Annotated in this window: 126 protein-coding genes, 1 other RNA gene, 1 pseudogene and 1 other annotated feature (2 of these 129 cut by a window edge); of the genes and pseudogenes, 117 read left to right on the top strand and 11 right to left on the bottom strand. The window is 33.8% G+C overall.

Annotation, left to right across the window (positions count from 1 at the left end; all coding sequences use genetic code 11):
- The 6 genes from QTL86_RS02810 to QTL86_RS02835 all read left to right on the top strand — a co-directional run.
- Positions 1-136: the final stretch of a hypothetical protein gene (locus QTL86_RS02810; protein ID WP_410496415.1), read on the top strand. 656 nt of this gene lie to the left of the window's left edge; the window shows 136 of its 792 coding nt (coding positions 657-792); its start codon lies off the left edge, out of view; it ends in the stop codon at positions 134-136.
- Between the two features lie 278 nt (positions 137-414).
- A complete protein-coding gene (locus QTL86_RS02815) occupies positions 415-1,191 on the top strand; it encodes an SHOCT domain-containing protein (RefSeq protein WP_410496416.1) in 777 nt (258 codons plus the stop codon).
- Positions 1,192-1,823: 632 nt separating this feature from the next.
- Positions 1,824-2,030: a hypothetical protein gene (locus tag QTL86_RS02820; RefSeq protein WP_127067279.1), complete on the top strand. Its 207-nt coding sequence runs from the start codon at positions 1,824-1,826 to the stop codon at positions 2,028-2,030.
- A gap of 500 nt (positions 2,031-2,530) precedes the next feature.
- Positions 2,531-2,902 carry a VOC family protein gene (locus tag QTL86_RS02825; RefSeq protein ID WP_127067278.1) on the top strand — a complete coding sequence of 124 codons (372 nt, stop codon included), beginning with the start codon at positions 2,531-2,533 and terminating at the stop codon, positions 2,900-2,902.
- Between the two features lie 844 nt (positions 2,903-3,746).
- Positions 3,747-4,871: a hypothetical protein gene (locus tag QTL86_RS02830; RefSeq protein ID WP_410496417.1), complete on the top strand. Its 1,125-nt coding sequence runs from the start codon at positions 3,747-3,749 to the stop codon at positions 4,869-4,871.
- Between the two features lie 242 nt (positions 4,872-5,113).
- Positions 5,114-6,661 carry a methyl-accepting chemotaxis protein gene (locus tag QTL86_RS02835; protein ID WP_127067276.1) on the top strand — a complete coding sequence of 516 codons (1,548 nt, stop codon included), beginning with the start codon at positions 5,114-5,116 and terminating at the stop codon, positions 6,659-6,661.
- A 229-nt stretch (positions 6,662-6,890) separates the two neighbouring features.
- Here the strand turns inward: QTL86_RS02835 and lysA are convergent, their stop codons facing one another.
- Together lysA and QTL86_RS02845 are read right to left on the bottom strand one after the other, a co-directional pair.
- A complete protein-coding gene (lysA, locus tag QTL86_RS02840) occupies positions 6,891-8,144 on the bottom strand; it encodes a diaminopimelate decarboxylase (protein WP_127067275.1) in 1,254 nt (417 codons plus the stop codon).
- 24 nt (positions 8,145-8,168) lie between these two features.
- On the bottom strand, positions 8,169-8,858 hold the full coding sequence (locus tag QTL86_RS02845) for a TrmB family transcriptional regulator (protein WP_013657863.1): 690 nt from the start codon (positions 8,856-8,858) through the stop codon (positions 8,169-8,171).
- A 260-nt stretch (positions 8,859-9,118) separates the two neighbouring features.
- On the opposite strand from QTL86_RS02845, the gene QTL86_RS02850 reads away from it, so the two are divergent.
- Positions 9,119-10,441, top strand: coding sequence for a replication-associated recombination protein A (locus QTL86_RS02850; RefSeq protein ID WP_127067274.1), 1,323 nt, complete (start codon positions 9,119-9,121; stop codon positions 10,439-10,441).
- Here QTL86_RS02850 and QTL86_RS02855 read toward each other — a convergent pair.
- Entirely contained in the window at positions 10,434-11,966 is a 1,533-nt protein-coding gene (locus QTL86_RS02855; RefSeq protein WP_410496419.1) for an oligosaccharide flippase family protein, read from the bottom strand. The genes QTL86_RS02850 and QTL86_RS02855 overlap by 8 nt on opposite strands.
- 203 nt (positions 11,967-12,169) lie before the next feature.
- Between QTL86_RS02855 and QTL86_RS02860 the strand changes: the two genes are divergently transcribed.
- The 8 genes from QTL86_RS02860 to QTL86_RS02895 all read left to right on the top strand — a co-directional run bounded on the left by QTL86_RS02860 (position 12,170) and on the right by QTL86_RS02895 (position 18,646).
- Positions 12,170-12,952 (top strand): GTP pyrophosphokinase family protein, encoded by a 783-nt coding sequence (locus QTL86_RS02860; RefSeq protein ID WP_013657860.1) that lies wholly within the window; start codon positions 12,170-12,172, stop codon positions 12,950-12,952.
- Between the two features lie 27 nt (positions 12,953-12,979).
- Entirely contained in the window at positions 12,980-13,891 is a 912-nt protein-coding gene (gene metA / locus QTL86_RS02865) for a homoserine O-succinyltransferase (protein ID WP_013657859.1), read from the top strand.
- Between the two features lie 391 nt (positions 13,892-14,282).
- Positions 14,283-14,483 carry an XRE family transcriptional regulator gene (locus QTL86_RS02870; RefSeq protein ID WP_127067272.1) on the top strand — a complete coding sequence of 67 codons (201 nt, stop codon included), beginning with the start codon at positions 14,283-14,285 and terminating at the stop codon, positions 14,481-14,483.
- Between the two features lie 4 nt (positions 14,484-14,487).
- Positions 14,488-15,012, top strand: coding sequence for a host-nuclease inhibitor Gam family protein (locus tag QTL86_RS02875; RefSeq protein WP_410496420.1), 525 nt, complete (start codon positions 14,488-14,490; stop codon positions 15,010-15,012).
- Between the two features lie 141 nt (positions 15,013-15,153).
- Complete coding sequence (locus QTL86_RS02880) at positions 15,154-15,489, top strand: transposase (RefSeq protein WP_190283380.1); 336 nt, start codon at positions 15,154-15,156, stop codon at positions 15,487-15,489.
- Positions 15,486-16,364, top strand: a complete 879-nt coding sequence (locus QTL86_RS02885) for an IS3 family transposase (protein WP_127067269.1) — start codon at positions 15,486-15,488, stop codon at positions 16,362-16,364. Before QTL86_RS02880 ends, QTL86_RS02885 begins: the two co-directional genes overlap by 4 nt.
- A gap of 37 nt (positions 16,365-16,401) precedes the next feature.
- Positions 16,402-18,021, top strand: coding sequence for a VWA domain-containing protein (locus QTL86_RS02890; RefSeq protein ID WP_410496421.1), 1,620 nt, complete (start codon positions 16,402-16,404; stop codon positions 18,019-18,021).
- A gap of 16 nt (positions 18,022-18,037) precedes the next feature.
- Positions 18,038-18,646 carry a hypothetical protein gene (locus QTL86_RS02895; protein WP_127067267.1) on the top strand — a complete coding sequence of 203 codons (609 nt, stop codon included), beginning with the start codon at positions 18,038-18,040 and terminating at the stop codon, positions 18,644-18,646.
- A gap of 154 nt (positions 18,647-18,800) precedes the next feature.
- On the opposite strand, the gene QTL86_RS02900 is transcribed toward QTL86_RS02895, so the two are convergent.
- Positions 18,801-19,256 carry a hypothetical protein gene (locus QTL86_RS02900; protein ID WP_127067266.1) on the bottom strand — a complete coding sequence of 152 codons (456 nt, stop codon included), beginning with the start codon at positions 19,254-19,256 and terminating at the stop codon, positions 18,801-18,803.
- Positions 19,249-19,641, bottom strand: coding sequence for a helix-turn-helix domain-containing protein (locus QTL86_RS02905; protein ID WP_190283379.1), 393 nt, complete (start codon positions 19,639-19,641; stop codon positions 19,249-19,251). Before QTL86_RS02905 ends, QTL86_RS02900 begins: the two co-directional genes overlap by 8 nt.
- Positions 19,642-19,809: 168 nt before the next feature.
- On the opposite strand from QTL86_RS02905, the gene QTL86_RS02910 reads away from it, so the two are divergent.
- From QTL86_RS02910 to QTL86_RS03045, 28 genes and pseudogenes are all read left to right on the top strand, one after another.
- Entirely contained in the window at positions 19,810-20,076 is a 267-nt protein-coding gene (locus QTL86_RS02910; protein WP_127067264.1) for a hypothetical protein, read from the top strand.
- A gap of 57 nt (positions 20,077-20,133) precedes the next feature.
- Complete coding sequence (locus tag QTL86_RS02915; RefSeq protein ID WP_410496422.1) at positions 20,134-21,339, top strand: tyrosine-type recombinase/integrase; 1,206 nt, start codon at positions 20,134-20,136, stop codon at positions 21,337-21,339.
- 817 nt (positions 21,340-22,156) lie between these two features.
- Complete coding sequence (locus tag QTL86_RS02920; protein WP_410497285.1) at positions 22,157-22,288, top strand: HNH endonuclease; 132 nt, start codon at positions 22,157-22,159, stop codon at positions 22,286-22,288.
- Positions 22,289-22,449: 161 nt separating this feature from the next.
- Positions 22,450-22,614, top strand: a complete 165-nt coding sequence (locus tag QTL86_RS02925) for a hypothetical protein (RefSeq protein WP_013657858.1) — start codon at positions 22,450-22,452, stop codon at positions 22,612-22,614.
- 393 nt (positions 22,615-23,007) lie between these two features.
- Entirely contained in the window at positions 23,008-23,493 is a 486-nt protein-coding gene (locus QTL86_RS02930) for a GNAT family N-acetyltransferase (protein ID WP_127067261.1), read from the top strand.
- A gap of 164 nt (positions 23,494-23,657) precedes the next feature.
- On the top strand, positions 23,658-24,215 hold the full coding sequence (locus QTL86_RS02935; RefSeq protein ID WP_127067260.1) for a Type 1 glutamine amidotransferase-like domain-containing protein: 558 nt from the start codon (positions 23,658-23,660) through the stop codon (positions 24,213-24,215).
- A 7-nt stretch (positions 24,216-24,222) separates the two neighbouring features.
- On the top strand, positions 24,223-24,492 hold the full coding sequence (locus tag QTL86_RS02940; protein WP_410496423.1) for a hypothetical protein: 270 nt from the start codon (positions 24,223-24,225) through the stop codon (positions 24,490-24,492).
- A gap of 53 nt (positions 24,493-24,545) precedes the next feature.
- Positions 24,546-24,701: pseudogene (locus tag QTL86_RS02945) on the top strand (hypothetical protein); the annotation flags it as partial.
- A 178-nt stretch (positions 24,702-24,879) separates the two neighbouring features.
- Positions 24,880-25,254, top strand: coding sequence for a DUF2500 domain-containing protein (locus QTL86_RS02950; RefSeq protein WP_410496424.1), 375 nt, complete (start codon positions 24,880-24,882; stop codon positions 25,252-25,254).
- Between the two features lie 243 nt (positions 25,255-25,497).
- Positions 25,498-25,782, top strand: coding sequence for a YciI family protein (locus QTL86_RS02955; protein ID WP_410496425.1), 285 nt, complete (start codon positions 25,498-25,500; stop codon positions 25,780-25,782).
- A gap of 191 nt (positions 25,783-25,973) precedes the next feature.
- On the top strand, positions 25,974-26,135 hold the full coding sequence (locus tag QTL86_RS02960; RefSeq protein ID WP_410496426.1) for a hypothetical protein: 162 nt from the start codon (positions 25,974-25,976) through the stop codon (positions 26,133-26,135).
- A 43-nt stretch (positions 26,136-26,178) separates the two neighbouring features.
- On the top strand, positions 26,179-27,261 hold the full coding sequence (locus tag QTL86_RS02965; protein ID WP_410496427.1) for an acyltransferase family protein: 1,083 nt from the start codon (positions 26,179-26,181) through the stop codon (positions 27,259-27,261).
- Positions 27,262-27,370: 109 nt separating this feature from the next.
- Positions 27,371-27,970, top strand: a complete 600-nt coding sequence (locus QTL86_RS02970) for a hypothetical protein (protein ID WP_410496428.1) — start codon at positions 27,371-27,373, stop codon at positions 27,968-27,970.
- Between the two features lie 223 nt (positions 27,971-28,193).
- Positions 28,194-28,451 (top strand): hypothetical protein, encoded by a 258-nt coding sequence (locus QTL86_RS02975; protein ID WP_410496429.1) that lies wholly within the window; start codon positions 28,194-28,196, stop codon positions 28,449-28,451.
- Positions 28,452-28,831: 380 nt separating this feature from the next.
- On the top strand, positions 28,832-29,104 hold the full coding sequence (locus QTL86_RS02980) for a hypothetical protein (RefSeq protein ID WP_410496430.1): 273 nt from the start codon (positions 28,832-28,834) through the stop codon (positions 29,102-29,104).
- Positions 29,105-29,108: 4 nt separating this feature from the next.
- Positions 29,109-29,366, top strand: coding sequence for a hypothetical protein (locus QTL86_RS02985; protein ID WP_410496431.1), 258 nt, complete (start codon positions 29,109-29,111; stop codon positions 29,364-29,366).
- Positions 29,367-29,510: 144 nt separating this feature from the next.
- Positions 29,511-29,927, top strand: coding sequence for a pyridoxamine 5'-phosphate oxidase family protein (locus QTL86_RS02990; RefSeq protein WP_410497286.1), 417 nt, complete (start codon positions 29,511-29,513; stop codon positions 29,925-29,927).
- 132 nt (positions 29,928-30,059) lie between these two features.
- Positions 30,060-30,686: a CatA-like O-acetyltransferase gene (locus tag QTL86_RS02995; RefSeq protein ID WP_127067252.1), complete on the top strand. Its 627-nt coding sequence runs from the start codon at positions 30,060-30,062 to the stop codon at positions 30,684-30,686.
- Between the two features lie 360 nt (positions 30,687-31,046).
- Positions 31,047-31,403, top strand: coding sequence for a hypothetical protein (locus tag QTL86_RS03000; protein ID WP_013657847.1), 357 nt, complete (start codon positions 31,047-31,049; stop codon positions 31,401-31,403).
- 202 nt (positions 31,404-31,605) lie between these two features.
- Positions 31,606-33,843 carry a DNA topoisomerase gene (locus QTL86_RS03005; RefSeq protein WP_410496432.1) on the top strand — a complete coding sequence of 746 codons (2,238 nt, stop codon included), beginning with the start codon at positions 31,606-31,608 and terminating at the stop codon, positions 33,841-33,843.
- A gap of 531 nt (positions 33,844-34,374) precedes the next feature.
- Positions 34,375-35,796, top strand: a complete 1,422-nt coding sequence (locus tag QTL86_RS03010; protein WP_410496433.1) for an alpha/beta hydrolase-fold protein — start codon at positions 34,375-34,377, stop codon at positions 35,794-35,796.
- 40 nt (positions 35,797-35,836) lie between these two features.
- The gene (locus QTL86_RS03015) at positions 35,837-37,840 is read left to right on the top strand and encodes an endo-1,4-beta-xylanase (protein WP_410496434.1); all 2,004 of its coding nucleotides are present in this window, start codon (positions 35,837-35,839) and stop codon (positions 37,838-37,840) included.
- A 78-nt stretch (positions 37,841-37,918) separates the two neighbouring features.
- Positions 37,919-39,391, top strand: a complete 1,473-nt coding sequence (locus tag QTL86_RS03020; RefSeq protein WP_190283376.1) for a cellulase family glycosylhydrolase — start codon at positions 37,919-37,921, stop codon at positions 39,389-39,391.
- A gap of 215 nt (positions 39,392-39,606) precedes the next feature.
- Positions 39,607-40,809 carry a hypothetical protein gene (locus QTL86_RS03025; RefSeq protein ID WP_410496435.1) on the top strand — a complete coding sequence of 401 codons (1,203 nt, stop codon included), beginning with the start codon at positions 39,607-39,609 and terminating at the stop codon, positions 40,807-40,809.
- A 181-nt stretch (positions 40,810-40,990) separates the two neighbouring features.
- Positions 40,991-45,859 (top strand): transglutaminase domain-containing protein, encoded by a 4,869-nt coding sequence (locus QTL86_RS03030; RefSeq protein WP_410496436.1) that lies wholly within the window; start codon positions 40,991-40,993, stop codon positions 45,857-45,859.
- An 18-nt stretch (positions 45,860-45,877) separates the two neighbouring features.
- On the top strand, positions 45,878-46,579 hold the full coding sequence (locus QTL86_RS03035; RefSeq protein ID WP_127067232.1) for a hypothetical protein: 702 nt from the start codon (positions 45,878-45,880) through the stop codon (positions 46,577-46,579).
- Between the two features lie 218 nt (positions 46,580-46,797).
- Positions 46,798-47,499, top strand: coding sequence for a hypothetical protein (locus QTL86_RS03040; RefSeq protein WP_410496437.1), 702 nt, complete (start codon positions 46,798-46,800; stop codon positions 47,497-47,499).
- Positions 47,500-47,830: 331 nt separating this feature from the next.
- Positions 47,831-48,004: a DUF362 domain-containing protein gene (locus tag QTL86_RS03045; RefSeq protein WP_410496438.1), complete on the top strand. Its 174-nt coding sequence runs from the start codon at positions 47,831-47,833 to the stop codon at positions 48,002-48,004.
- 90 nt (positions 48,005-48,094) lie between these two features.
- Here QTL86_RS03045 and QTL86_RS03050 read toward each other — a convergent pair whose 3' ends face one another.
- Positions 48,095-48,919, bottom strand: coding sequence for an AraC family transcriptional regulator (locus QTL86_RS03050; protein WP_127067230.1), 825 nt, complete (start codon positions 48,917-48,919; stop codon positions 48,095-48,097).
- 311 nt (positions 48,920-49,230) lie between these two features.
- Between QTL86_RS03050 and typA the strand changes: the two genes are divergently transcribed.
- From typA to QTL86_RS03135, 17 genes are all read left to right on the top strand, one after another.
- Entirely contained in the window at positions 49,231-51,048 is a 1,818-nt protein-coding gene (typA, locus tag QTL86_RS03055; protein WP_013657839.1) for a translational GTPase TypA, read from the top strand.
- 611 nt (positions 51,049-51,659) lie between these two features.
- Positions 51,660-51,919: a binding site (T-box leader), on the top strand.
- A gap of 76 nt (positions 51,920-51,995) precedes the next feature.
- Positions 51,996-53,603 (top strand): biosynthetic-type acetolactate synthase large subunit, encoded by a 1,608-nt coding sequence (gene ilvB, locus QTL86_RS03060; protein WP_013657838.1) that lies wholly within the window; start codon positions 51,996-51,998, stop codon positions 53,601-53,603.
- A gap of 17 nt (positions 53,604-53,620) precedes the next feature.
- Positions 53,621-54,115, top strand: a complete 495-nt coding sequence (gene ilvN / locus QTL86_RS03065; RefSeq protein ID WP_013657837.1) for an acetolactate synthase small subunit — start codon at positions 53,621-53,623, stop codon at positions 54,113-54,115.
- A 63-nt stretch (positions 54,116-54,178) separates the two neighbouring features.
- Positions 54,179-55,177 carry a ketol-acid reductoisomerase gene (gene ilvC, locus QTL86_RS03070; RefSeq protein WP_013657836.1) on the top strand — a complete coding sequence of 333 codons (999 nt, stop codon included), beginning with the start codon at positions 54,179-54,181 and terminating at the stop codon, positions 55,175-55,177.
- A 20-nt stretch (positions 55,178-55,197) separates the two neighbouring features.
- On the top strand, positions 55,198-56,730 hold the full coding sequence (locus QTL86_RS03075) for a 2-isopropylmalate synthase (RefSeq protein ID WP_013657835.1): 1,533 nt from the start codon (positions 55,198-55,200) through the stop codon (positions 56,728-56,730).
- 2 nt (positions 56,731-56,732) lie between these two features.
- The gene (cimA, locus tag QTL86_RS03080) at positions 56,733-58,322 is read left to right on the top strand and encodes a citramalate synthase (protein WP_410496439.1); all 1,590 of its coding nucleotides are present in this window, start codon (positions 56,733-56,735) and stop codon (positions 58,320-58,322) included.
- Positions 58,323-58,333: 11 nt separating this feature from the next.
- On the top strand, positions 58,334-58,525 hold the full coding sequence (locus tag QTL86_RS03085) for a hypothetical protein (protein WP_013657833.1): 192 nt from the start codon (positions 58,334-58,336) through the stop codon (positions 58,523-58,525).
- A gap of 77 nt (positions 58,526-58,602) precedes the next feature.
- Positions 58,603-59,868 (top strand): 3-isopropylmalate dehydratase large subunit, encoded by a 1,266-nt coding sequence (gene leuC / locus QTL86_RS03090; protein ID WP_410496440.1) that lies wholly within the window; start codon positions 58,603-58,605, stop codon positions 59,866-59,868.
- A 121-nt stretch (positions 59,869-59,989) separates the two neighbouring features.
- Positions 59,990-60,478 (top strand): 3-isopropylmalate dehydratase small subunit, encoded by a 489-nt coding sequence (gene leuD / locus QTL86_RS03095; RefSeq protein WP_410496441.1) that lies wholly within the window; start codon positions 59,990-59,992, stop codon positions 60,476-60,478.
- A 34-nt stretch (positions 60,479-60,512) separates the two neighbouring features.
- Positions 60,513-60,686 carry a hypothetical protein gene (locus QTL86_RS03100; RefSeq protein ID WP_410496442.1) on the top strand — a complete coding sequence of 58 codons (174 nt, stop codon included), beginning with the start codon at positions 60,513-60,515 and terminating at the stop codon, positions 60,684-60,686.
- A gap of 129 nt (positions 60,687-60,815) precedes the next feature.
- Positions 60,816-61,544 (top strand): hypothetical protein, encoded by a 729-nt coding sequence (locus tag QTL86_RS03105; protein ID WP_410496444.1) that lies wholly within the window; start codon positions 60,816-60,818, stop codon positions 61,542-61,544.
- A 58-nt stretch (positions 61,545-61,602) separates the two neighbouring features.
- On the top strand, positions 61,603-62,685 hold the full coding sequence (gene leuB, locus QTL86_RS03110) for a 3-isopropylmalate dehydrogenase (RefSeq protein ID WP_127067223.1): 1,083 nt from the start codon (positions 61,603-61,605) through the stop codon (positions 62,683-62,685).
- Positions 62,686-62,740: 55 nt separating this feature from the next.
- A complete protein-coding gene (gene ilvE, locus QTL86_RS03115; RefSeq protein WP_127067222.1) occupies positions 62,741-63,619 on the top strand; it encodes a branched-chain-amino-acid transaminase in 879 nt (292 codons plus the stop codon).
- 292 nt (positions 63,620-63,911) lie between these two features.
- Positions 63,912-65,573, top strand: coding sequence for a dihydroxy-acid dehydratase (gene ilvD / locus QTL86_RS03120; protein ID WP_013657828.1), 1,662 nt, complete (start codon positions 63,912-63,914; stop codon positions 65,571-65,573).
- Between the two features lie 19 nt (positions 65,574-65,592).
- Complete coding sequence (ilvB, locus tag QTL86_RS03125; RefSeq protein ID WP_410496445.1) at positions 65,593-67,257, top strand: biosynthetic-type acetolactate synthase large subunit; 1,665 nt, start codon at positions 65,593-65,595, stop codon at positions 67,255-67,257.
- A 186-nt stretch (positions 67,258-67,443) separates the two neighbouring features.
- Positions 67,444-68,922, top strand: a complete 1,479-nt coding sequence (locus QTL86_RS03130; protein ID WP_410496446.1) for a methyl-accepting chemotaxis protein — start codon at positions 67,444-67,446, stop codon at positions 68,920-68,922.
- 230 nt (positions 68,923-69,152) lie between these two features.
- Positions 69,153-70,214, top strand: coding sequence for an ADP-ribosylglycohydrolase family protein (locus QTL86_RS03135; protein WP_127067219.1), 1,062 nt, complete (start codon positions 69,153-69,155; stop codon positions 70,212-70,214).
- A gap of 83 nt (positions 70,215-70,297) precedes the next feature.
- Here the strand turns inward: QTL86_RS03135 and QTL86_RS03140 are convergent, their stop codons facing one another.
- The gene (locus QTL86_RS03140; RefSeq protein ID WP_127067218.1) at positions 70,298-70,987 is read right to left on the bottom strand and encodes a DUF2225 domain-containing protein; all 690 of its coding nucleotides are present in this window, start codon (positions 70,985-70,987) and stop codon (positions 70,298-70,300) included.
- A 104-nt stretch (positions 70,988-71,091) separates the two neighbouring features.
- Here QTL86_RS03140 and QTL86_RS03145 point away from each other — a divergent pair, with 104 nt between their 5' ends.
- From QTL86_RS03145 to QTL86_RS03255, 23 genes are all read left to right on the top strand, one after another.
- Entirely contained in the window at positions 71,092-72,369 is a 1,278-nt protein-coding gene (locus QTL86_RS03145; protein ID WP_410496447.1) for a glycoside hydrolase family 3 N-terminal domain-containing protein, read from the top strand.
- 553 nt (positions 72,370-72,922) lie between these two features.
- Positions 72,923-73,372: an RrF2 family transcriptional regulator gene (locus QTL86_RS03150; RefSeq protein ID WP_013657822.1), complete on the top strand. Its 450-nt coding sequence runs from the start codon at positions 72,923-72,925 to the stop codon at positions 73,370-73,372.
- Between the two features lie 23 nt (positions 73,373-73,395).
- Positions 73,396-74,577 carry a cysteine desulfurase NifS gene (nifS, locus tag QTL86_RS03155; RefSeq protein ID WP_410496448.1) on the top strand — a complete coding sequence of 394 codons (1,182 nt, stop codon included), beginning with the start codon at positions 73,396-73,398 and terminating at the stop codon, positions 74,575-74,577.
- 158 nt (positions 74,578-74,735) lie between these two features.
- Positions 74,736-75,194 carry a Fe-S cluster assembly scaffold protein NifU gene (nifU, locus tag QTL86_RS03160; protein ID WP_013657820.1) on the top strand — a complete coding sequence of 153 codons (459 nt, stop codon included), beginning with the start codon at positions 74,736-74,738 and terminating at the stop codon, positions 75,192-75,194.
- A complete protein-coding gene (gene mnmA, locus QTL86_RS03165; protein WP_410497287.1) occupies positions 75,194-76,276 on the top strand; it encodes a tRNA 2-thiouridine(34) synthase MnmA in 1,083 nt (360 codons plus the stop codon). The genes nifU and mnmA overlap by 1 nt, the downstream gene beginning before the upstream one ends.
- A gap of 174 nt (positions 76,277-76,450) precedes the next feature.
- A complete protein-coding gene (locus tag QTL86_RS03170; protein WP_410496449.1) occupies positions 76,451-78,115 on the top strand; it encodes a Na/Pi cotransporter family protein in 1,665 nt (554 codons plus the stop codon).
- A gap of 198 nt (positions 78,116-78,313) precedes the next feature.
- On the top strand, positions 78,314-80,002 hold the full coding sequence (locus QTL86_RS03175; protein WP_127067213.1) for a Na/Pi cotransporter family protein: 1,689 nt from the start codon (positions 78,314-78,316) through the stop codon (positions 80,000-80,002).
- A gap of 291 nt (positions 80,003-80,293) precedes the next feature.
- A complete protein-coding gene (locus QTL86_RS03180; protein ID WP_410496450.1) occupies positions 80,294-81,331 on the top strand; it encodes a sugar-binding transcriptional regulator in 1,038 nt (345 codons plus the stop codon).
- Between the two features lie 140 nt (positions 81,332-81,471).
- A complete protein-coding gene (gap, locus tag QTL86_RS03185; protein ID WP_013657815.1) occupies positions 81,472-82,479 on the top strand; it encodes a type I glyceraldehyde-3-phosphate dehydrogenase in 1,008 nt (335 codons plus the stop codon).
- Positions 82,480-82,613: 134 nt separating this feature from the next.
- A complete protein-coding gene (locus tag QTL86_RS03190) occupies positions 82,614-83,828 on the top strand; it encodes a phosphoglycerate kinase (protein ID WP_013657814.1) in 1,215 nt (404 codons plus the stop codon).
- Between the two features lie 159 nt (positions 83,829-83,987).
- Positions 83,988-84,731 (top strand): triose-phosphate isomerase, encoded by a 744-nt coding sequence (gene tpiA / locus QTL86_RS03195; protein ID WP_013657813.1) that lies wholly within the window; start codon positions 83,988-83,990, stop codon positions 84,729-84,731.
- Positions 84,732-84,757: 26 nt separating this feature from the next.
- Entirely contained in the window at positions 84,758-86,293 is a 1,536-nt protein-coding gene (gene gpmI, locus QTL86_RS03200) for a 2,3-bisphosphoglycerate-independent phosphoglycerate mutase (RefSeq protein ID WP_013657812.1), read from the top strand.
- Positions 86,294-86,766: 473 nt separating this feature from the next.
- A complete protein-coding gene (locus QTL86_RS03205; protein WP_410496451.1) occupies positions 86,767-87,537 on the top strand; it encodes a copper amine oxidase N-terminal domain-containing protein in 771 nt (256 codons plus the stop codon).
- Between the two features lie 256 nt (positions 87,538-87,793).
- On the top strand, positions 87,794-88,414 hold the full coding sequence (locus QTL86_RS03210; protein ID WP_410496452.1) for a C39 family peptidase: 621 nt from the start codon (positions 87,794-87,796) through the stop codon (positions 88,412-88,414).
- A 244-nt stretch (positions 88,415-88,658) separates the two neighbouring features.
- Positions 88,659-89,975, top strand: coding sequence for a phosphopyruvate hydratase (eno, locus tag QTL86_RS03215; RefSeq protein ID WP_410496453.1), 1,317 nt, complete (start codon positions 88,659-88,661; stop codon positions 89,973-89,975).
- A gap of 1,561 nt (positions 89,976-91,536) precedes the next feature.
- Positions 91,537-92,292 (top strand): hypothetical protein, encoded by a 756-nt coding sequence (locus tag QTL86_RS03220; protein ID WP_410496454.1) that lies wholly within the window; start codon positions 91,537-91,539, stop codon positions 92,290-92,292.
- A gap of 87 nt (positions 92,293-92,379) precedes the next feature.
- Positions 92,380-92,787, top strand: coding sequence for a preprotein translocase subunit SecG (secG, locus tag QTL86_RS03225; protein ID WP_013657807.1), 408 nt, complete (start codon positions 92,380-92,382; stop codon positions 92,785-92,787).
- A 216-nt stretch (positions 92,788-93,003) separates the two neighbouring features.
- Positions 93,004-95,205, top strand: a complete 2,202-nt coding sequence (gene rnr / locus QTL86_RS03230; RefSeq protein ID WP_410496455.1) for a ribonuclease R — start codon at positions 93,004-93,006, stop codon at positions 95,203-95,205.
- 179 nt (positions 95,206-95,384) lie between these two features.
- Positions 95,385-95,990 carry an N-acetylmuramoyl-L-alanine amidase family protein gene (locus QTL86_RS03235; RefSeq protein ID WP_410496456.1) on the top strand — a complete coding sequence of 202 codons (606 nt, stop codon included), beginning with the start codon at positions 95,385-95,387 and terminating at the stop codon, positions 95,988-95,990.
- A 312-nt stretch (positions 95,991-96,302) separates the two neighbouring features.
- Entirely contained in the window at positions 96,303-97,634 is a 1,332-nt protein-coding gene (locus tag QTL86_RS03240; RefSeq protein ID WP_410496457.1) for an FAD-dependent oxidoreductase, read from the top strand.
- Positions 97,635-97,740: 106 nt separating this feature from the next.
- Positions 97,741-97,917 (top strand): (2Fe-2S)-binding protein, encoded by a 177-nt coding sequence (locus tag QTL86_RS03245; protein ID WP_013657803.1) that lies wholly within the window; start codon positions 97,741-97,743, stop codon positions 97,915-97,917.
- A gap of 74 nt (positions 97,918-97,991) precedes the next feature.
- Positions 97,992-98,168 (top strand): (2Fe-2S)-binding protein, encoded by a 177-nt coding sequence (locus tag QTL86_RS03250; RefSeq protein ID WP_013657802.1) that lies wholly within the window; start codon positions 97,992-97,994, stop codon positions 98,166-98,168.
- A gap of 386 nt (positions 98,169-98,554) precedes the next feature.
- Entirely contained in the window at positions 98,555-98,770 is a 216-nt protein-coding gene (locus QTL86_RS03255; protein WP_013657801.1) for a (2Fe-2S)-binding protein, read from the top strand.
- Between the two features lie 123 nt (positions 98,771-98,893).
- On the opposite strand, the gene QTL86_RS03260 is transcribed toward QTL86_RS03255, so the two are convergent.
- Positions 98,894-99,772 (bottom strand): DMT family transporter, encoded by an 879-nt coding sequence (locus tag QTL86_RS03260; protein ID WP_410496458.1) that lies wholly within the window; start codon positions 99,770-99,772, stop codon positions 98,894-98,896.
- A 183-nt stretch (positions 99,773-99,955) separates the two neighbouring features.
- Here QTL86_RS03260 and smpB point away from each other — a divergent pair, with 183 nt between their 5' ends.
- Positions 99,956-100,426 (top strand): SsrA-binding protein SmpB, encoded by a 471-nt coding sequence (gene smpB / locus QTL86_RS03265; protein WP_013657799.1) that lies wholly within the window; start codon positions 99,956-99,958, stop codon positions 100,424-100,426.
- A 185-nt stretch (positions 100,427-100,611) separates the two neighbouring features.
- Positions 100,612-100,960: a transfer-messenger RNA gene (gene ssrA, locus QTL86_RS03270) on the top strand.
- Here ssrA and QTL86_RS03275 read toward each other — a convergent pair.
- The 3 genes from QTL86_RS03275 to QTL86_RS03285 all read right to left on the bottom strand — a co-directional run bounded on the left by QTL86_RS03275 (position 100,915) and on the right by QTL86_RS03285 (position 103,430).
- The gene (locus QTL86_RS03275; protein ID WP_410496459.1) at positions 100,915-102,450 is read right to left on the bottom strand and encodes a recombinase family protein; all 1,536 of its coding nucleotides are present in this window, start codon (positions 102,448-102,450) and stop codon (positions 100,915-100,917) included. The genes ssrA and QTL86_RS03275 overlap by 46 nt on opposite strands.
- Positions 102,451-102,575: 125 nt before the next feature.
- Positions 102,576-103,007 (bottom strand): ImmA/IrrE family metallo-endopeptidase, encoded by a 432-nt coding sequence (locus QTL86_RS03280; protein ID WP_410496460.1) that lies wholly within the window; start codon positions 103,005-103,007, stop codon positions 102,576-102,578.
- 21 nt (positions 103,008-103,028) lie between these two features.
- The gene (locus tag QTL86_RS03285) at positions 103,029-103,430 is read right to left on the bottom strand and encodes a helix-turn-helix domain-containing protein (RefSeq protein ID WP_410496461.1); all 402 of its coding nucleotides are present in this window, start codon (positions 103,428-103,430) and stop codon (positions 103,029-103,031) included.
- 290 nt (positions 103,431-103,720) lie between these two features.
- Between QTL86_RS03285 and QTL86_RS03290 the strand changes: the two genes are divergently transcribed.
- The 32 genes from QTL86_RS03290 to QTL86_RS03445 form a co-directional block, all read left to right on the top strand.
- Positions 103,721-104,002: a helix-turn-helix domain-containing protein gene (locus QTL86_RS03290; protein WP_410496463.1), complete on the top strand. Its 282-nt coding sequence runs from the start codon at positions 103,721-103,723 to the stop codon at positions 104,000-104,002.
- 12 nt (positions 104,003-104,014) lie between these two features.
- On the top strand, positions 104,015-104,155 hold the full coding sequence (locus QTL86_RS03295; protein WP_410496464.1) for a hypothetical protein: 141 nt from the start codon (positions 104,015-104,017) through the stop codon (positions 104,153-104,155).
- The gene (locus QTL86_RS03300) at positions 104,152-105,030 is read left to right on the top strand and encodes an ORF6N domain-containing protein (protein WP_410496465.1); all 879 of its coding nucleotides are present in this window, start codon (positions 104,152-104,154) and stop codon (positions 105,028-105,030) included. Before QTL86_RS03295 ends, QTL86_RS03300 begins: the two co-directional genes overlap by 4 nt.
- 12 nt (positions 105,031-105,042) lie before the next feature.
- Positions 105,043-105,219 carry a hypothetical protein gene (locus tag QTL86_RS03305; protein WP_410496466.1) on the top strand — a complete coding sequence of 59 codons (177 nt, stop codon included), beginning with the start codon at positions 105,043-105,045 and terminating at the stop codon, positions 105,217-105,219.
- Positions 105,216-105,455, top strand: coding sequence for a hypothetical protein (locus QTL86_RS03310; protein ID WP_410496467.1), 240 nt, complete (start codon positions 105,216-105,218; stop codon positions 105,453-105,455). Before QTL86_RS03305 ends, QTL86_RS03310 begins: the two co-directional genes overlap by 4 nt.
- Before the next feature lie 42 nt (positions 105,456-105,497).
- A complete protein-coding gene (locus QTL86_RS03315) occupies positions 105,498-106,259 on the top strand; it encodes a conserved phage C-terminal domain-containing protein (protein WP_410496468.1) in 762 nt (253 codons plus the stop codon).
- The gene (locus QTL86_RS03320; protein ID WP_410496470.1) at positions 106,260-106,448 is read left to right on the top strand and encodes a hypothetical protein; all 189 of its coding nucleotides are present in this window, start codon (positions 106,260-106,262) and stop codon (positions 106,446-106,448) included.
- A complete protein-coding gene (locus QTL86_RS03325) occupies positions 106,445-106,864 on the top strand; it encodes a hypothetical protein (protein WP_410496471.1) in 420 nt (139 codons plus the stop codon). The genes QTL86_RS03320 and QTL86_RS03325 overlap by 4 nt, the downstream gene beginning before the upstream one ends.
- Positions 106,837-107,085, top strand: coding sequence for a hypothetical protein (locus tag QTL86_RS03330; RefSeq protein ID WP_410495174.1), 249 nt, complete (start codon positions 106,837-106,839; stop codon positions 107,083-107,085). The genes QTL86_RS03325 and QTL86_RS03330 overlap by 28 nt, the downstream gene beginning before the upstream one ends.
- On the top strand, positions 107,085-107,348 hold the full coding sequence (locus QTL86_RS03335) for a hypothetical protein (RefSeq protein WP_410495173.1): 264 nt from the start codon (positions 107,085-107,087) through the stop codon (positions 107,346-107,348). Before QTL86_RS03330 ends, QTL86_RS03335 begins: the two co-directional genes overlap by 1 nt.
- A gap of 2 nt (positions 107,349-107,350) precedes the next feature.
- The gene (locus tag QTL86_RS03340; RefSeq protein ID WP_410495171.1) at positions 107,351-107,584 is read left to right on the top strand and encodes a hypothetical protein; all 234 of its coding nucleotides are present in this window, start codon (positions 107,351-107,353) and stop codon (positions 107,582-107,584) included.
- Complete coding sequence (locus QTL86_RS03345; RefSeq protein ID WP_410495170.1) at positions 107,571-107,756, top strand: hypothetical protein; 186 nt, start codon at positions 107,571-107,573, stop codon at positions 107,754-107,756. The genes QTL86_RS03340 and QTL86_RS03345 overlap by 14 nt, the downstream gene beginning before the upstream one ends.
- Position 107,757: 1 nt before the next feature.
- The gene (locus QTL86_RS03350) at positions 107,758-108,135 is read left to right on the top strand and encodes a hypothetical protein (protein ID WP_410495169.1); all 378 of its coding nucleotides are present in this window, start codon (positions 107,758-107,760) and stop codon (positions 108,133-108,135) included.
- Between the two features lie 66 nt (positions 108,136-108,201).
- Positions 108,202-108,681 carry a hypothetical protein gene (locus QTL86_RS03355; RefSeq protein WP_410495798.1) on the top strand — a complete coding sequence of 160 codons (480 nt, stop codon included), beginning with the start codon at positions 108,202-108,204 and terminating at the stop codon, positions 108,679-108,681.
- 34 nt (positions 108,682-108,715) lie between these two features.
- Positions 108,716-109,168 carry a hypothetical protein gene (locus tag QTL86_RS03360; protein ID WP_013655983.1) on the top strand — a complete coding sequence of 151 codons (453 nt, stop codon included), beginning with the start codon at positions 108,716-108,718 and terminating at the stop codon, positions 109,166-109,168.
- A 220-nt stretch (positions 109,169-109,388) separates the two neighbouring features.
- Positions 109,389-109,682 (top strand): hypothetical protein, encoded by a 294-nt coding sequence (locus QTL86_RS03365; protein WP_410495047.1) that lies wholly within the window; start codon positions 109,389-109,391, stop codon positions 109,680-109,682.
- Positions 109,683-109,716: 34 nt separating this feature from the next.
- Complete coding sequence (locus QTL86_RS03370) at positions 109,717-110,034, top strand: hypothetical protein (RefSeq protein ID WP_410496472.1); 318 nt, start codon at positions 109,717-109,719, stop codon at positions 110,032-110,034.
- A 21-nt stretch (positions 110,035-110,055) separates the two neighbouring features.
- The gene (locus tag QTL86_RS03375) at positions 110,056-110,220 is read left to right on the top strand and encodes a hypothetical protein (protein ID WP_410495045.1); all 165 of its coding nucleotides are present in this window, start codon (positions 110,056-110,058) and stop codon (positions 110,218-110,220) included.
- Between the two features lie 21 nt (positions 110,221-110,241).
- Positions 110,242-110,457 carry a hypothetical protein gene (locus tag QTL86_RS03380; RefSeq protein WP_410495044.1) on the top strand — a complete coding sequence of 72 codons (216 nt, stop codon included), beginning with the start codon at positions 110,242-110,244 and terminating at the stop codon, positions 110,455-110,457.
- A gap of 21 nt (positions 110,458-110,478) precedes the next feature.
- Positions 110,479-110,808, top strand: coding sequence for a hypothetical protein (locus QTL86_RS03385; protein WP_410496473.1), 330 nt, complete (start codon positions 110,479-110,481; stop codon positions 110,806-110,808).
- An 82-nt stretch (positions 110,809-110,890) separates the two neighbouring features.
- Positions 110,891-111,712, top strand: coding sequence for a DNA-methyltransferase (locus QTL86_RS03390; RefSeq protein WP_410495042.1), 822 nt, complete (start codon positions 110,891-110,893; stop codon positions 111,710-111,712).
- 78 nt (positions 111,713-111,790) lie between these two features.
- Positions 111,791-112,069: a hypothetical protein gene (locus tag QTL86_RS03395; protein ID WP_410495041.1), complete on the top strand. Its 279-nt coding sequence runs from the start codon at positions 111,791-111,793 to the stop codon at positions 112,067-112,069.
- Between the two features lie 52 nt (positions 112,070-112,121).
- A complete protein-coding gene (locus QTL86_RS03400; RefSeq protein WP_410495040.1) occupies positions 112,122-112,298 on the top strand; it encodes a hypothetical protein in 177 nt (58 codons plus the stop codon).
- Between the two features lie 35 nt (positions 112,299-112,333).
- A complete protein-coding gene (locus QTL86_RS03405) occupies positions 112,334-112,588 on the top strand; it encodes a hypothetical protein (protein ID WP_410496474.1) in 255 nt (84 codons plus the stop codon).
- A gap of 40 nt (positions 112,589-112,628) precedes the next feature.
- A complete protein-coding gene (locus QTL86_RS03410) occupies positions 112,629-112,865 on the top strand; it encodes a hypothetical protein (RefSeq protein WP_410495803.1) in 237 nt (78 codons plus the stop codon).
- 31 nt (positions 112,866-112,896) lie between these two features.
- Positions 112,897-113,031, top strand: a complete 135-nt coding sequence (locus QTL86_RS03415) for a hypothetical protein (RefSeq protein WP_410495804.1) — start codon at positions 112,897-112,899, stop codon at positions 113,029-113,031.
- A gap of 28 nt (positions 113,032-113,059) precedes the next feature.
- The gene (locus QTL86_RS03420; protein WP_410496475.1) at positions 113,060-113,227 is read left to right on the top strand and encodes a hypothetical protein; all 168 of its coding nucleotides are present in this window, start codon (positions 113,060-113,062) and stop codon (positions 113,225-113,227) included.
- 49 nt (positions 113,228-113,276) lie between these two features.
- Positions 113,277-113,534: a hypothetical protein gene (locus tag QTL86_RS03425; RefSeq protein WP_410496476.1), complete on the top strand. Its 258-nt coding sequence runs from the start codon at positions 113,277-113,279 to the stop codon at positions 113,532-113,534.
- A 39-nt stretch (positions 113,535-113,573) separates the two neighbouring features.
- Positions 113,574-113,816 (top strand): hypothetical protein, encoded by a 243-nt coding sequence (locus QTL86_RS03430; protein WP_410495153.1) that lies wholly within the window; start codon positions 113,574-113,576, stop codon positions 113,814-113,816.
- Entirely contained in the window at positions 113,806-114,000 is a 195-nt protein-coding gene (locus QTL86_RS03435) for a hypothetical protein (protein WP_410496477.1), read from the top strand. The genes QTL86_RS03430 and QTL86_RS03435 overlap by 11 nt, the downstream gene beginning before the upstream one ends.
- 99 nt (positions 114,001-114,099) lie before the next feature.
- Positions 114,100-115,065, top strand: a complete 966-nt coding sequence (locus QTL86_RS03440; protein ID WP_410496478.1) for a tyrosine-type recombinase/integrase — start codon at positions 114,100-114,102, stop codon at positions 115,063-115,065.
- A 9-nt stretch (positions 115,066-115,074) separates the two neighbouring features.
- Positions 115,075-115,343 carry the 5' portion of a hypothetical protein gene (locus tag QTL86_RS03445; RefSeq protein WP_410496479.1) on the top strand. It continues 178 nt past the right edge of the window, so the window shows 269 of its 447 coding nt (coding positions 1-269); it begins with the start codon at positions 115,075-115,077; its stop codon lies beyond the right edge, outside the window.

Below are 115,343 nucleotides of genomic sequence, written 5' to 3' on the forward strand. Positions count from 1 at the left end.
ATGTAATTGTAAAATTAATGATGTTAGAATTACTGATACAAACGTATTTATTAGAATTAGAGATAACGATAATAGAATAATAAAGATAGAAAAATTCAAACTAGATGATGTTTCCGAATGGAAGTACATATATTAGTTAGTGTTTAGAGTATAAGGGAAAAGGCCATACTTCTAATAAAAAGGAGCGTGGTCTTTTTATGTACAAGGGTGTTAAAAACCTCAAGCAATGGCAGATAGATATTCTTGTTAAGTTGTAGTTGCTAAAGAAAAGATTGAATTAACTGGAAAAATAATATGGAATATCTTGATGTTAGTTTAGGTTGCAGATAATGTAAGCTTTTATTGTTAATAAGTTTAGAATAGTGTAAAATTAATTTCAGATTTAGCAAATTAAAAAGTAGGGGAGATATTTCTATGGGACTATTTTCAAAAAAGGAAGTCTGCTGTATATGTGGAATTAATAGTGGAACTCATAAAATACTAGATGGAGTTGTTTGTAAAGAGTGTTTCAGATCATGTGGGGGTTTTTATCCAGTAACAAAACCTTTAAAAACAGCAACAAAGCAAAATATACAAGATGCTATAGATGAGAACAAAAGGAATAAAGAATTATTGAATTGTTTTAAGTGTACCAAAAAGATAAGTACATATTTAGAAATTGATGAAGAAAAAGAATTATTTTTAATTCCGGACGGTTTTACTGGCAAAAAGATAAATCCTAAAATATATTCTTATAAAGATGTCATTGAATTTGAACTTCTGGAAGATGGTGAGAGCATAACAAAAGGTGGACTTGGTAGAGCTGTAGCTGGTGGGCTTCTTCTTGGAGGAGTGGGTGCTATAGTAGGAGGAGTTACTGGAAAAAGGAAAACAAAAACTATGATTAATAGTTTAAAAGTAAAAATTACGATAAATAATATAAATAATCCAGTTGTATACATAAACCTTATCTTAGCAGCTACTAAGTCTAGTTCAATAATATACAAAGCTGCATATAATTCAGCACAAGAAATATTGTCACTCTTATCAGTAATGAATAACAATAATACAAATGAAGCTGTTACTATGTCCACATCAAATAATAGCTCATTTATAGCTGATGAATTATTAAAATTAAAGCAGTTAGTTGATTCAGGAGTATTAACACAAGAAGAATTTGAAGTACAAAAAGCAAAAATGTTAAACAGTTAATAATCAGGAACTGTTAGTGTAGGGCTATTCAATGTATGTTTAACCCAAGCATATTTATAGCGTGAAACCTTTGATACAGTGAGGTTACACGCTATTTTTATACTCTATATAATGTATATTTATCTATTTTTCTTATAAACTACTATAGAAAATAAAATATATATAATAAAGATGGGAAAACGGGGTTAAATATACATAAGGTACATGGATAATAGTTTAAGTTTAGACTTAAATAAATACTATTAGTATTAGATTAAAACTAACATATTCCTAACAAAATAGCACTTGAAGCCTTGAAAATAGGTCATTCCTGTTTATAAAATATGAACGGAACGAGAGAGGAAGCCAATCCCCAATGGCTTCCTCTCTTTACTTTTTATTGATAGTCAAAGGGGTGAATAAAATAGGAATTATCGAGAGAATTAATAAATTAGAAGTAAATATCAATTTAACCATTTATGCAATAAAAAAATAGTTTTAGATAGGATCGGGTGAAATCTTGGTCCTATTTTTATTTCATAGAATGACAAAATATAACATAACTAAAGTGATATACTATATAAACAGTTTAGACAATAAGAATAGATATTTTGTAGAATGATAAATTTGAATTTGACAAGGGGTGAAACAGAATGAGTAAATACAATTCTTTATGGGAATATGTTCAGAAAAATGGAAATGAATCATTCAAATTAACTTTTGATGAAATTAAGGGTATTGCTGGAATACCAATAGACCATTCCTTTTTGAATTATAAGAAAGAATTAACGGAATACGGTTATCAAGTAGGAAAAATATCTATGAAAGAGCAGACAGTCATTTTTAATAAAATTGACTAATAAATTTAAACTTACTATAATAAATAGTTATTCAAAGGAGAGCAGAAAGCAAGATTTACAAGATGATGGAGATTTGAAGATGAATTAGATGAAATAAGTGGTCAAGTTATGTAGGGGATTGAATAATCCCCTGAAAAAGACTAGCGAAATTTTTCTATTAGCAAGATAAGCCAAGCGAACATAATTATCACCACCTTTGGTGTTAGTATGTGCTTTGATTAAAAATTAAGCCAAAAAAGAAATGTAAATTAAAGGTATTTAGATGATTGATAAAATATGGATTGTAAAAGTACTAGAGTTTATTGCATAGGGAGAGCTATGTTATAGGGGTTTTATAGACAGAGCGTGAAAGAAATAGGATACAATATAGTAATGAAGCTTTCATATATAAAATAAAAAAATAGATTTAGATAGGAATACGTGGTAATGTCTAGCCTTATTTTATATAATGAGAAAATAGATGTTTTATTGATTGAAAAACTCAAATTTATGGAGGGATTATGAGAATAGGGGAAGTTGGATTATTAACAAATGATGTTGTAAGATTAGCGAATTTTTATAAATTATTGCTTGGAATAGATAATGGAAGTGATGATGATGTGCATCAAACAATTTTAGCAGAAGAAACTATGTTGACAGTGTATAATGACGGTTCTGTAAAAAACAATGCAAATCAGAATATATGTATTGCATTTACTGTAAAGGATATTGATGTAGAATATGAAAGAATTGTAAATATGGGAATTGAAATTATTGAAAAACCCACCATTCGTCCATGGGGAGCAAAAAATATGAGTTTTTATGATCCAGATAGAAATGTAGTCTATTTGAGAAGTTTTCAGGGAGAACAAATAGTTACTATAGATAGCTAATTTATATTGTTTAGTCTCTATAATTTAAAAGAATAGTTTTAGATAAGACCAAATATAATTTTGGTCTTATTTTTGTATCATAAGTGAAATGGATATTAGGGTTAGTTAGTGTATCAAACTGTTGGAGAGAAAAGAGTAAGGTGAATATATGCACTGATGATATATTAATAGAATCACTAAAAACAAGAGAGTATCTCAAATAAAGAAAATGGAGATTTATAGAGATATATATACTACTTCATCAGCCCTAAATGCAAGTGAATTAGGCTTTTTTGGTCGTTGGCCATTTGAAATACATTGAAATAAAAGAGAAGTAGTTTTTTGTGGGGTAGTATATATGATATTAGCTAGCTAATAAATAAGTTACTAGATAAGTTGTGAACAATATAAGAATTATAAAGATGAAGTACATAAATAAGAACTCGTGTTTTCTCCAAAAATACATAACATACTTCCTTTCTAATTTATTTGATAATTAATATTATATAACAAAAACTATTAAATTCAATATTAAAAATTATCAAATAAAATATAAAAAATAAGAAATTTTTGTCAGATTTATAAAGGGTTTTAATATGAAAGAGATACTTATATAAAATAATAGATTTAAATTACTATAAAAAAAAAGCACTAGTTAAGGAACTAGTGCCTACATCAGAGATTTGATGAAAAAAACATGTATGTTCTGTGATGTAATAAATATAACATAAAGGAAAATGAAAATCAATATCAAAAACTAATTTTATTAAAATATTTTTTAATAAAATACGATTTGAAAAGTATTTATCCTAAGCCATATAATAAAAATGAGGTGGATCCCTATACTAAAACACGTATTATCTGAATGAATGGTACAGAATATGAAGCAGTATGGTTTTCGCATCAATTTTCACGTCATTGTCCAGATAATGATTTACGTAGAGCAGTAGCTATTACCAGAAGAATCGAACAACAACAACAAAAGGTTATCTCAGTTTTAAAACCAGTAGATGAAACAATACTTGAAATGACTATTAGTTATGAACAATTAGCAGTAGACTTAACCTCTGAACTAGCTAAAAGAGAGCCAAATAAAGAAGTAAAGATGGCACTTGACTTTGCATTATTAGAGGATTTTGACCATTTATATAGATATTCTGATTTACTTGAAATGGAACAGGGTATACATGCAGAGCGTTTAGTTGGACATTATACAGAGATTATGCCAGGAAGGCCAACTATTTCTGAACACCGTTTTCCAGCTGATAATATAAAGAAGTATGTAGATTTTACAACTGCAGACCCTATTACTAAGCTTAATGTTGCCATTATTACTGCTGCAGAGCAACAAACAATGAATTATTATATGAATATAGCAGGTTTTTATCAATCTGATTTAGGAAGAAGTTTATACCAAGAGATTGGGCTTATTGAGGAACAGCATGTTACTCAATATGGTAGCTTATTAGACACACGGTTAACATGGCTTGAGAATTTATTGCTTCATGAATATACAGAGTGCTATTTATACTACTCTTGCTATGAAGATGAAACAGATGCTCATATTAAACAAATTTGGGAACAACATTTCCACGAAGAAATTGCACATCTTCATCAGGCAACAGATCTTTTAAAACAATATGAAAAGAAAGAATGGCAACAAGTTATTTCGAACGGATGCTTCCCAAGATTATTAACATTAGGGCCAAATAAGGAATATGTAAGAGATATTATCAAAGCAACTGTTCAATTAACTTCGATAAAGGAAGATTATGTAGATATTGGAAAAGTGCCTCAAGGTGCAGATTTCTTTCAATTTCAAGAAAGTCTTAATCATGATGTCCATGCAGTACCAAGCCATAAGGTTATTGTAGAAAAGATTAATAAAGATGCACAAGATTATAGATATGAAATAGATGAACATCCTATTAGTTCATTAAGAGATAAAACTAGTGACAATACATGGATAGGAAGAGAACCTGTTGAGTAAGTAGAGGAATAATGTTATAAAAAGCATAGATTTTTGTTTTTAAGCAATTACCTATGTCTTCTACTCCTTGCTTTTATAAGTTTTTATATAATAGTCATAAAATAATATAAAAAATATTATTTATAAATAAAATATATTGATAATATGCTCTCATTATAATATAATAAGCTAATATATTAAACGAAGGCGTTTAAACAAAGTAAAATTGTTTAAACGCCTATTTTTATTGGGGTGATTTGAAAATGAATAGTAAAATGAGCAGTATAACATCTGTTTTAATGATTATCGTGATAGGGGTAGGAAGTAGCTTTTTTCCTATTCAGAAAAATATAATCGTTTGGCTGATAGGGATGGTTTCAGTAATAGGACTGGAAATGTACAGAGGGCATAAAATAGTCAAAGAAAAAGCAAGATTAGTAAATGAGCTAATGGAAAAGCAAAAAGACTACAAAAAACTCGGTTATGAAATGAGCGTAGCTTCTAGTCAAGTAGCAGCTGTATCAGAAGATCTATATGTTACATTAGAAGAAAATACAGTTTTTACCGAACAACTTTATGCAGAAGCACAAGAAATGGCAGTATTAAATAGTCAAGTAAATGCAACTCTAGAGGATACAGTAGAAGCTGTTAACGAAGTACACGAAGTACAAGAGCATGTAGGTACAACAACGAGTAGGCTAACAGAAATTAGCCAACATTCTAAAAAAACGATTAATAAGAGCTTAGCAGAGGTAATGGATATTTTAAATAATATTAAGGAAATAGAAATGACTTCACAAACAACAATAGCGTATATGTCAGAGCTGAATGGAACTTCTAATCAAATTGTAGATATTTTAAATACCGTACGGGATATTTCATCTCAGACGCACTTGCTTGCGCTTAATGCATCTATTGAGTCAGCTAGGGCGGGTGAAGCTGGTAGAGGTTTTGCAGTTGTAGCTGATGAAATTAGAAAACTTGCGACTAATACAGCTGATGCTGTAACAGAAGTAAATACTCTTATTGATAATATTCAAGGGGCTTTAAAGAATGTGAATACTCATTTAGAGTCTAGTAATAAGCAAATAGAAGAAGGGGTTAAGAAGTCTATGCGAGTAGAAAAAGGCTTAGAAAAAATCCAAACTTCTTTTGAAGAGGTTACTGACTTGGTAGGAGATATGTCTCAGCTTTCAGATAAAGAAGTCACACTAGCCAGTAGTGTACAACTTTGTATGGGAACTATGGAAAATAACGCACTTCAAACAGCAGATAGCGTACAAAGCGTGTATAGCTCTATTGAAAAACAGAAAGATAGTTTAGGCAATTTAGTACGTATGGGTGAATTACTTAATAATTCTTCAAAGGACTTAACAGAGCTTATAGAAGAATATAAGCTTGATGATTTATCAGAATTTAATACAGATACTTTAGTGGTATATATGAGTCACTTTGAAGAAATGGTTAAAAATTTCACTAAGGATAAAACTTTTATTGAGTTAGACCAAGGGACTCATCGTCTGGCATTAGAAAAAATGCTTAAAGAAAATGATTTTATAGAAGCAGCGTGGACTAATGGACATAAAGGTCGTTTTGTAGTATCTATTCCACCAGCAGGTATTGCTAATGGTAATGTAAGAGAGTGGTTTAAAGAAGCTATAGCTGGGCATGTATATAGTTCTAAGCCTTATATATCTTCTATCACGAAGACACCTTGTGTGACCTTTTCAGCACCTATCAAACAGAAGGATGGTACTATTAGAGGGGTTATAGGAGTAGATATTAAATTGAAAGCTGCAACAGTGCAATAATCGTTAATGGAGATTTCTATAAATAGCATTACAAATAGGCGTAAGCTTACTAGCTTACGCCTATTTGTATAAGGCTTGTGATTAAGAATCTCCTTTCTATCTAACTACGATGTCCATGGCATCGTCCTACAGAATACTTTAAGGCATAACAGCAGGGTATAAAAGGCTAATTCAGTTAACCACTTGCCAAAGTAGGACTCATAAAAGTAATCTATATAAATAATGTTAATTAAAGCATATTACGGATTAAATCTTCTAAAGTGTCACGTTTTCTAATTTGTCTTACTTTCCCGTCTAATCCTATTAAAACCTCAGCTGGTCTAAAGCGTTGATTATAGCAAGAAGCCATGCTATAGCCATAAGCACCAGCATCCATCAGAGCAATTAAGTCACCTCTAACAGTAGTGAGTGGAAGCATACGATCTTTAGCTAAAATATCACCACTTTCACAAATGTTACCTACAACAGTAAGAGGACCAAGTGGTGCTTCTTTTAGTTCTCTTGAATAAATTTCAATATCATGGTGAGAATCATACATAATAGGTCGTTGAAGAACATTAAAGCCGATGTCACAACCAACATAGTCATGGTCCGCATTCGTTTTAGTGGCAGTTACCGTTCCTACTAAAGCACAGCTTTCACAAGGAATATAACGGCCTGGTTCAATCTGAAACTGTACATTTTTGCCATATTCTTTAGCAAAAGATGAAAGTACAGGATCTAGGGCCTCACCTAAAGCTTTAATATTAAGTCTAGCTTCACCATCTTGTTTATGATAAGGGATACCAAAGCCACCACCAAGGTCGATGAATTCTAAGTCATCAAATTGCTTAGCGATGCTTAAGATAGAACCTAAGCTTTCGATATAAGGAGTGCCATCCATGAATAAAGAACCAATGTGTTGGTTAATACCTACTAAAGTCAAATTATAGGTTTCTAAAAGGCGTTTTACTTCAGGAATATATTCAGGGTTAACACCGAATTTTGTTTTCTTACCACCAGTAACAACCTTTTCATGGTGACCAGCACCTACACCAGGATTGAAACGGATGGCAACTTTGCCACCTGGATTAAGCTGTCCATAAAGCTCTAATTGATCAAGAGAGTCAACACTTGTCATGATATTACGGTCAATAGCATATTGCATATCTTCAGCCACTACATTATTAGGAATGAAGAAAAGCTCTTCAGGAGAGAAACCACTTTCAAGGGCTAAATAAATCTCTCCAGGGCTCATAACATCAGCATGTAAGCCTTCTTCATGAACGATTTTTAAAAGATGAATATTGGTATTGGCTTTAATAGAATAATGTGGCACAAAGTTTTCGTAACTTACTAAATGCTTCATTTCTCTGCAACGTGTTCTTAAAATATTTTCATTGTAAATATAAAGGGGACTACCATATTGCTCAATTAAATCAAAAACGTCGTTTCCCCCATAAAAGTTTGTTTCTGTGGTATAACTACCATGCAAGCTGTGCATAATATCCTCCTTAAATAAATAAATTTAGCGTTTATTAAGCTGAATCATATCTAATTCTGTTATAAAAGATTCTCTCATAAGTCTCACTAAAGAAAGGTCTTTAGAAAAAAGGCACTGAGGTGAACTAGCATTTAAATCTCCTGTTAGAACAGCTTCAGTATCGATGATCATATGAAAACCTTCTGGACTTTTTAATCGGTGATAAAGTGTAATCGAGCTAGGCAATTTAATAGCTTTATCACAGAGAATCGTGACCTTCTTTTCTGTGCTTATAGTTTTAAGCTCATCTTGTAAAAGTGCCACTACATCAGAAGCACATAAAAGGTAAAGATGAGAATGACAAAGTAAAATAGCATTTTTGAGTTTAGTAAGCACATTGTCATAGCCTTTAATGGTGATGTAAGGCTCGTTAGCTTCTAGTGGAACCGGATAATATTCTTTGATTTCTTCTAAGGTTGTATGAAACTCTCTTTCGGTAGAGAGTAATAGTTCCTCTTTAGAAATAGCCACATATTTAGTTGTCTCACCCTCAGAAGCATAACATTTTCCTTTATCTTGTAAACTATAAAGTGCAGCATAAACGTTGGAACGAGAAATGCCAGTAAGTTTTGCTACTTCATAACCAGTTAATGAGCCATGCTTGCAGAGCACAATAAAAACGTTAGCTTCAATAGGTGAAAAGCCTAATTTGTGTAAGGTATTATTAAAAAGCATTGTATCATCCTTTATAGTGGTTTTATTTAGTACTACTATAAATGGTAACCAAAGAAAAGTCAATCTATTCTAATGAATTAAATTAAAATGTGTATAAAGCAACATTTTCTACCATTATATGCGTTCTTTTTTAAAGAAGGGATAAAAGTCTCTTGGCACCTATCAATTGTACAAACTAAAAATATACCCTATAATAAAGTAAAGGATACAAATCAGCTACATATATTTATTTTATAATGCTGGGATGGAGAGGAGTTACAATGGACTTATTTGAATATATTAATGAAAAAAAAGGCAATGAAGATTCACCTTTAGCATCTCGTATGAGACCTACTAAGCTAAGTGAAATTGTAGGGCAGCATCATTTATTAGAAGAGGACAAACTCCTTTATCGTGCCATTAAAGCTGATAAATTGCAATCACTTATTTTTTATGGCCCACCTGGAACAGGTAAAACAACCATTGCTAAAGTTATTGCCAATACGACTAAGGCACATTTTATTGTGCTTAATGCGACGACAAGTGGAAAAGCAGAGATTATAAAAGCAGTGGAAGATGCCAAGTTACAACGTTCCATGACAGGTAAGAAAACGATTATTTTTATCGATGAGATCCATCGTTTTAATAAGGCACAACAAGATGCGCTTTTACCTTACACAGAAGACGGTACTTTAGTATTAATTGGTGCTACTACAGAAAATCCTTATTTCGAGGTGAATAGGGCACTCATTTCTCGCTCTTTAGTTTTTGAACTTAAACCCTTAGAAACAGACGATGTAAAAAAGATTATTAAAGAAGCTGTTTATAATAAAGAAAGAGGTTTAGGTGCTTATAAAGCTGATGTGACAGAAGATGCGTTAGATTATTTAGCAATGCGCACGGCAGGAGATGCGAGGAATGCTTTAAATGCTATTGAGCTAGCAGTTATGACTACTTCAAGAAGTGAAGATGGGATAATCCATATTACTACATCAGTGCTGGAAGAATGTGTACAGAAAAAAGCCCTTCATTATGATAAAAAAGGGGATAATCATTATGATGTGATTTCAGCTTTCATCAAAAGCATGAGAGGGAGTGACCCTCAGGCTACAGCTCACTATTTAGCAAGAATGATTGCAGCAGGTGAGGATCCTAAGTTTATAGCAAGACGCATTGTGATTTGTGCCAGTGAAGATGTAGGCAATGCTGATCCACAGGCTCTTACCGTGGCTACACAGGCTATGTTAGCTATAGAAAGAATTGGTATGCCAGAAGGAAGAATTATTTTAAGTCAAGCAGCTTTATATGTAGCTGCAGCCCCAAAAAGTAATGCAAGCTATATGGCTATCAATGCTGCTTTAAGTGATGTCGAACATAGAGAAATTGGCAACGTACCTAGCCATTTAAGAGATAGTCATTACAGTGGTGCTAAAGAACTTAATCATGGTCAGGGTTATTTATATGCTCATGATTATCCACATCACTATGTAGAGCAGCAGTATTTACCCGATGCCCTTTTAGGAACCTCTTATTATCATCCAACCCAAGAAGGTTATGAAAAGGAGATAAAGAAGCAAATGGCAGAAAGAAAGGGCTCTATCTAGAGCCCAAGAAGCTTTTTACATCTTTAATGGATAAACAACCTATAAAAAAGAGAAGAAGTGTATAAGAACCACCTAATATGAGCACTGCTAAAATGGTACTAACAGATGAAGAAAAAAGTTTAATAAGATAGAGCTTGTTAATAGTAAGGGTAATAAGGCTACAAAGAATACCTGCTAAGCTAGGACGAATAATCCAGTTTCGTATATCTACAGGTAAATCAATGTTTTTTAAAACATAAGATAAAAGCATGGAGCAAACAAAACCAGATTGAATAAGCATAGCAATGACAAAACCAATAATGCCGCGTCTGGGTACCATTAGTAAAATAAGCGCAATACAAATGAGAGAGCCCATCACGTTGGTTTTAAAGGTTTGTTTCTGCATGCCTAAACCGTTCATAGCGCCTGTCAGGATATTTTGAAGATAAAGGAAAGGACAAATAATAGCTAGCCACTTTAAGAGCTGACCTACTTCTTTCATACCATAGCAGGTGATAGCAATTTCATAGGGCAAGGTTAAAAACAAAGCAGTAGCACCAATGCCAATTAAAGCAGAAAACTGAATGGCCTTAGACATAGTTCGCTGAAGTAATGCTTTATTTTTCATGGCAACTGCTTCTGAGATAGCAGGTACCAAAGCTGTGGCCAGTGAGGAAGTGACCATAGAAGGAAAGAAAAGTAGAGGCAAGGCCATGCCACTAAATTGACCATATAAGCCTAAGGCAGCACTTGAACTTAAGCCATATTGTCCTAGTGTAATAGGAATTAATATATTCTCAAAGGATTGAAGCCCTGAAGTTAAAAAGCGATTAGCAGTAACAGGAATTGAAAGTGCCATAAGCTTATTAAAGGCTTCTTTTTTAGGTAAAGTAGCAGGTGTAAGTGTGAGATGACGTTTTTTTATACGAAAAGCAATATAAGACATGATAAATGAGAAAACTTCGCCTGTACACATACCAATAACGCCTAAAGCACATATGTAGGTAATACCCATAGGCACCATAAGCCCAGCTAGGAGATAAATAATGAGCATACGTCCTACTTGTTCTACAATTTGGGCAAGAGCTGTAATGGACATTTCTTGATGTCCTTGAAAATAACCGCGAAGACAACAAGCTGTGGACATAAAGGGCACACAAGCAGCTAATATACGAAGAGAAAGCTCTGTAACTGGCTCTTGAATATAATAGCGTGCGATAAAAGGTGCAAAGCAAAAGAGTAAGGTAGATAAAACGAAGCTTAGAGGTAATGAAATAACCAGTGAGATCTTTAAAACGCGAATAGCATTACCTTCAGCGCCTTTAGAAACTTCGGCAGCTACCATTTTGGCAATAGCCATGGCAATACCAGCAGAAGAAGCTGCCCATAAAAGCATGTAAATAGGAAATAAAAGTTGATAAAGCCCCATCCCTTCGGATCCCATAACTTGAGATTGATAAATACGAAAGCCGAAGCCAAGTAAACGGGTGATTAAACTAGCTAGGGTTAAAATTAAAGTACCAGTAACTAAAGATTTTTTACTCATAAGCTCTCCTTTCTAAGTTCTCCCTCAGTGTGTGTACTTAAGGAGAGTGGCAGTAAAATGATAACTAGTACAATTTATGAGACAAGACCCTAAAATATGTAGAGAATCTGAAAAAACAGGCGAACAATTTAAGTTGAGGAAGTAGGCAGAATTAGATATAATAAGATGATTAGGGGACTTAACGTGGAGGTGAGTGATTACTTATGGAAATGCAGAATTGGAAGCGCGTCCTACTACCTTACAATCAAGCTGTAGATGAATTAAAAGTAAAATTTAAAAGTATTCGTAAAGAGTTTATAGCACTAGATGAATACTCTCCTATAGAGTTTGTAACAGGCCGTGTTAAAAAGATTTCAAGTATATTAGAGAAGGCACAAAAGAAAAATATTCCTCTCGAGGAAATAGAAGAAAAGATAGAAGATATTGCGGGCATTCGTATTATGTGTCAGTTTGTAGAGGATATTTATAAGGTTATTGATATCATCAAAGCAAGAGATCGTAAGGATTTAGTGGTAGTAGAAGAAAGAGATTATATTACCAATACTAAATCCAGTGGGTATAGAAGTTATCATATGATTATTAAATACCCTGTCCAAACGGGGCATGGAGAAAAATGGATTTTTGCAGAAATCCAAATTCGTACTTTAGCTATGAATTTCTGGGCAACTATTGAACATTCCTTACGTTATAAATATAAACAAAATATGCCAAAGAATATTCAAGAAAGACTTAATAAAGCAGCAGAAGCCGCTTTTTTACTAGATCAAGAAATGGCAGAGATACGTGAAGAAGTACTTAAATGTCAAGAATCCTTCCAAGAAGAATCTAACTTGATTGGAGATATTTTTAGTACCATTCAGGCAATGGGTGCCAAGAAAAATAAAAAAGATATGAATGAAATTTATGAGATATTTTGGACCTTATGGGAAGAGGGAGATATGTGTAAACTCAAGGAGTTTAATGAAAGTCTAGCTCATACTAACTAAAAGGCCAAATGGGGAGGAGTAGTTAAATTGCCAATTAAGGTACCGAACACATTACCTGCAATAGAAATACTACAAAAAGAAGACATATTTGTGATGGATGAAACAAGAGCAATCTCTCAAGATATTAGGGAGCTTAAAATTGCTATCTTAAATCTTATGCCCACTAAGCAAGAGACAGAGGTACAGCTTTTAAGATTACTAAGTAATTCACCCTTACAAATAGATATTACTTTGGTAAGGCCAATTTCTCACGAAAGTAAGAATACACCTAGTGAGTATTTAGAGACCTTTTATAAAACCTTTGATGAAATTAAAAACTCTAATTATGATGGTATGATTATAACAGGTGCACCAGTAGAACAGATGGATTTTGAAGAAGTCAATTATTGGAGCGAACTTTCAGAGATGATGGAATGGAGTAAAAAGCATGTCACCTCTACTTTCCATATTTGTTGGGGGGCTCAAGCAGGCCTGTATTATCATTATGGCATTCCTAAATATGCCCTAGATGAAAAGCTATTTGGTATATTTGAACATACTCAAGTAGAGGATGAAAAATTGCTCCAGGGCCTAGACGATTACGTGTATATTCCCCATTCAAGACATAGTGAGGTAAAGCTAGAGGACATCACTAAATGTGAAGAACTTAAGTTATTACTTTATTCCGAAGAAGCAGGGGTGGGAGTTGTTACTTCTAAAGATGGTAAACATATTTTCATTACTGGTCATGCAGAGTATGACCCACTTACTTTAGAACAGGAATATAAGAGAGATTTAAGTAAAAATCTCCCTATTGAAATGCCAAAACATTATTATAAGGAAGATCAAATGGAAAAAGGTGTAGTGGTGCGTTGGCGCTCACATGCTTATACCTTATTCTCTAATTGGCTAAATTACTATGTATATCAAGTAACACCATTTAATTTGGATGAAATGTAATTGAATGGTTGATGGTGAAGGGATTTAGCCAATTGAGCGGTTAGAATAAAATTTTTAATAAAGGACTAAAATAGCTAGTTTACGCCAGAAAAAAATAGAAAATGGCGTATAAATGGCGTAAGAACAGAAAGGAATGGCGTAAAATAATACCCAAATATCTATATATAAATTAATGACTTAGGATTTAATTCCTGAGTCTATTTTTTTTACCATTTTTCTTCCTTAACACTCTATTAATCAATTAGTCATAAAGGCCTCATAAAAGCCTCAAAATTGCCTCATAAAGGCCTCATAAAAGCCTTAAAAAGGCCTCATTCCTATTTAATATTTCATATTTATCATATCACTTGTAGCGAAAGCACAACAAACAAAATAAAAGGAGATGTGAAAAATGTTATGGAATTTAAAAGCCGAAATGGCAAGACGTTCAGTAAAGTGCATTGACCTAGCTAATCTGTTAGGAGTGAGACCTGCAACTATATCTTTAAAGATAGGATGTAAAAGTCAGTTTACCTTTGATGAAGCTCAGAGAATCCAACAAAGTTATTTTCCTGATTTAGAACTTCAATATTTATTTAAAGAGGGGAGATAAGAAAATGGAGAGTAAACAAGCATTAATAGATGAAAGAACAATTCAACTAAAAGTTGAGATGGACCAATTAGTAGAAAATATAAAAGAACTTGATATAGCAATTGCAGAGCTAAACGAATTATTTAAGGAGAGAGCAGAGCTTCTAAAGGAACAATTTGAAGAAAAGAAGATGGGTCTTGAACAGAAAAAAGAGAAGCATGAGCAATATTTAAGAGAACTATTTGAACAAGTACCACAAAGTGAAACCAAAACTCAGCGTAAAGTGAAGTTGTTATGTGGTGATGTAGTAGTGAAGAAAGCTAAACTAGACTTTGAAAAAAATAATGACAAGTTATTAGAGTGGGCTAAGGCCAATCAAAGAGATGATTTAATTAGCCGGAAAGAGGCTTTAAGTTTCAAATGGGTGGACTTTAAGAAAGACTTATTAACCACACCAAATGGGATTGTGGAGGTCGCAACAGGGGAGCTGTTGGATATTCCAGGCCTTGAGGTGATTCAGACAGAAGAGAAACTAGAAATCAAGTATTAGAGGAGGCGAGCCACATGGCAAAGGCAATTTGTATTATTGGAGAATCAGGAGCAGGGAAAACCACATCACTCAGAAATTGGAGTGCGGTGAAAAAGTGAGACACCTATGATATGATGATATCATCATATGGAGGAGATACGAATGTATAACAAGTATTCAGAAGAAATGAAAGAAGAAACTGCAATCTATATTTTAGAATCAGGCAAATCTATTACAGCTGCATCTAAAGAACTAGGGATTAATGTTAATACGGCTTATAGATGGATTAATAAATATAAAAATAAGCATGGGATCATTAGTAATGAAAATAAGCCAGCTTCATCTGACGAAATGCAGAATAAAATCAAAGATTTAGAGAAGCAGCTTAAAACTAGAGATAGGGAGCTTGCTTATCATAAGAAACAATTAGAAAATGAGCAGGAAAAGGTAGAAATATTAAAAAAATCCCTGCGCATCTTTATGGAACCCCACGCATGAAATATGAAGCTATATCAAAGCTTATAAAAGAATTTTCGGTGGTAAAGATGTGTAGAGCTCTAGGGGTTAAACCACAGAATTATTATAGGTGGATTCAGCAAGAAAGGAAGAATAAAGAGAAACATGTAAAAGAACTATCAATAATAAATAGGGTTGAAGAGATTTTTAATGACAGTGATCAGACCTATGGATACAGGGCAATAAAGAAGGAAATTGAAGAAAAAGGCATTTATTTAAGTGAGTATAAAATCCGAAAAATAATGAGAGCGAATGGTTTTTATCCTCAAACATCTAAGAAATATAAACCTATCCATAATGGAAAAACAGATGGAAAATACTATGACAATAGGCTTAAACAGAAATTCAAGACGAACAAGCCTAACCAAGCCTGGGCAGGAGACATTACATATATTAGAACAAGCATAGGATGGGTTTATTTAGCTGTAGTCATTGACTTATTTAACAGAGAAGTTATAGGATATGGGGTAAGCAAAAAGATTAATGGGGAGCTGGTAAAGCAGGCACTGGCTAATGCAATAGCAAGGAGAGGAACGGAGAAGGACTTAATTTTTCATAGTGATAGGGGCTGCCAGTATGCTAGTAAGACTTATCAACAAATGCTTAAGGATAATGGAATAAGTGGAAGCATGAGTAGGCCAGGGTGCCCGTATGATAATGCATGTTCAGAGAGTTTCTTTGCAACACTTAAAAAGGAAAGAATCTATAGGAAAAGTTATGTTGGATTGGAAGATTTTAAGCGTGATATGTTTAGATACATAGAAATATTTTATAACAGAAAACGTCGTCATTCTTATTTGGGATATGTCAGTCCAGTAAAATATCTAATGAGATATGAGGCGGTTAATATTGCTTAAATAGTAAGAATATACTAAAATTATATTTATGTTATAGGTGTATCAAAAAAGCACCGCAGTCCAAAATATAAATAATGTAAAAAATGCTGCACAAAAATTTTTAGGATTTATGAAAAGTGGCGATAGGGCATGTGTAGTAACTTTTTCTGATAGGGGAAATTTGGTTTGTAGTATGAAAAATGCAAGTAATGCTAAAGAAATGGCAGAATTAAGTAAATCTATTGATAAACTTAGTCCTTCTGGTGGAACCAATACAGATGCTGGGTTAGATGTAGCTATAAATCATTTAAATAGCAATAGTACTTCCAACAAGAGAATAATTATATTATTATGTGACGGAGATGTGAGAGATACTACTGATGAATATATAAGATGCAATAAAAGTACACCTTCTATACAATGTTTTACAGTAAATGTAGGAGGACAACGGAGTAATGAACCATTAGAGGTGTTAGCTTCAAAAACGGGAGGAAAATATTACTTTGCTCAAAATTCAACAGCTATTATTGATTCATTTTATAAGATTCAAAGTGACACATTAGAAGATATTGATTTAACTGATATGGATAATGATGGGGTACCTGATACATTTGAAATTGTTGGAATGAGATTAGCGAATGGAAACATAATAACATCGAATCCATTTGTGCCATGTTCTGATAATGATGGCTGGAATGATGGTCAAGAAATAGGGAAATACAAAGTTAAAGAAGTTGAAGAAAAGATGGGAGATAAGACTACAAAATACTATTCTTTTATTTTTAATCCAAAGGCTGATCCTAGAAAAGAAGATACTGATGGAGATGGTATTATAGATAATAAAGATCCATATCCACTCGTGCCGCAATTAACATTAGAAAAAATGTATGCTAATAGAAAAATAAAAAGTAATTCTAAAAATGCAGTGAATATTGAAATAGAGGATAATACAGTAATATTTAATATTAATATTAAATGTGTAAATTCAATGGGGTTAGAAAATACACCAGAATTCAGAAAGTATGCCGGGCTTGTTGTAAGTGGAATAGAAAAATATTGGGAGGCAGATAATCTTAGTGGTTCTATCTATGATTTTGAAGATGGGATAGAAAATATCAAAAGCGAAGTAAGAATAAACGATTTTACTAATGTTGATGTTAAAAACAAGCAATATATAGCAGTGCAACTTGATTTAACCACAAAAGAATTTAATGAAATAGATGCAAGAGAACCTGTCTGCATACCCAGTTATGATGATTGGATGCCATCAAGTTCTTGTGGAATACAACTTTTTAAAAAGCCATTATATAAAGATGTTAATACTGGAGAGATAGACGCATATACACTTACAGATGCTGAGTATGAAATAGTTGTAGCACATGAATTTGGCCATGCTTTTGGGCTGGCTGACTTTGTGTATGTTATATCAGAAAATGAAATAATGCAGCCTAAAATAAGTATTGAGATTCCTGAGTATAGTATTATGCGTTTAAGAGCAAGTAGACTTAATGATTTTGTTAATAACAATACACAAGTGTGGGCAAATGACCTTGAAATGATTTTGGAAGCTTTTTATACTGAAGATAAAATGAAATATGAAGGAGGTTATAATGGCTATTTGATTGATGCTTCAGTAGTTGTAAAATTTGATAAGGAGCCGGTTATATTAAACAAGTAAAGTGTGGTGTTGAGATATGAGCAAGAGGGGGATAGTTTTTATTATTACTATAGTAGGTTTTATTAGCATACTTACATTAACAGTGTTTTACAATAGTCAAAAACCACAACTTGGCGAACTTGGCTATCCATCAAAAGAAGAGATGATACGATTTTATAAAAAAAACAAGGATTCTTTAGAATATATACAACAAACAACTTCCGTTATTGATAATTCATTTGTAATAAGATCTAACAATGATAGTGGTTGGAATTATGAGGGTAAAGACAAAGAAGACTATTCTAAAAGTGAAGAGCAGAAATTATATGACAAAAATTTCAAAGAAGGGTCTAAATTGTTAAAAATAAGTAAAAAACTATTTAATTCAAAGTGGATATCAATAATAACCAAACGTACTATTTGGGATAATGAAGGGAATAATACCTATCAGATAAGATTTTATAACACCTATACAACCAAAACAAAAGAAGAATATCAAGTAGGTATAATATACTTTGAAGAAATAATTGAAAAAAGAATGAAAACATTTCAGTTAGGGCAAATTTACAAAGATAATCATATTGAAGGTAATTGGTATTATTTTTGCCAATATAAACCTACTACCAAAGAGACTTGGAGACCCTAAGAAAGTTTTAATGAAACTGTATGATAAGAAAATAGTCTATGCTTTTTTATGTATCAGCTCAATTAATTTTTGTGGAATACTGTACGAGTATCAATGTTTAAAATTAGGGGTAATACCAATTAAGGTACTATCCCCATTTTTTATAAAATAAATATTAAATTGTTACATTCATAGTTTGCATAATTGGCTCCCTTAAAACTGAGTAAGAGGCTATAAAGGCAAATAATAAAATAATTATTACCACCACAAACAAAATTTTCACAAATCGCTTAGTACGTTTTTCATCCCTTTCAGCAAACCTCTTAATAGTAAAAAATGGGCTAAATGATAATAATAACACTACCTGAAAACTACTCCATATATTTTTAACAGTAACCATTTCTTTAGACTTATAACCATTATCGTAACGTAATAAGCGCAGTTTCCCTTTTCCAAAGTCTTTAAGGCCATGTAACCGCAGAATAAAGTTAGCAGTAAGAAAACCCATAGCAATAGCACCCAATATAAACATTGCGAGTCCGTAAAAAATTTCTTCTAGTCGTACAGCTAAATCATATCCGAAGGTGTCAACCAAAAAAGTTGAATACATGTACATAAAATGATTAATCATTTAAATTATCTCCTTTATTGTATAGCTCTTGTGCCGCTTCCTTAAAGTCGCTTATATAGGCTTCTAGTTCCTCGGGTGTGAGGTTGCTCTTTGAGGTGATTTTAGTAAATAAACGCCTAAGGGCAGGTATGTCCATTATTTTTTCAATAGCATCATCAGTCATTCTGCCATAATATCCAAAAAGTTCATTTTTATCCACACCATACAGTTCTGCCAGAGCCACAAGCACACTATCTGAGGCAGGGCGCTTGCCATTTTCAATCTGACTTATATAGCTCCCTGAAACTCCTATAGCTCGCCCTACAGCAAAGATCGATTGGCCTGTTGTTTTTCGAAGCTCCCTTAAGCGTGCGCCTGCTTTTACATATTTTTCATATTCATTCATTTTAAGCACCTCACTTATTGATAGTATTAGCATAGAGACCTATTTATATGTATATTGGTAATGATTTCATAGAGCAATATGTAAAGCATAATGGTATATTTTAATTAAGGAAAAAATAAAGCAAGTTGTTAACATGTAATTTGGTGAATTGGAAAGGAGACAGGCCCAATGTATAAAGGGTATAAAGTAACAAAAAAGTTATTAAGATATATGGAGTATGCAAAGAGCAGGTATGAAAAAATAAGGGAAGATAGAGAAGTAGAGTTGTGGGATATATTGGCTGAGTATGAGTTTATTATGAGACAACCAAAGTGTATACAAATGTTTTTATACGATATAATTAGTGACCAGTTTACTCATTATGGAGAGTATTCGGTAGTGAGAGCTGTAAATGGTGAGTTGTATGTGAGGAAGTTGAATAGTTGTAAAGCATAAATACGAAAAAAATGATATACTAAGTATAGATATTTGGTATTTTTTACAAGTGTTAATATGGGAAAAGATTTAAAAGGTAAAGAATTAGGTAGAGGTATTACACAGAGAAAAGATGGAACCTATCATGCGAGGTATTTTGATAGATTCGGGAAGAGAAAAAGCCTTTATGCTACTAACTTGAAAGAAGTAAGAGAAGCTTTACAAGAGGCAAAATATGAAGATAAGAATAAGTTGAATGTAATAGACACAAACATTATGTTAGATGAATGGTTCGAAAAATGGCTTAATGTATATAAATATGGAATAATTCGCAGTAATACAAGGCGAATATATGAAACAACTTACTACAAGCATATTAGTCCTATATTAGGAGGAGTAAAAATTTCAGAGATTACTCATTTACAGATTACAGGGCTAATCAATACAATTAAGAAGAATGGATATGGCTATGAAATCCAGCATAAGTCTAAGGTCATTTTATTGGATTTATTTAATAAAGCGATGATAGATGATCTAGTCGTTAAAAATCCCGTAAAGGGAGTGAAAATATATAAGCCGAAGAGAATAATCAGAGTGCTAAGCGAAGACGAGCAGAAAATTTTTTTTGAATGTGCAGCAGGTACTTTTTATTACAATCTTTTTGCTGTATTGATTTATACAGGATTAAGACAAGGCGAAATTGCTGCTCTTACATGGGAAGATATTGAACTTAAGAGTAAGCAGATCATCGTTAATAAAACTTTATCCTATCAGGAAATTGAAAAAGGAAAAGGAAAGAACTTTTATTTAGGGGAGCCTAAAACTATAACTAGTAATCGTAAAATACCTATTAATGATCAATGCATGGAAGTATTGATAAAGCAAAAGAGACAGAGGGATGTGGTCATGAGTAAATCATATGCTAAACCTCATGAACAATATAAGGACCTCTTATTTACAACTAAATACGGGACACCATTAAATTCACAATTATGCAGCGATGCAATACGAGCAATTATTGATGAAATTAATTTGATGAGAGATGAAGTGGATAAATTTGAAACTTTTTCAGCTCATACCTTTAGACATACATTTGCAACAAGATGTTTTGAGAGTAATATTAAACCTAAAATTATACAAAAATACTTAGGACACGCTACATTAGCTATGACCATGGATTTATATACTCATGTTTTAGAAGAACATCAGTTAGATGAAATAGAAAAGCTAAAATTGGATATAAATAATGGCGTATTTAGTATGGATGGCGTAAAAATGGAGTAAATAATAAATTTATTTGGAGTAAATAAGTTTATAAATATTGTAAAATCAACATTTTTAGATTAATCTCAAATAAGTTCAGCTAAATCACTATGTATATCAAGTAACACCATTTAATTTAGATGAAATGTAATTGAATGGTTGAAGCTCACGGCATTAAGCCAATTAAGATGTTATGAAAAATGCATTTAAAATAAAGAAAAAATGGTGTAAATGGTGTATAAACAGAAGCTATTTACCTCAGTAAATTAAGATCTAAGATGAAATGTCTTAGGTCTATTTTTTTGCCATTTTTCTTCCTTAATACCCTATTCACCAATTTGTTATAAAGGCCTCATAACTTCAGATTTGCCGCATAAAGGCCTTAAAAAGACCTCATTCCACGTACAAAATTTACTAATTTAAAAGCAGAAATGAGTAGGTATCACAAAGTGAAACTAAGACACAAAGGAAAGTTGTTAAATGAGGTAGTAAAAGCTAATACGAGGTAAATTTAAGTCATTAACACTCCCAATTAGAGCTTCTTAACTAAGAAGGGAAATAGATTTTGTTGAACATATAAAATAATCAGAATATAATAAAGTTAAAAAGCGGTTATATGTATAAAAGCATTAGTGCATTAAAAACAAAGAATATAGAAACAAGAGTAAGATAATATTACACAACCTATACTTGTAGAGCTAAAACTTTATACAACAGAAATATTTCACTTGAGAAACGCAAATTTTACTTATCATATGCTTGGCAGAAACTATGGAATAGAAAAGTAAAAGAACAATCTTATTGTGAGAAGTATTGGAGCAAGTGAAAGATACTTACGATTGAACACCTTCAAGGACATCATTTTAAGTCGTTTAAGGATTATCCAGAGCTGAGGCTTGATGAAGATAATGTGCCCGTGCTTTGTAGGGTGTGCAACTTGCAGGTTGAAGATAGTAGTGTAAAGGGGTGATAGTGGTTTATTGCGAACGGACTAATTGTAGTAGGCCTAATCTTAAGGTTTATATAATTAATAACAATGAATAATAACTTTTAAACCTCTTATAATTTGCAGGAGGGAGATAAGAGCTAAAAAGATGGGTAATGGTTTTCTTAAAGAAAAGAGGAATATATATGGATGAAGTAGGGCGTGTAATAGGGTATGACAACTCACTTGTTTGGGATTTATTATTACAAGGAATTAGTACAGTTATTCTATTAGTGTTAGTTGTTTTTATTATTAGGTTGTGCCTATTAGGAATTAAGGCCTTGAAGATATATATTAAAAAGAATAGCTAGTACATCATTTATTACTTGCAGGTGAGAGATGGTATCAGGATGGATTGGTAATATAGGCGTTTAACTTAATTGTTAAGATAGCACTTGGTAGAATAACTAGATAATTTATTTGATAAAGATTATTTATATAATGGGGTGAATTTGCATGATTAAAATTTCAAGAAAGAATACATATTCTGATAGCCTAAGAAAATAAAAAATATTTATCGATGATGCTTACTACGGTGATATTAATGCTAATGAAACAAGAGAATATAATACCCTTATTAATTAGACTAAAATAAAAACTTATGCTAAAGACCGCGAGCCCTCAACAAGAGACATAAAATGCCTAAAATGAAAATTTTTACATGTAATAGAATTAGATAAATTAGAATTTTGGAGGTCTTAGATATGAACCTGGCATTTAAAAAAATAAGTGAATTTGATAGAGGAATACTGTACAAATTGTTATTAGACGGCTATTCATTTGATGATAGGTATAGAAAATGCTTTGAACAAGATTGGATAGAATTTGATAATTTTTTCTTCGATAATTTAAATATTGCTGATAAATACGGTTTTATAACGGTATTAGAGGATACACCAATTGGACATATTTCATGGGACCCAAGGAACATGCCAGAGTATGTGGAAATTGGTCATAACTGCATTGCATCTAAATATAAAGGTAGAGGATATGGGAAGAGACAACTTAGTGAGGCTATTGATAGAATTATGAAATATGAAAATCTCCAAAAAATAATTGTGGGAACAAATAGTAATTTAATCGCACCTCACAATTATGAAAGTGTAGGATTTCAGCTCGTTCAAAGGAGAGATAATAATGGTGATTCTGCATTTTCAGGAGATTATCTTGAATATGAAATAACTTTGTAGTGAAATGTAAATTCCAGTTTATTATACTATTAATGAGTATATAATATTGGTCAAGAAGGTCATAATCATGGCTCATTTAACAAGAGATACAAAATGCATAAAATAAACAAATTTTATATGTAAGAGAATTAGATAAATTTAAATTGATAGAGGAGGTTATTCATATGAATGTTTTACTTACCTCATGTGGTTTAGAAACAAAAGTTATTGAAGAAGCATTTATGAATATGTTAAATAGAGAGATATCTGATGTTAAAGCAATGTTTATTCCGACAGCAGCTATTTCTCCAGATGCTATAGAAGTGTTACCAAAGTGTCTGAATGATTTACTCAAGTGCGGTATTAGGCGTGAAAATATATGCGTTTATGATTTGCATGAATATATAAAGGAAGATACTTTAGAAACATATGACATAATATATTTATGTGGTGGAAATCCGGAGTATTTATTAAAACGAATTAGGGAACAAGGTTTCAACATGAAAATAGAATCATTTATTAATAAAGGGGGCGTGGTAGTTGGAGTAAGTGCAGGAAGCATTATATTTGCCAACAATATGACAAATAATTTAGGGTTGTTACAATGTAGTTTAGATGTACATTGCAGTGATGATATTTGTGAAAAAGCAGGACACTATAAAAAAGATAGAGAAGAGCGAATAAGATTAGGAAATATGCAAGCGATTGTATTTGAAAATGAAGATATTGTCATTATCGAATGATCTATAAATGCTAATTTATTATACTATTAATGAGTACATAAAAGAATGGAAAGAAGATGATATCATAGCTTGTCCACCAAAGAGCATACCAACAAGAATAGGATATATGAGTAAAAATGAAATAGATACAAGAATTGAATATGAAGCAAGAATAAGGGGTGAGTCTGATAGAATCAGGCCTCCTTCTTTTTTATCTAAAGAGGCAAAGAGGTTATTTAAAGGAATGGTATACTATCTTATACCGTCAGGTAGTTTAAAGGAGAAATGCTATGAATAAAAAATATAAAGTTATTTTGTTTATAAATTATATATTAATATAGTGGTGCAAATTATATGACGCTTAGAGAAAGACAATGTAATTATAAAATATTTGGTGCATGTGATAGAAACGGCATGAATAGTGCTCGATTACCATTAATGGAAGAATTACCTGAAAATAATACTACAAGAAATTTTAGAATCATTTTTCTAAAAGGATATTTATAGGTTATTTAATGTGAGAGGATTAGAGTGATAATATCTTTAAGGGTAACTTTCGGAGTAGTCTTGTTCTTTGTTTAAAATTCTATTCATGAGATAATTATTGTACTAAATAAAAATAAAGATTTTATATTGAAAAAAGTGTATACTTAAATAAAAAGAGCTATGTTTCGGAGGTAAGTTAATGATGTTTTCGCCATTTGATAATGCAATGTTTACTATTGCTCCTATATTTATATTTTTAGTCTTCGTATTAGTATTTGGAACTATTATCTTTGCTTTAATAAGTTCCGCTAAACAATGGAAAAAGAATAACGATTCCCCTGTGCTTTCTGTGGATGCAGTGGTTGTAGCAAAGCGTACTAATCTTAGCCATCATCATCATGACAATAGGCATAATTCATCGTCGACCACATATTATATTACTTTTGAGGTTGATAGTGGTGACCGTATGGAATTAAAGGTACAGGGGACAGAATATGGTATGCTTATTGAACAAGACAAAGGAAAACTTACTTTTCAAGGAACATGTTATCTAGGATTTAAACGAATTCAATAATGATATGGAATCATAAGATTGAGCAACCTTAGAATTGGTCTTATTTTTATGTAAGATTATAATTAGTATTATTAGAGATAGTTGTTAGTAGGAAAGAAGCTATGAAGAGTGAATTGTAAAAATACAGAGTAAGTTAGTTTATATGTAAAGATGACTTGTTTATATTAGTCAAGGAGGATTAAAATAAAGAAGATTAATTATTTACGAAAAATAGGCTAATACGATTAAAGGAGGATGATAAAAATGAAGTACTTTATTGTTGAAGGTATAATAAAAAATGCAGAACTAATGAATGACAATATCATGAAAGAACACATGGCATATTCTAAAAAAGCAATGGATGAAGGCCTCATATTAATGTCTGGGCTTAAAGATGATATGAGTGGTGGACTATTTATTATGAAATCAGAATCTCTTGAAAAGGTAGAAGCTTATCTAACATCTGAGCCACTTAAGCTTGCTAATATACAAGATTACCGTGTTATAGAGTTTGCGCCACATTATTTTAATCAATCACCTAGTGAATAGTTTAATAGTTAATTTGCTAAATAGCAAAAGTGAATCCTTTTAGTAATACGAGAAATGTTAAAGTCTAGGGCTAAATAGTTCTAGACTTTTTTATTTGATTGAAGGTAGACCTGGTTTTTTTATTATAGTATAATTAATTCTGAATATACAAAAAATAACAAGGGAGATATATTCCATTAATTAAATGTCCCATGTGCGACAGAGATATTTCACCTAATGCAGTAGCATGTTCTCATTGTGGTGAACCTATGAAAAAAGAGGAAGTAGTTAGAAAGCCTGTTGGATATAAAGTGGTTTTAGAGGGATTTAAGAGAAAAAATAAAAAGGATTCTTATACATTAAGAAACTATTAGATACATTAAGAATTAGAATAGCTGTTAAGGAGGGTAATTAGAAATGAGTGATAGAAAGTACTATATTGATAATTTGCGTTGGTTATGGATTGTTTTTTTGATTCCATTTCATGCAGCGATGGCATGGAATGGTTGGGAAGGAAATTATATCTGGTTATATGAAAATAAGGTATTATCATCACTTGTTATTTTTATAGCCCCATGGTATATGCCGCTATTGTTTGTACTAGCTGGAATGAGTACGAGATATGCTATGAAAAATAGAAGCTATGGACAATTCGCGATAGAAAGAGTTAAAAAACTACTAATTCCATTAATTACAGGTGGATTTACAGTGGTGGCGCTAATGACATATATGTCAGACAAGTATCACAATAATTATTCGGGAAGTTTTTTTGAGCATTATGAAGTTTTTTTTACAAAAGTTACAGATTTAACCGGATATGACGGAAGTTTAACCCCTGGACATTTGTGGTTTTTACTTTTTCTATTTATTATTTCAATGATTTCATTACTACTGATTGCATTGCAGAGAAAGATATTACCTAAGCTTTCTTTTGCTAAAATTAAGACGGCTTATTTACCAATCTTAATGTTTTTTCCGTTGATCATGACACCAATTTTAGATTTTGGAGGTAAAAGCATTGGAGGAAATTTGGCTCTATTTTTAATAGGCTATTATGTTCTGTCAGAGGAAGATGTTCTAGAGAGAATGACTAAATATAGATATTTGTATTTGGCTATTATGCTTGTGTTTGATGTGATTTTGACTTATACATTTGTATGGAAAGAAAATCAAATAGGGATTATAGAAACAATCTGTAATGCGTGTGCTACATGGTTTGGCATTTTGGGTTTTTTAGGACTTGCTAGGTGCAGTTTTAATCAGAATAATGTAATTACAAGGTATATGACATCTAGATCTTTTATGATTTATATATTTCACTTTGGGTGGTTAGTAGTATTTCAATATTATTTATGTAAGGTTACTAAATCTGTTATGATTCTATATTTCGTATCGGTAGTAGGAACATTAGTGATGACTCTACTTACCTGTGAGGTTATTAAAAGAATACCAGGAATAAGATTTCTTTTTGGTGAAAAAGAAAAAATGTTTCATGTATAAAAGGTATTTAGATAACTTTATTAATATATGCTAGGGCAGGCCATGTTTATTAACAGGGCTAATAATTGCGATAATACATTAATGGATGGAGGTACAAAGGAGGAAGTTAATGAGGCACATAAAATATATACCAAATATAATGTTATCCTTTTTGATAGCATTTGGATGTGTGGGATGCTCTGGTGCAGAAATTTCACAGAGCGAACAGAACAATTTATTAGAGCAGAATGAGGAATTGAAAGCTCAACTTGATAAGTATCTAGATAAGTATAATACTACTTTAGAGCAGTATAATCAGTTATTAGTTGAGAATGCAACATTAAAAGAAGCTCTTGATGAGTATCAAGAAGCAACCATTCCAACTAAAGTTGTGGGAGGATTTAGTGCTACGGTACGTGATGTTATGCCTGATTATTGTCTTGATTTTACTACTCCTCAGGTGGCTATTGTAACTTGTTTTCAAGATGGTCCATTTACTATTTTTGTAGGGGAAGAACGTGCTAAAGGGTTGACTATTGGAGAAACTTATTATTTTGAATTTAAAGAAACAGAAATAAGGCGACTAACGGAAAAGGAATTTAATAATGGTTGGGCAGATCCGAAAAAAGTTATAGAGCAGTATGGTGTGCCCATTGAAACGATACGATTAGCAAAAGAAGATGAGCTGGGTTTAGAATCTCTTAAGGTACGTTTTGAGATTTCAAGATAATGATAAAGTAATTAGCTTTGGGGCATATCATGAAGTAACTAGTTATGAAAAATTATTGTTGAGGCAAGAGGCTATATGAAGTGTGATAAAACTAACTGCTAAAAAAGTAGAGTGAAATTTGACTATAAGAGTTTTGAAATAGATAGCATAAGTTTCTGGAAATCTTGTAATGCTTATCTACTAGAAAAATAGATAATAACGAAATATGTAAGGGAGAAGTAAAATGGAGCATAGAAAGAGGAGCAAGATATATAAGATAAATGGCATATTAGGCTATGCATTTTTGGGAATTGGAATAATGGAGTTAATACTCATTATTTTTCAAGGGAAGAATTATTGGGAGGATGTCTGTGTGTTTTTTACGGCTTCGGGAATTAGTTTATTAGGGAGACAGGAAATAAATTTTAAGGGGGCTAGATGGCTTATTGCTATATTGTTTGTAATACTAGTGGTATTAGTTACAAATAAGATTTTTATGTAATGTTAAGATGCACATATATTATATTGGAGAATAAAAGGTAATTAAATAAAGTTATGTGCTACTTTTAAGAGAAGTAATAAGTGCATAGAATGCATTAAAGTCATACGGAACTAGTATATAAAAAGTTATAAGAGAAAGAAGGGTATTTACTTAATCTTACTGGGACTAAAGTATCGATCTAGCATATAAAGTTATAGTGGAATGCGGATAATATAGAACAAATGCTTACTATATTAGAGAAAATGATTATTAGGGCTATAGAATTATCAAGATGATAGTATTTGTAGCTGATATATGATGGAATGGTAGTGAGTTAAGCAATAGACTATAAATGAGATTAAATAGAAAGTTATTAGACAATATAAAGGAGGTAAGTTATCATGAAACGGACAGACCAATTAGCAAGATGTATTGTTGCAATATTTATAGTAAGTGCGATATTAAATATCTTTTATATACTAAAAGTATTACCACGGTGGGCATCACAAGTAGGTTTTGTTATAGTGATCCTAGGAGTCATTCTTGTTAATATTAAGGGTATGAATAAAAAGGATAGGTATAAAGAATATAAGAATAGTTTATATAGTTGGTTTGGCATTGGTAGTGTTATATTTTGGTTTCTAACCTATGTACTTACTATTTTGGGAGAATAAGAACATGATTGGATTTTGGAATAGAAAAGAAGTTTATGTAGGGCATTCTATGAACAAGTTTAGCAATATTCGTAGTATACTTGTAGCGAATAATATTAGTTATACATATAAAACTATTAATCATAATAATTCAGAATTTCCAGGCAGGGGAAGAGGAGTTAAGGGTAGTTTCGGTGAAAGAAGCGAATTTAGCTACATGTACTATATTTATGTCCATAGGAATGATTATGAGCATGCCTATGAATTAATTCAAGGAAACTAACCTGTGCTAAGATTAGTGATTAGGTCATTCTAGGTATTCAGAATATATACATAACATAATAGAGCTATAATTAAAAAATGTTAGTTAAATGAGAGCGAAATATGAGTAAATGAGTTAAAAGGTAATGAGGAGGAAAATAGGATGATGAGAAACCCAGAACAAACAATAGGTAATTTAATTGATAAGCAAGGAGTGGCTTTTATTAGTTCAGTAGATGAGGAAGGCTTTCCAAATACAAAAGCTATGTTACCACCTCGGAGAAGAGAAGGTATTAAGGTGTTTTACTTTTCTACCAATACCTCATCTATGCGTGTCCAACAATATAAAAGTAATCCTAAAGCCTGTCTTTATTTCTGTGATAAGCGTTTCTTTAGAGGGGTGATGTTAAAAGGGACAGTGGAGGTGCTAGAAGATAAAGAAAGTAAAGAAATGATATGGCAAGAAGGAGATACCATGTACTATTCCAAGGGAGTGGCAGACCCAGATCATTGTGTGCTCCGTATAACTATACATAGTGGTAGGTTTTATAGTCAATTTAAATCTGAGGATTTTAATGTTTAAGTTCTTAGGAAAGAATATATTAAAATGTTTTCTTGAGCTGATTAATCAAGTTAAATATTTATATATTTATAAGATGACTGAGGGTAAAACAAGAGATAATAGGAAGTAAAGTGACTGATAGGAGAAAATGATATGAGTAGTTATGAGATAGTTGATTTAAGCAATTGGAAAAGGGCTATGCACTGTCAGATTTTTAAAGAGTATGCAAATCCCAAATATGATATTAGTTTTGAATTGGATGTGACACATTTTTACCAAGTAATCAAAGCGAACAAATGGTCTTTTACCTTTGCAATGGTTTATATGATTTCCAAAGCAGCAAATGAGATCGAAGAATTTAGATACCGGTTTGAAGATGGCAATGTTGTGTTATATAAAGATATTAAGACCTCCTTTACCTACTTAAATCAAGAGACAGAATTAATGAAAAATATAGTTGTTGAAATGACAGATTCTATGGAAGCTTTTCAAGTAGCAGCAAAAAAGGTAAATGACAATCAAAAAGAATATTTTACTGGTCCTATGGGAAATGATATCTATCAATTTTCTTCAATCCCTTGGATTTCTTTCACTCATATTTCACATACGGATTCTGGGAAAAAATACAATGCCGTACCTATGTTTGATTGGGGGAAGATGTATGAAAAAGATGGAAGATACAGATTACCTTTCTCTGTTCAAGCCCACCATTCCTTCGTTGACGGTGTACATATGGGAAAATTAGCAGAGAAATTACAAGCCTATTTAAACGAAATGTAAATGATTGATGTAAGATAGAGAAGAAGCATATATAAAAGAGTATAATAAAAGCCGCTTTAAGAGATGAATATCTAAAGCGGCTTTGTTATGCTTGAGATTTCAGTGTGAATTTTACTTGTGTTGCGTCGTAAGTATAGAAGAGATTCCCTAACAAAAATTTAAAAAAAATTTATATAACTATGATATAATAAAAAAAACGTAGGAATTAATATAGTATTCAAATCTTGCTATCTCTTAGTTATTCTGTATAATTTAAATAAAATCAGATAAAATAATGAGATAGGAAAAATGATATTGATATTGTTATAAAACTTAGAAATTGGTATAATGTTCTATACGGAACGAAAAGGAGCTGAGACTATGAAAACAAGATGGAAAGAGTTCCCACTAACAGTTGAGGAGGTTAGAGAACTAATGAGAAAAGACGATCGTAAAAAAGGCGCATGGATTGCTGTAGCCATTGGTGTTGTCGCTGTATTAGTAGCTATTGTCATTTGGATCGCAAAGAAAAGAGAAAAAGACTTAGAAGAGCATTACGAATACTTTGATGACGACTTTGATGAGTTAGATGAAAACTATGAAGAGTTTGATGAAAGCATCTATGAAGATGATGACGATGACATAGAATATGTTAAGATTAAAGATTTTATGAACTATGCTGAGGATGAGAAAACAGATTCAGTAGAAAAAACTTCAGAAGCAAAAGAAGAAGAGTAAGGCGGGGGAGCTGTTGCAAGTGAGCAATGGCTCCTTTTTAGGCCTTCATTCACAGGGGATGCATTTTTAACAGAAATATGTTACAATAAATACAATTACATGAACTTATCCCTAGACACAACGAATCTTCTTGTGTCTATTTTATCGAATAGGAAAGGTTAGGTAGACATGTTGCATAAGATTAATAGGAGGAGCGTTAATAATGAAAAAGGTAATCATTGCAGAAAAACCTTCAGTAGCTAAAAATATAGCAGATGCATTTGATATTAAAACGAAAAGAGATGGCTATTATGAAGGAGAAGACTATCTGATTACATGGGCCTTTGGACACTTATTGCAACTTTATGACGCAAAAGACTATGACGAAAGTATGAAAAGCTGGCGTCTTGAAAAATTTCCTTTTATTCCTGAGGAATTTAAATATAAAGTAAAAAGTGATGGCAAGAATAAAGCGATAGAAGATGCGGGCGCTAGAAAACAGCTCAATATTATAAAGGACCTGATAGATAGAGAAGATGTGGAAGGTGTTATTTCAGCAACTGACTTTGACCGGGAAGGGCAAGTTATTGGGGATGAGATCTTTTTATATTTTAATGAAAAGAAACCTATATATCGTATACTTTTAAATGAGTGGACACCAGAAGAAGTGAAAAAGGGCATTAGTCAATTAAGGCCTAATGAAGAAATGAAATCACTTCAAGATGCAGGGATTGGAAGGCAATGGGCAGACTGGATGATTGGGATTAATCTAACATCGGTTGCAACAGTGAAATATAACTCGGGCAGTAAAAAAATCTTAAATATTGGTAGGGTATTATTGCCAACTTTAAAAATTATTTATGACCGAGATAAAGAAATTGAGCAGTTTGAAGCATCTACTTACTATAAGCTTCTGGCAAATTTTAAAACGAGCCAAAATGAAGTATTTGAAGGAACTTATTATGAAAAGGATGAGGAAGGCAAAGATAATGAGAAGTTCGACAATAAAGCTACTTTAGAGAGCATGGTAGAACTTATCAAAAATAAGCCAGCGCAAATTGTAGAAAAGCAAATAGAGAAAAAGAAGGAATATGCACCATTTTTATTTAATTTGTCTAATTTGCAAGGGTATATTACAAGTAAATATAAAGGTTGGACTTCTGATAAAGTGCTAAAGGTGGCACAATCTCTTTATGAAAAGAAATATATTACTTATCCTAGAACGGGGAGTTTGGCTTTAGAGGAAAGTTTAAAGGGAAGAACCAAAAAGGTGTTAGATACACTTAAAATAGGTCTTCCTTATGAAAGTCAAATTTGTTTTGTAGATCATAAACGTATATTTGATAATAGTAAGGTAGAAAGCCATAGTGCTATTGTTCCAACTTATATCATACCTAAAAGTTTAACACCAGATGAACAGGTGGTTTATAATGCTGTTAAAAATCGTTTCCTTATGCAATTCTTGCCTATAGCAGAATTTGAAGAAACGAAGTTGATTACTAAGATTATTGATGTGCCAGAAGAAAGCTTAAAAGGTGTATTTATTTCAAAAGGAAAAGTACAACTAGTAGAAGGCTGGCGTATTGTAGAAAAATTTGAAGCTAAAGGCACCAAAGAAGGCAAGGAAAACAAGGATACTTTATTACCACAAGTGACACAAGATGAACTGGTAGAAGTGAAAAATGCTAATGTGGCTGAAGTAACTAGAAAACCACCTAAAGCGCATACAGAAAAAACACTACTTCGAGTGATGGAGACATGTGGAAAAAGCTTTAAGGGAGATGAAAAAGAAGAGGGAAAAGAAGAAAGTGAAGAAGATACCCTCAAGATGATGGCAAGTATCCTAAGTGGTTTTAGTATTGGAACACCTGCTACGCGTGCAGAAACGATTAAGAAACTAAAAGATGCGGAATATATTAGGGCAAAAGGAAAAAGTCTAGTATGTACAGACCTAGGAAAAGCTCTTGTAGAAACATTTCCAGCAAAGCAGTTACTTGACCTTGAATATACAGGGCGATTGGAGAAAACTTTATCTGATATTGAAAAGGGTAAATTCCAAAAGGATGAATTCTTAAGTATGATTAAAGCCTTTACAGAAGAAGCTGTTGAGGCTATTAAAAATGATACAAGGGTATTAAGCGGTACAAAAGTTGAAGTGCCTAAAGATATGGAGCCAGTAGGGGTTTGTCCTGTGTGTGGGAATGCTGTAGTAGAAAATGAAAAAGCATTTGGTTGCGTGAACTGGAAGAGCGGTTGTAAGTACACCATTTGGAAAAATGATAAGTATATTACAATGTTAGGGAAGACTGTCACACGTCAAATGGTAGAACTATTACTTAAAAATGGAAAGGTGGGCTTTCGTAATCTCAAGGGGCGTAATGGTAATACGTATGCAGCTTATCTTAAATATGTTAAAAATGATCAGACAGGATACTTTAACTGGGAACAAGAATTTATATAAAGATAAAAAAGCTACTAATGAAATGATGATCTTCATTAGTAGCTTTTTTTGTGTGTCAAATGACTATAGATGACAACATGTTATATCTAAAAAAAAAACATATTGTGAGTCTATGATCCTAAATGTTTTTTTTTACATTATAGTAATAGAAAGGAATATCTAAATACACTCTAGGCAGGAGATGAATCTAATTCGACCTTGAAATGTTTTGGTATAAGATATTTGTTAGGTAACAACCTGTCAGCATCTAATGAGATTTTCCTAAGTATCTTGAAGAACATTATGAGTATAGAAATAACAGGTCATATTTAAAATCGCCTTTGCTTGAAAAATAGTATTACAATCAACTGACTTTACTATAAATGGAGATATTGATCCATAGGTTTAAGTGAAAGGTGGCGATTTTTAAAATATAGGAACTAAAAACCTTGAAAGATACAGGTTGGAAATTCCTAGAGTTTATTAAAGATAAAGGAGGGTAGATACTTAGTTCTGATAGATATAGATGTTATTAGTTATAGGAGGTATGAGATGAACAGGAAGAAAATGATAGGGATTATAGGAAGTATTGTATTAGCTACCACAAATATAGTTGGAAACGTTTTAGCAACAACAGTAAATGCAAATAATGTACAAACGGTGAATGCTATATATTCATCCCAAATAGGTATTGATGTGGCCAATACAACAACAATAAGTGAAACGATTAATCAAACTTATACAGTTAATGCAACTAAAACACCCATTGATTTATCTAAATTAGAAATTCGTTATTATTTTAATCAGTCACAAGATAAAGAAATGAATATGTGGTGTGATCATGCAGCTTTACAGTTAAATGTGGCACCTTGGTACAGTGACTTAACTTCGAAAGTGGATATGAGTATAAAAAAGGTGAATGGGAAGTATTTGTGTACCTTAAAAGTGAATGAAACAGGGTCACTAGGCGTAGGTACAGGTAGCATGAATATTTCAATACGTATCGCTAATAAAGATTGGTCAAAAATAAATGGTTTTTCAGCATATTTAGCAGAGATACTATATGATGGAAATATTATAAGTATGACTAATTATCAGGAACAAAATCCTTCGGAAGGGGAACAACCTTCGACAGGAGGTAGTGAGCCAACACAAGGAAATATATATGATGTACCTATTAATCCTTATGATGTACCAAGTAATTTTGACAAATATATAGAAGGTAATCTATATGGTAAGCTTGAAAAAGTAAGTTATTATTCTAAAACCACAGGTACCATGAGGAAATGTAATATTATTACGCCAGTTAACTATTCAAAGGATAAAACATATCCTGTACTTTATTTATTACATGGTATAGGAGGAACTGAAGATGAGTGGTTATATGGTGGTGCAAATAATATTATTGGTAATTTAATAAAAAGTGGTAAAGCGCAGGAAATGATTGTGGTTATTCCTAATATCCGTGCGAGTAAAAACGATGGGGTACCATCGAATGCTTTAAGTGCAGAAAATATTGTGGCTTTTGATAATTTTATTAATGATTTAAGAGGCGATTTAATGCCTTTTATTGCACAAAATTATTCCATAAAAACTGGTCCTCAAAATACAGCTATTGCAGGTTTATCCATGGGTGGACGTGAGTCATTGTTTGTTGGATTTTCTATGTTAGATACCTTTGGGTATATAGGTGCATTCTCACCTGCTCCGGGATTACTTCCAGATAAGGGATTGAATTATCCAGGACAGTTTAGAGAAAGTGAATTTACAATACCACAAGGTGCTAATGTACCTAAAGTAGTTTTAATATGTAATGGTAATACGGATAGTGTAGTGGGTACAGTACCTACTTACTATCATGATACCCTAGTGAAAAATAATGTACAACACTTCTGGTACACCATGAATGGAGATCATAATTTTGGGGTTTGGAATAACGGACTTTATCATTTTTGTCAGTATTTATTTAAATAATGGATGATTTATATTATGAAAACGATAGGAGATGGATTTTATGTTTATTAAAAAGCACAGTAAAGTAGTATCCTTGTTTTTAGCCTTGATGATGATATTGACGATGGGAACTAGTAATGCAGTAAATGCAGCAGCAACTGATACGACACTCTTAAATACATATGGACAATTATTTGGTAAAATAGGGGCTTCAGTTGTTTATGATGAGTTATATAATGCTAATGCATTTAATGCTTTAAAGAAAGAGTACAATAGTACAACTATAGGAAATGAAATGAAGCCAGATTATATTTTAAGTAATTGGTCACCTACTTTGATTTCTGTAGCACAAGCTAAGGCCTTAGGATACTATATCCCAAGTAATTATACAGAAAGTACAGTGCCAAAACTTAATTTTAATCAAGTAGATAATGTTTTAAAAACCTGTTATGAAAATGGGATAGCATTACGTGCACATACTTTAGTATGGCATGCACAAACACCAGATTGGTATTTCAGAAGTGATTATAGCAAAAATGGTGGCTATGTCAGTCAAGCAGTCATGGATGCACGTTTAGAATTTTATGTTAAGTCTTATATGAATCATGTCTATTCAAGCAAATATGGAAGTGTTGTTTATGCATGGGATGTCGTTAATGAGTACTTACATGCAGATTCTAAATCAGGTTGGATACAAATTTATGGTCCGGTAAATACAAAAGCAAGCTTTGTTAAAAAAGCCTTTCAATTTGCCAATCAGGTACTTGCTGAACGTGGACTCACAAATTCTGTAAGTTTATTCTATAATGATTACAATACATACATGGTGTCTGATAAAATTGTTGAATTAGTTAAGTTCATCAATAGTGATAAGAAAATTTGTAATGGTGTAGGTATGCAGTCACATGTTGGAACGAATTTTCCAAGTGTATCTTATTACATGGATGCTGTAAAGAAGTTTACAAATGCAGGATTTGAAATTCAAATTACAGAGCTAGATATTGCTAATACTTCTGATCAGGTTCAAGCAGATTATTGCTATAATCTCTTTTCAGAATTAATCAAAGCTAAAAAATCTGGTTCTAATATTACAGGTATTACCTTCTGGGGACTTGCAGATAGTAATTCATGGATTTCAAAAGACAATCCATTACTATATAAGACTGTTGGTGGAACACCAAAAGCATCTTACTATTCTGTGCTCAAAGCTTATACAGATTCAGGAAGCCAAGTTAATCCAACACCAAGTCCAACACCAACTCCAAATTCAAATTATGCCACATTAAAAGATGGCTGGTATTACATTAAAAATGTGAATGCACAAAAATACCTTCAGGTAAAAGATAATGTAGGTGCAAATGGCCAAAACGTAGAAATTGGTACAGGCTCAGGCGTTGCAGGACAAAAATGGCAACTTGTCAACAAGGGTGAGGGTTATGTGACACTTAAAAATGGCAATGGCTATATGTTAGATGTTGCCTATGGCAAAGATGAAAATGGTACTAACATCCAAACCTATGAAGCCAATAATACAAGTGCGCAATTATTTAAAGTATTGCCTACATCACAAAGTGGCGTTTACGGTATTGTTTTAAAATGTACGACTGATATTAGGGGATTAGATGTATCTAATAAAGCTACAACAGATGGTGCTAATGTTCAGGCCTATACTTACTATGGTGCTACCAATCAAACATGGCTATTTGAATCTTGCTCAGCCCCAGGTGGAAGTACGCCAGAAACACCAACTGAACCAGAAGTGCCACAAACAGGTGATATGATTAAAGTACAAATTGTATCAGATTGGACTTCAGGAGCAACAGCTAATATTACAGTGACCAATTTAACAGGAAAAGCATTAAATGGATGGACCTGTACCTTTACCCTAAATCGTCCTATTGCATCACTTTGGAGTGCAACACTTGTAAGTCAAGTAGGTAGTACCTATACGATTGCTAATCCAGATTGGCAGCCTAATTTAGCAGCAGGAGAAAGCTATACTTTTGGCTGTAACCTTGGCAGTGGTCCAGCAACTGTAACAGCTACCAATGCTTCTTTAAAATAAGCAGGATAAGAAACAAAGGAATGACGAAGCAATAAAGAAGATTACAAGTAAAATGAAATGGCAGAAGGAGGCAAAAAAATGAAAAAGAAGTTGTTAAGTATATTTATGGGCCTATGTTTGCTCGTAGGTGGAGGAACGGCTGTTTCTGCAGCTGATGTACGTGGAACAATGAGGGACATTACGCCTGCTGCAATTGCAAAAGAAATGACAGCAGGATGGAACTTAGGAAACTCATTAGATGCATATGGTACTTATTCATTAAATAATGAAACTTATTGGGGAAATCCTAAAACAACCAAAGCCATGATCGATGCTGTAAAAAATGAAGGATTTAATACGATTAGAATTCCTGTTTCATGGGGAGAACATGTAGGAAGTGCACCTAACTACACGATAGATACAGCTTGGATGAATCGTGTACAAGAAGTGGTGGACTATGCTATGGCAGATGGCATGTATGTGCTACTTGATACACATCATGAAACATCTTGGTTAAAACCTCAATCAGCAACACTTGATGCTTCTCAGAAACAGCTGGTAGCTATTTGGACTCAAATTGCAGAGAGATTCAAAGCCTATGGAGATCACTTACTTTTTGAGGGCATGAATGAACCAAGGATTGTTGGAAGTAGTAATGAATGGAGTGGTGGAGATGCAGATGGTAGAGCTGCCGTTAATGTTTTAAATCAAGCATTTATTGATGCAGTACGTAAAACGGGGGGCAATAATGCAAAAAGATGTCTTATTATCTGTCCTTATGGCAATAATGGAGATCCAAATGGTCTTTCTGGTTTTAAAATTCCTAGTGATAAAAACATTATGGTTGCCATTCATGCTTATACGCCATATGGCTTTACATTTAGGCCAGAAGGTAACCCAAGTTGGGCCCGTACGACTTGGGACGGCTCAGGAAAATCTGATATAGAGTATCTCATGAATAATCTAAATACCTCACTTATAAGTAAAGGGGTAACAGTTATCATTACAGAATTTGGTGCAGTACATAAGAATAATGAAAGTGAAGTAGTAAAATGGGTAAAAGACTATGTAAGTCTTGCAACTCAATATGGTATCAAATGTGTATGGTGGGATAATAACTATCATAAAAATGATGGAGAATCTTTTGGCTTATTAGATCGTAATTCATGTAGCTGGACGAGAAAGAGTGTGGCAGGCGCTGTTATTAAATATGCAGGTTCAGCAGTACCTGGAGGTGGCACAGAAACACCAACACCAACACCAACAACACCACAAACAGGTGATATGGTTAAAGTGCAAATTATATCTGATTGGACCTCAGGAGCAACAGCCAATATTACAGTAACCAATTTAACAGGGAAAGCATTAAATGGATGGACTTGTACCTTTACCTTAGATCGTTCTATTACATCACTTTGGAGTGCAACACTTGTAAACCAAGTAGGTAATACCTATACGATTTCAAACCCAGATTGGCAGCCTCATTTAGCAGCAGGAGAAAGCTATACTTTTGGTTGTAACCTTGGAAGTGGCCCAGCTCAAGTAACTGTTACAGGTCAAACACTTAAGTAGCTTACAAGCAATCAAATACATTAAGAATGAAGTGACTGGATGTTTTAATTGGGAAAATGAGTTTATTTAGATAAAAGGGGGGATTGTTAGGTGAAAATATCTAACAATCTCCTCTTTTTTTTGGGATGATAAAGCAAATAGTATAAAAATTGACTAAAATAATTCTTTATATTAAAATTATTTATAAAATTAAAACAAAATAGGAGGGGAGAATTTTGATTAAAAAAATAATTTGTTATGTATTAAGTTATGTAGTAATGATTACAGCATTAGTACCGTATGAAATTAAAGCAGCAGAATATGTACTATCAGAGTACGATGAGGATGTGTTATTGAGTGCTCAAGTGGAGGAGTTAATTAAGGGAGGAGTAGTGGGCAAGCAAGAGATAGTTGAGTTTAAGTATAATGGGACAATAGAAGAGGTACAAGCAAGTGTAGCTAAAGTACTAAGTGAAGTAAACAATAATGTGAAAAGCTATAGTATGAGCTATGGAAAATCAGGGGAAACACTGTATGTAAAAATAAGTTTTACTTATAGAGAGATAACAGTAGAACCAGAGGTAAATGTAGAGACAGATATAGAAAAGGTAATAAAAGAAGGTATACAAAGTAAAAAAGCAGAAGTAGCATTTAATTATGCAGGAACAATAGAAGAAGTAGGGGCGTGTATTAGTAAGGTTTTAGGAGAGATAGAACATAGTGTAAAAAATTATAGTTTATCGTATGCACAGTTAGAAGAAATGATAGCTGTAAAAATAAGTTTTACCTATAGAGAGACAACAGTAGAACCAGAGGTAAATGTAGAGACAGATATAGAAAAGGTAATAAAAGAAGGTATACAAAGTAAAAAAGCAGAAGTAGCATTTAATTATGCAGGAACCATAGAAGAAGTAGGGGCGTGTATTAGTAAGGTTTTAGGAGAGATAGAACATAGTGTAAAAAATTATAGTTTATCGTATGCACAGTTAGAAGAAATGATAGCTGTAAAAATAAGTTTTACCTATAGAGAGACAACAGTAGAACCAGAGGTAAATGTAGAGACAGATATAGAAAAGGTAATAAAAGAAGGCGTACAAAGTAAAAAAGCAGAAGTAGCATTTAATTATGCAGGGACGATAGAAGAAGTAGGGGCGTGTATTAGTAAGGTTTTAGGAGAGATAGAACATAGTGTAAAAAATTATAGTTTATCTTATGCGCAGTTAGAAGAAATAATAGCTGTAAAAATAAGTTTCACCTATAGAGAGGCAACAGTGGAACCAGAGGTAAATGTAGAGACAGATATGGAAAAGGTAATAAAAGAAGGCGTACAAAGTAAAAAAGCAGAAGTAGCATTTAATTATGCAGGGACAATAGAAGAAGTAGGGACATGTATTAGTAAGGTTTTAGGAGAGATAGAACATAGTGTAAAAAAATTATAGTTTATCTTATGCACAGTTAGAAGAAATAATAGCTGTAAAAATAAGTTTTACTTATAGAGAGACAACAGAGGAACCAGAGGTAAATGTAGAGACAGATATAGAAAAGGTAATAAAAGAAGGTGTACAAAGTAAAAAAGTAGAAGTAGCATTTAATTATGCAGGAACCATAGAAGAAGTAGGAGTGTGTATTAATAAAGTTTTAGGAGAGATAGAACACAGAGTAAAAAGTTATGGTATATCCTATGTACAGTTAGAAGGAATGATAGCTGTAAAAATAAGCTTTATTTATAAAGAAGAGATACAGGTAGATGAAAATATAGAGCAAATGATACAAGAGGCTGTACAGAACAAACAGCAAATTATAGAGTTTAATTTTAAAGGTGATCCAAATGATGTTGCCACATTTATGGAGAAACTAAAGGAAGAAGAAAATAGCATTAAAACATATACCGTATCTTATATTCTACAAGGAGAAATAGTAAGGATTACTGTAGAGGTTAAGTATAAAGATGAAAAAGAACTTATACAGAGTGAAATACAAGAAGGAATTAACCAAAGAAAAGTGACACTTGAACTGAGTTGTAAGTTAGATACAGACGTGATAGCTATTGTTGAACCAATTATGGAGACAGCAGCTTTTGGCATAGATTCTTATACAATGAGTTCTGAAATAATTGATGGCATACTCAAGGTTAAATTAAATATATTATATAAAACAAAGGAAGATGTACAAAGCGATTTAGAAAATAAATTAAGAACAGCATTTCAAAGTAAGCAAAAGCAAGTAGAAGTAAAGTATTTAGGGACAAATGATGAAGTTGTTCAAATGATAGCTGCTATTAAGAGTAAAATAAATAATCAAACACCACTAATAGATTCGGTTAATAGCTGGGAATATACTACTAACACAAGTGAAGTAGGACAGTGTTTACTACTAACAATTACTTATGATAGTGAGTTAGGGGAAGAAGAAGGCAATAAGCAAGCTTTTGTAAAACAACAATTGGCATATATTATTAATGATATAACAAGTGCATCTATGAACGAACACGAAAAAGTAAAGAGCATTTTTGATTATGTGGTAAAGAATTATTCTTATGACTACACTTATACCCATTATCAATTATATGATGTACTAGCTAATAAAAACACAATATGTGATGGATATGCTAACTTAACATATCAATTATGTACTCTTGCAGGAATCGAGAGCAGAGTTGTTAAAAATGATACGCATGCATGGAATTTAATCAAGGTGGATGGAAACTGGTATCATGTAGATACAACTCATGCAGCGGGTATAGGTAGATATCCTTATACGTATTATCTTTTGAATACAGAAGAAGTACTAAAATTTTCAAGTCATGAGTATAATGAGGCAGAGTACCCAGTAGCAAATGTTAAATACTTAGATACAATTAGGGATATACAGGAGTACCAAACACTTTATCAGATTATTGTAGCAGGAAAGAGTTCAGGAGAAGCTTATTTTAATGAAGAAGAATTAGAGTTAAACATTAATGACTCGTCAGAAAGAATTATTCCATTTACTGCAGTGGATAAGGAGCATATTGTATTAAAGAGTTCAAATGAGAAGATTGTAGCAGTGGCTGGAAATCAGTTTAAAACAGTTGGTATAGGTGAAACGGACATATTCTTGTGTACCACAGCAGGAGATGTGATTTGTAAAGCTCATGTTACCGTAGTTAATTGTGGCATAGATGATATCATTTTAGATACCAAGATAGAGAAGAGAGCAGTCTTTTCTTATGAGAATACAGAAAATAAAATATCGGCTAAAGTACGAAAGAAAAAAGAGATAAAAAGTATTGACCTATGGATACAAGATGAAAATGAAGAATGGATGAGCAAGGGACAGTTACTAAAGGATGAGGAAAACCAATATTCTTCCATAATAGACTTTGCTGACATGCCATTAGGTGAGATAAATTGTAAGGTCGTTGCAACAGATAATACAGGAAAGACAGATGAAAGTGCATTTGTTGTTAATTATACAGATGTAAATTTAGAAGAAATAGACCGATTTAATGAATTAATGAGTCAAAAGATAGATGAGATTTTTGCGACCAATGAAAATTTATCATCTAAAGAGCTTATTGAAGTATTGAGTGATTTTCTCATTCGAGCAGATATAGTAGAGAAAATATGGGTAGAGGACGAAGGAATAAGAATAACATACAAAGGTGGAGTAGAAAATTATATCCGGGTAGAGGATGAAGAAGACAATAGTTTAAAAAGTAGGGGTGGAAAACCAGGAAATATAGTGGCATCTGTTTCTGATGAAAAATGGGAATACGTTGATATCTCATCTAATAAAGTACTTATATGGTCACCTTGTGAAACTGACTGGGGAAATCATACAGAAGTTGAGGCTATAAAAAAGATGCTTGAAGAGTCAAAAATAGACTTTCAAGTAGATGTTTTAACTGACAAACAAGCGAATATAGAATCATTAAAGAAAATTAATGATTATGGTATTATTATTTTTATTTCTCATGGATTGGATGGAAAATATTTAGCAGCTGATGGAACTGGCGTTTGGTACAATCCAAAAGAGGATAAAATGTATTCTAACGCTTATTATAAATATAGAAATGAATTCGTATCGGAAGAGATAATGGGGATGTATGAACTTGATGTGGTTAATAAAACATATAAATGCTATTATCTAATGTCAGATAAGTGGTTTGAAAACAATTTAGGAACATTAGCCAATAGTATTGTTATAAATAACTCGTGTGAAAGTTTAGCTACAGACCAGTTAAGCAATGCTTTTCTAAATCATGGCGCTGCCGCTTATTATGGTTATAGTTCTGTAATTAGTAATGCACAGGCCGTAGAAAATGCAGTAGAACTCATGAAAGCATTAGTGATAGATAACGTATCTACATCAACGGCACAGGTGAGTTTATATAATGAGCTTAATGGTGGTAGTAGCTTTAAATTAGCAGGAAGTAAGAATGCAATGGCTACTAATGCAGAAATGGGCTTCGAGAATGATTTAAGCAAATGGCAAGTGGTAGGGGGTGTTCAGATTGCAGAAGGATGTGTAGTTGAAGACAATAAATTATCATCAGCTTATGATGGGAAAAAGAGTTGTATTTTAACGAATCAAAATGGCTATAGTGAGGTAAGTAGAACAGTCACTATACCTAAGAATGCGACCACATTAAGATTCGACTGGCTTTATGGGACAACCACTTCTAATATACCTAATATAGCAATAGAAATCGAAGGAGAGGGCATAGACCCATTTTATGGTTGGTTATATCCAGAGGTAACACAGGAAGATCCGCATTATTATATGTTAAAGACAGAAACAAGTTATTTAGAAAAAGAAGGTCTATTACATAAGGTAAATGGCGGAAGTTATGCTATTACTGATTGGGAGAATATGCATTATCAACTTAATTCATTGTATCAAGGCAAAGAATACACTATTAAGTTTAGATTAGAAGATAACGGAAATAGTGACGGATTTAGCTTTGCTTGCATTGATAATATCCGATTTTTAGATGAAAGTGAAGGTAAGACTTCAGTAGGAAAAGCCGAATATGAAATGTATATGAAGCCAGTAAAAGATGCATTTTCATTTGAAATGCCTTTAGAATTAAAAGTAAAAAACACAGGTAACACACCTATAAAGCTTTCTGATTTGCAGATATTCTATTATTATACTAACGATAATACAGAAGGTTTTAATGATATTGTAATTAGTCAAAGTGCAGTTGTTAAAGGCAAAGATGAAAAGAATATAAGTGATATACTTAAAGCCAAGACTCAAATATATGATAACCAAGACTTGTCAGAAATAGGAAAACAGTATATTGACTCTTGCTTAACGGTAGAATTTAGTTCGGGTACACAAGAATTATTGCCAACAGAAAGTATAGAGTTAAAAATCTGCATAAGCAATACTGAACAAGACCACATATATAGTTTCTACAATGATTATTCATATTTATTACTTTGTGAAGAAAGTGAAAAAATGCTAGAGAGTGGAGAAAATGCAGCATCCTATATGCCAAATTATTTGATATTGGCAGTCAATAATAATGATGAATTTATAAGAGGAAATGTTGCTCCATATGAATATGTGAAAAATACAGGAAAAGTTGAAAATGAATTTGATAGGGAAGATATTGGATATGCTGATTTATGTAACAGTGTACCTACAAAAGAAAAATTAAATAAGTTCATTGATAAATTAAAGGAATGGAAACAGTATAATTTGAGTGATATAAACATGAAACTTAGCGTAGATGCATATAAATTCCTTAAAAACTATGAATTACCATATGAAAAGGATTCTTTTGAAAATAAACCATATGGTATGAAGCGGATTAATGATCAATTATTTTGCGAGGGGATACGACAATATTGTAAAGTTCAAGATATAGGTGATGGTGGTATTACCTTAGGTTATGGAACTTACATAAAGTTTTATGATAAAGGAAGAGATGTTTTTATGGAATCAATTAGAGAAAAGAATGTTAAAAATATAGATCCGAGTTTATATGGTCAATTAGTTACTATTTATAATTTGTGCATAGATAGAGGTTATAAACTTAAATGGGAATATTTTAAAAATATAAGTGTGGATAGAAATATTGCTATTAAATTAATGAATTATGAGTTAAAAAACAATATGGAGGTAACTATTAATTTATATAATGCATACCCAGAATATTTCGGATATGCATCTCAAAATAAAAAGCTAGAATTAACTCAAAACCAATATGATAGTTTAGTAACATGGAAGTATAATAGAGGCTACTTACCAGAAATGATTTGTAGGTTGGTAGAAAGTAGAAGCACAGATTATACGGAGTGGAAACAAGTAGTGGAGGAGTGTATTGAGATAGAGGTTAAGAATGAAAAAGTGAGTAAAGGTGTACTTAATAGATGGCTAGATCAAATGGAGATGTATCTAGGTGATGAAACGAAGATGTATCTAGGTGATGAAACGAAGATGTATCTAGACGATGATAAAACAAAGGTTGCTACTGCTTATGGGAGAGAACACTAATAGTGTAAGGAGGAGGTTATGAAAAGATTATCTAAAGTTCTTTTGATAGTAAATATTGTATTTTTAATTATAATTTTTTTGCTTTATGCAAGTAATAAAAATAAGCAAGAAGAAATAGTGAGCAATATGATATCGATTCAAACATTAAAAAGACAGTTAGATCAAATTAAGGTCGTTGATAGTATAGAAGTAGAGAAACTAAAAGGGCAATTAGAAGAACAAGTAAAAGAAATTAATAAACTAGAAAAAAAACTAAGTACTAATCTAGATGATAGGCAACGTTGGGGATACAAAATTAACGAAGAAAGAAGAGAGTTTTATGGAGATTGGGAAATAACAGAGGTACTAACGGAGGATAATGAATATGCACAAAAAAACGTAGGAACGATTATTTCATTAGGGAGAGAATATGTTAAAGAAAATAATATTGTTGTAGGTGAGTATCCGTACTATAATATAGAAATTTTACCATATCCCGAAAATTATCTTGCGATTGATATGGATGTAGAACAAGATTATATTGTGAGATGTGAACTGTGGCGCACGTATAGTGGAGACATTTATAGTGTTGCTTTTCAACATTTTTATCTACTAGATTGTAATACCCTATTAGCATATAGTCAGAATGGTGTGTACTATAAACTTGAACGAACTGCCCATGAAAAGGATTATACTGAATATTGGTTTGATCTAAGAGATATAGAAAATGCTAAGTGGTAAATCAACTTAAATAAAGAGAAGCCTCTAGTAATTATTACACCTAACTACATAGAGTACCAAAAAGCTGATGAGAGAAAGGCTACGATGAGCATAATATTACATCCTGTGTTGATACTAAACTTGATTTTATAGAACAGCATTATTATAAAATTAATAGACAAGTGAAGTCTATAGAAGGGATATTTTAGCAATAATTGAGTATTCAAGTGGAGGAGTTTATGAAGAGAGTATTTAAAATGGTTTTAGTAGTTAATGTAGTACTTTTAGTCTCTGTTTTTTTCCTCTATATGAGCAACAAGAGTAAACAGGAAGAAATAACTAGTAACATGATATCAATTCAAGCGTTAGAAAGGCAATTAGACCAAGTTAAGGCAAATGATGAAGCTCGAATAGATGAACTAGAAAAGAAACTGACTGAGCAACTAGGAGAAGTGAATTGGCTAGCCGAAAAAGTAAGTACTAAGCTGGAGGAGACTCAACCATGGGGGAGACATATTAATGCAGAAAGGAAGGAGTTTTACGGGGATTGGAAAATAACAGAAGTATTAAAAAGTAATAATAAACTCACGCAGAAAGATATAGGTACTATTATATCATTAGGTAGAAAAGATATTAAAGTAGATGGTGCTATTGTAGCGAAGTATCCATATTATTATACAGAAATTTTACCTTATCCACAAAAATACCTTGCTATAGATATGGGGGTAAAGCAAGAGTACATTGTAAGATGTGACATATGGAAAACGTATGAAGGGGAAAGTTTCTTCTTACCTTTTATTACTTTCTACTTAATTGATTGTAATACTTTATTAGCATTTAGTGACGAAGGAACATATTACAAACTAGAAAGAGTGGCCCATGAAAAAGATTATACAGAATATTGGTTTGATTTAAGGGATATAGAAAATGCTAAGTGGTAAGTACGAAGTCACCTACAAGATTCTAGAGTTATATAAATGTAACTAACTAAAATAGTATAGTTACTATGATTACATAAACAAGGAAGAGGCTATCGTAAAAATGTTTGTGATACAAGCTTATACGATGGCCTTTATGAAATGAATTAAATAGGTAAGAAGGTATATTAATAATGAAGAAACCGGACGTTTTAACTGGAAAATGGAGTTTATTTAACAATATTGTTAAAATTGCATAAAGGGTATATTTTATCACCGGTAAAATCTTGACAGGCTATCACAATAATAGTATCATAAATTTGAAGTAACTTTAAACATATGGGAGGAAAAAGTTATGGCATATATTATTAATGAAGATTGTATTAGTTGTGGTGCATGCGCTTCTGAATGTCCAGTAAGCTGTATTTCTGAAGGAGATAGCATTTACGTAATCAATGCTGATGAATGTATTGAATGTGGTGCATGTGCAGGTGTTTGTCCAGTAGGAGCTCCAAATCCAGAAGCATAATCTAAACGAGCATCAATAAGTGAAATGAATATAAATAAAAAGTGACTCTTATCAGTTAATGATAAGAGTCACTTTTTATTTATATTGACGCTAATTTTTATGACGCTTTAATGCAGATGGGGCATACCCATAATATTTTTTAAAGAGCTTACTAAAGTGATAAGCATCTTCATAACCCACTTGACCCGATACTACTTTAATAGGAAGGTCTTGCTCTTCTAATAATTCTTTGGCCTTAGAGAGTCTTGTTTTAATCAGATAGTTAATAGGAGAACTACCAGTTTCTTCTTTAAAGATTTTAGAAATATAAACTTGGCTTAGATACATATCTTTGGCAAACATGTCTAAAGAGATTTCATTCATATAGTTCTCATTAATATAATGAGTAATAAATTCGACTACCTTACGTTTATCAGGATATCCCATATTGCATAAATGCTCAGAAGGGGCCACGCCTTCTTTTACAAGTTCACGATAAATAAGTACGAGAAGCTGGGTTGCTAAGGAGTGAATCATAGTGCGACAGTCTTTTTTTCTTAGGCGATATTCTTGTAAAAGTTCTTCGCAAAGAGAATAAAAATATTTTTTCTCGCTACTGAGCTTTAAAATAATGAAATCATTTCCTGTTTTTTCAAAATAGTCCATAACACTTTCTGTGAGCTTGCTATAGCCAATATGTAAATCCTTATATTGCGTTTGAGGTGATAAATAAACACTATGGGAAACATTAGGATTAAAAAGTACTAGTTCACCTTTACGTATAATATATGTTTTATCTTTAATGGAATAAACGGCTTCACCACTTAAGATAATAGAAAGTTCTGGATGATCATGAACATGAACAGGAGACTGCAAAAATTTTTTTGTAATAGTAGGGTGAATTTCTTCACAGACATAGAGAATTTCTTGAGTCATAATAGACCTCCTTCTTATTCATTCTATATATTATATAATAGTTTAGATAAAATAGAAATATTTTTTAACGAAACAATAATAATAATAAAGAGGATTTTGTTTAAAATTACTAATTGTAAGAGAGAATTTAGGTAGATATGGTGAAATGTGAGAATAGGTTTTCAAAGAGAAGTGTGCTATGCTAAATTTTAGCGAGTTTCGACAGTATAAATAAGCTTTAGATGTGGCTTACTAATATTAAATGTTGTATCATGCCGAAAGCTGTGTTACAATATATCATTGTGAGAAATTACGGAAAGCGAGAAATGACGATGAGTGATATGAAGATTATCAATATAGCAGTTATTGCCCACGTTGATGCAGGTAAATCTACCTTAGTAGATGCCTTTTTAAATCAAAGTGGTGTTTTTAGAGCTAATGAGGAACATGTAGATTGTATTATGGATAGTAATGACCTTGAGAGAGAAAGAGGTATTACTATTTATTCTAAAAACTGTTCTATTATGTACGGAGATTATAAAATTAATATCGTAGATACACCAGGACATAGTGACTTCTCTTCAGAGGTAGAACGTGTTATTCGTACAGTAGATACGGTTATTCTTTTAGTAGATTCTATTGAAGGGCCAATGCCACAAACACGTTTTGTTCTTCAAAAATCATTAGAATTAGGACTTAAGCCTATTCTTGTTATTAATAAAATAGATAAACCAAATCATAGAGCGGAAGAAGTTGTGGATATGACTTTTGACTTATTCGTAGATCTTCAAGCTAATGATGAACAACTTGATTTCCCTATTCTTTATGGAATTGGTAAACAAGGTATTATGCAATATGAACTTGAAGAAGAAGGACAAGATATTAAACCTCTTCTTGAAACAATCGTTGAACGTGTTGGAGAATATCCAAAAGATGATGAAGCACCACTTCAATTACAAATTAGTGCCCTTTCTTATGACAACTTCGTAGGACGTCTTGGTATTGGACGTATTTATAAAGGTAAAGTAAAAGAAGGCCAAACAGTGGAGATTGCTGATAACGATGGTAAAATCAGAACAGCTAAAGTATCAAAAGTCATGGTATACCAAGGTCTTAAACAAGTGGCAGTGCCAGAAGCAACTAGTGGAGATATCGTTGTTATTGCTGGTATCACAGATATTTCAATTGGGGAGACTATTGGTGAAATTGGTAAAGTAGATCCTATGACACCAATTCATATAGAAGAACCTACACTTTCTATGAACTTCCTTGTAAACAATTCTCCTTTTGCTGGTCAAAGTGGTAAATTTGTTACAACTAGACATATCAAAGATCGTCTTGAAAAAGAAACAGAAATTAATGTAGGTCTTAAAGTTGAACCTATGGATACAACAGATGGCTACCGTGTATCAGGACGTGGAGAACTTCACTTATCTGTTCTTATTGAAAACATGAGACGTGAAGGCTACGAACTTGGTGTATCTAAGCCAGAGGTTATTATGCACAAAGACGAAAATGGTACCTTAGTAGAGCCAGTAGAACGTGTTGTGATTTCAGTACCAGATGAGTATTCAGGTACAGTTATTAGTAAACTCAACCTTCGTAAAGGTATGATGCAAAGTATGGAACCAGAAAATGGCCACATTCGTATTGAGTACCTTTGTACAACTCGTGCCCTTCTTGGGTTTAGAAGTGAGCTTATCACTGATTCAAGAGGTGAAGCAACCATGGTAAGACGTATTGAAGGTTATACAGAATACGTAGGAGAATTACCAAGAAGAGCAAATGGGGCTCTTATTGCACAAGAACAAGGGACAACTATGGGATATGCGCTTAACTCATTAGAAGATCGTGGAACACTTTTCGTAAAACCAGGTGTAGATGTTTACTCTGGTATGATTATCGGACAAAATAACCGTCGTGAAGACATGACAGTTAACCCATGTAAAAACAAGAAAATGACTAATACACGTTCATCAGGTGCAGATGATGCCATTCGTTTATCACCACCAAGACTCTTCACACTTGAAGAAGCGCTAGAATTTATTGAAGATGATGAATTAGTAGAAGTAACACCAGATGCAATCAGACTTCGTAAGAAGATTCTTGATGAAGGTGAAAGAACAAGAGCAGCAAGAAGCAAAAAATAGTAATGAGAAAGCCGTTTGGTATATATTTTAAATATACTAAACGGCTTTTGTGACGTCTTATTTTGATTGATTCTATTAGACTAGCGCATCAATGTGGGTGGCAGAATAAGAAGAAGCAATTAAATCATTTTGTTCAGCAATTTTATTATTTTCTCTTTTTGCTATTTCATATAAATGTTTATTCTTAAATGAATCTTAAGTTTTGAGAACGAATCTAGATAAAAGGTGTTGGTATAACCATAGGTTATACATCCTATGAAGAATATGTATTTCAAATAATAAAAGATGTGCCTTATAATGGTAGTAGGAAATGTAAAACGAATAAAAATTAAGTTGATGAATAAATATTCAATTAGCAAAAAAACAAGTAAACATACTATGAAATTTACGGAATTATGTAAATTATATTAATTCTAAATAAAGTGATGTCAAGACATGAGATGACTATTGCCACCTTAAGGTGCTCTAGATTAACTTTACATAATGTGAATCATTATGCTTTTATATAAAAAAATAAGAGCTTTTTTGAAAATTAAAAGAGACATAAAATTGAATATAATTATTGACACTATTAATCAATGTTGTTAAAATACTAATAACTTAATAGTTTAATAAATGCAATGAAGGAGAACGACTTTTGCAGAAAAGCTTTTTCAGAGAATTAGCGGATGGTGAGAGCTAATAAGCTAGCAAATAGTAAATCACTCCAGAGCAGTGTTTCCTAAAGAGTTTTACTTTGAGTAAGAAACGACCGGAAGCCCCGTTATAGGCAAGGGTTTGATAGAACCTAGTGAGTGGACTTTTTGTATTTGTTTTTAAATTTAAAGAGTCAAGATGGGTGGTAACACGTGGCATATACCTCGTCCTATTGCAGGATGGGGATTTTTTGTATAATAACAAAATTCTAAATATTAAATAATAAAGTGTAATTTGAAGGAGGAGTCGGCATGAAATTATCTGATGCGTTAATCAGATCCTTGATGGAAGAAAATGTTGAAGTTGTATTTGGGTATCCAGGCGCAGCCGTCATTGACATATATGAATCTTTAAGAGCATCTTCTATTCACCACGTGCTGGTTCGTCAAGAACAAGCGGCAGTACATAGTGCCAATGGTTATGCCAGAACAACAGGCAAAGTAGGGGTGTGTATAGCAACCTCTGGACCAGGGGCTACTAACCTTATCACTGGTATTGCAACAGCTTATATGGATTCTATACCTATTGTTATTATTACAGGTCAAGTAAAATCCAATCTTATAGGAAGAGATGTTTTTCAGGAAGTTGACATCACGGGGGCGACTGAACCTTTTATTAAACATAGTTATTTAATCAAAAACCCGAAAGAATTTCCACGTATTATAAAAGAAGCTTTTTATATAGCTAAAACAGGTAGACCAGGACCAGTTCTCATTGATATTCCTATGGACTATCAAGCGATGCAAATAGATTATACCTATCCTAAAGAAATCGATATTAGAGGGTATAAGCCTACAGTAGAAGGACATATTGGTCAAATTAAAAAAGCTATTAAGTTATTACAAAGCAGTAAACGTCCATTAATATGTGCAGGAGGGGGCGTTATCTTAGGTGAAGCTAAAGCAGAACTTAAGGAATTTATTGAAGCTTCTCAGTTACCATTGGTACATACATTAATGGGAGTTGGAGCATTACCTACTAAAAATCCTCAAAACTATGGCATGGTAGGAAGCCATGGTTTCAAACAAGCTAATTGGGCTTTAAAGAGTGCTGATACCATTCTTTTTATAGGCGCACGTATAGCAGATAGGGCAGTAGCTAATGTTGGTATACTAGATGAAAATGCTAATATTATTCATATTGATGTAGATCCTGCAGAGATAGGAAAGATTACTTCGGCTAATATTCCTATTGTAGGAGATGCAAGGCATATTTTAAAACATATGACAGAGCTTATTAAACCGGCAGATACGAAAGATTGGTGTCAAGCAATAGAGGCTCATAGGCTTATTAAAGAAGAAGTACATCCAGAAGGATGTGTCAATCCAAAGTTAGTTGTTAGAACTTTATCCGACCTTCTAGATGAAGATGCGATTATTACTGCTGATGTAGGGCAAAATCAATTTTGGACGATTAGAAATATGGAACTTCGTAATGAACGTAAGCTGATTTGTTCAGGTGGATTTGGAACCATGGGCTATTCATTACCAGCTGCTATTGGTGCCGCCATTGGTAATAAAGACAAGAAAGTTGTAAGTGTTTTAGGGGACGGTAGTTTTCAAATGAGTTTATTTGAATTAGGTACCCTTGTACAAGAACAGGTGAATCCACTCATTATTTTATTTAATAATAGTGGTTTGGGTATGGTAAGAGAACTTCAATGGCGTGTGGATTTAAAAGAGCATGGTGTATGCCTGAATATGAATCCTGACTTTACTACCTTAGTAAGCGCTTATGGTATTATGACGAAGCGTGTAAGTGAGGCAAGTGAAGTAGAAGCGGCTTTAAAAGAAGCGCTAGCTAGTGATAAGCCTTATTTCATAGAGTTTACAGTAAGTGATAAAGAATCTACATTATAAAGAAAAGGGGAGAAACTATGAAAAGACATGTATTATCTGTACTGGTTGAAAACCACTCCGGTGTTTTAAGTAGAATTTCAGGACTTTTTAGTAGACGAGGCTATAATATTGATAGTTTATCAGTGGGGGAAACTGAAGACCCTAAAGTATCTCGTATGACTATTGTGGCTGATGCTGATGAATACACCTTAGAACAAATTAAAAAGCAGCTTAATAAGTTAGTAGATGTTATTAAGATCATTGAGCTTAAAGAAGAAAACTCTATCTATAGAGAACTAGCCATGATTAAAATCAAAGCTAGCAAAGCTAACCGTGCTGAAATTATAGAAATAGCTAATATTTTTAGAGCACATATTGTAGATGTTTCTAATGATGCACTCATTATTGAAGCAACAGGAGACCAAGGCAAAATTAGTGCCCTTAGTAATATGCTAGAACCTTATGGTATTAAAGAAGTGATTAGAACAGGGCTTACAGCACTCCAAAGAGGAGAAAAAGAACTAAAGAATTAAACTAGTCACTTGGGTGACTGATTTAATATATATTTTATTTCAATTATAGGGAGGATTTTCAAAATGGCAAAATTATATTATCAAAAAGACTGTAACTTAGATTTATTAAAAGGTAAAACTGTAGCAATTATTGGTTACGGTAGCCAAGGACACGCACATGCCCTTAACTTACATGACTCAGGTGTTGATGTAGTTGTAGGTTTATATAATGGAAGTAAATCATGGAAAAAAGCTGAAGAAGCTGGTCTTAAAGTAGCAACAGTAGCAGAAGCTACAAAAATGGCTGACTTTATCATGATTTTATTACCAGATGAAAAACAAGCAGACGTGTACAGAAGTGAAATCGCTCCATACCTTACAGAAGGTAAAACACTTGCTTTTGCTCATGGTTTTAATATTCACTTTAAACAAATTGTACCACCAGAACATACTAATATTGTTATGATTGCTCCTAAAGGACCAGGTCATACAGTAAGAAGTCAATTCCAGGAAGGTAGAGGGGTACCATGTTTAGTAACAGCTTACCAAGATGCTACAGGTAATGCACATGACCTTGCACTTGCTTATGCAGCAGGTATCGGTGGTGCTAGAGGAGGAATCCTTGAAACAACATTCCAAATGGAAACAGAAACTGACCTTTTCGGAGAACAAGCAGTTCTTTGTGGTGGTGTAACAGCTCTCATGAAAGCTGGTTTCGAAGTATTAGTTGAAGCTGGATATGAACCAGAAAGTGCTTATTTCGAATGTATCCATGAAATGAAACTTATCGTTGACCTTATCAACAAAGGTGGTTTCGAATACATGAGATATTCAATCTCTGATACAGCTGAATATGGTGATTACACTGTAGGTTCTCGTATTATTACAGAAGATACAAAAAATGAAATGAGAAAAGTGCTTAAAGAAATCCAAGAAGGTACTTTTGCTAAAAACTGGATCTTAGAAAATCAGTCTCATCGTGCTTATTTCAATGCAAAACGTCGTATTGAAGCAGAACACCCACTTGAAAAAGTAGGTAAAGAACTTCGTAGCATGATGTCATGGGCTGACGAAAACAAATAATAAAAAAGAGGAGGATTAGCATGACAAACGTTGTTAGAATTTTTGATACCACACTTCGTGATGGAGAACAATCACCAGGCTGTAGCATGAACCTAGCTGAAAAAATAGAGGTTGCAAGGCAGCTAGAAAGACTCGGTGTGGATATTATGGAAGCTGGGTTTGCCATTGCTTCTCCAGGTGACTTTGCTTCTGTTAAAGCTATTGCTAATACGATTAAAAATAGTACAGTAGCAAGTCTTGCTCGTGCACTACCTAAAGATATAGATGCGGCAGCAGAGGCGCTTAAAAATGCTAAATATCCTAGAATACATACTTTCTTAGCGACTTCTGACATTCATATGCAATATAAGCTAAAGAAAACACCAGAAGAAGTTTTAGAAACAGCGTGTGAAATGGTGAAATATGCAAAGCGTTTTTGCTCTGACATTGAGTTTTCAGCAGAGGATGCCTCTAGAAGTAATCCCGCTTTCCTTTATCAAGTATTTGAAGCTGTTATTAAGGCTGGTGCAACAACCATTAATGTACCTGATACAGTAGGTTATACTTCACCAGAAGAGTTTGCAGCACTTATTAAAGGTATTAAAGAAAATGTACCTTCTATTGATAAAGCTATTATTTCCGTACACTGCCATAATGACCTTGGTCTTGCAGTAGCTAATTCTTTGGCCGCTATCAAAGCAGGTGCACGTCAAGTGGAATGTACCATTAATGGTATAGGAGAAAGAGCAGGGAATGCAGCATTAGAAGAAGTTGTTATGAATTTAAATACCCGTCGTGACCTCTATGGTATCGATTGTGGTATTCAAACGAAAGAAATCTATAAAAGCAGTAAACTCTTAAGTAGTATCACAGGTGTACGTGTGCAGCCTAATAAAGCTATTGTAGGTGAAAATGCCTTTGCTCATGAGTCAGGTATCCATCAACATGGTATGTTGGCTAATAAAGAAACCTATGAGATTATGACACCAGAGTCTATTGGTCTAACTGAAAATAAATTAGTATTAGGGAAACATTCTGGCCGTCATGCTTTTGAAGATAAGCTTAAGTCAATGGGCTACGATTTAGATGAAGCAGCGCTTATAACAGCATTTGAAGACTTTAAAGTATTAGCAGATAAGAAGAAAGATGTCACAGATCGTGATATTGAAGCACTTATTTGTCGTAAAGTTGTACAAATTCCAGAAGCTTATAAGCTTGAACGCTTTGTTATTAATGCAGGTAATACCATTACCACTACTTCGTCTATGCGTCTTTTAACCAAAACAGGTCATGTGCTTGAAGAGGTTGTATCTTCATATGATGGACCAATCGATGCTTCTTACAAAGCTATTGATAAATTAGTAGGTAGGAAGTTTATTCTAGAAGACTTTGTGATTAATTCTGTAACAGGTGGTACAGATGCACAAGGCGAAGTAAATGTTAAAATTAGAAATAATGATAGAGTTTATAATGGTCATGGCGTAAGTATGGACATTGTAGAAGCTAGTATTTTAGCTTATATTTCTGCGATTAATAACATGCTCTATGATCAAGAGGAGAAACGGGAGGTATAAAGGTGAAGACAATTGCTGTTCTTGATTCAACCCTAAGAGATGGTGGGCAAGCAGAAGGTATCTCCTTTTCCGTATCAGATAAACTTAAAATAGTAAGTACATTGGATGAACTAGGGGTCGGCTATATTGAAGCCGGCAACCCTGGCTCCAATCCCAAAGATCTAGAGTTTTTTAGAGAAGTTAAAAAGCTTACTTTGAAAAATTCAAAGCTTACAGCTTTTGGCAGTACCAGAAGAAGGGATATAAAAGTAGAAGAGGACGCGAATATTAAATCGCTTCTTGAAGCAGATACCCCTGTAGTAGCAATTTTCGGAAAGACTTGGGACTTTCATGTGACTGAAATTATTAAAACAACTTTAGAAGAAAATTTGCAAATGATTTATGATACGATTAGTTACTTAAAAAAACAAGGAAAAGAAGTTATTTTCGATGCAGAACATTTCTTTGATGGTTATAAACATAATAAGGCGTATGCCATAGAAGCTTTATTAAAAGCTGAGGCCGCAGGGGCAGATTGTTTGGCTTTGTGTGAAACTAATGGAGGCGCTTTCCCTGATGAAGTATATGAAATCGTGAAAGATGTGGTTTCAAAGGTCAATATACCAATAGGTATTCATACACATGATGATACTGGGTTAGGTGTAGCCAATAGTATGATGGCCGTTTTTGCAGGAGCCACTCATGTCCAAGGAACCTTAGTTGGCTTTGGAGAACGTTGCGGAAATGCTAACTTATCCACCATCATTCCTAACTTACAGTTAAAGAGAGATTATGTATGTATCCCTGAGAAAAATATTAAGAAGCTTACCTCATTAGCGATTCGCGTATCAGAAATTGCAAATGTGACCTTAAAAGAGCAAATGCCTTATGTGGGTAAAAGTGCTTTTGCTCATAAAGCAGGCATGCATATTGATGGTGTTACCAAAGCTTCTCATTCTTTTGAACATGTTTCACCAGCAAGTGTAGGTAATGAAAGACGATTTTTAATGTCAGAGGTAGCAGGAAGAAGTACCATACTAGAGAAAATTAGACGTATAGCACCTGATACCAGTAAAGATGATCCTGTAACAAGTGTGATTATCAATCGTATTAAAGAATTAGAACATAAGGGATATCAGTTTGAGGGAGCCGATGGTACCTTTGAACTCCTTGTCAGAAAGGCGCTTGGCAAGTATAAACCTTTCTTTGATTTAGAGGAATTTAAAATTATAGGAGAGGAACCTTCAAAAACGCAAGGTATTAGCTCATCTGCTATTATTAAAGTAAGAGTAGAGGATAAGGTGGAAATGACAGCAGCAGAAGGTGAAGGTCCAGTTAATGCCCTTGATAGTGCCCTTAGAAAAGCTTTAGAAGTTTTTTATCCAGAGCTAAAAAGTGTTCACTTAACAGACTATAAGGTGAGAGTATTAGACACCAAATTAGCAACTGCAGCTAAGGTACGTGTTTTACTTGAATCCACTGATGGAGAAGATTACTGGAGTACTGTAGGTGTATCAACTGACATTATTGAAGCCAGTTGGATTGCCTTAGTAGATTCCATTGAATATAAGCTGATTAAAGATATTGAAAAGAAATTTAAAGCTTATTTATAGGGGGGGCGATAATGATGTGTTGTAAGGATAAGAAAGCAGAGGTAGTCAAACAAGAAAAGCTTTATAAAAAACCTTGGTTTTGGATCTGTATGACGGTCATCGTATTTTGCATAACTAGGCCTTATGTGATTGTCATGTGTGGTAATGGTAGTGGCAATAACAATAATGGTAATCGCGGTAAAGAGACAGATGCTAGTAATTAATCGCATATTGTTTTATCTAGGGACTTTAACGATTTAAAGCAGTACAGTTCATAAAAGCTAAAAGGAGATGATATTTCATGGGAATGACAATGACACAAAAAATATTAGCTGCTCATGCAGGGCTTAAAGAAGTTGTAGCAGGGCAATTAATCGAAGCTAACTTAGATTTAGTATTAGGTAATGATATTACTTCACCAGTTGCCGTTAATGAATTTAATAAAATTGGTTGTGACTGTGTGTTTGATAAAAACAAGGTGGCAATTGTACCAGACCATTTTACACCTAATAAAGATATTAAAGCAGCTGAGCAGTGTAAATTTATTAGAGAGTTTGCCAAAGACAAGGAAATCAAAAACTACTTTGAAGTAGGCCAAATGGGTATTGAGCATGCCCTTATTCCTGAAAAAGGTTTAGTAGTACCAGGAGATGTAGTCATTGGGGCTGACTCACATACTTGTACTTATGGTGCACTAGGTGCATTTTCTACAGGTATTGGTAGTACAGATATGGCAGCTGGTATGGCTACAGGTAAAGCGTGGTTTAAAGTACCTTCTGCTCTTAAATTTGTTTTAAAAGGTAAACCAAGTAAGCATGTAAGTGGCAAAGATGTCATCCTTCATATTATCGGTATGATTGGTGTAGATGGTGCTCTTTATAAATCAATGGAATTTGTAGGTGATGGTATTTCTAATCTTTCTATGGATTCTCGTCTTTGCATGGCAAATATGGCTATTGAAGCAGGTGCTAAAAACGGCATATTCCCTGTAGATGACCAAACTTTAGCTTTTGTTAAAGAACATAGTACAAAACCTTATACTATTTATGAAGCAGATGCAGATGCTGAATATGATGCTGTACACGAAATTGATTTAGCAAAGATTCGTCCAACAGTTGCTTTTCCACATCTTCCAGAGAATACAAAAACAGTAGATGAAATCGGTCCTAAAGATATTAAAATCGATCAAGTTGTTATTGGTTCTTGTACCAATGGACGTATGGAAGACCTTCGCATTGCAAGAGATATCTTAAAAGGCAAAAAAGTAGATCCTAGTATACGAGTGATTGTATTCCCAGGTACTCAAAAAATCTACTTACAAGCATTAGAAGAAGGCATTATTAAAGATATCGTAGAAGCAGGTGCTGTATTTAGTACCCCTACTTGTGGTCCATGTTTAGGTGGTCATATGGGAATCCTTGCAGCAGGTGAAAGAGCTGTTTCTACCACTAATCGTAACTTTGTAGGTCGTATGGGACATGTAGACTCAGAAGTTTACCTTGCAAGCCCAGCTGTAGCAGCTGCATCAGCACTTACAGGTTATATTACAAATCCAGAAACATTATAAAGAAAATGAAAGTTGAATAATGGGGATTATTCAGCTGATGAGAATAGGAAACAATAGAAAAATAGATATGGGAAATGTAAGCAATTAAAATAATCGGTCAAGTATAAAAGGAGGACTAAAAATGAATGCAAAAGGAACCGTATTTCGTTATGGCGACAATGTAGATACAGATGTTATTATTCCGGCACGTTATTTAAATACTTCTAACGGAAAAGAGTTAGCAGCTCATTGTATGGAAGATATTGATGTTAATTTTGTGAAAGAAGTTAAAGAAGGAGATATTATCGTAGCTGATAAAAACTTTGGCTGTGGGTCTTCTCGTGAACATGCACCACTGGCTATTAAAGAAGCAGGTGTATCTTGTGTTATTGCAAGAACCTTTGCTCGTATTTTCTACCGCAATGCTATTAATATTGGGCTTCCTATTTTAGAATGTGAAGCAGCAGCAGATGGCATTAGTAAAGGGGATGTAGTAGAAGTTAACTTTGATACAGGAGTCATTACTAATGTAACAAAAGGGGAGAGTTATCAGGGGCAACCATTCCCAGTTTTCATGCAAGAGATTATTCAAAAGGGTGGACTTGTTAATAAAATTAAAGCACAAAGATAGAATAATTATAATTATAGAAATTAGGGGAGATAAGATGAATGGTATTCTTGCTATTTTAATGATTGCACTTTATATAGGGATTTTTTATGTAGGGTATTGGATTTTAAGAAAAGCTATAGAAGAAGGTATTTATAGAGCTGGAAAAAGGCTCTATGGAGAAATAAATATTGATAAAAAAATAGAGGTAAAAGAGAACATAGAAGAATAATAAGGAGTAAAAATTAAAGCATAAAACTAAGTGCATACCTAGTACCATCGTAGTCACTATATATTACAAAACTTATCTATCTCGAGTATTTTAAATTTGAAATATCAAAGATATAGAGGGGGATATTAAATGATGGGATTATTTGTCATAGTGGCTATATATATAATTACAATTATGATTATAGTATATTTACTACGTAAATGTGATGGTGGTATTTATGAGTTTAATGATGTAGAAGATGAATATGATAAAACTAATGTTTTAAAAAGGTTATTTAATTTAACGCTGCATCCTAAAAAGATGATTATGCAAAAGCAGACACTCACTTATGACCAAGAGGAATTTACTCTATGGTTGTATGCTATAGGTGCTATTTATGCCTTTTTATTAGGTGGATGGGAAGGTAATAGTTTTAATATTGGCATTGGATTCATTAAAGCGATCTTTTCACCCGTTAGTGTTATGATAGGTAAATGGTTTTTTGCAGCAATTCAAGGTATTGCTTTTAGATATATAGCAGGCATTAAGATGAGTAAAGAAGAAAGGGTAAAGCTCTTTGAATTTATATTCTCATGGGATTTAATCATTGGAGGTGCCCTATCCCTTATTTGTTTAATAGGAACGAGTTATTTTAGTGTAGATTTCCTTCAGCAACATATTTATATAACGGTTTTATTATTAAGTAGTAGTTCTATTATTTTATGGATATGGAAAAATATCATCTATTATTTACATTTGGTTTATAGATATGACTTATCACCTAAGGTGGCAGTTAAAAAGCTTATCTTAATCAATTTAGTATATGGGTTAGTAGTGCTTCTAATAGGTGGCATTACAGCTGCTTTAGTGATGATCTAGAGTGGTTCATTTAAAAAGCATGGCAAGTGAAGTCATGACGCATAAGGAGGAAAAGAAAATGGATTTTAAAATCGTCACACTTCCAGGTGATGGAATAGGTCCTGACATTGTTACAGAGGCCGTTAAAGTATTAAATAAAGTTGGTGAAGTCTACGGACATCAATTTACATATGATGAACAAATGATGGGAGGAGTAGCCATTGATCATAAAGGCTCATCTCTTCCACAAGAAACAATCGATGCATGTTTAGCTGCAGACGCTGTACTTCTTGGCGCTGTAGGTGGCCCTAAATGGGATAATCTTCCTAATGGAGACCGACCAGAAAAAGGTCTTTTAGGTATTCGTGGTGCACTTAAATTATTTGCAAATCTTCGTCCAGCTGTGCTTTATCCACAACTTAAACATGCTAGTCCATTAAAAGAAGAAATCATTGGGGATAGTTTAGATATTCTTATTGTAAGAGAACTTACAAGTGGTATTTATTTTGGAGAAAAAAATAAGGTTGTATGTGAAGAAGACGATAGCAAAACTTTTGCATCTGACCTTGAAAAATATACAGTAGCTGAAATCGAACGTATCACAAGGGTAGGCTTTGATGCAGCTATGAAACGTAACAAAAAAGTATGTGTTGTAGATAAAGCCAATGTACTTGAATCTTCTAGACTTTGGAGAGTCGTTGTTAATCGTGTAGCTAAAGATTATCCAGAAGTAGAGTATTCATTTATGTATGTAGATAATGCAGCGATGCAATTAGTCGTTAATCCAAAACAATTTGATGTTATTGTAACCTCTAATATCTTTGGCGATATTTTATCAGATGAAGCAAGTATTATTACAGGATCAATCGGTATGCTTGCATCAGCTTCACTTGGAGAAGGTTCTCTTGGTTTATATGAGCCAAGTCATGGTAGTGCACCAGATATTGCAGGCCAAAACAAAGCGAATCCAATTGCAACCATCCTTTCAGCAGCTATGATGCTTCGTTATTCACTTAACTTAGATAAAGAAGCAAATGCAATTGAAGCAGCTGTTATGAATGTCCTTGATGCAGGTTACCGTACAGGTGATATCATGAGCACAGACATGAAGCAAATTGGAACAGTTGAAATGGGCGACCTTATTACAGCCGCTATCAAATAAGCATAATAGGATAAATAAAATTAAGTAAAATAAAAAAAGAAAAGGTAGTGAGGGCATGAGTAGTCAAATCATCTATTTAGATGGGCAATATGTCGAAGAAGGAGAAGCAAAGATTTCCGTTTTCGATCATGGTGTATTATATGGAGATGGTGTTTTTGAAGGTATCAGAGCCTATAACGGTCGTATTTTTAGATGTGAAGATCATATAGATAGACTTTATGCAGCAGCTAAAGCTATTATGTTAGAGATTCCTCTTACAAAAGAAGAGATGACAGAAGTGCTTTTAGAAACTTGCAGAAGAAATGACTTAAGAGACGGCTATATTCGCTTAGTTGTAACAAGAGGAAAAGGGGATCTAGGTTTAAGTCCTAAGACATGTCCAAAAGCAACTGTATTTTGTATTGCAGGCAATATTACCATGTATCCAGAAGAAATGTATACAAAAGGTATGCCTATTATTACTTCTGTTCAAAGGCGTAATAAAGCAACGATTGTTGATCCGCAGATTAAATCACTTAACTACTTAAATAATATTTTAGCTAAAATGGAAGCTAATCGTGCAGGTGTTCCAGAAGCTTTAATGCTTAACCATGATGGTATTGTAGCAGAGTGTACAGGTGATAATATCTTTATTGTAAAAGATGGTGTGATTTATACACCACCTATCCATATTGGTATCTTAGATGGGATTACAAGAAGAACGGTTATAGAACTTGCTGCAAAGCTTGGTTTCACCTTAGTTGAAAAAGAATTTACATTATTTAATGTATATAATGCTGATGAATGTTTCTTAACAGGTACAGCAGCAGAAGCTATTCCTGTAAGTATGGTGGATGGCAGAGTTATTGGAACCGGTAATGCAGGAGAAGTAACGAAAATCTTATTAGCAGCATTTAAAGCTTATGCTAATGAACAAGGAACAGATATTTTTTAAGTGATTAAGCATGAATATTAAATAGAAATTAAGAAATATAAGTGAAAAAATTAAGAGTTGAAAATGATGAACTTAGGAATGAGGAATTAAGAAGTAATGTAATTTTCACTTCTCTTCTTCATTCTTTATTCTTAGCTAATCATTTTTCACTCTTCATTATTCTTTCTACATGGCAAATATAAAAGACAACTTCTAGAACTTCTAAGAGGAATTGCTTATAGAAAGATTCTTACTAGAAGAGTTAGTTGTCGTTACTATAAAGGAAATAATAAAAGAAAAGAGGCGTATAAATATGAAAAGTGATCGTGTAAAAGTAGGAGCTGCAAGAACACCTCATCGCTCTTTATTTAAAGCAATGGGTTATATAGATGAAGAAATTCAAAAACCATTAGTAGCTGTAGTAACAGCTAAGAGTGAAATCGTACCAGGACATTCACACCTAGATAAAATTACAGAAGCTGTTAAAACAGGCGTTCGTATAGCGGGAGGAACACCTATTGAAATTCCTGCAATTGGTGTATGTGATGGTATTGCAATGGGACATGAAGGAATGAGATATTCTCTTGTCACAAGAGAACTTATTGCTGATTCCATTGAATGTATGGCAACAGCACATGCTTTTGATGCTATGGTGCTTGTACCAAACTGCGATAAAATCGTACCAGGAATGCTTATGGGAGCAGCTAGGATGAATCTTCCTACAGCAGTTGTAAGTGGAGGGCCAATGCTTTCTGGTATGGTTAATGGTAAGAAGTCAAATCTTTCTGTTACTTTCGAAGCTGTTGGTGCTTTTAATGCTGGTAAGATAACAGAAGATGAGTTAAAAGAATATGAAAATCATGCTTGTCCAGGCTGTGGTTCTTGCTCAGGAATGTATACAGCTAATAGTATGAACTGTATGTGTGAAGTATTAGGCATTGCACTTCCAGGAAACGGCGCTACACCAGCTGTATTTGCAGAGCGTATCCGTTTAGCTAAATATACAGGTATTGCGGTTATGGAAATGCTTGAGAAAGATATTAAAATGCGTGATATTTTAAATGAAAAAGCTTTCCGCAATTCATTAACTGTAGATATGGCGCTTGGCTGTAGTACAAATACTATGCTTCACTTACCAGCTGTAGCACATGAAGCAGGTGTACATATTAACTTAGATATGGCTAATGAAATTTCTGCTAAAACACCTAACCTTTGTCACTTAGCACCAGCAGGTAGTGATCATATGGAAGATCTCCACTTTGCAGGGGGAGTTGCAGCCGTTATGAAAGAGCTTACTAAAAAAGATCTTTTAGATACTTCCCTTATGACTGTAACTGGAAAAACGATTGCAGAAAATCTTGAAAAAGTAACGAATAAAAACCCAGAGGTTATTCGTCCAATTGAAAATCCTTATTCAGCAACAGGTGGTATTGCTGTACTTAAAGGAAACCTAGCAAAAGATGCTTGTGTTGTTAAGCGTTCAGCAGTAGCTCCAGAAATGCTAGTGCACACTGGGAAAGCTAAAGTATTTAATGGTGAAGAAGAAGCAACAGCAGCGATTTTAGGTGGCAAAATTGAAAAAGGTGATGTTGTTGTTATCCGCTATGAGGGACCAAAAGGCGGCCCAGGTATGAGAGAAATGTTAGAGCCTACTGCTTGTCTTGCAGGTATGGGACTTGATAAAGATGTAGCACTTATTACAGATGGACGTTTCTCAGGAGCAACAAGAGGAGCTAGTATTGGTCACGTTTCACCAGAAGCTGCTGAAGGTGGAGTCATTGCTTTAGTAGAAGATGGGGATCTTATTAGCATTGATATGAACGCATGTACTATTAACTTAGAAGTGGACGAAGAAGAGCTTGCTAAGAGAAAAGAAGCATGGGTAAAACCAGAACCAAAAGTTAAAACAGGCTACTTAGCACGTTATGCTTCTTTAGTAACATCTGCAAATACAGGCGCGATATTCAAACTATAGTTGGCAAAGGGGGCGTATCATGAAAATCAATGGAGCACAAATTATTATAGAATGCTTAGTAGAACAGGGAGTAGATACTGTTTTTGGATATCCAGGAGGGCAGGCACTTAATATTTATGATGCCTTATATAAAAATAGTGACCGCATTAATCATATACTAACAGCTCATGAACAAGGCGCTTCACATGCAGCTGACGGTTATGCAAGAGCAACAGGAAAAGTAGGTGTATGTATTGCCACCTCAGGACCAGGAGCTACAAACTTAGTAACAGGTATAGCTACAGCGTATATGGATTCTATACCAATGGTGGCCATTACAGGGCAAGTGCCTAATTCACTCATTGGAAAAGACAGTTTCCAAGAAGTAGACATTGCAGGAATTACAATGTGCATCACCAAACATAATTATATCGTTAAAGAAATAAAGGACTTAGCTAAAACCCTTAGAGAGGCTTTTTATATTGCTCAGTCAGGTAGACCAGGCCCTGTCCTTGTAGACATTCCAAAAGATGTGACAGCTGCTTTATATGACTATGAATATGAAGTGCCAAAAAGCATTTTACCAGTTACTGAAACGATACATGAGAAAAATCTTCAAATAGCTGTGGACTTAATTAAAAATGCAGAAAGACCTTTCATTTATAGTGGAGGAGGCATTATTGCTAGTGGTGCACAAAAGGAATTATTACAGTTTGCTGAGAAGATTTCAGCTCCAGTAGCTACGGCTTTAATGGGTCTAGGTGGCTTTCCTGAAACACATCCACTTTCAACCGGAATGATAGGAATGCATGGTAGTGTTGCATCTAATAAAGGTGTCACAGAGTGTGACTTACTTATTGCTATTGGTGCAAGGTTTAGTGACCGCGTTGTAAGTGATGTCAATAAGTTCGCGCCTCATGCAACGATTTTGCAGATTGATGTAGACCCAGCAGAGGTGGGTAAGAATGTCCCTGCTTTGGCATCTATTATTGGTGATGCAAGGGAAGTTTTAAATAAACTGATACCACTTGTTCCAAAACAAGAAAATAAAGAGTGGTTAGAAAAGATCCAGAGTTGGAGGGATAAGTTTAAATATACGTATCAAAGTGGTGATACGCTTAGACCACAATTTATTATGAATAATATTTATGATCAAACTCAGGGTGAAGCTATTATTACTACAGAGGTAGGTCAGCATCAAATGTGGGCTGCTCAGTTCTATAAATATACAAAGCCTAGAACCTTTATTAGCTCAGGTGGTTTGGGAACTATGGGGTATGGTACAGGTGCAAGTATAGGTGCACAAATTGCTAGACCGGATGAACGTGTGGTGCATATTGCAGGAGACGGTTCTTTCCGAATGAACTGTAATGAGCTTTGTACCATTACTCATTATAATGTGCCAGTTATTATTGTTATTATGAATAATACAACCTTAGGTATGGTAAGACAGTGGCAAACTTCTTTCTATGATAAACGTTATTCTCAAACAGACTTAGATCGCGGTCCGGATTTTATTTTATTAGCAAAGGCTTATGGCGTAAAAGCTTATGACGTAACGACTCAAGATGAATTTGTAAATGCATTTGAAGAAGCATGGACAAATAGGGAGCCAGTTGTTATTAACTGCCATATTGATAAAGATGAAAAAGTATTACCAATGGTAGCTCCAGGAGCTGCTATTGACAACATTATTTTAGATTAATAAGAAAAATAAAAAAAGGCCTATGGCCTTTTTTTATTGAATAAAAGGTATTAATTTTAAAAATCTTGCACATAACATTAAAAGAAAGTATATTATTGTCAAAAATTTATCTAGAGTGTAGAAGATGTAAAGAAAATCCATTATAATAAGTATGAATTATTAGGGAATCTAGAAGGAGGGCTCATTATGGGAAGTGAGATGAAGCAATATGATGAAAGAAAGGTGCATGCTTTTGTTGGGCGACTTATATGGATCATATCTGTGATACTTTTTGCACAAAAAGTGATAGGAAGTAAAGGTATTAGTATAGAAGACTGGATTATTCTAGCTACGCCTATATTAGCAACTATCGTTGTAAAAAGTAGGAATATTGGTATAGTTTTAAAAGGAGTTATACTTATCGTATTACCAGCTTTAGTTGGTTTAATAGTGGCTGTAGCAGAGAATGGAACAGATACAAGTCTACTTATTTTACTAACGACTTCAAGTTTAGTGATTTTATATTTTAATACAAAGATACTTATGGTTTATGCCATTATTATTAATTTGTTTCTCTTAATAGGAAGCTTTATGATGAGATTGCCACTTTTAGGTAAGGATTTCAGTTTATATTATCGTGTTAAAGGCCTGCTTATTTTTGAAATTGGTTTAGTTATTTTTTATATTATTGCTAAATGGGGTGGAGAATACATGCGCTATAGTATGGAAAATGCAAAGAAAAGCCAAGAAATGGTAAGGAAGCTTCAAGAAGCGGTGCAAACAATTGGTACGAATACAGAAGTACTCAATCAAAATATTTATCAAGTTAACGAAGCTATACAAAGCTTAAATGAAGTAAATCATCAAATTACAATTTCTATAGAACAGACGGCTCAAGGAACAGAGGAACAAGCTAAAGGAATTGTTAAGCTGACAGAGTGGATGAAAGATGCAGAAGATAAAATGAGCTTTGCAAAAGAAACAACAGATGAGATGAGCAAAGTAAGCACGACTATTGATGCAGAGGTAGCTAATAGTCACATCACAATTGAAGATATGAATCAACAAATGCAAGAAATAACTGAAGCAGTTGAAGCAAGTTTAAATAATGTACTAGAGCTAGAAAATAAGATTGAACATATTGGTGAATTTTTAAATGCCATAACAGGGATTGCTAGACAAACCAATCTATTAGCGCTTAATGCTTCAATTGAAGCAGCTAGGGCAGGAGAAGCTGGAAAAGGATTTGCCGTAGTTGCAGATGAAATTAAAAATTTGGCTGAAGAATGTAGCCAAGTAGTAGATGCGATTAGAGAAATCATTCTTTCTTTACAAGAAAAATCAGTTGTTACTAAAGAACAAGTTATAAAGGGAAGTAAAGCTACAGCAACAGGGGTAGAGGCAGTAAAAAGTGTTAAGGGTGTATTTAATCATTTAGTAGAAGCAGTAGAAACGCTTAATGGCCAGATTGCCATAGAAGTAGATAGTATCCATACTATTTTAGAAGTCTTTATAAAGATGAATGATGAAACTAATGTTTTAGCTAGTATTTCCGAAGAACATACTGCTATGGCAGAAGAAGTGAATAATGCGACACGTATACAAAACAAACGTTTTAACGAAATGAGAGAAAATTTAATTACCATAAAAAGGCTGGGAGATAATCTAAAGGAAAGCATTCAGTAATTCTTATTTGTTTACAAAATATCAAATCGATTAGTTCAAATACAAGTGCCCATAGCGGTAAAAGGGTATTACTATATAAACAAAAGACCATAAATAATGGATTATAAAAAAGAAGATTCTAAAAAATACCTCTATTAATTTTGACAAAATTTATAAAAAACATTGAAAAATGCTCTAAAGATTGTTAAAATTTAATTATAATTCCAAAGTATAAAACTGGAGGGGCTCATATGAAACGTAGTATAGCTAATTTTTATGGTTGTTTAATGGGCAGCGCTATTGGTGATGCGTTAGGAGCACCAATAGAGTTTATGCAGTATAGTGATATTGTTAAAGTTTATGGAGCAAGTGGTGTAAAGGAATTAGATATTCCTTGCGGGCAACGTTATGCATTAATTACTGATGATACACAGTTAACATTATTTACAGCAGAAGGATTACTACGTAGTGTGACAAGAGCTAAGAGAAAAGATCATGAAAGAACTTTAGAAGGTACAACCATTACTTTGTTTAGAGCTTATTTAAGGTGGCTTCATACACAAGGGTTAAATACACCTCATTGGAATAAGAAGGACTATGATGGATGGCTTATTAAGGTAGGAAGGTTGCATGCTTACCGCGAGCCAGGGGTCACCTGTTTAACTGCTTTAGGAAAAGGGATCATGGGGACACTAGAAAAGCCGCTTAATGATAGTAAAGGCTGTGGTGGAATGGTAAGAGTAGCACCGATTGGTCTTGTTGAAGATGAAGAAAGAGCTTTCTTACTGGGAGTACGTTCGGCAGCGATTACTCACGGTTCACCAAGTGTTTATTTATCAGCAGGTGCACTAGCACTTATGATTCATTATTTAGTGGAAGATGATGAGTTAGAAGTAGCCGTTCAAAAGGCACTAACCTATATTAAGGAAAAACCAGGAAGCGAAGAAGTGGTAGCAGCTCTAGAAATGGCTATTGCTTTAGTCAAAGAAGGAGAACCAAACCATGAACAAATGGAACGTTTAGGAAAGGGCTTTATGGCACATGAAGCCTTAGCCATGTCTGTTTATGCAGCACTTGCTCATCCTAAAGATTTTGAAGCAGCTTTAAGATTAGCTGTTAACCATAGTGGTGATAGTGATAGTGTGGGAGCTATTGTGGGCAGTTTATTAGGCGCTTATTTGGGAATTGAAGCTATTCCTACTAGATGGATAGAAGGCGTAGAATTAAGTAGAGAGATTGAACACTTAGCAGAGGATTTAGTTACCTTTTATGAAGAAAGTGACGAATGGCTTAAGAAATATCCGGCTTGGTAAATAGCATAAAAAGATAAAAATGGGAGTGCTACAATCCTAATTGGTGTAGTCCTCCCATTTTTTGTAGTTAACTAGATCGATAGTTATCTTTTCTCATATAACTTTTCTTTTAGATTTAAAGCATGGTCTTTTAAGCGAGGAGATAAGCCTGGCATAGTAATAACAGAAGAGAGATATTGTTTACTTTCTTCTAGTTTATTAAGTTCATGAGCCATGGCTGCCAACATATAAAGTAGGGTTGCTTCGTCTAAACCTAGAATAGGAAAATTTTCTTTAGTCAATGCTTCAGCAAAGCCATCGTAAGCTCGCTTTAAGAAGTTCTTGGACTCTGCATCATCTCCTTTGTCACGATAAAGCCAGGCAATATGTAGAGCGAGATAAGCTTGTTCACCTAATTTGCTTTTGCGTGTTATACATGCTAAAAGAGCAATTTTATGTTTATGAATAGCCTCATCAATAGTGGTATATTCACCATAGGCCGGAATTTGACTTCCTCTATAAAAATGAGCACTTAACCATTCTTTTTGTTTAGATAGCAAAGAAGAAAAGTTTTTTGTTACAGCACTATAACCACATTCAGGACAAACAATGATATCATAATGTAAGGGATTAACCGTAGAATAATGAGCATAGAGATCCTCATCAATAGAAGTTACTTGGTTTTTACCTAATTTAATGGTTTTAGTAGTAAAAGCTTTGCCACAAAGGGGGCAGGTACAAGATTTATCATATAGAACACTTTTAAGTATTTCTGGATCCTCACTTGGATGCATAGATTTCACTTCCTTAAATAATTTATTATATACAGTATAGCTTAAAAATTCAATAAAAGAAACAGGTTTGTCCGTTTCTATACGGATTCTATACAGGAGGTTATATGAAAAGATATATTCGGATATTTTGGTTAATCATGGTATTGCTAGTAGTAGGCTGTACAAATAGTGATAGTAGCTTAAAGGAAAGCGTAGCATCAGATGAAATAAAGGATAAGACAGATGAGGTAGAAAAGCAATCCAATCAAAAGCTTAATGAGGAGCAAAAAGAAGAAACACCAAAAGCAAGTATAAAGGAAGAAGAACAAGAAGTGAAAGAAACAATAACGCTAGAAGAAAAGATAGAAGCTTATATGCAGCAAATGACTATAGAAGAAAAAATAGGACAACTTTTTATGATCGCCATTCGTAAAGATCAGCAGGGAGAGCCAATCACTCAAATGAATGAAGAAGTAAAAAAGCTTCTTACTACTTATCCGGTAGGCGGCATTATTCTTTTTAAAGAAAACATAGTAACGGCAAAACAGACACAAGAACTTATTAGTGATCTACAAGCAATGAGCACCATTCCTCTTTTTATAGGTGTAGATGAAGAAGGAGGGAGTGTGAGCAGGGTAGGAAGTAATAGTCAAATAAATGAAGTTCCTTTTAAAATAGCCTTTAGTATCGGAGAAACAGGAGATACTGAGTTAGCTTATAAAGAAGCTACAAGGATGGGAAAACTATTAAAAAGCCTAGGATTTAATATGGATTTTGCACCTGTAGCAGATATTTATAATGAACCTGGTAATACAGTGATTGGAAAAAGAAGCTTTGGAGAAACAGCGGAGACTGTCACACCTATGGTGATTCGTTTTGCAGAAGGTTTAATTCAGGAAGGGATTCAACCTGTACTGAAGCATTTCCCGGGACATGGTAATACCCTTGAGGATTCTCATGAAGGATTAGCTTATATTAACAAGAGTCTAGAAGAGCTAGAGTTAGAGGAGCTCATTCCCTTTACAAAAGCACTTGAATCAGGAGTAGGAGCTTTAATGAGAGGACACCTAATGGTGAAAACAGTAGATGATAGTCTACCTGCTTCTTTGTCACCTATATGGGGAAATTATATCTTAGCGCATTATGATTGTGATAACATTTTATTAATGACAGATGCTATGGATATGGGAGCTATTCAAAATCAATATTCAGTAGAAGAAGCAGCGCTGCTTTGTATAGAGGCGGAAAATGACATTTGTTTAATGCCGGCTGACATAGGAAAAGCTTATACTGCTCTTGTGGAAGGCTATAAAGAAGGAAGATTGACGGAAGAAAGAATTAATCGTTCAGTTAGAAAAATTTTGTCAAAAAAAGTGGCACAAAATAGTCTTGTATTTGAATAAAATAAGGTAAGTAAGGAATAAAATATTAAAAAATATTTTAAAAAAAGTATCACACATGAGTAGAGAAGAGAATAGTATATACCATAGATGTTAAAATGGTATAGTATCCCCTTTTGGAAGGGAAATAAGAAGTAAACCTTAATTTATTTAAAATAGTGAGCTTAGGACTTACCCTCTTGCAGTATGCCAAAGATAGCCCTAACACACTTATAACCGGTAAAGTGTGTAGAAGTCACTTAGTGGTAGTATATTTCCGAATATATTATTATTAAGCTCTAAGCTCATTTAAAGATATAAATATCTAATCTATTTAACTATTCTAAAATATATGCTAACTGACTTGTTATTATGACTATAAATAAGTAAAAAGCACGTTCCTTATTGCTTACAAGGAATGTGCTTTTTTGATGTGTTTTTAACACACAAAAAGTAACAAAAAGTTAAAATTTAAAAGCAATTTATCGAGCGCTATAAAGTATTGACAAATATAATTCCTAGTGATAAGCTAGGGAATATAATTCCTAGTAGTAAAGTAGGGAATGGAGGTGGGGAAATGAAATTATCCACAAAAGGGAGATATGGTCTTCAAGCTATGGTGGATTTAGGTGTTTATTCAAAGGAAAAACACATATCTCTTAAAAGCATAGCAGAGAGGCTTTCAATGTCAGAAAATTATTTGGAGCAGCTTATGGCACTCCTTAAGAAAAATAAATTGGTGATAAGCCAAAGAGGCGCCCAAGGTGGTTATGCTTTAGCAAAGCCACCAGAAGAGATTACAATCGGCGAGGTTTTAAGAGCTCTAGAAGGGTCTTTAGCTCCTACAGATTGTACTTGTAAAGATGGTGATACACATTGCTTTTTAGATGGTAAATGTGTAACTAAATCAGTTTGGGAAAAAATAAGGGATAGTATTGACCGAGTAGTCGATAATATTACCTTAGATCAGCTTATGGCTGATTATGAAAAAATCAATGAAAATGCAGCGCAAAGTTACTACATTTAAGAAGATTTAAGGGAGGTCATAAAATGAATAAAATATATCTTGATAATGCAGCAACAACCCCTGTACGTAAAGAAGTCGTTGAAGCAATGCTTCCTTATTTTACAGAAAGCTTTGGTAACCCATCTAGTGTTTATCAAATTGCTCAAATGAATAAAAAAGCTCTTGATGAATCAAGAGAAACAATTGCTAAATATATTGGGGCACAAACAAATGAGATATTCTTTACTAGTGGTGGTTCAGAAGCAGATAACTGGGCAATTAAAGGAATTGCAGAAGCTCATAAAAATAAAGGTAATCATATTATTACTACTAAAATCGAACATCATGCAGTCCTTCATACTTGTGAATATCTAGAAAAGCACGGCTATGAGGTGACTTATCTAGATGTAGATGATAATGGTTTAGTAAGCCCAGAAGCGGTAGAAGCAGCTATCAAAGATACAACTATTTTAATTAGCATCATGTACGCTAATAATGAAATTGGTACCATTATGCCAATTAAAGAAATTGGTGCTGTTGCTAAAGCACACAAAATCCCTTTCCATACAGATGCTGTGCAAGCTGTAGGTCAAGTGAGAATTGATGTGAAAGACCAAAACATTGATTTACTTTCTTTATCAGGTCACAAAATCAATGGCCCAAAAGGAATGGGTGTCTTATTCATTAAAAGAGGCCTAAAACTTGAAAACTTAATCCATGGTGGTGGGCAAGAAAGAGGACGCCGCGCAGGTACAGAAAATGTACCGGGTATCGTAGGTCTTGCTAAAGCAATGGAGTTAACTTATACAGACTTTGACGCGAAGATTGAAAAAATGACAAAACTTCGTGACAAACTTATTAAAGGTTTACTAGAATCTATACCTTATTGTAAATTAAATGGACATCCAACAAAGCGTTTGGCTAATAATGCTAATATTGGTGTAGAATATGTAGAAGGTGAGTCACTTTTGCTTCTACTTGATATGAATGGTATTGCAGCATCTAGTGGATCAGCTTGTACATCAGGCTCTCTTGATCCTTCCCATGTACTTTTAGCTTTAGGTATTCCACACGAAAAAGCGCATGGTTCTATTAGATTTACTTTAGGTGTACAAAACACAGAAGAAGAAATCGATGTAGTACTTGAAAAAATGCCAGCTATTGTTCAAAGAATGAGAGATATGTCTCCACTTTGGGAAGAAGTTAAGAATGCAATGAAGAATTAATAAATAAGAATGAAGAGTTAAAAAGATATAGTTGAAAGAAGTAAGAATAAAAAATTAAGAAATACAATGAAGAATAAATAGTAAAAGTACAGGATGAGTATTTAGAAACGAGAGATACAAAGGCTCATAAAACTTATTAATCATAAGAGGTGAAAAATATGTATAGTGAAAAAGTTATGGATCATTTTATGAATCCAAGAAATGTTGGTGAAATTGAAAATGCTAGTGGTGTTGGTACAGTAGGAAATGCAAAATGCGGAGATATTATGAAAGTATATCTTCAAATAGAAGATGGTATTATTAAAGATGCTAAATTTAAGACATTTGGTTGTGGTGCAGCTGTAGCAACAAGTTCAATGGCAACAGAACTTGTTATTGGCAAAACCATTGAAGAAGCTTTAAAGATTACAAATAAATCAGTAGCAGAAGCTCTTGATGGCCTTCCACCAGTAAAAATGCACTGTTCACTACTTGCAGAAGAATCACTTCACGCAGCACTTTGGGATTATGCGAAAAAGAACAATATTACTATTGAAGGGTTAAAAGAACCAGTAGCAGACGTACATGACCATGATCATCACGACCACGATCATGAAGAAGGTTCTGGTTGTTGCTAATGAGTGAAACGACTAAGAAGAAAGTAGTAGTAGGTATGTCAGGGGGCGTAGATAGCTCGGTTACGGCGTATCTTTTAAAAGAGCAAGGCTATGAAGTCATTGGGATGACTATGCAAATCTGGCAAGAAGGAGCGCCTGAAGACAGTGATGGTGGTTGCTGTGGTCTCTCCGCTGTAGATGATGCAAGAAGAGTTTGCCAAAAGCTTGATATACCTCACTATGTAGTTAACTTTAGAAGTGATTTTAAAAAGCATGTCATAGATTACTTTTTAGATGAATACCAAAATGCACGAACACCTAATCCTTGTATTGCATGTAATCGCTATGTGAAGTGGGAATCTATGCTACAAAAAGCATTGCAAATAGGAGCAGATTATATTGCAACAGGTCACTACGCTAGAGTCATTAGAGATGAAGTAACGGGACGTTATAGTCTTAAACAGTCTAAAACTTTAGCAAAGGATCAAACTTATGCCCTTTATAATTTAACACAGCATCAATTAGCTCATACTTTAATGCCTTTAGGAGACTATACAAAGGATGAGGTAAGAGCTATTGCAAAAGAAATAGGACTTGCTGTGGCTACTAAACCAGATAGTCAAGAAATTTGTTTTGTACCAGACAATAACTATGCAAAATATATTGAAGAAGAGACCGGCAAAAAACCAGTAGTAGGTAATTTTGTTAATAAAGACGGCAAAGTATTAGGTAAACATAAAGGGATTATTCATTATACCATTGGACAAAGAAAAGGCTTAGGCTTATCTTTAGGCAAACCAGGCTTTGTACAACGTATTAATCAAAAAACCAATGAAGTGGTTATTGGAAATAATGAGGATTTATTTGATACAACAGTAACGGCTAATCAAGTTAATTTCATGCCTTTTGAACACTTAGAGGGTGAAATGCACTGTTTAGGTAAGATCAGATACAATCAAGCACCACAACCTTGTACGATAAAAATGATAGATGAAGATACAATTCAGTGTATCTTTGATGAAAAGCAACGTGCCATTACGCCTGGACAAGCGCTTGTACTTTATGATGGGGACAAGCTTATTGGTGGCGGAACGATTTTATAAGAAAAAAGGCTTAAATAATAAAATAAAAGCTTAGATATTAAAACAAGTAATAGCGGGAAAAAGATTAATCCTGTTCATTACTTGTTTTTTATTTTCATATTTATTTCAAAAAAAGTTATAAAAATTGCCGGATGTGAAATATTAACTATAAATCGTATTTAACCGGAGGATTGTATGGCAGAAATAAATTGGCTTGAATTGAGTTTGAATTTTTTAGGAGGCTTTGGCCTCTTCTTATTTGGCATGGAATTTATGGGGAAAGGTCTTCAAAAAGCAGCCGGTAGCAAGATGAAAAACTTACTAGGTATCCTTACTAGTAATCGCTTCTTAGGTGTGCTTGTAGGAGCGGGGGTAACAGCTTTGATACAAAGTTCATCGGCAACTACAGTTATGATAGTAGGTTTTGTAAATGCAGGGCTTATGTCTTTAACCCAAGCTGTAGGTGTGATTATGGGAGCTAATATAGGAACTACGGTAACAGCATGGATTGTCTCCTTAGGTGAGTGGACTCAGTTTTTAAAGCCTTCTGTCTTAGCGCCGATTTTTATTGTCGCAGGTGTTGGTTTAATGATGTTTGCTAAGAAGTCACAAGCAAGGTCTATAGGACAAATCTTATTTGGTTTTGGTGGTTTATTTTTAGGTCTTGATATGATGAGTGGTGCAGCTAAACCCCTAAGTGGACTAGAAGGTGTACGCAATCTGTTTGTGGTGCTTGGTAGCAATCCTTTCTTGGGTATTCTAACCGGAGCTGTTGTAACGGCTATTATACAAAGTTCTTCGGCTTCAGTAGGCATTCTTCAAGCATTAGCACTGGCGGGGCTTGTGCCCTGGAGTTCGGCTATTTATATTATTTTAGGACAAAATATTGGTACCTGTGTGACTGCCCTTTTATCAAGCATAGGTGCAGGTGTAAATGCAAAAAGAGCAGCTTTTATCCATTTTCTATTTAATTTGATTGGTTCTGTTATATTTATGATTTTGGCAATTATAGCTTTTCAATTTCTTGTACCACAATACCAAAATATATTAATTAATGTTACAGATATTAGTATTGTTCATACGACCTTTAATTTACTTAATACATTAATACTTTTTCCTTTTGCAGGCACGCTGGTATATCTGGCTGAACACATTATTAAAGGAAAGGAACAGTCTGAAGAAGGTTTACAACATTTAGATGAAAGAATTATAGAAACACCATCCTTTGCTATTGAAAATGCTATTAAAGAAGTTATTCGTATGGGACGTATGGCATCTCAAAATGTAGATACAGCTATTAATGCTCTTTTTGAAAGAGATGAAAAGAAAATACAGCAAGTATTTGATAGAGAAAGAAGCATTAATGCTATGCAACAAAGTATTAACATGTATCTTGTTAAATTAAGTAATGCCTCACTTTCTGAGAAAGAACATTTAACAGTAACAGGACTCTTTCATATGGTAAGTGATATTGAACGTGTAGGTGATCATGCGGATAATATTGCAGAGTTAGCAGTTAGTTTAAAAGAACAAGACTTGAAATTTTCAGAGCAGGCACAAAAAGAATTAAAAGATATTTCTAGCATAGCACTGAATTGTTTTGAAACAGCGATTAAAGCTTATGAATTTAGTGATAGAAGTATAGCGCAACAAGTCTTACCGTTAGAAATGCAAGTAGATAAGTTAGAAGAAAAATTACGTTCTAGACATATGAAGCGTTTAGTAGAAGAGCGCTGCGATCCTTTAGCAGGCATTCTCTTTTTGGACATGATTAGTAATGTAGAGCGTATTTCAGATCATGCTTCCAATATCGCCATGCTTATTTTAGATGAAAATAGAATTTTAGCCAGTGAAGAATAAAATCATATCAATAATCCTACCTTAGACAAAAAAGAATGCTTCTTTTAAAATGGCTAACCTTAGATATTACAAGGAAACATGAAAAAAGTCAAAATAGCTAGAAAAAAATTTTTTTATGAAATTTAAAATAGAACTTGTTTATCAAAAAAGATGATGATAAAATGAGTCTGAATGTAAAACAACCTTGGGAGGATAATGATGAATGATATAAACTGGCTTAATGTGGCCCTAGGCTTCTTAGGAGGCTTTGGATTATTTCTCTTCGGTATGGAGTATATGGGAGAAGGTCTACAAAAAGCAGCTGGTAGCAGAATGAAGAATTTGTTAGGAGTTCTTACTAATAATCGCTTTTTAGGTGTATTAGTAGGTGCAGGTGTTACTGCTCTGATACAAAGTTCGTCAGCTACTACGGTTATGGTCGTTGGATTTGTTAACGCAGGTTTAATGTCCCTTAAACAAGCTGTAGGTGTTATTATGGGAGCGAATATAGGAACAACTGTTACGGCATGGATTGTTTCTTTAGGAGAATGGACAAGTTTCTTAAAACCATCTGTTCTAGCCCCAATTTGTATTATTATTGGTGTCGTTATGACAATGTTTGCTAAGAAACAAAGTGCAAAACATATTGGTCAAATTATTTTTGGCTTTGGTGCTTTATTTTTAGGACTTGATATGATGAGTAATGCAGCTAAACCACTAAGTGGATTAGAAGAAATTAAAAATGCCTTTATCATATTAGGTAAAAATCCACTATTAGGTATTTTGACAGGTGCTCTTGTAACAGCGGTTATCCAAAGCTCTTCAGCTTCTGTTGGTATTCTGCAGGCGTTAGCGACAGCTGCCCTTGTACCTTGGGATTCAGCGATTTACATTATTTTAGGTCAAAACATAGGAACTTGTATTACTGCCATCCTTTCTAGTATAGGTGCTAGTAAAAATGCTAAAAGAGCAGCTACAGTTCACTTCTTATTTAACTTATTGGGATCAGTTCTATTTGCAATTATAGCGCTAATTGGCTTTAAGTTTGTAGCACCAGAATTAGGTTCTGTGAGCATTGAAGTGACACATATTAGTATGGTTCACACTATATTTAATGTGCTTAATACCTTTTTATTATTCCCATTTGCAAGTGTACTTGTTTATCTGGCTGAACATATTATTCCAGGGAATGATACGGCTGAAGAAGGAGAACTTCAGCATCTGGATGAGCGTATCCTCGAAACACCAACCTTTGCTGTAGAAAATGCAGTTAAAGAAGTCGTACGTATGGGTAATATTGCAGAACAAAATGCAAAAGTAGCAGTACAAGCATTATTTGAGAAGGATGAAAAGAAAATACAAGAAGTTTTCGACCGCGAAAAAATTATCAACCAATTGCAACACGGCATTAATCATTACCTCGTTAAATTAAGTAATGTTTCTCTTTCGGAACATGAACATACAGTCATTACAGGATTATTCCATACTGTAAGTGACATTGAACGTGTTGGCGACCATGCAGAAAACATCGCAGAATTGGCGCAAAGCTTAATTGAAAAAGACTTGAATTTTTCTAAAACAGCTATAGATGAGCTTAAAGAGATTACAGATACGGCTATTAAATGCTTTGAATTATCACTTCAAGCCTATGAGTTTGGAGATAAGACCATTGCAAAAAATGCATTGCCATTAGAAGAAAACGTAGATGCCATGGAAGCAAAATTACGTTCTCGCCATATGAAACGTCTTGCTTCTAATACTTGTGACTCTTTGGCCGGTATTGTGTTCTTAGATACAGTTAGTAATGTGGAACGTATTTCAGACCATGCCTCTAATATTGCACAAACCATTTTAGATGAAAATAGGTCATTAACAACAGAAGAATTGAATCTTCATCCTATTGCATAAATAAAGAATAAACTTCTTGATAAAAAAGATGTCTACAAAATGAGACATCTTTTTTTATTTGCCTTAATAGCATTCTTAATTGAGTTATTTCAAACTATACCTGAGAGGTCGACATAAAGCAAAACCTTGAAACAACTAGAAATGGTAAGTAATGTTAAAAACTAAAATCTATCATAAAAAAAATAAAAATATGGCATAAAAAGATTGATTAATTGTAGGAAGTTATATACAATAAAGATGTGGGACAAAAAGCTAAAATATGGGACAAAAATGTTCCCGAGGAGCATCGACATGCAAAATAAGATTGTAGCAGTAGAAAAACTACTTCCAGAAGCCATAGAGTTATTTAAAGTACGTTATGCTTTACTGCAAACCATTATGCAAAAAGGGCCTATTGGTAGAAGAAGCTTAACGACTCATCTAGCACTTTCAGAACGCATGATTAGAGGAGAAGTAGATAAATTAGCACAAAACGGACTAGTAGCTGTTACAGTGCAAGGCATTATTATTACGAAGCCCGGAGAAGAGGTTTTAAATACTTTATATCTTCCACTCCACTATTTAGAAGCACTTACAAGGCAGGAAGAAGAACTTAAAGAAAAGCTTGGTTTAAAACGTGCCATTATTTTAAAAGGTAACCTAGAGCAAGATGAAGAAACCAAAACAAGTCTTGGCTTTGCTGTTAGCAGTTTATTAGAAGAAATGTTAACTGCACATACGACCATAGCCATTACTGGTGGAACCACCATGGCTAACATGGTACATTATATGCCTAAGAGTCAGCAGCATTATGAGGATTTACATGTCTTGCCTGCTAGAGGAAGTGTAGGTCAAAGAGTAGAGCTTCATGCTAACACCATTGCAGTAGAATTAGCCAATAAATTAGGTGGTATGTATGAGATTTTAACAATCCCTGACAACCTTAGTCATCAATCGATTAGCCTAATAAAAAACGAACCACAAATAGAAAAATTATTGCAAAAACTAGGGAAAACAGATATGATTATATTTGGAATAGGTAATGCCCTAAAAATGGCAAAACATCGTAAAGAACCTCAAGAGGTACTTAATCTATTAGAGCAAAAGACGGCAGTAGCTGAGGCATTTAGACATTATTTTAATGCAGAAGGACAAGTTGTTTATGCTTCAGAGGTGATAGGTGTGGCACCAGATATGGCAAAGAAAATTCCTATTCGTATTGCAGTAGCTGGTGGCAAGAGTAAAGCAGAAGCCATTGTGGCCACAAGGTCACTTCTTCAAGAAGGTTATCTTATTGTAGATGAGGATGCAGCTACAGCAATTTTAAATCACTTAGCCGTTAAAGGTTAAATAATTAACATTTACCATAGCATTCCCAAGGAATAGATGGTAAAATGAAACAGGTATCATATCGTCAGGTCTAGTACATACTATTATCGGCGATTTGAATATAAAATTAAAAAAATGATTATTTCAAGGAGGAACCAATAATGGCAGTAAAAGTAGCGATTAATGGATTTGGACGTATTGGACGTCTTGCTTTCAGACAAATGTTCGGAGCAGAAGGTTATGAAATCGTAGCAATCAACGATTTAACTAACCCAGCAATGTTAGCACACTTATTAAAATATGATTCTTCTCAAGGTAGATACAACGGAACAGTTGAGGCTACAGAAGATTCAATCATTGTAAATGGTAAAGAAATCAAAATCTATGCTAAAGCTGATGCTAAAGAACTTCCATGGGGAGAATTAGACGTAGACGTAGTACTTGAATGTACAGGTTTCTATGTAACAAAAGCTAAATCACAAGCTCACATTGATGCAGGTGCTAAAAAAGTTGTTATCTCAGCTCCAGCTGGTAATGACCTTCCAACAGTTGTATTCGGTGTTAACGAAAATATCTTAACAAAAGAAGATACAATCATTTCTGCAGCTTCTTGTACAACTAACTGTTTAGCTCCAATGGCTAATGCACTTAATAACTTAGCACCAATTAAATCTGGTATTATGTCAACAATCCACGCTTACACAGGTGACCAAATGGTTCTTGACGGTCCACATAGAAAAGGTGATTTCAGAAGAGCTCGTGCAGCTGCTGTAAACATCGTTCCAAACTCAACAGGTGCTGCTAAAGCTATCGGTTTAGTTATCCCATCATTAAACGGAAAATTAATCGGTTCTGCTCAACGTGTACCAGTTCCAACAGGTTCAACAACTATCCTTACAGCAATCGTTGAAGGTAAAGTAACTAAAGAAGAAATCAATGCAGCTATGAAAGCAGCTTCTGATGCATCTTTCGGTTACACAGAAGAAGAATTAGTATCATCTGATATCGTTGGTATCAACTTCGGATCATTATTCGATGCTACACAAACAATGGTAATTAACCTTGACAATGGTACTTCTCAAGTACAAGTTGTTTCTTGGTATGACAATGAAAACTCATACACAAGCCAAATGGTTAGAACAATCAAATACTTCGCTGAACTTGCTTAATTTTTAATAAATTAATAGAGAAGTTATTATAAGATCCTAACAGGGTCCGGTCTTGTAGGTTAGACTTATAGGACCGGGCCTTTTTAGCTACTATTAAATACTAAATAATGGAAAATTCGAAAGGAGATATTCTCATGTTAAACAAAAAAACAGTAGATGATTTAACAAATCTTCAAGGCAAAAAAGTCCTTGTTCGTTGTGATTTCAACGTACCTTTAAAAGAAGGCGTTATCCAAAACTATAACCGTATTGATGGTGCTATCCCAACAATTAAAAAATTATTAGATCAAGGTGCAAAAGTTATCCTTTGCTCACACCTTGGTAAACCAAAAGGAGAAGCTGTTCCAGAGTTATCTTTAGCTCCAGTTGCAGTTGCTCTTTCAGAAAGACTTGGCGTAGAAGTTAAATTCGTAGATGATGCTAAAGTAACAGGTCCAGAAACACAGAAAGTAGCTGCTGACCTTAAAGAGGGTGAAGTATTATTACTTCAAAACACTCGTTACAGAGTAGAAGAAACAAAATACGGTAAAGATGAAAATGCAGCAGAGTATGCTAAAGAACTCGCAGCTCTTTGCGATAATGAAGTATTCGTAAACGATGCATTTGGTACAGCTCACCGTGCACACTGCTCAAACGTTGGTGTAACTAAATTCACTAAAGAAAACGTAGTAGGCTACTTAATGCAAAAAGAAATTAAATTCTTAGGCGAAGCTGTAGAAAATCCAGTTCGTCCATTCGTAGCTATCCTTGGTGGTGCTAAAGTATCTGATAAAATCGCTGTAATTAACAACCTTCTTGATAAAGTAGATACACTTATCATCGGTGGTGGTATGGCTTACACATTCCTTAAAGCTCAAGGTCAAGAAGTTGGTAACTCTCTTCTTGAAGAAGACAAAATGGATTATGCTTTAGAAATGGTTAAAAAAGCTGAAGCTAAAGGTGTTAAACTTTTACTTCCAGTTGACCATGTAGTTGGTAAAACATTTGCTAACGATACAGAAAGAGCTACAGTTGACACAATCGAAGCTGGTTGGTCAGGATTTGATATCGGACCAAAAACAATCGAGTTATACAAAGATGCTTTAGCTGGAGCTAAAACAGTTGTATGGAATGGACCTATGGGTGTATTCGAATTTGAAAACTTTGCAGCTGGTACGCTTGCAGTATGTGGTGCAGTAGCTGATCTTGCAGATGCTACAACAGTAGTTGGTGGAGGAGACTCTGTAAATGCTGTTAAACGTCTTGGTTTTGCTGATAAAATGAGCCACATCTCTACAGGTGGTGGTGCATCACTTGAATTCTTAGAAGGTAAAGAACTTCCAGGTGTAGCTGCAGCTGATAACAAATAAGACTTGGCCTTAGGCTAATGAATAAAGGCTATACTTTAAGAAAAAGCTAAGGCTATTTGTTAAAGTATAGCCATCTCTTACAAAAGCTAAACATAAAACGTTTTAGTGAACGCCAATTCCTAAAAACGTAGACCATAAAAACTAAAGGAGTGTTTTTATATGCGTAAAAAAATCGTTGCTGGTAACTGGAAAATGAACATGACTCCAGCTAAAGCTGTAGAACTTATCAATTCTTTAAAAAATGAAATCAATACAACTGATGTTGACGTAGTAGTATGTCCACCATTTGTATGCCTTCCAGCTGTACTTGATGCAGTTAAAGGAACAAACATTGCTGTAGGTGCACAAAACATGCACTTTGAAGAAAATGGTGCTTATACAGGTGAAATCGCTCCAAGCATGCTTGTAGAGCTTGGTGTAAAATATGTGATTATTGGTCACTCAGAAAGAAGACAATATTTCGCTGAAACAGATGTAACAGTTAATAAAAAAGTATTAAAAGCTATTGAGCATAACTTAGTACCAATCCTTTGTGTTGGTGAAAGTTTAGAAGAAAGAGAACAAGGCATTACAATCGATCTTGTACGTCTTCAAACAAAAGTTGCTCTTAAAGATGTAAAAGCAGAAGATGCTAAAAAAGTAGTGATTGCTTATGAACCAATCTGGGCAATCGGAACAGGTAAAACAGCTACTTCAGCTCAAGCTGAAGAAGTATGTAAAGCTATTAGAGAAGTAGTTGCTGAAGTTTATGGACAAGAAGTTGCTGATGAAGTACGTGTTCAATACGGCGGTAGCGTAAACGCTGGTAATGCAAATGAATTATTCAACATGGGTAACATTGATGGTGGCCTTGTTGGTGGTGCTTCTCTTAAAGCTGAATTTACTTCAATCGTTAACTACTAAAAAGTAATAAGAAGGAGGACAAAAAAATGAGTAAACAAACAACCTTATTACTCATTCTGGATGGATTCGGTATCAATGAAAACATGGAAGCTAATGCAATTGCCGAAGCTAACAAACCAAATATTGATGCCATTATGAAGAAATATCCTACTGTAAAAGGCTATGCTAGTGGTATGGCTGTAGGTCTTCCAGATGGACAAATGGGTAATTCAGAAGTTGGTCACCTGAATATGGGTGCTGGACGTATTGTCTACCAACAACTTACAAGTATTACAAAAGCCATCCAAGATGGGGAATTCTTTAAAAATGAAGCTTTATTAAAAGCAATGAACGTTTGTAAAACAAACGGTAGTGCACTTCACTTATTTGGTTTATTATCAGATGGTGGTGTACACAGCCATATCGAGCACCTTTATGGTCTTCTTGAAATGGCTAAAAAAGAAGGTTTAGAAAAAGTATATGTACACGCTTTCTTAGACGGAAGAGATACACCACCTGCATCAGGTAAAAGCTTCGTTGAAGCATTAGTAGCTAAAATGAAAGAAATTGGTGTAGGACAAATCGCATCTTTATCAGGTCGTTACTATGCAATGGACCGTGATAATAGATGGGACCGTGTAGAAAAGGCATACAATGCAATTGCTTTAGGAAAAGGTGAAGAAGGAACTGATCCTGTACAAGTAATGGCTGATTCTTATGCAAAAGAAGTCAATGACGAATTCGTTATTCCTACAGTCATTACAAAAGATGGCAAAGCAATTGGTGCTATTAAAGCAGAAGATGCAGTAGTATTCTTTAACTTTAGACCAGACCGTGCACGTGAAATGACTCGTGTATTCTGTGACCCAGCATTCAACGGTTTTGAGAGAGAACGTATTGGTAATAGCTTTACAACTTTCACACAATACGATATTACAATGCCAAATACAGAAGTTTGTTTCGTACCAGAAGAACTTACTAATACTTTTGGTGAGTTCCTTGCTAAAAATGGTAAAACACAACTTCGTATTGCAGAAACAGAAAAATATGCACACGTTACTTTCTTTTTCAATGGCGGTGAAGAAGATCCTAACGAAGGAGAAGATAGAATTCTTGTACCATCTCCAAAAGTTGCAACTTATGACTTACAACCAGAAATGAGTGTACCAGAAGTAACAGAGAAACTTGAAGCTGCTATCCGCAGTGGTAAATATGATGTGATTATCTGTAACTTTGCTAACCCAGATATGGTTGGTCATACAGGTAACCTTGAAGCAGCTAAAAAAGCAATTGAAGCTGTGGATACAGCAGTAGGTAAAGTGATTACTGCTATTGAAGAAACAAATGGATATGCTTTCATTTGTGCAGACCATGGGAATGCAGAACAAATGATTGATCCAGAAACAGGTGGCGCATTTACTGCACACACCACTAACCCAGTACCATTCGTCCTTGTTAATTATAAAGAAGGCGTAACACTTAAAGAAGGCGGTAAACTTGCAGATATCGCTCCAACTTTAATTGAAATGATGGGAATGGAAAAACCAGCAGAAATGACTGGTGAATCTTTATTAGTGAAATAAAGTGTTAACTTAGCGTCAGCAAAGCCATGCTATTACACACACAACTGATCAATTGGCTTTGAAGACAACAAGGTTTGGTGAACTTTAGTACAAAAAGCAGCATAGGCATACGATTACACACACAACTTATATAACCTAGCAATCTTTTGTACCAAGGAAACTTAAGACAACAAAGTTTCCAATCAACCATCCAAAAATGATTCATCAAAGAGGTAAAAGGTAGTGGATTAGCTACCCACTACCTTATCAGCGCTGAACTCTTGATGGATTCATACTTGTCAAGTAGTGGCGAAGACGTTTGACACTTATTTGACACAACTTTTTTATAAAAAAGAAGCCTATACTTCATTGCTGGAGTATAGGCTATTTTTTGTTTAATTTAAACTTTTAGGATTATTTGCTTTATTTTTGGAACATTACTGCATGATGTGACGTCCTATATAGTATATAAGCATGTAAAGGAGTAGATAATGATGAAAAGATATTTTAAAGTATTAGGTTTATCTTTATGTATAGGGCTAGCAAATACATGTGTTTTTGCCCAAGAGATTCAATTAGTACCTACTGTAGCACCTGTAGAAAAGAGTGAGGATCTCGTATCTATTCACCAAATCAATATGGATGTAGCAATTACAAGAGCAGAGTTTATTATAGCAATCATTAATACAACAGATACAGAGTTAATTCCTATTATGGATACACATTATGCAATGCCAGCAATGAAAAAAGCAGAGCAGCTAGGCCTTGTAGATTTAAAAGCTTATCCAATAGATACCTGGTCAGAAATAATGCCTAATGAAGAAAAAGTAGAAGTACTGTCAAAGGCAATGCAAAATAGTCATATTGATATGGGAAAAGTATACACGGCTTTAAGTCAAATACTTGTAGAGCATGTAGAGGTTGACGGTAGACTTATAGACTTAAAAGGATTAAAGATAAGTCATAATCAAGGGAAAGTGATGCTACCCATAAGGGCTGTTGCAGAAGCCATGGGGTTTAAAATAACATGGGATGCTGATAGCTATACTTGTACACTTAACAATGGCAGCATTACATCAACAGTACAAGTAGGTTTTGATTCATATAGCTATTCAAGTGTAAAAGCTATTGGTATGTCAGCACCTTTTAGTGTAGGAGCAGCACCACGCCTTATTGAAGGCACTCTATATGTCCCAGTAGATTATTTTTCTATGTTTGCTGATAGTGAAGTAACTAATAGTACAGTAAGTTTTACAAAGAAGTAGTCTTTTTTAGCTATAGAGAAAATTAATTAAAAGAATAATTTTAGATAGGACTAAGTAAAATCTAGTTCTATTTTTGTATGATGATAGAGGTAAAGTATGTATAAAAAGTAACTAAAAATCAAAAAATTGAAATTAAAAAAGTTTATAGAAGAAGCTACTCTTTAGAATGCCAAAATGTTATAATAATAGTGAATAATTTTGTATAATTTTTAAATAAATATAAATTTTATGGTGGGAAATAGGGTGAAATATAAGTATGAAATATATAGTTGGGGGAATTATTTTAACGCTTTTAAATTGGTTTATTATCACTATGGTTATAGATTGGAGATTGATGACACTTCCTATACCGCATTTTAAAAAAGGAAATTATCCTGAAGCCTTTTTGATAAAGAAGGAAAACCGAATGGATATACAGAATGCCTATAACTGTTCAGCATTTTCGACTGCATTTTTATTAAGGCACTTTGGGATTGAAGCTGAAGGCAATGATATCTATAACAAGATGCCAGGTAAAATGAAATCTGGCTATGTCTACCAGAAAGGCATCAGGCAATATTTCAGTGAGCAAGGAATGAAGACATATTATTACAGGGGAAACATAGACCAGCTTAAGAGAGAAATCAGTAAAGGGATACCTGTCATTGTTTTTATAAAAGTTTATGCGGATAAAGAGTACTTACATTATGTTCCAGTGGTTGGATATGATAAAGAACATTTGTATATTGCAGAGTCATTAGGGGAATTGGTGAATTGTACGGATAGTAGTTATTATAATCGTCGTGTATCCATAAATGATTTTAAAAAGCTATGGAAAACAGGAAATATTAAAATGCCATTATACAGTAACACCTATATTACAGTACGTTCAGTATAAATTTTCTATAGCAAATATTAAGAATAAAAGAAGTGTTAAATTTCTAATAGATAATAATTATTATTTGACAAAAGTTAATTTTAGTAATAATATTAAAGTATAAATAGTAGTAAAAAATAAATAAAAAGATTAAATAATATTTAATATAAAAACTTGTATTGAGACATCATAAGTGCTAGTGCATAAATTAAATAAGCGTTGGTAAAAATACGAGAGAATAGTTAATTAAAAGGAGGTTTGTTAAATGAAAGGATATATTGAAATTTTAGATGTATTTGCAAGAGAAGTATTAGACTCTAGAGCTAATCCTACCATTGAAGTTGAGGTTATTGTTGAAGGTGATTATATGGGATCTGCCATTGTACCTTCAGGCGCTTCTACTGGAGAAAGAGAAGCCTTAGAACTTCGTGATAATGATAAAGACAGATATATGGGTAAAGGTGTAACAAAAGCAGTTGATCATGTCAATAACATTATTGCAGAAGCTGTTATTGGTATGAACGCTCTAGATCAAGCAGCTATTGATAAAGTAATGATTGATTTAGACGGTACACCTACTAAATCTAAATTAGGTGCTAATGCTATTTTAGGTGTGTCAATGGCCGTAGCAAAAGCAGCTGCTAATGCACTTAGTATGCCACTATATCAATATCTAGGAGGCATTAATGCCAAAGTATTACCTGTACCTATGATGAATATTTTAAATGGTGGTGAACATGCTGATAATACAGTAGACTTACAAGAGTTTATGATTATGCCAGTAGGAGCACCTTCCTTTAAAGAAGCACTTCGTATGTGTGTAGAAACTTATCATACACTTAAAAAAGTACTCAATAGTAAAGGTCTTGCTACAGGTGTTGGTGATGAAGGCGGTTTTGCACCAGACCTTGCAACAGCTGACGATGTTTTAAATCTAATTGTAGAAGCTATTGAAAAAGCAGGTTATAAACCAGGTGAAGAGATGTTCATCGCCATGGATGCAGCTGCTTCTGAACTTTATAACAAAGATGATAAGAAATATTACTTCAAAGGCGAAAGCAAGATGACAGGCAAAGATGTAGTACGTACGTCAGAACAAATGGTAGACTACTATGAGGCCTTAGTTGATAAATACCCTATTATCTCTATTGAAGATGGTTTAGGAGAAAATGACTGGGAAGGTTGGAAGCTCCTTACTGATAGACTTGGTAAACGTATTCAACTTGTAGGAGATGACCTATTTGTAACAAATACAAGCATCCTTGAAAAAGGTATCGAAGCTGGTGTAGGTAACTCTATTTTAATTAAAGTTAACCAAATTGGTACACTTACAGAAACTTTCAATGCGATTGAAATGGCTAACCGTGCAGGTTATACAGCTGTTGTTTCACACCGTTCAGGTGAATCAGAAGACAACACAGTAGCAGATATAGTAGTAGCTGTTAATGCAGGACAAATCAAAACAGGTGCTCCAGCACGTTCTGACCGTACTGCTAAATACAATCAACTCCTTCGTATTGAAGAAGAACTTGAAGATATCGCAGAATTTAGAGGAAGAAAATCTTTCTTTAACCTTAAATAACTCAATTAACCCTATAGAAAAGAGAGGTCATAAATGTCCTCTCTTTTCTGCTGTAAAAAGGGGTTATTATTTTTTTTGTTTTTATTAGGGATTCGATTACTTGACCACATATATATAAGTGTAAAAACAAATAAATAACTTCCCACGGCATAATTACCACAGCTTCAACCTGAGGAACTGACCGGGTCAGCCAAGTCTCAATCTATTGTTATAGGTACCTCTGGACTTAAGGAAAATGTTCACTTGTGCGCTGCAAGGAAGGCGCCACTTATAAGTTGTTTTCAATGTTTTTATACCTAGCATTACCCAATAAAGTTTTAAACCAGAGTCTTAAGGTCTTAGCTTCCTAGCCTAGGGTGCACCGGCCAAGACTTTTAAGAGCTCCTCACTCATTGGTTTGGCTTTCATTACTAGCCCTAGTAGGCACTAAGCTATAAGCGCATACGTGCTGAGGAGCCATCTTGCGCCTTGATTAAGGTCTATTTAGCTAGTGATGAAAGTAAATTTCAAGAGTCTGGAACCTCAAATAGCTTACCAAGTACAAATAGCACTTGGTAAGCTATTTTTTTTGCTATTCATAACTCCTATAAATTGAAATTTGTCTTGGCGTTTATGAGAAGTACGTCTGAGAGAAAATGATTGGGTATGGGTGCCTTCCGTTGTTCCAGTTCACATTTTTTGAAGCATTAAGTTCACTTATTTAGATGAACGGCAGAACTCACTTCGTTCAAACAGCTGCCTAAAACCCATCTGAAACGTTCACTAAGTGCTTCTAAAAAATGCTCCCAAGTCACTACTCCAGGCACCCATACCCAATCATTTTCATAAACGTTGTTGACCTCATAAACATTCAAGACAGTGAAGCAGCGTGGAAAGAAGGCGTAACGACAGTTAAAAAATACTCGAAGCTGGGGGTAGGCACCCAAGGCAATAATGTATTAAGCTTCCCATAAGTCTGTTTTGCCAAGAAGTAGCTATGTAAGGACGCTAGGGAGCCTTACAAGCATTATTGACCTTATAAACGTTCAAGCCCCTAAGTGAGAAGTGCTGAAAAGAGATAACAACAAGTTTTATTTCCTTTTAAAAACACTTAATGGAGGTGGCTTTACGCGTTATTGCTGGTAGAACTGAGAGAGGGTGGCTGTCCTAGCGGGGTGACTTCGGAGTATTTTCAGTAGGCACTTAGCGAACGTTTTGGATGGTACTTAGCCCACGTGTTTGAGGGAACCGAGTTTGTGGGCGTTCATCCAAAAAAGTGAGTTTAGTGCCTACTGAAAATGCGGAGCGGAACCATGCAGGATAGTCACCCTCTCTCTCAGTTCCGCCCAAATAGCCTAGTAAAATCACCGACAAATTTCAATTTGTGTGTGGCTAGTTAGTTCTCGAAAACCAATTTGGTATTTGAGCATTAACGTAGTGAGTGTTAAAATATTTTATAAAAATAATGTAAAGATTATTGATTAACTGAAAACAATAGGTATAATAAACAAGTGGATATTAATTTAATTAAAAATAAAAAGCATGACAATAACCAAACTCATATCAAGTAGGGAGGAAGAAAATGAGCGAATTAAAAAAAGAAGAAAGAGACACCTTTGATGGTGGTTTTGCCGTTGTAGACCGTGAACGCTTAATTGAAGAAGAAACAAGGGTGGTTACCCCTTGGTATAAGCATTTTATTAATAGTATTATTGCACCTAGCAAAATGATGCAAGAAAATTTATTACATGAACCACCTAAAGGTAATAGTATTGCAGTTGTAGGGTTTATCTTATTTATTATTTTAATCACCTTGATGCAGCATATTAATCCAGAAATAAGGCAAATGGTTTATGATGCTTTACGAAACAAAGATGTGGCTGAAGATATGATTGGTCAGCAGTACATAGTAGACCGAGTTATTAATGCCATCAACTCATTTATTGGTTTGTTTGTAGTAGCTTTCGTACAAGCGCTTGTGCTTCAAATATTAAAAGTAATAGCAAAGGACAGATGTAAATTTGCATCGCTTTATACTGTTATGCTTTTAGGTTTATTTATTAGTTTAGTAGTTCAAACAGCAGATTATTTTGCAGCTAATCTGATAGGTGTTAATTATATGGTCTTTAATCTAGCAAGTTTATTTGATCGAACAACCTTAATGGCCAATAATACACTCATGACGATTTTAAGCTTTTTCTCCTTAGAACGAGTAGTATGCATGATTTATTTAATTATGGGGTATAGTATAGTAACCCATAAAAGTAAGAAAAAAGCGACGATTATAGTGAGTCTATTAGAAGTTATTATTTTGGGATTTGCATTAATATTTTCATAAAAGAGTATGATTGTTGATTTTTCTTTAGATATCTGCTATGATGAGTAAAGATATGTATACCATATGGTTTCAAGGAGGCTTTAAGTCATGGCAATACTGAAAATGATTTTAATCATTGTATTTCTTATTGCAGCGTTTGCAATTACAGTTGTTGTTTTACTTCAAGAAGGTAAGTCTGCAGGACTTGGCTCAATTGGGGGAGCAGCAAATAGCGATTCATACTGGGATAAGAACAAAAAACATACTTTAGAAGGTAAGTTTGAAAGATGGACGAAGATCATGGCAGGTGTATTTGTATTAGCAGCATTTATTCTTATGCTTATGCCTAATAATACAAATGCTTCAAATGCACAAATTGTACAACCTTCTGCGTCAGCATCAGCTGAAGCAACTGATAATGCAGGAGCTTCTACAGCACCTACAACAGAAGCGACAGATAATGCAGATGCAAGTGCATCACCATCAGCTGAACCATCAGCATCACCAGCACAATAAATATCAAACACTTTACATTTTCTGTAGAGTGTTTTTTATTTTGTCAAAAAAGAGATCCCTATTTTGTTAGACTTTAAAATAAAGTTAGTAAATAGGTCAAATAAGTAAATAATCATATGTAAAATATGGTATAATAGAAGTAGGAAAGAAATCATAAAATAGTAGTGTTGCATTGAGATGATGTTAGGGCATCCATAAAGAAAAGAGATGATAATCATGAGAGAAGAAATGAACCGTACAGCAGAGAGGAAGCAAGTCATTTTAGAGATGATGAAAAATCCTAATTATGTACCCATGAAGATTAAAGAAATAATAATGGTGCTCCAAATTCCACCTTCAGACAGACCAGAATTAGAAGAAATTATAGGCGAACTTATTGCAGAAGGTAAAATCATTCGTACCAAACGTGGCAAATTTGCCGTACCACAGACGTATAATCTAGTAGCAGGAACCTTCCAAGGACATCCAAAGGGGTTTGGTTTTCTTATTCTAGATGAAGAAGAAAAGGATATCTTTATTCCAGCTTCAGGTGTTAATGGTGCCATGCATAAAGATAGAGTTATGTGCCGTATCACAAGACCAGCTACAGCTGAGAAACGTGCAGAAGCAGAAGTTATTGAAATCTTAACACGTGGACCAGAAAGTCTGGTAGGTACTTATGAGGAAAGTCAAAACTTTGGTTTTGTAGTACCAGATGATCAAAAATATACAAGAGATATCTTCATCCCTAAAAAGTTTTCTAAAGGTGCAGTAACAGGCCATAAAGTACTTGTTAAAATTACAGATTGGGCAGAGGAACGTCGTAATCCAGAGGGGCAAGTTATTTCTATTTTAGGACATATCAATGATCCTGGTGTAGATATTTTATCTATTATTTATCAGTATGACTTACCAAGAGAATTCCCAGAGGATGTGATGAAGGAAATTGAAAACATTCCTTCTGAAGTAGCCGATAAGGACAAAAAGGGCCGAACTGATTTAAGAGCTATTCAAATGGTAACCATTGATGGTGAAGATGCCAAAGACTTAGATGATGCTATTTCTATTGAAAAACTAGAAAATGGCAACTATCGTTTAGGCGTACACATTGCAGATGTTACCCATTATGTAAAAGAACATTCACCACTAGATAAAGAAGCTTATGAAAGAGGAACGAGTATTTATCTAGTAGACCGTGTTATTCCAATGATTCCTCATAAGCTGAGTAATGGTATTTGCTCTTTAAATGCCCATGTAGACAGGCTAGCTTTAACTTGTATGATGGTGATTGACAAGAATGGAAACGTCCAAAGCCATGAAATTATGGAGACACTTATTAACATTGACGAACGCATGACTTATACGAATGTGAAAAAGATCCTTCTAGATGAAGATGAAGATGTAAAAGAACGCTATAAAGACCTTATTCCAATGTTTAAGACCATGGAAGAATTAGCTGATGTTTTACGTAAGAAACGTATGAAACGTGGTGCTATTGATTTTGACTTCCCTGAGACTAAAGTGATTTTAGATAAAGAGGGTGTCCCTCTTGAAATGAAGCCATATGATCGTAATGTAGCCACACGTATTATCGAAGAATTTATGCTTGTATGTAATGAAACCATTGCAGAAGATTATTTCTGGCAAGAAAAACCTTTTGTTTATCGTAGCCATGAAGATCCAGACCCAGAAAAGATTTTAGCCCTTACAGAATTCATCAATAACTTTGGTTATCAGATAAAAGGCAACACGACTAAGATTCATCCAAAGGATATGCAAAAGGTATTGGCAGAGATTGAAGGTAAACCAGAAGAAAGTATTATTAGTCACTTGCTCCTTCGTTCTATGAAGCAGGCACGTTATACAGCAGAATGCAACGGTCACTTTGGTTTAGCAGCTAAGTATTACTGCCACTTTACTTCACCTATTCGTCGTTACCCAGACCTTCAAATTCATCGTATTATTAAATACAACCTTCATAATGAATTAAAAGGTAAGAAAGAAGCAAAATTATTAGAACGTATGCCAGAGGTTTCTAAGCAATGTTCTCTTCGTGAAAGAAGAGCAGATGAAGCAGAACGTGAAACAATCAAACTCAAGAAAGTCGAATACATGGAGCAGTTCATCGGCAAGATGTTCGAAGGTGCTATTACAGGGACTACTTCTTGGGGATGCTACGTGGAACTTCCTAATACGGTAGAAGGTTTAGTTCATGTGACAGAAATGGCAGATGACTACTATATCTTTGATGAAGAAGGACATCGCTGGATTGGTGAACACAGTAAACAAATTTATCGCCTAGGTGATAAAGTACATGTACAAGTCATTAAAACAGATTTAATGACACGTACCATTGACTTTAGATTTGTAAGTGAAGAAGAGTTTTACAAAGACCAAGGCAGTCTTGTAATCCTTAAAGATGAAGCAGACAATGAATAAAGAGTAAAAAGTAAAAAGGCCTAGATGAGGCATATAGTCTCATCTAGGCCTTTTATGACTTCCAAGATTAGTTTGTGGATTTGATAAAAAAGTTGTAGTATAATGACATATCATAAGAGAATGAATACATGAGAAAATAGACAGCGATAGTAAGCTATTGAATTTATAGGGGGATTAAAGTGAAAGTCATTAAAAAAATAGCGATGCTTCTCATTATAGGAAGCTTATTTGTCATGACCATGGGGATTTTATGGCGTCCACATCAAAAGCCTATCGAAGTAGGACAGGTAGAAGCAGCCATAGGGATTCCTTATCAAATAGAAAATATTCCAGAGTCTAATAAAAGACCAGGGGTGAAAAGGCGCATTAAATCAATTGTAGTGCATAATACAGCTAATCTTAATAGTACAGCGCAAAATGAAAGGGACTACTTGGTGAACCCTACAAATACTTCAAGTACTTCCTTTCATATGGTAGTGGATGAGAATGAAATTGTAGAAGCAGTACCAGTTACTGAAGTCGCTTTTCATGCAGGTAGCAGTAAAGATAATAAGGAAGGCATCGGTATTGAAATTTGTGAATCTGGTAATTATGAAGTAGCAGAAGAAAATGCCGTACAGATGATTGCTTATTTAATGAAAAACTATGATATTCCACTTAGTCAGGTAAAAACCCACCAAGATTGTAGTGGAAAGGAATGTCCGAGGCTTATCTTAAATCATTGGGGACACTTTCTAGAAAGAGTGGAGGAGGCATATCAAACTTTAATGGAAAATGAAAAGTAAGTAGGCTCATAAAAGTATGTTTAGGAATAGACAAACTTAGCTGCGAAGAGGTGGTTTTTAAAAGCTCTATTAAAGGATGAAGTCTTCTTTGAATGATGAATGAGATATTAGCAGGAGTTGATTAACATAAGAAAGAACTAAGTTTACAATAACTTGGTTCTTTTTTTTTGCCAAAATTTAACTCGTTAAGAAATAATCAAAAAAAGTAATTTTTAGTTGATAATAATTATTCTTAGTGGTATATTAATTATAAATCCTCGTATAATAAATAAATGAGGCTAACATTTTGAAAAAACCATTGGAGGTATCACAATGAAGGTAATTGTTATAGGATGTACACATGCAGGAACCGCAGCTATTGTTAACATTAAAAAAGAACATAAAGATGCAGAAGTAACCGTTTATGAAAGAAACAATAATATTTCCTTTTTATCTTGTGGTATTGCCTTAAATGTAGGTGGTGTTGTACCTACTACAGAAAGTCTATTTTATAATTCACCAGAAGGCTTAGCGACTCTCGGTGTGGTTACAAAGATGGAACATGATGTCACACATATTGACTTTGAAAATAAAAAAATAGAAGTAAAAGATCTTAATACAAATGAAGTAACAACAGATCACTATGATAAATTAGTACTTACTATTGGTTCATGGCCAATCATTCCACCGCTTGAAGGAATAGACCTTGGTAATATCGAGCTTTGCAAAAACTATAACCATGCACAAGTGATTATAGAAAAAGCAAAATCAGCTAAAAAGGTAGTTGTTATTGGTGCAGGCTACATTGGAGTAGAATTAGCCGAAGCCTTTGAAATGAAAGGAAAAGATGTTACTTTAATCGATGCAGAAACACGTATTATGAGTAAATATCTAGATGAGCCTTTTACAACAGTAGCAGAAAAAGCTTTTGAAGAAAAAGGTGTTAAACTTGCTTTAGACCAAATGGTAGAACGCTTTGAAGGTGAAAATGGTCATGTAACGAAGGTTATTACTGATAAAGATAGTTTTGAAGCAGATTTAGTAGTGCTTTGCATTGGTTTCAAACCTAATACAACCCTTGTAAAAGACGGATTAGATACATTACCTAATGGTGCTATCTTAATCAATGAATATATGGAGACAAGCCGTAAAGATGTATTTGCAGCTGGAGATTGCTGCGTGGTACGTTTTAACCCAGCAGGAGAAGCACGTTATATTCCACTTGCAACTAATGCTGTAAGAATGGGTACTTTAGTAGCTAAAAACTTAGTGAAACCAACGCTTAAATACATGGGTACACAAGGTACTTCAGGTATTAAGATCTATGGCTATGACATTGCTTCTACAGGTATGACAGAAGAAGTAGCTAAAGCAACAACTTCTAAAGAAGTAGCAAGTGTTATGGTAGAAGATGTTTACCGCCCAGGCTTTATGCCAACTAACGAAAAAGTAATGCTTAAATTAGTTTATGATGCAAGCTCAAGAGTGGTTTTAGGTGGTCAAATTTTATCTAAGTATGATTTAACAGAAATGATGAATACCCTTTCTGTAGTCATCCAAAATAAAATGACAGTAGAAGAATTAGCAATGACTGATTTCTTCTTCCAACCACATTTTAATAAACCTTGGGGCTTATTAAATCAAGCAGCATTAGAAACATTGTAAAAATGATAAATTTACCATATAATGGGTAAATGGGGAAACTTACAAGGTATGTGTGTAAGATTCCTGGAGAAAATAATACCGAGATAAGATTTAAAGGAGTGGGACAATGAGCGATATTATTTGTTTATGTAAAAATATTTCTGAGGAAACAATTGTAGAGGCTATCAAAAAAGGAGCTGATACTGTAGATGCTGTTAAAGAAGCTACAGGAGCTACAACAGGTTTTTGCCACGGTGGACGTTGCAAAGCGAAAATCGAAGCCTTAATCGAAGCTAACAAATAGTTTTCTAATAAACAAACCAACGCTTAGAGGAAGTTTGAATGACAACTTAAGTGACAGGTAAAGGAGAACAATCTATGAGCAAACAAGTTTGTTTATGTAAGCATGTTTCAGAGGAAAGTATCCAAAGAGCACTTGATCATGGAACAACAACCCTAGAGGGTGTTAAAGCTGCTACAGGTGCAGGCGCAGGTGCTTGCAAAGGACAACGTTGTAAAGGTCAGATTCATAGGATGTTAAAAGACAAAGAATAGCCAACCGAACACTAAGCATTTGTTTGAAGCAGAGGGTATTGCGAGATGGCAATGCCCTCTTTATTGTCTTAAGGCCACCTCATTAGTCCGAAAAGCTACCTACTTTCAGCTACTGTCTCGCTTTACTAAGAAGTTCTAAACTCAGCTCCAAGGTAGCCTTCAGTAGATAGCTTTTCTCCCTAATGAGGCTACTTAACGAAAAAAAGTGAATTGCTAGTTAATGACTAACAGCTTAAAAAACTGCTTAACGACAACGAGAACAATAATAATGAAAAAGCATGACATATGAGAGTGATGAGGCTAAAGAAGCCTTCATAATATAATAGAGAGAGAAATAAATAGGTATCATACTATTAAAGATAAATGGAATAGAAGGGAGGATGGAAATGAACGAAGAAGAAATTAAAGATCGACTAACTAAAACTTGTGTTTGTAGACAAGTGACAAGAGCTAAAATTAAAGCAGCTATTATGGATGGTGCAGATACAATGGAGAAGGTCAAAGCTAAGACAGGAGCTATGAGTGGTTCTTGTCATGGTAGAAAGTGTAAAGGTAGCATTGAAGATTTATTAGCTAGATATAAAGAAGAAGGTAGTTTTTAAACCTCACCTCTGGTTGAGGTAAGCACGTAGAAAAGTAAGCTAAATAGTGTGTTATTAAAAGCACCGTGTCAAAATAGAGCGTTGAATCATTCTATTTTTACGCGGTGCCTTTGATTAAGTTAATTAAGCTTGTGGATTTTTTCTGGTTAAATAGCCCATATTATATAAGAACATAAAGACAGCCATACCACAGATGATGACATAACCAAGGCTACTATATAGATCCGGTATTTGGCCAAAGAGGATAAAGCCTAGAATAGCAGCGAAGATAACTTGTGAGTAGTCATATACAGAGATTTCTTTAGCAGGAGCGTAGCAATAAGCTGCTGTAATAGCAAATTGACCACCAGTAGCAGCAAGGCCTGCAAGGAGTAAATACCCAATTTGAAGTAAAGACATTTCATGATATTGAAAGATTAGAAATGGTAAGGTCACTAAGCAAGAAAAGGTGGAGAAGAAAAAGACGATAAAGGGCCCTTTTTCTCCTCTTTGTCCTAATGCCCTAACGGCTGTATAAGCTGCTCCAGCACCAATGCCTCCTAATAAGCCAATCAAAGAGGGCACTAAGTCTAGATTACTAAAGGACGGTTTAATGATAAATAAACTTCCTATAAAAGCGCCAATGACAGCTAGTGACTGTACCCAATTCACCTTTTCCTTAAGGAAGAGATAGCTAAAGATAATCACAAAGAAAGGTGACATCTTATTGAGCATAGAAGCATCAGAAAGCAGAAGATGATCCACCGCATAGAAATTACATAAGATGCCTACGGTGCCACAAGTAGCACGTAATAAAAGAAGCGTGAAATTTTCTTTTTTAAAAGAAAAGCCGATTTTGCTTCGCTTTAAAATAAAGGCAGCTGCTAGGAGCGCCACAAAGTTTCTAAAAAAGCTTTTTTGAATAGAAGGTAAATCTCCGGAGAGCCTTACAAAGGTATTCATTAGTGCAAAGCAAAAGGCAGCTAGTAGAATATAAAGTATGCCTTTGTATTTTTTGTTCATAATAAGTTCCTCGAATCTGTCTATAATCTATGATGGTGATTGAATAGTGCCACCTCTATATAAGGATAGCCCTTTAAGGAGCGTGTTGCAAGTCCTTGAAGGCTGCAATTAATAAGTAGCCTTGCATTTTTTACAAATTATGTTATAATGTATAAGCACACGAGATGAAGAAAGGAGCACACCATGGCTAAGGATAGAACTAGCTTTAAAGTCATAGCTAACAATAAGAAAGCATACCATGACTATTTTATAGATGAAGTCTATGAAGCAGGTATTGCACTTGCTGGAACAGAAGTAAAATCCATTCGTCAAGGAGGATGCTCTGTTAAAGAAAGCTTTATTAAGATCAAAAATGGGGAAGCATTTATTTTCAATATGCATGTTAACCCTTACGATCACGGGAACATCTTTAATAAAGACCCACTGCGTACCCGTAAGCTTTTACTTCATAAAAGAGAAATTAATAAACTCATTGGTGAAACCACTCAAAAGGGAATGACGATTGTACCACTACGTGTATACATCAAAGGTAGCCTGGTAAAAGTGGAAATGGGGCTTGCACGAGGTAAAAAGCTTCATGATAAACGTCAAGATATCGTGAAGAAGGATACACAACGTGCTAGCGAAAGAGAATTTAAAATTAAAAACCTCTAAATTTTGGTAACTTTAGCAGAAATTACTTCTAGTAAGTAAACGTAAGCTATAGTATAATAACATTCTAACTGCTAGTGTAGTCGATCTAGCCGTTATAAACCTTGGTCACCTTATTAGAAGTAGGAGCATGTCTTTACAGCGTAAAAGGCACTTACTTCAGCAAGACACTGTTCTTGTTATAATAAGGGGGTGCACTGGTTTCGACGGGGGTCACATCTACTGGGGCAGCCATCCGTAGAACGCCGGAGTCTACGTTAAAAGCTGGCACTTAAAGTAAACGCTGAAGATAATTTAGCAATCGCTGCCTAATTAAGGCGCAGTCCTCCTAAGTCCTCCGCAGCTTAGATCAGGGCTTCGACTCGCGGATCCTTCACCTGGCAAAGCTTTGAGCCAACGTGAACATTATGAAGCTACTAAAATCTAGAGCCTGTCTTTGGGCGCTAGATGGAGGGAATGTCAAAACAAAGAATATGATGGTAGAGACCACGCTATATGGGCTTTCGGACAGGAGTTCGATTCTCCTCACCTCCATGCATGGTAGGCACAATAGAATGAATTTCTATATAGCCTTCATAAACGGATATTTTATTTATAAAAGTCTGGATGATAGTTTTAACTTCATCTGGGCTTTTTTTACGCAATCCTTTTCTACTTTCAAAAAAAGCTACAATGTTCTCTTTATCTATCGATTTGTAATTTGCGAGTTTTAATTCAAGATCAGCTATTTTTGCTTCATACATGGCTTTTTGTTTCTCTAAATCATCCATTTTATCTTTCATGCTTATATGAAACATACCTGATGCTATAGCATTTACAATATTATCAATTTGACCTTGTATTTGCTTTAATTTTGCCTTATGTGCAGTGATAGTTTGAGGTACACCATGTTTAAGAGTTTTATTATACTCTAAGATATTATCTGCCAATGAGTCTATATTTACATAGCTAAAGAAATCTTCCTCTAAATAATCTATAACCAAGTCTTCAACTAGTTTTGTAGAAATACTTTTAGCAGTACATCCTTGTTTATTACGTCTATTAGAACAGTCATATGTTACATATTTATTCTTGTTTCTACCACAATATCTTTTATTCCCTTTCATGGAGGATTCACATAAGCCACATTTTATTTTTCCACTAAGTAGATACATTTCTGTCGCCTTTTTTGCCAACCTATCTGATTGACTACATGTATCCATTTTTTTGTTTATAGCAATAAATATATCCTTACTCACTATGGCAGGCATTCCATTTTCAATACGTATTACTTCGTTCTCATTTTTATTATAAACACTTCTTTTGCCACGTATTTTTTGACCAGTTTTATTAAATACATATACCCCACAATATTTTTCATTTCTAAGAATGGAGTTTAAACTAGTTTTGCTAAAAGGTCTGCCTAATTTCGATTTTCTATTACTTTCCTCTAATACTTTTATTATTTCAGAATAAGATTTTTGCCTATATGCCATATCAAATATAATTCTTACGGTTTCAGCTTCATATTCATTTATGATATATGTCTTATCAGTAGCAACATCATATCCAAGCGGGGCTATACCTCCTGTATGTTTGCACTGATACGCTGTCTCTTTCATACCTTTCATGACTTCGCGAGACAAATTAGCTGAATAATATTCAGCCATTCCTTCTAAAACAGATTCAAGAATAATAGATTCAGGGCTATCATCAAGATTTTCAAGCACAGATATAAGCCTAACCTTATTTTTCTTAAGTTCTCTTTTATAAAAAGCACTGTCATAGCGATCACGACTAAAACGGTCTAGTTTATGAACTACTACTATGTCAAATAGTCCGTTAGAGCTATCTTTAATCATTGTTTGAAACTGTGGTCTATCATCTGTAGTTGCAGATTTGGCTTCATCTGTGTATATTTTTACAACCTTATAATTATTTTTATCACAATAATCATTTATAGCTCTTATTTGAGCTTCTATAGATTCTTCGCGCTGATTATCGCTTGAATATCTAGCGTATACAGCAACTTTTTTTATAAGTGCCATTCAAAATTCACTCCTTTATTGATATTGAGGAGTGTATAAGATATACTAAACTTGTAGTTGTGTATGTATATATCTCATACACTCAATAGGGATTAAGTGCTACCAACACTTAGTCCCATTTTATATTATGGGGTTGAATAGTTTCTGTAAGTTTCAATAAATCCTCTATCAGCTTTTGATAATTCATGTTCATATACACATAAATTATCATTTTCCCAAAAACCTATCACATCAAGCAACCTACAAGCAAAATAATTTGCTTCATTTTCATTTCTATTGGATCTAATACCAATAGATGTAAAGTGTGCATGTTCATGAGGATGCAAGATTGCATGAGCAATTTCATGAGCCAATACAATTAGTTTATGATAATAAGATAGCGAGTGATTTAGAATAATCACACCATATCTTTTTTCATAGAAATAGTATCCACCACCGCTTCCAATATCTACCTCATGTATTATAATATGATTGTCTTTAGCAATCTGAAAAAGGCTAGTGATACTCCCATTTCTTGTAAGCTTATCTATAGTCCTGTCTATAAATTCTTTACTCAATATAATCCCCCTAGCTATATTTTATCTGTATTTTTTAGGAGTAAAACGTTCTTTGTTTTTTATTTTAACCATCTCTAGAGCACCTTGGATTGCAACTCTATAGAGTTCTCTGTCTTCTGAAGGGACTTCCCCACCATAAGCTAGAGCTTCTCCGTTTTCTAAGTTTTGCATTATTTTTTCAAGAGATTTAGCAATGTCTTTTTCATCTCGTGCATTTAATTTTAATATTTTATCTTCTCTTTGAGTTAGTTTATCAAGTGATACATGAAAGTAGTCAGCTACTTTCTGGAGTTTATCAATACTTGGAGAACTCTTATCCCAGTTTCTTATTGTCCCTTTTCCAAAGTCTAAATCACGTTCCAGTGAAGTCATTGTAATACCTTTTTGCTCACATAATTCTTTTATGCTATCTAGAATTGACATGTTATTTACCTCTCTTCAATATAAAAAGTTAGTAAATTTTCTTCCAAACATATTGACACTAAGTAAATAATCGTCTATACTTTAGTTACCAGCACAAATACGACAAAAAAATACTTAGTATAATAGTAAATTGCAATCAAAATACAACCGTTGCCCGACGAGTGTTTAATTTTTATGCAATCACAGGAGAAAATATTCTTCTGATTTGAATTATACAATGTATATTTTATCCTGTCAATATATATAGGAGATTTTTTTCTTCTTGTGTGCTAGAAGGAGGTGAAAATTATATGTTTGAAAAAATAAAAACCCTATGTAATAAAAATGGTATCTCGGTTACTCAATTAGAAAAAGAACTATCACTTGGAAAAGGAACAATTTGTAACTGGAAAAGCGGTAATCCTGGTGTAGATAAGTTGCAGAAAGTAGCTGAGTTCTTTAGGGTTAATATTCAGTATTTAATTGACTCAGAGAATATGCTTTCTAATGATGCATTAGACTTTGCTGTAGAATATGACAGACTAACAGAAAAGCAAAAAGAACTTGTAAAAGTATACATATCAATCATTTAGGGAGGAAAAATCATGGAAAAAGTTGATATAAGTAAATTATCTTTAGATAATCAAGCTTTTATACTAACAGGAATGACATTTGAACAATTGTGTGACTATGTTGCTAAGTATGTAACAAATGATAATTCAGATTCGGAAGGAGAAACAGCATGAGCAACCAAATGAGTAGTGCATTAGCACAAGGAGACATGACTCCGGTAATTTTAAAAGGTAATACAGAATTTATGGGAATTGAAATTCCAGTAATTGAAGGTGGATTTGGACAAGATGAAAAGGTGGTTTTAGCCAAGACAGTAGCTGAAATTCACAATATCGAATTAAAGGAAGTAAACAAGCTTATTAAAAATAATACAGATGAATTTGAAGCAGGCATTGACATTATGGACTTGAAATACAATGAAGAATTCGCGGTGATTGCAAAGAACAGCGGAATATATACTCAAAATGCTCTTAATGCTTCACAAAACATTTACCTTTTATCAGAACAAGGCTATATGGCATTGGTTGGACTCATGAAAACTGATAAAGCTAAGGAACTACGCAAAAAATTTAGACGTGAGTATTTTGCAATGAGACAAGCTGTCAAACAAAAACCTATGTGCATAGAGGATATATTAATAGCACAGTTACAGGATATGAAAGCAGTAAAAGAGCAGCTTATGCAGGTTAATAATACAGCAATAGAAGCAAAGCAAGAAGTACAGGCTATTAGAGATACTCTCATACTTGATTCAGCAGCATGGCGAGTCGAAACAACTAATTTAATCAATAAGATAGCACAAAAACTAGGTGGAAATGAGAATATCCAAGTAATTAGAAAAGAAAGCTATGAGCTACTAGATAGTAGAGCTAAAGCAAAACTAAACATTAGGCAAACTAATATGAGAAGAAAAGTATTAGAGGAAACTGGTAGTACTAGCAAGGCTAATAAGATTAGCAAGCTTGATGTTATAGCAAGCGAAGCTAGATTAAGAGAGATTTACATAGCAATAGTAAAAGAAATGTCAATTAAATACGGAGTAGCATAGGAGGACAAGCTAATGAATAAAAAAGCAAAGGAATTAAAGCAACAAAAAAGAGAAGCTATTACATCTACTTTACAAGCTAAGATTAGGGCCAATAGAGAAAAGGTACATGAATGCTTAAGAGTAGGAGATAGTGCAGGAGCAAGCCATTACAGTTCTTTAAATACTCAGTTAAGGGGGATGCTAAAATGAAAAACTTTCTTAAAGAACTATTAGCAGCTAGTGCACTAATAGTAGCATTTACACTCGTTTTATTTCCACCACAGCTATCTTCTGACGAAGTGAAAATTATACTAGGTTTACCATCTGTAATAATTTTAAGCTTCTATGGAGGAGTGTATATTACTAAACGTGAACGTTACAAAAGAGAATTTGAAAAGAAAAAGGCCCTACGTAGCGGCAACTACAGTAAGGCGTATAGAAAATAAAATTTCAAGATGATATTAACACGAAAGGAGTGAATATGCAATATGTCAGATGCGATTAACAGGGCATATTACTCTATTATACCAGCAAATGTTAGATATGATAGTGATCTTACCGCTAATGCTAAGCTGCTCTACGGAGAAATAACAGCACTTTGCAATGACAAGGGATATTGTTGGGCGAGCAATGAGTATTTTTCTAAACTTTATGGTGTTAGTAAAAAATCTATATCAACATGGATTAGCCAATTAGTCAAAAAGAATTATATAAGTTTAGAAATTACATATAAAGAGGGTAGTAAAGAAATTCTCTATAGGTATTTACGAATTCTTCCACACCCTATGGAAGAAAAGGTTAATACCCCTATGGAAGAAAAGGTTAAAGAGAATAATACAGATATTAATAATACAGATATTAATAATATTGTACTGATTATTGAGTATTTGAATAGTATTTGTGGAACTAATTATAAACCAACTAGCAAGACTACAAGGAGGTTGATTGTAGCTAGATTAAAAGAGCATTATACCGTTGATGATTTTAAAAAAGTAATATTTACAATGTCTAGTAAATGGAAAGGAACACAGTTTGAACAGTATTTAAGACCATCAACCTTGTTCAATGAAGATAAATTCGAAGGGTATCTAAATCAATACAAGAATATTGGTAAATCTGAAAGTGGCCCATCAAGTAGCAAAATCGAAAAATTTAATAGCATGGCTTCTCATGATTGGGACTTTGATGAATTAGAAAAATTACAACTAGAAAGGAAATCAAAACTAGTTAAAGAAAGAGAGGGTCATTAAGTGAGTAATCCACACAAAGCAACGGATGATCTTATGAAATGGGCAGAGGAAATTGCAAATAAAGCTAATTGTAGTAGCACTAGAGTATTGGCTTTATTCTGCATAGAGAATAATAAACCAGGTAGAACGGAAGAAAGTTCAAAAGTAGTAGTAGCCAATAATCTAATGAACGGAGTGAAGTGCAAATGAAGATTAAAACTATAGTTACAGGTTGTAACAGAAAACAAGCAAAAAGTATTGCATTAGAACAAGAAGCCAAGGTAAGGAGAGAAGAAACTAAAAATAAAATAGCTAATAAACTACTAAATGATACTAAAGAACAACTTATAGCTAAATCTAAAGAACTTACAGAAGCAGTAGACAAGAATATTGAACTAGCATATGAGGTAGCAGAGCTTACCCAAACAAACGAAAGTTTGGACAAGGAAATTGCTAGCCTAAAAAATAAACTTAAGCTCAGAGAACTTACTATAAGTTGTCGAGAGGAAGAAATAGATAAGCTTAAATTAAACAATAACACTTTACAACAGGCACTTAAAGAAGCAGATAAGGATATAGCATTAGCAAACAGGCCATTATGGAAGAAGGTGCTTGGAAAATGTTAAGTGAAATCTATGCATTAGATAAAAATAATGTGGATATTAAAAAGCTTACACAGGTTTGCGATAAGATTAGAAAACTTAAAAGTATGCCAAGCGGTGTTACAGAGATAGTATGGCAGTTTCAAAGAGATAAAGTAGCTACAAGCTATTGTAGGGACAGGTTGTATTGGTTGGCATATCAATTAGAGAAAAATGGAATTTCAGTAGGTTGGAAGAAGCTATAATGCAAGTTTGGAAAGCTTATGTAGGAAATAGCAAGCTAGGTGGAAAACCTGTAACAGCAGAAGTAGTACATAAAAGCTTTAGTAAAAGCAGAATAAAGGCTTGTGAGATAGAGGATATATTTCACTATTTAGGCACTATTAAGTGCAATGGTAATTGCGAGGAACATCTTAAGAGTTACCTAAGAAGTGAAATTGGAAGTGAAGAAGTAGCCTTTAAAGAGGTTACGGATGAATTTGGCGAGAGCCAGTTAAGGTTGTGGTGAGAATGAAATCAAAGCAACAACTTAAAGATGAATCTATAGAGAGATTCAAAATTACAGTAGAAGCAACTAGAAAAGATATACGGTTATTAGATGAAAAGATTAATGAGCTTAATGAACTGCAAATCAATGAAGCTACAGCAGAAGTAATAAATGTACTTGAAGGCATAAGAAGAGATCTTTGCTATGGGAAAGATAATGTTAAAAGGATAAGGAGGGTTCTAAATGCCAAAACCTAAGATTTATATGGCAGTTACAGTAGATAGTTTAGAATTACCTCTTTTTGTAGGAACAAGTAGAGAGGTTGCAGCTTGGGCAGGTATAACATGTAGAGCTTTATATTCGAACATAAATCAAGGAATGAGTGGAAAATACAAAGGGAGGAAATTTATAGCTATAGAGGAGGAATAGCATGTATGGGAATAAGCCAATAGAAATAGTTCAGTTAGATTATTATACAGGTGAATATGTTGGAGAATATGCGAGCGTATGTGAAGCAGCAAAAGATAATAATGTTGCAGCTCATAGTATAAGAACATCAATTCAAAAGAATATAAGAATGAGAAGCTGCAAGTTATTTTTCTTGAAAAAGGTAGATTACAATCCCAAAATGGATTTTTCTCAAAAAATCAAACTAATAAATTGCTATGAAAAATTATTATCTGCATTAGATGATGAATATGAGATTATCGAAGAGTTAAATAATCAATTTATAGTAAAAACAAAAGACGGAAAATTGCTTAAATATCCTAAAAATATGTTTAGTTCAGGCATGAACTATGGTGCATAAGATAGATAACTTGATTGTTCAAAGGATTGGTTTAACAAAGTTGATTTTTATTAAGGAGATGAAAGTGTGGGGAAAAAAGAAAGATGCCAGTTAATTAACCAACTATTAGAAGTGATCTCTAAGCAAGATAGAGGTTTTTTTGAAACAAAAGGAAATTTAGCTGAATTTGAAATCAGAAACAATAGAGTATATTTCATTGATGATTATACAAGAAAAGCTATATGTGCTTACAGTGAACTTAATAGAAGACATTGGGGATTTTCACATGGTGGCACTCTATGGGCACTTGTAAATGATTTTAGGGAATGGATAGTAACAGGTAAATATAGTGATGGTAATAATGGTTATGGTGGCTTATATGCTACTTGTTGGGGCGTAAGCATTACAACAAAAGATAACATAATTGAAAAGGCAAAAGAAATAGGTTACTTGCCACAAGATGCAATTAGCTATAAAGAGTTTTGCAAAAGGCTAGTAGAAAAAGGGTGTGAATGGCAGCTAGGATATAGCAAAGATGAAATCAAGAAAGAATTAGGAATAGCATAAAACAAAGTTGATTTTTATTAAGGAGGAATAGATAATGCCAAATTGGTGTGAGGGAACATTAAAAGTAAGAGGTAGTAAAGAAGATATTATCAATTTTCTAAAGAATGGTATTAAACCTATGGGACACTTTTCAGATTCAGAAGAAGCCGAGATTAAAGAAGAAGAGTATTTCATGATTGTAAAAACTGGCAAGAGTGGATTTTATCTTAACGACTCAAGGAGAGGGTTTATAGAAGAAGATGAAATATGGTTTGATTATGAGCAAGATGTATTGGCTCTTGAGTATAAGCAAGCATGGGGAATAGAAGCTCATGAACTTGCAAGCATATCTGAAAAATACAATGTAGATTTTAAGATTTATGGATATGAGAGAGGTATGGAATTTAATCAAGATATTGAAATACACAAAGGTACAATCATAAAAAATGAAGAAGTAAAGTTTAAAGATTACACATGGGAATGTACCAATCCCAATATTGGTGGTTAAAACAAAGTGTTGTTGTTTAAGGAGTGAGAATATGGCAGTACCAAAGTGCAAGGAATGTAAACACATGTATGGACCTAAATGCCCTAATCGAACATATAGGAGATGCGAGCATCCAACGGTTACATGTAAACACATAAGAGGAAATGAGCACAAGACAAGTCCTAAGTGGTGCCCACTCAGAGATATATAAAAGTGTTTTTCTATTAAGGGAGGAATAATCGTGAGTTATTGTCAAGAGCAGTACATATCGGCACTTGTGAAAGAGAATAAGACATTAAAAGAGCAGCTTAATGAAGCTAAAAGTAACGGATCAGGTAGTATTCAAGTTAAAGTTGAAGTAGATACAACGGAACTGGATGAAGCAATGAATAAGCTACACGAGCTTAACGGTATTTTGCAACACATAGACGGACTTACTGGAAGAATAAAAAGAGATTTAACAGATATAAACAGGTATGGAAATGGTGGCAGATTAACAAGTAGTGGAGACAACCCAAGGCCACCAAGAGATTAAATTAAACAAATAGTTTTTGTGAAGGTGAGGTTACATGAAAGCATGGGTAAAAATTTTAAATGAGATGTTTAATGAGGTTGATTATCCATTTGAAACACTAATTAATAAACATCCAGAGAGAACTAAAAGAGATATGATTAAAGTTTTCACAGATGATAAGTTAACGGTTAGTGACATAGTAGGGTATCTTCCACACAAAGATGTGGTAGGAAAGACTTTCAATAGCTTTGAAGAATTATTTGACTTAGATATAAGTGGATTTGAACATAAGGTATTAATCGGTAATTCAAGACAAAAAGAGCAGATAGGGATTGAAGATATATTAGGTTTTAAGCCTAAGGTAATAAAATAACTTTTTGTAAAGGGTGATAGTGTGGACTTAGTAGAGCTAATAGCAGAGCTAGAAGATTGTTTGCAGCTATATGGAAATAGAAATGTATATGTTAGAGATCACTTCGGGCAATACGATTTAGTAACAGAAATTATAGAGATAAGTCGCAAAGATGAAGAAAATACAGTAATAGCAATTATTAATTAATCTCTTTGAAAGGGTGAAAGCATGGCAGATATAAGTACAGTAACAATATGGATAATTGATGGAGACACAGAACTTAAAGAGGGAGACGCCGTAGAAGTAGAAACAACAAGTGGGGAAATAGTAAAAGGCGAAGTTTACATTTTATACGACGATAGCATTCACATTGAAAGCGTTCAGCTTGGTGATAGCGTAATAATTAACAAAGACAATATCAAATCAATAATATGTACAAATTAATCTTTGTAAAGGGTGGTAGGAATGGTATTAGAATTTATAATTCGTGAAGTAAAAGAAAGAACCAAACTTGATAGAGAACTATTAAGCAAGTTTGGAAGTGACAATGAATTTATAGTTGTTGGTGAAGTTAATATGCCTGGATATGGTGACTGCTATAGAGTGCAGTACATAGGAGAAGGACTAAGGCTTATAGGCGGTGTTGACATATCAACTCAATCTTATACGTGTTTGAAAAGTGATTTAGAAGAAGTAGGATCATGTTTTGACACTGCATCACTGGATATACCAAAAGAATATTTAACGCTTGATATTGTAGATGATATTTTAAGGCTTAATAGGGATGAAGATTAAAATTGACTTTTGTTTAGATAAAAAGAATAGGAGGAAAAGAGGTCGTGGCCACATAAATCCTTAAGGAACCTCCTAAATAAAAATGAAAACAGAATTATTTAATGATAACTTTCAAAACTATAAAAGATATGGGATACCTAAAGCGCAGTTGGTAATAGCAGACGTTCCGTACAACATAGGAACTAATTTTTATGGTTCAAACCCAATGTGGTATGTAGGTGGAGATAATAAAAATGGTGAAAGTAAACTTGCAAAGAAGGCAGCATTCAATAGTGATTTCAACTTTAACTTATATGAGTACTTTCACTTCTGTTCAAAGCTTCTAAAGAAAGAAGATGATAAGCCAGGGAACAGAGGAAGAAGCAGTGATTCACCTTGCATGATCGTATTTTGTTCATTCGAACAACTTAACACATTAATACTTGCAGCAGATAAGCATGGATTTAAGCATTACATACCGCTAGTATTCATTAAGAATTATAGTCCTCAAGTATTAAAAGCAAATATGAGGGTTGTAGGTGCAACAGAATATGCATTGCTATTTTATAGAGATAGGTTGCCTAAGTTTAGAAACGGACTACAAGTAGACGAAAACGGAAAGAACATCAGAGGAACAGGGCACATGGTATTTAATTGGTTTGAGTGGGGTAAAGATGGTAAGGATATACCTAAAATTCATCCAGCACAGAAGCCGGTAAACGTACTAAAGAAACTGATTGAGACATTTACAGATCCAGGAGACGTTGTAATTGACCCATGTTGTGGAAGCGCATCAACATTAAGGGCATGTATGGAACTTGGCAGAAGTAGTTATGGATTTGAAATATCAAAGGACTTTTACAGAAGAGCTAAAGAGGAAATGCTAGTAACAGAAGATAGTAAATTTCAACAGATGAAGCTTTAACAAAAACAAAATGAATTTTTAGTACATTGACAATCGAATATTGGTTAGTGGTATAATCTCATAAAAGGGGATGATATAGTGAAAATAGAGTACAATTTATCTGTTAGTGAAAAGGCTGAAATTAACCATTTACAAGAACTTATTGCAGTTCAAGAAAAGAATTATATGAGTGTCCTTAATAAGTTTTCTAGCCAAGAAGAAGTAGAAAAAATCAAGTTACAGATATTTAATGATGCTGCTATTCAAAGATGCAAAAATAGAATTGCTGAAATACTTCAAATGTCAACCAATCTTGTTGTTACGGTTGTTGCTGAAAATGAAAAAGAAGTTCTAAAAAGTATTGCCACTAACCAATAACGGTTGGTGGCTTTTTGTTTGAGAAAATAAGAATTTGTTAGGGGGAAAGAAGATGAAGATGCCAAAAAATAAAGCAGAATTTGAATGGCTTATGCTTTGGGCATTTAGTTGTGGAATGACAAGAGGATATGGAGTAGAGCATACGAGAAGAACAGAAGAGGAAGAGGAAGCAATTAAAGAATTTGCAGAAGAAAAAGGATTCACTAGAAAATCTTTAAAAGTGGATTAAGGTTAAACAAATCCAAAATTGAAAGAGGTGCGAGAATGAGAGCAGATATAAAAATGCCATTCAAGACAGAAACAGCAATCATAGGCGTAGACTTTGGAGATGAGCAAGGAGATAAAAGTGCTGTTTCTATGATGTGTGGAAATTGTAACACAGTAATACAAAGCGAAGTTACTACGAATATGGATGAAGTAGAACTGAAAATCATAAAAAGGTGTCCTAATTGTAGGAGAGAGTTTAAATATATTGATGGGGCCATTTCACATCCAGCGTATAGACCAGTAATGAAGTAACTTAATAAAATCAGAGTTCGTTTAGGAAGGTGATTGAAGTATGCAATTTGAGTTGGAAGAATTATTGAATAGCGTAAAAGATATGGCGAGCGAGAAACTTGAAAATTTAATTATTTACATGAGTTTCAGCCCATATAAATACTTAGCGTATAAAGTGGTAGTTGAGGATTTGTGGGATGTGCCTATTATAAAGATACGACACATTGTTTATTGGAGTAAGCCAAGTGAAATACCAGATGGTTATGTATTAACAGACATATCAGAAGAAATATATTAGCTTAATAAAATATAAGTTTGGGGTGGTTAGAGTGAAAAAATGTATCAGATGCGGTGAAGAAGTTAAAGACGAAAGATTTAATGAAGAATTCGGTATGTGTTTAGATTGCTGTGAAGAGATGCACGAAGCATTAGAATCAATAGAGGAATATGAATCTGAGGAATAACAAATCTGATTTTGGGTAGGTGGAAACAATGGGTAAGAAGAAAAAAGTATTAATGTACCCGATCACATGTAATAAATGTGGGAAACCGGCTATAGAAAATAAAGAAAAAAGTAATGAGAACTGGAAAGTATTAGACATGAAGTGTGAATGTGGTGGAGCAATGAGGATAGATTTTACAAAGCCATATTATGAATAAAATTACATAGGGTGCTGGCTTAGTCTGGCACCTTCTTAGGAGGAACATCATGGAAAAGTATGTTAAGTGTGACAAAATACTTTGCGTATACAATCAGGCTGATACATGCATTAAGAGCGACATTGAATTGATCAGCGGTAAATGTTTGGACTATGAGCAAGGAGAAAACACAGGAGCGATTATAGATATATGTGAGGAAGAAAGTAAACAATCAAAATGTAATACTTGCATAAATAAAGATGATGGACTTAGTGGAGAATGCTATGACTGCATTAAAGGAATAAGAGACTACTATGTTATGTTATAGCAAAACAAATTCGACTTTGAAACAAAGGATGTGAGATATATGAGATGTGAATATGAAGAAATTTGCTACATAGAAGGACAGAAATGTTTGGAATTAGTACCAAAATGTAAACAAATAGAACTTAAATGCTTTAATAACTATGATGTAGAACTAGAGTTAACATTAAATAAGATTTACTACACAGAAAGCATAGACGAGCAGCTTATAGTTGTAAAAAATGATATAGGACAGTATGAAAAGTACTCTCGTACTAGGTTTGAGGTAATGAAAAATGAAAGGTAAAGAAAAAGAAATATTTAGAGATTGCTATAACATACTTGAAAGCGAGTGTGGCATAGAAGAATTTAAAAAGCAATCTACAGTAATAGCAGCTAAGTACGATGAAGTTAAAGATAAGATGCTTTGCATAGAGTTACTTGGGGTTATAGCAGATCATATTGGTAGAAGAGACAGGGTTATAGAATGATATATTTTTTACAATAAAAGATGAATGTAGTGAAGGCAGTCAATTACTTAGAGAAAAATACAGGTTAACTATATTTTGGCTTTTAAGGAGGATGATAGCATGTCACGAGTATTATTTACACAGGAAAGATGGAAAAACGTTAAGGAAATCAATAAAAAGTTAATGCAACAGTATATAAGAAACTGTAGGTCTGAAAAGAAGCGACCTCGTACAATAGAACAATATGAATGCGATTTGAAGTTCTTCTTATGTTGGAATCTTATGTATCATCATAACATGAACGTATTAGACTTCAAGAAAAAGCATTTTAACGAGTTTAAATTCTTTATGATTGAAGAGCGAATGGCAAGCAACGCAAGAGTTAACCGTATAATGAGTGTAATTAGGAACATGATGTCATATGCAGAAGATGATGATGACGATTATGAGGATTATATACGGAATCCAGCTTCAAAGATTAAAGGACTTGAAAAAGCACCTATTAAAGATATAGCGTTTCTTAGTCAGTTGCAGATAGATTTATTAAGAGAATACCTGCTAACTCATAAAATGTATCAGCACTTATGTTTGTTAGATATTTTGTATGATTCCGGAGCAAGAATTAACGAAGTTTTTCAAGTAAGTAATACTGAGACAGCTAATAATGGATATTTAAAAGTAACATGTAAGGGCGGAAGAAATGAGTATATTTTGCTTCATGATAGAGCAAAAGAAAGCCTAAAGCTTCACTTAAGTATAAAGCAAGATGGTGAAGCTTTTTGGAAAAGTAAATATGGACAAGCTAAAGATACAAGCACACTTAGAGGATGGGTAAAAGAATTGTATGTGATACTTAAAACTTTAGATTCAAAAACACAGTATTTTACACCACATAGCTTTAGGCACTCAGTAATAGAAAATATGCTCAATGGAAGTCACTATCTATGTAAGAAAATAGGAAGAGCATTCACAATAGAAGAAGTAGCTCTTATAGTACATCATAAATCTACAGATATGACAAAGAGCTATGCAAAGCCTAAAGATAATGAAATTATTTTCAATATGTTTGGTATTAGTATAGGATAGGAGAAATAAATGTATACATATAAACAAATCGAGGAAATGCTTAAGATATATCCAGTTATCAAAGCAGAGATAAGAAACATTGAAATGGATATGTTAGAAGTAGAAAATAACTTAGGATTTAAAGGGGCAAGTGATGATCCTAAGCCATCAACACCAACGTATCAATTTTCATCTATTGTAGAGAATGAAGCATTAAGTTTTAGTAGAGACAAATTATTAAGCAATCTCAAAGAAGAAAAAAAGAAGAGACAGAGAAAAATAGATAGAATAGAGAATGC

This window comes from Cellulosilyticum sp. ST5, from assembly GCF_046529625.1.
In the GTDB taxonomy this organism is placed as follows: domain Bacteria; phylum Bacillota; class Clostridia; order Lachnospirales; family Cellulosilyticaceae; genus Cellulosilyticum; species Cellulosilyticum lentocellum.

What these genes read in the sequence shown, in the direction of transcription:
- QTL86_RS03015 (WP_410496434.1), top strand. Translation starts at nt 35,837, where the DNA reads ATGTTTATTAAAAAGCACAGTAAAGTAGTATCCTTGTTTTTAGCCTTG.
- QTL86_RS03360 (WP_013655983.1), top strand. Translation starts at nt 108,716, where the DNA reads ATGCCAAATTGGTGTGAGGGAACATTAAAAGTAAGAGGTAGTAAAGAA.
- QTL86_RS03330 (WP_410495174.1), top strand. Translation starts at nt 106,837, where the DNA reads ATGGAAGAAGGTGCTTGGAAAATGTTAAGTGAAATCTATGCATTAGAT.
- QTL86_RS03140 (WP_127067218.1), bottom strand. Translation starts at nt 70,987, where the DNA reads ATGCATCCAAGTGAGGATCCAGAAATACTTAAAAGTGTTCTATATGAT.
- QTL86_RS03300 (WP_410496465.1), top strand. Translation starts at nt 104,152, where the DNA reads ATGAGCAACCAAATGAGTAGTGCATTAGCACAAGGAGACATGACTCCG.
- QTL86_RS03100 (WP_410496442.1), top strand. Translation starts at nt 60,513, where the DNA reads ATGAATGGTATTCTTGCTATTTTAATGATTGCACTTTATATAGGGATT.
- QTL86_RS02930 (WP_127067261.1), top strand. Translation starts at nt 23,008, where the DNA reads ATGAACCTGGCATTTAAAAAAATAAGTGAATTTGATAGAGGAATACTG.
- typA (WP_013657839.1), top strand. Translation starts at nt 49,231, where the DNA reads ATGAGTGATATGAAGATTATCAATATAGCAGTTATTGCCCACGTTGAT.
- QTL86_RS02830 (WP_410496417.1), top strand. Translation starts at nt 3,747, where the DNA reads ATGAATGGTACAGAATATGAAGCAGTATGGTTTTCGCATCAATTTTCA.
- QTL86_RS02960 (WP_410496426.1), top strand. Translation starts at nt 25,974, where the DNA reads ATGTGCGACAGAGATATTTCACCTAATGCAGTAGCATGTTCTCATTGT.
- ilvB (WP_410496445.1), top strand. Translation starts at nt 65,593, where the DNA reads ATGAAAATCAATGGAGCACAAATTATTATAGAATGCTTAGTAGAACAG.
- QTL86_RS03420 (WP_410496475.1), top strand. Translation starts at nt 113,060, where the DNA reads ATGGGTAAGAAGAAAAAAGTATTAATGTACCCGATCACATGTAATAAA.
- smpB (WP_013657799.1), top strand. Translation starts at nt 99,956, where the DNA reads ATGGCTAAGGATAGAACTAGCTTTAAAGTCATAGCTAACAATAAGAAA.
- tpiA (WP_013657813.1), top strand. Translation starts at nt 83,988, where the DNA reads ATGCGTAAAAAAATCGTTGCTGGTAACTGGAAAATGAACATGACTCCA.
- QTL86_RS02990 (WP_410497286.1), top strand. Translation starts at nt 29,511, where the DNA reads ATGAGAAACCCAGAACAAACAATAGGTAATTTAATTGATAAGCAAGGA.
- QTL86_RS03425 (WP_410496476.1), top strand. Translation starts at nt 113,277, where the DNA reads ATGGAAAAGTATGTTAAGTGTGACAAAATACTTTGCGTATACAATCAG.
- QTL86_RS03050 (WP_127067230.1), bottom strand. Translation starts at nt 48,919, where the DNA reads ATGACTCAAGAAATTCTCTATGTCTGTGAAGAAATTCACCCTACTATT.
- QTL86_RS03285 (WP_410496461.1), bottom strand. Translation starts at nt 103,430, where the DNA reads ATGTCAATTCTAGATAGCATAAAAGAATTATGTGAGCAAAAAGGTATT.
- QTL86_RS03440 (WP_410496478.1), top strand. Translation starts at nt 114,100, where the DNA reads ATGTCACGAGTATTATTTACACAGGAAAGATGGAAAAACGTTAAGGAA.
- leuB (WP_127067223.1), top strand. Translation starts at nt 61,603, where the DNA reads ATGGATTTTAAAATCGTCACACTTCCAGGTGATGGAATAGGTCCTGAC.
- QTL86_RS03430 (WP_410495153.1), top strand. Translation starts at nt 113,574, where the DNA reads ATGAGATGTGAATATGAAGAAATTTGCTACATAGAAGGACAGAAATGT.
- QTL86_RS02885 (WP_127067269.1), top strand. Translation starts at nt 15,486, where the DNA reads ATGAAATATGAAGCTATATCAAAGCTTATAAAAGAATTTTCGGTGGTA.
- QTL86_RS03310 (WP_410496467.1), top strand. Translation starts at nt 105,216, where the DNA reads ATGAAAAACTTTCTTAAAGAACTATTAGCAGCTAGTGCACTAATAGTA.
- QTL86_RS02970 (WP_410496428.1), top strand. Translation starts at nt 27,371, where the DNA reads ATGAGGCACATAAAATATATACCAAATATAATGTTATCCTTTTTGATA.
- QTL86_RS02995 (WP_127067252.1), top strand. Translation starts at nt 30,060, where the DNA reads ATGAGTAGTTATGAGATAGTTGATTTAAGCAATTGGAAAAGGGCTATG.
- QTL86_RS02935 (WP_127067260.1), top strand. Translation starts at nt 23,658, where the DNA reads ATGAATGTTTTACTTACCTCATGTGGTTTAGAAACAAAAGTTATTGAA.
- QTL86_RS03210 (WP_410496452.1), top strand. Translation starts at nt 87,794, where the DNA reads ATGAAATATATAGTTGGGGGAATTATTTTAACGCTTTTAAATTGGTTT.
- QTL86_RS03400 (WP_410495040.1), top strand. Translation starts at nt 112,122, where the DNA reads ATGAAGATGCCAAAAAATAAAGCAGAATTTGAATGGCTTATGCTTTGG.
- QTL86_RS03240 (WP_410496457.1), top strand. Translation starts at nt 96,303, where the DNA reads ATGAAGGTAATTGTTATAGGATGTACACATGCAGGAACCGCAGCTATT.
- QTL86_RS03350 (WP_410495169.1), top strand. Translation starts at nt 107,758, where the DNA reads ATGTATGGGAATAAGCCAATAGAAATAGTTCAGTTAGATTATTATACA.
- QTL86_RS02870 (WP_127067272.1), top strand. Translation starts at nt 14,283, where the DNA reads ATGTTATGGAATTTAAAAGCCGAAATGGCAAGACGTTCAGTAAAGTGC.
- QTL86_RS02850 (WP_127067274.1), top strand. Translation starts at nt 9,119, where the DNA reads ATGGACTTATTTGAATATATTAATGAAAAAAAAGGCAATGAAGATTCA.
- QTL86_RS03005 (WP_410496432.1), top strand. Translation starts at nt 31,606, where the DNA reads ATGAAAAAGGTAATCATTGCAGAAAAACCTTCAGTAGCTAAAAATATA.
- QTL86_RS03180 (WP_410496450.1), top strand. Translation starts at nt 80,294, where the DNA reads ATGCAAAATAAGATTGTAGCAGTAGAAAAACTACTTCCAGAAGCCATA.
- QTL86_RS02925 (WP_013657858.1), top strand. Translation starts at nt 22,450, where the DNA reads ATGGATGAAGTAGGGCGTGTAATAGGGTATGACAACTCACTTGTTTGG.
- QTL86_RS02895 (WP_127067267.1), top strand. Translation starts at nt 18,038, where the DNA reads ATGAGCAAGAGGGGGATAGTTTTTATTATTACTATAGTAGGTTTTATT.
- rnr (WP_410496455.1), top strand. Translation starts at nt 93,004, where the DNA reads ATGAGAGAAGAAATGAACCGTACAGCAGAGAGGAAGCAAGTCATTTTA.
- QTL86_RS03085 (WP_013657833.1), top strand. Translation starts at nt 58,334, where the DNA reads ATGATGTGTTGTAAGGATAAGAAAGCAGAGGTAGTCAAACAAGAAAAG.
- QTL86_RS02955 (WP_410496425.1), top strand. Translation starts at nt 25,498, where the DNA reads ATGAAGTACTTTATTGTTGAAGGTATAATAAAAAATGCAGAACTAATG.
- QTL86_RS02900 (WP_127067266.1), bottom strand. Translation starts at nt 19,256, where the DNA reads ATGATTAATCATTTTATGTACATGTATTCAACTTTTTTGGTTGACACC.
- nifU (WP_013657820.1), top strand. Translation starts at nt 74,736, where the DNA reads ATGTATAGTGAAAAAGTTATGGATCATTTTATGAATCCAAGAAATGTT.
- eno (WP_410496453.1), top strand. Translation starts at nt 88,659, where the DNA reads ATGAAAGGATATATTGAAATTTTAGATGTATTTGCAAGAGAAGTATTA.
- ilvN (WP_013657837.1), top strand. Translation starts at nt 53,621, where the DNA reads ATGAAAAGACATGTATTATCTGTACTGGTTGAAAACCACTCCGGTGTT.
- QTL86_RS03190 (WP_013657814.1), top strand. Translation starts at nt 82,614, where the DNA reads ATGTTAAACAAAAAAACAGTAGATGATTTAACAAATCTTCAAGGCAAA.
- QTL86_RS03340 (WP_410495171.1), top strand. Translation starts at nt 107,351, where the DNA reads ATGAAATCAAAGCAACAACTTAAAGATGAATCTATAGAGAGATTCAAA.
- QTL86_RS03435 (WP_410496477.1), top strand. Translation starts at nt 113,806, where the DNA reads ATGAAAGGTAAAGAAAAAGAAATATTTAGAGATTGCTATAACATACTT.
- QTL86_RS03035 (WP_127067232.1), top strand. Translation starts at nt 45,878, where the DNA reads ATGAAAAGATTATCTAAAGTTCTTTTGATAGTAAATATTGTATTTTTA.
- QTL86_RS03295 (WP_410496464.1), top strand. Translation starts at nt 104,015, where the DNA reads ATGGAAAAAGTTGATATAAGTAAATTATCTTTAGATAATCAAGCTTTT.
- QTL86_RS03390 (WP_410495042.1), top strand. Translation starts at nt 110,891, where the DNA reads ATGAAAACAGAATTATTTAATGATAACTTTCAAAACTATAAAAGATAT.
- QTL86_RS03335 (WP_410495173.1), top strand. Translation starts at nt 107,085, where the DNA reads ATGCAAGTTTGGAAAGCTTATGTAGGAAATAGCAAGCTAGGTGGAAAA.
- QTL86_RS02835 (WP_127067276.1), top strand. Translation starts at nt 5,114, where the DNA reads ATGAATAGTAAAATGAGCAGTATAACATCTGTTTTAATGATTATCGTG.
- QTL86_RS03105 (WP_410496444.1), top strand. Translation starts at nt 60,816, where the DNA reads ATGATGGGATTATTTGTCATAGTGGCTATATATATAATTACAATTATG.
- ilvB (WP_013657838.1), top strand. Translation starts at nt 51,996, where the DNA reads ATGAAATTATCTGATGCGTTAATCAGATCCTTGATGGAAGAAAATGTT.
- QTL86_RS03220 (WP_410496454.1), top strand. Translation starts at nt 91,537, where the DNA reads ATGAGCGAATTAAAAAAAGAAGAAAGAGACACCTTTGATGGTGGTTTT.
- QTL86_RS03325 (WP_410496471.1), top strand. Translation starts at nt 106,445, where the DNA reads ATGAAGATTAAAACTATAGTTACAGGTTGTAACAGAAAACAAGCAAAA.
- leuD (WP_410496441.1), top strand. Translation starts at nt 59,990, where the DNA reads ATGAATGCAAAAGGAACCGTATTTCGTTATGGCGACAATGTAGATACA.
- QTL86_RS02855 (WP_410496419.1), bottom strand. Translation starts at nt 11,966, where the DNA reads ATGAGTAAAAAATCTTTAGTTACTGGTACTTTAATTTTAACCCTAGCT.
- QTL86_RS03040 (WP_410496437.1), top strand. Translation starts at nt 46,798, where the DNA reads ATGAAGAGAGTATTTAAAATGGTTTTAGTAGTTAATGTAGTACTTTTA.
- QTL86_RS02940 (WP_410496423.1), top strand. Translation starts at nt 24,223, where the DNA reads ATGCTAATTTATTATACTATTAATGAGTACATAAAAGAATGGAAAGAA.
- QTL86_RS02825 (WP_127067278.1), top strand. Translation starts at nt 2,531, where the DNA reads ATGAGAATAGGGGAAGTTGGATTATTAACAAATGATGTTGTAAGATTA.
- QTL86_RS03250 (WP_013657802.1), top strand. Translation starts at nt 97,992, where the DNA reads ATGAGCAAACAAGTTTGTTTATGTAAGCATGTTTCAGAGGAAAGTATC.
- QTL86_RS03020 (WP_190283376.1), top strand. Translation starts at nt 37,919, where the DNA reads ATGAAAAAGAAGTTGTTAAGTATATTTATGGGCCTATGTTTGCTCGTA.
- ilvD (WP_013657828.1), top strand. Translation starts at nt 63,912, where the DNA reads ATGAAAAGTGATCGTGTAAAAGTAGGAGCTGCAAGAACACCTCATCGC.
- QTL86_RS03205 (WP_410496451.1), top strand. Translation starts at nt 86,767, where the DNA reads ATGAAAAGATATTTTAAAGTATTAGGTTTATCTTTATGTATAGGGCTA.
- QTL86_RS03010 (WP_410496433.1), top strand. Translation starts at nt 34,375, where the DNA reads ATGAACAGGAAGAAAATGATAGGGATTATAGGAAGTATTGTATTAGCT.
- QTL86_RS03075 (WP_013657835.1), top strand. Translation starts at nt 55,198, where the DNA reads ATGACAAACGTTGTTAGAATTTTTGATACCACACTTCGTGATGGAGAA.
- QTL86_RS03245 (WP_013657803.1), top strand. Translation starts at nt 97,741, where the DNA reads ATGAGCGATATTATTTGTTTATGTAAAAATATTTCTGAGGAAACAATT.
- QTL86_RS02950 (WP_410496424.1), top strand. Translation starts at nt 24,880, where the DNA reads ATGATGTTTTCGCCATTTGATAATGCAATGTTTACTATTGCTCCTATA.
- QTL86_RS03145 (WP_410496447.1), top strand. Translation starts at nt 71,092, where the DNA reads ATGAAAAGATATATTCGGATATTTTGGTTAATCATGGTATTGCTAGTA.
- QTL86_RS02875 (WP_410496420.1), top strand. Translation starts at nt 14,488, where the DNA reads ATGGAGAGTAAACAAGCATTAATAGATGAAAGAACAATTCAACTAAAA.
- QTL86_RS03175 (WP_127067213.1), top strand. Translation starts at nt 78,314, where the DNA reads ATGAATGATATAAACTGGCTTAATGTGGCCCTAGGCTTCTTAGGAGGC.
- QTL86_RS03045 (WP_410496438.1), top strand. Translation starts at nt 47,831, where the DNA reads ATGGCATATATTATTAATGAAGATTGTATTAGTTGTGGTGCATGCGCT.
- QTL86_RS03290 (WP_410496463.1), top strand. Translation starts at nt 103,721, where the DNA reads ATGTTTGAAAAAATAAAAACCCTATGTAATAAAAATGGTATCTCGGTT.
- QTL86_RS03305 (WP_410496466.1), top strand. Translation starts at nt 105,043, where the DNA reads ATGAATAAAAAAGCAAAGGAATTAAAGCAACAAAAAAGAGAAGCTATT.
- QTL86_RS02965 (WP_410496427.1), top strand. Translation starts at nt 26,179, where the DNA reads ATGAGTGATAGAAAGTACTATATTGATAATTTGCGTTGGTTATGGATT.
- QTL86_RS03345 (WP_410495170.1), top strand. Translation starts at nt 107,571, where the DNA reads ATGCCAAAACCTAAGATTTATATGGCAGTTACAGTAGATAGTTTAGAA.
- leuC (WP_410496440.1), top strand. Translation starts at nt 58,603, where the DNA reads ATGGGAATGACAATGACACAAAAAATATTAGCTGCTCATGCAGGGCTT.
- QTL86_RS02845 (WP_013657863.1), bottom strand. Translation starts at nt 8,858, where the DNA reads ATGCTTTTTAATAATACCTTACACAAATTAGGCTTTTCACCTATTGAA.
- QTL86_RS02915 (WP_410496422.1), top strand. Translation starts at nt 20,134, where the DNA reads ATGGGAAAAGATTTAAAAGGTAAAGAATTAGGTAGAGGTATTACACAG.
- QTL86_RS03255 (WP_013657801.1), top strand. Translation starts at nt 98,555, where the DNA reads ATGAACGAAGAAGAAATTAAAGATCGACTAACTAAAACTTGTGTTTGT.
- QTL86_RS03410 (WP_410495803.1), top strand. Translation starts at nt 112,629, where the DNA reads ATGCAATTTGAGTTGGAAGAATTATTGAATAGCGTAAAAGATATGGCG.
- QTL86_RS03380 (WP_410495044.1), top strand. Translation starts at nt 110,242, where the DNA reads ATGGCAGATATAAGTACAGTAACAATATGGATAATTGATGGAGACACA.
- QTL86_RS03405 (WP_410496474.1), top strand. Translation starts at nt 112,334, where the DNA reads ATGAGAGCAGATATAAAAATGCCATTCAAGACAGAAACAGCAATCATA.
- QTL86_RS03130 (WP_410496446.1), top strand. Translation starts at nt 67,444, where the DNA reads ATGGGAAGTGAGATGAAGCAATATGATGAAAGAAAGGTGCATGCTTTT.
- QTL86_RS02820 (WP_127067279.1), top strand. Translation starts at nt 1,824, where the DNA reads ATGAGTAAATACAATTCTTTATGGGAATATGTTCAGAAAAATGGAAAT.
- QTL86_RS03135 (WP_127067219.1), top strand. Translation starts at nt 69,153, where the DNA reads ATGAAACGTAGTATAGCTAATTTTTATGGTTGTTTAATGGGCAGCGCT.
- QTL86_RS02905 (WP_190283379.1), bottom strand. Translation starts at nt 19,641, where the DNA reads ATGAATGAATATGAAAAATATGTAAAAGCAGGCGCACGCTTAAGGGAG.
- QTL86_RS03150 (WP_013657822.1), top strand. Translation starts at nt 72,923, where the DNA reads ATGAAATTATCCACAAAAGGGAGATATGGTCTTCAAGCTATGGTGGAT.
- QTL86_RS02880 (WP_190283380.1), top strand. Translation starts at nt 15,154, where the DNA reads ATGTATAACAAGTATTCAGAAGAAATGAAAGAAGAAACTGCAATCTAT.
- lysA (WP_127067275.1), bottom strand. Translation starts at nt 8,144, where the DNA reads ATGCACAGCTTGCATGGTAGTTATACCACAGAAACAAACTTTTATGGG.
- gap (WP_013657815.1), top strand. Translation starts at nt 81,472, where the DNA reads ATGGCAGTAAAAGTAGCGATTAATGGATTTGGACGTATTGGACGTCTT.
- QTL86_RS02980 (WP_410496430.1), top strand. Translation starts at nt 28,832, where the DNA reads ATGAAACGGACAGACCAATTAGCAAGATGTATTGTTGCAATATTTATA.
- QTL86_RS02985 (WP_410496431.1), top strand. Translation starts at nt 29,109, where the DNA reads ATGATTGGATTTTGGAATAGAAAAGAAGTTTATGTAGGGCATTCTATG.
- QTL86_RS02910 (WP_127067264.1), top strand. Translation starts at nt 19,810, where the DNA reads ATGTATAAAGGGTATAAAGTAACAAAAAAGTTATTAAGATATATGGAG.
- QTL86_RS03170 (WP_410496449.1), top strand. Translation starts at nt 76,451, where the DNA reads ATGGCAGAAATAAATTGGCTTGAATTGAGTTTGAATTTTTTAGGAGGC.
- ilvE (WP_127067222.1), top strand. Translation starts at nt 62,741, where the DNA reads ATGAGTAGTCAAATCATCTATTTAGATGGGCAATATGTCGAAGAAGGA.
- QTL86_RS02860 (WP_013657860.1), top strand. Translation starts at nt 12,170, where the DNA reads ATGGAAATGCAGAATTGGAAGCGCGTCCTACTACCTTACAATCAAGCT.
- QTL86_RS02975 (WP_410496429.1), top strand. Translation starts at nt 28,194, where the DNA reads ATGGAGCATAGAAAGAGGAGCAAGATATATAAGATAAATGGCATATTA.
- QTL86_RS03315 (WP_410496468.1), top strand. Translation starts at nt 105,498, where the DNA reads ATGTCAGATGCGATTAACAGGGCATATTACTCTATTATACCAGCAAAT.
- QTL86_RS03260 (WP_410496458.1), bottom strand. Translation starts at nt 99,772, where the DNA reads ATGAACAAAAAATACAAAGGCATACTTTATATTCTACTAGCTGCCTTT.
- gpmI (WP_013657812.1), top strand. Translation starts at nt 84,758, where the DNA reads ATGAGTAAACAAACAACCTTATTACTCATTCTGGATGGATTCGGTATC.
- nifS (WP_410496448.1), top strand. Translation starts at nt 73,396, where the DNA reads ATGAATAAAATATATCTTGATAATGCAGCAACAACCCCTGTACGTAAA.
- QTL86_RS03275 (WP_410496459.1), bottom strand. Translation starts at nt 102,450, where the DNA reads ATGGCACTTATAAAAAAAGTTGCTGTATACGCTAGATATTCAAGCGAT.
- mnmA (WP_410497287.1), top strand. Translation starts at nt 75,194, where the DNA reads ATGAGTGAAACGACTAAGAAGAAAGTAGTAGTAGGTATGTCAGGGGGC.
- ilvC (WP_013657836.1), top strand. Translation starts at nt 54,179, where the DNA reads ATGGCAAAATTATATTATCAAAAAGACTGTAACTTAGATTTATTAAAA.
- QTL86_RS03385 (WP_410496473.1), top strand. Translation starts at nt 110,479, where the DNA reads ATGGTATTAGAATTTATAATTCGTGAAGTAAAAGAAAGAACCAAACTT.
- QTL86_RS02815 (WP_410496416.1), top strand. Translation starts at nt 415, where the DNA reads ATGGGACTATTTTCAAAAAAGGAAGTCTGCTGTATATGTGGAATTAAT.
- secG (WP_013657807.1), top strand. Translation starts at nt 92,380, where the DNA reads ATGGCAATACTGAAAATGATTTTAATCATTGTATTTCTTATTGCAGCG.
- QTL86_RS03370 (WP_410496472.1), top strand. Translation starts at nt 109,717, where the DNA reads ATGAAAGCATGGGTAAAAATTTTAAATGAGATGTTTAATGAGGTTGAT.
- QTL86_RS03000 (WP_013657847.1), top strand. Translation starts at nt 31,047, where the DNA reads ATGAAAACAAGATGGAAAGAGTTCCCACTAACAGTTGAGGAGGTTAGA.